Raw genomic sequence first — 115,343 nt, 5'->3', positions numbered from 1 at the left:
TCCAGCCGTTAACCGAGCCAATCAGCCCGCCAATCACCAGCACCACCGGAACAACCACCCAGACGCTGGGGAAAATAGCGATACCGAACATCGGCAGGACAATGCCCTTGGTGATTAGCCAACCCGCGATCATGCCGCACAGGCCGAGTGTGGCGCCGATAGAGAGATCGATACCGGCGGTGATAATGACAAAGGTAATGCCCAGCGCCAGGAAGGCGTTGATGGCAATGTGCTTGATCATGATCACCATGCTACCCGCAGCAAGAAAGCCCGGTACCATGGCGGCAAAGAAACCCACGATCAGAAACAGCGCGATAAAGGTGCGTAGTTTCAACAGCAGGAGTAACAGGTTCTCACGCGAACCGAATAGCGGAGACGGCCTGGCGGTGAGCGCGATGGTATCATTCGTTTTCATATTAAAACCCTTGTGCACTAGCGGAAACCAACGCCGACTCTTCGGCCTGTTCACGGGCGATATCAGCGGTTACTTTACCTACGGACATCACCAGGATGCGGTCTGACACCGCCATAATCTCTTTCAGATCCGAGGTGGAAAAGACGACCGCAATGCCTTGCTCTGAAAGTTGCACCATCATGCGAAAGACATCGGCTTTGGCGCCCACATCAATACCGCGTGTCGGTTCATCCAGTAGCAATAACTTTGGGTTAGTCAGCAGCGAGCGGCCAATCACCACTTTCTGCTGATTGCCACCGCTCAGCGCCTGGATCTCCACCTCCGGTGACGAGACTTTGATCGACAGGTTGCCGATGGTGCTCGCTACAACGGCGGTTTCATCCGCGCGCGAAATGGCCAAACCGCGCTGTAGCCGCCGCCATAAGCTGGCAATGGTCAGGTTGTTGGCGACCGAAGAGATGGGGAAAATGCCGGTACGTTTGCGATCTTCTGGGACCAGACTCATCCCCATACGAATGCGCTCGGCGGTGGAGAGGCGGGCTGGAACCGGCTTGCTGTCAAGCCACAGCTTGCCAAGATAATTGCGTTGAGTACCCAGAAGACACTCGAACAGCTCGGTGCGCCCGGCGCCCATCAACCCATAAATGCCGACAATTTCCCCGGCCCGTACCTGAAAACTCACGTCGTTCACCACGGCATTTCCGGCGGCATTGACGCAGGTGAGGTGTTCCGCTTCAAGAATAGGGGCACCAAACTGGCGGCCTGGCTGGAGAAAGCTCGATACCGGTTCACTGCCCAACATTTCCCGTACGATCCACGGCACGTCAATGTCACTGACCTGGGCCTCGGCTTGAAACTTGCCGTCGCGCAGAATGGTGATGACATCGCCAATCGCCATCAGCTCTTCCAGGCGATGAGAGATATAAATGATCGACACGCCCTGGCGGGTTAGTTCGCGGATAACGCGAAACAGAATGTCCACTTCGGTTTTGCTTAATGCCGATGTCGGTTCGTCCAGAATCAAAATATCCGCGTCTTCGGCCAACGCTTTGGCAATCTCGACCAACTGCTGTTGCCCAACCTTGAGATTGGCGACCAACTCTTTCGGTGAGATCGGCTGATCAAGTCTGGTTAATAGCTCAGCGGTACGCAGCTGCTGTGTGGTCTCATCGATGGGGCTGATACCGTGCTGAAGTTCTCGGCCAAGAAAAATATTCTCGGCTACCGAGAGGTTTTCAAACAGGTTCAACTCCTGATGAACCATACCGATCCCCAGCGCTGCCGCTTCACGAGTGTTGGCAAATTTCACGGTTTCCCCGTTTAGCTGGATCTCACCCAAGCTGGGTTGCTGCACACCGGCGAGGATCTTCATCAAGGTTGATTTGCCGGCACCGTTCTCACCGATGATGACGTTGACCTTGCCACGCCAAACGTTGTAATCAACATTGTCTAGCGCCACCGTGCCGGGGAACAGCATCGAAATACCTCGGGTACGCAAGACGATAGGATCTTGTTCCATCATGGTGCCCCCTGTTGTAAATCGAGCGCGATAGCTTCACTGATAGCGCCATTGTTGAGCGTGACAGCCATTAGGATAGTCACCGGTTTCTGACGCCAGCTTTCGTCGACGGCAGGCATTTGCTTGGCGGCTTCCCGGTTATAGGCTTTGGCAAGCTGGGCAAACTGCACCTGGTTGGTGAAGTCTTCGAACTTAAAGCCTGCGGCGTCACGAATCGCGTTGCCACGCATGACCGGGCCAACTTGCACTACTACGGGCTGGTTATTCAGCGTAAAGGTCAGGGTATGTTCCCGCGCGTTGCTGAGATCGACTTTCTCCACGTTGCTCTGGGCTTTGACAAACACACTCTCATCTTTCGTTCCGGTAGCTCGGTCACTTAAGGCACTGGCCTCAAGGGCATGATTACGTGCTTGAGTCATGACTCGATCGTTCCAGGTTTGTTGCGCTATCTGCGCGGGCGTCTGGTTAGCGAAACTGACTTTCGCGTTGGGATCTGGCGGAATTACAGGGTTGCCAGACTCATCCAGATCGACCACCCGGCAGGCAGTCAGCAACAGGGTGCTACAGCACAAGAGTCCAACACCCCATTGTTTTAACGACATAACCCCTCCGGGATCATTTGGTCAGGTTGAAGGTTTTCAGCTTCGATGCGTTGTTTTCATCGATGAGGACGCAGTCCATAAGCTGTTTTTCCTGCTCCTTCGCTTTACCGTTTTGCAAGAAATAGTCTGCCTGCACGACCGCCATCTGCGCCTGTTGCCAACCCGGTTGCAGAACGGTGGCTTTGATATTGCTTTTAGCAATGATGGAATCGCGGACATAGTCACTGCCGTCAAACCCCACTACGATAACGTTGGTTTTACCGGCGGCTTTCAGCGCGGCTTCTGCACCCAGTGCCATGGTGTCGTTGCCGGAGATGACGCCGACAATGTCAGGCTGAGTCTGCAAGATGGCCTCCATACGGTTGAAGGCTTCGGTCTGGCTCCAGTTGGCAGTTTGCTGCGCCACCATTTTCAGGTCGGGATAATCGTCCAACACATCGTGATATCCCTGGGAGCGCACGTGGGCGTTGGTATCGGACTGGCGACCCAGAAGCTCGACGTACTTCCCTTTACCATTGAGTAACTTGGCAAATTTCTCTGCACCCAACTGCGCCCCTTGATAGTTATTGGAGACGATCTGTGCCACGGCGACGCCGGTTTTATTGATTTCACGGTCGATCAGAAAAGCGGGCACGCCAGCCGCTTTGGCTTTCTCTAATGGCCCGAGAGTGGCATCGGCTCCCGCATTATCCAGGATGATGGCTTTTGCTTTGCGTGCAATAGCGGTTTCGATCAGCTGGTTTTGCTTGTTCACATCATCATCATGGGATGCCACCAGAGTGCTGTAGCCCAGCTCTTTGGCTTTTGCCGCAGCACCATCCGCTTCGGCTTTGAAGAACGGATTATCGTGTGAAGGGGTGATGATGGCGATCAGCCCTTTATCCGCGGCGTAAAGGCTGGCAGAAGAGGCTAGCAGAACGGCCAGAAGCGAGGTTTTCAGTAGGGTATATTTCATTTGTTATCTCCACATTGAATATATATTCAAGCATGATTTATTATTCAATGTGACGATATGCCCGATCCATCGGTCTGTCCATGAGGAATTCAGGGAAATGATGAAAAGGCGAAACCGATCACAAATTGTTCGAATGATCGACAAAAAGTGACTTTCCTTGTTATTCATTCAAACTTGAATAAAAATACGGGGGTCACTCAGGAGGCGCTATGTCAAAGCAGGATGAACAACGGCTGTTAGTTAAGATCGCGACGCTATATTACGTCGACGGCATGAAGCAATCCGAGATTGCCGGGCTGTTGAACCTATCGCAGTCGTTTGTCTCTCGCTCTATCACGCGCTGTCAGAAAGAAGGGGTGGTGAAGATCAGCGTTATCCAACCCGCCAATATCTTCCTGTCCCTGGAACAGGCCATCGAGAAGCAATACGGCATTCGTCAGGCGATCGTGGTAGACGTTGATGAGCCCGCTTCCGGGGCGCAAATCAAACACGCCATTGGCCGTGCCGCTGCGCACTACGTGGAAACTCGATTGCGGGTGAACGATCTGGTCGGAATATCTTCCTGGAGCAGTACCATTCGTGCGATGGTCGACGAGCTTCACCCACAAAGCATCAAGGCGCGGGGCGTGATTCAACTGTTGGGGGGGGTGGGGCCAAACGGTAACGTACAGGCGACCATTCTGACGCAAAACCTGGCCGCACAGCTAGATTGCCCAGCTTGGTTGCTCCCTTCCCAGAGTATCGAACACTCAGTGGAGGAACGTGCCAAACTGGTTGCCAGCCAAGACGTGGCCGAAGTTGTCGGCAAGTTTGCCGAAGTGGACGTGGCTATCGTGGGGATTGGCGATCTCGAACCTTCACAGTTGCTGAAAAATTCGGGTAACTACTACGGTGAAGCCATGCTGCAAACGCTGGCGGAGCGCGGGGCAGTTGGGGATATCTGCCTGCATTATTTCAACGCGCAAGGGGAACCCGTGCTGGGTAAAGAAGAAGATCCGGTGATCGGCATGGAGCTGACCCAGGTGCGGGAATGCCCGCATGTTGTTGCTTTGGCTGGTGGTGTCGATAAAAGCAACGCCATACGCGGTGCGCTGAAAGGGGGATACATTGACGTGTTAATTACCGATTATCCTACAGCGCGGCAGCTGATTTAAAACCGGGAACCATTCGGTTTTTACGTGACATTGTCACATTTTGGCGGCTCCAACCCGGGGCCGCATCAACGCTGGTTTTTACCCTGCATTGCAATCTGTCCTTTCGCCCCCATATCTTATCAAACCCGTGATTTTGAGAAGCTTTCTCATTAATTTGCTCAGGCGCTGCATTTCTTGCTGAATATCCCAGCAGATCTACGGTTTTATCGTCTGCCAGGGTTTCCCTGCTACGATGGGAAATGCTAACTTAAGTCATAGGGACGCCACTTAGCGGCAATTACCCGTGGGCGGCAAACCCTGTATTGGGTTCCGGTTTGTGGCCTTGAGGGTAGAGTTCATCCGATTCACTCGGCATTGCGGGAAAGAATGTGAAATATTTACTGATTTTTTTACTGGTTCTAGTGATTTTCGTGGCTTCAGTCACGCTGGGCGCGCATAACGACCAGGTGGTGACGTTTAACTATTTGGTTGCTCAGGGCGAATATCCGGTATCAACCCTGTTAGCCACCCTGTTTGGTGCTGGCTTTGTGCTGGGTTGGGTTATTTGTGGGTTATTTTATCTGCGCACACGTATCGCTCTTGGGCGCGCAGAGCGGAAAATCAAAAGGCTGGAACTGCAGCTCGAAGCACCTGTCGAGCCGGCGCCGTTGCCCGCAGTCAGCAAGGAATAATCTGTTATGTTAGAGCTGCTGTTTCTGTTGCTGCCTGTAGCTGCCGCGTACGGTTGGTACATGGGGCGCAGAAGTGCTCAGCAGGATAAACAACAGGAAGCCAACCGCCTGTCGCGTGAATACGTGGCTGGGGTTAACTTCCTGCTTTCCAACCAGCAGGATAAAGCGGTCGATCTGTTTCTCGACATGTTGAAAGAGGACAGTAATACCGTTGAAGCTCACCTTACGTTGGGCAATCTTTTCCGCTCTCGTGGTGAAGTCGATCGCGCCATCCGCATCCATCAGGCCTTGATGGAAAGTGCTTCTCTAACCTTCGAACAGCGTCTGTTGGCGATACAGCAACTGGGGCGTGACTATATGGCCGCCGGGTTGTATGACCGCGCCGAGGACATGTTCAGCCAGTTGATCAATGAAGAAGACTTTCGTGTTTCCGCGCTGCAGCAATTACTGGTGATCCATCAGGCCACCAGTGACTGGCAGAAAGCCATCGAAGTGGCAGAAAAGCTGGTCAAGCTGGGTAAGGAAAAGCAGCGCGTCGAGATCGCGCATTTTTATTGTGAGCTGGCCCTGCAGGCGATGGGCAGCGACGATCTGGACAAGGCGATGGGCCTGCTCAAGCGCGCGGCCTCGGCGGATAAACAGTGCGCCCGCGTGTCGATCATGGTTGGGCGTATCTTCATGGCGCAAGAGGAGTATGCCAAGGCGGTAGAAACCCTGACGCGCGTATTGGATCAAGACAAGGAGCTGGTCAGCGAAGCGTTACCGATGCTGCAGGAATGCTACCAGCACTTGCCTCAACAACAGCAAGAGTGGGCTGACTTCCTCAAACGCTGTGTGGCGGAGAATACCGGTGCCACGGCAGAATTGATGCTGGCGGAAGTGATCGAGCAGCGGGAAGGGAGCGATGTGGTGCAGGTGTACATCAATCGCCAGTTGCAGCGCCATCCGACCATGCGCGTGTTTTATCGCCTGATGGATTATCACCTGGCAGATGCAGAAGACGGGCGCGCCAAAGAAAGCCTGCTGTTGCTACGGGATATGGTGGGCGAGCAGATCCGCACCAAACCGCGTTACCGCTGCCACAAATGCGGCTTTACTGCCCATTCACTTTACTGGCATTGCCCTTCATGCCGGGCCTGGTCTTCGGTTAAACCGATACGCGGGCTGGACGGACAATAATTTCCCCTCACCCCAACCCTCTCCCACAGGGAGAGGGAGCTATTAGCCCCTGCTTTTTTGGAAGTAAGGGGGGTAATATCAGCCAACTCTAGCGATGTCCCACAGGGAGAGGGCGCTATTAGCCCCTACTTTTTGGAAGTAAGGCGTTAATCTCAGCCAACTCGACCGCCCACCTCACTATCCGGAGTTCTTGATTGGTTCGTGCCTCTTCGGAACCAAGGTGATTCACCCGGAGCTAATGAAGAATCGTTAGACTTACATCCCAACTCGGTCGGTTCCCTCTCCCTGTGGGAGAGGGTTATGGTGAGGGGCATGGCACTGAGTTAATGCTCATCGCCCACAAATTCATCTAGCCCTATTTCTTCTTGCTGCTTTTCGCGCCGCCTTTCAGCAGTTGACGCAGCTTCTTCAGCTCTTTCTGGCTAAGAGGTTGTTCAACCTCTTCTTCGGTACCCTGATTATCGATATCGTCATGATGCAGCGGAGCCGCTTTCTTGCTGGCTTTGGCCGGGACTTCGAGGCTATGTTCCAGCCGTTGGCAAACCTCTGCACTCAATGAAAGCTGGTTCTCCAAGGCAATCGCCTTGATTTGCTCTTTCAGTGCCAGAGGGATCTTGATGGTTAGTGTCGATATCTCGCTCATTTTGCTGCCTTTTACGCGGGAGGTTACCATCAAGCTAAGTCAGCCATGCAGATCTGTCTAGTGTGTAATAAAAATTTAATAATTTTGTAACATAAGTGGGCTGCACTAACGCGCTACGCTTTCCTCATTTTTCTGGCCGGGATACTATGAGCCATGACTGAACCCGATCTCAATTTACTTATCGCCCTTGATGCGCTGCTCGCTGAAGTCAGCGTGGCTGGTGCTGCGCGTCGTCTTGGTTTAAGCGCTTCGGCCATGAGCCGCACGCTCACCCGGCTACGCACCGTTACCGAAGATCCCTTGTTGGTGCGTGCCGGCCGCCACATGGTGCTGACGCCATATGCCGAGGAGCTGCGGGAACGTACGCAAAATGCCGTATTTGCGGCGCGCTCGGTGCTACGCCCATCGGCCACAGAATTGAACCTCGCCACGCTGGAACGCACCTTTAACATTCGTGCCAATGAGGGGTTTGTGGAGGCATTTGGAGCTTCACTGATTGCGGCATCCGCGAAGGCTGCGCCTTTGGTGCGCCTGCGTTTTTCGCCAAAGCCAGAGAAAACCTCAAAGCCTCTGCGTGAAGGTCTGGTCGATCTTGAGATTGGTGTTTTGGGGACCATGGGGCCGGAAATACGCCTACAGGCGCTGTTTAGGGATCGCTTCGTTGGTGTGGTAAGAGCGGGGCATCCGCTGACGCGGGAACCAGAGGTGACAGCCAGCCAGTATGCTGATTTGGGCCATATTGTCGCTTCCCGGCGGGAGCGCACCTACGGGCCGGTAGACGAAGCATTGGCTGAGTTAGGTTTGCGGCGCAACATTGCCGCCGTGGTGCCGAGTTTCCCGGCAGCCTTGGCCGTAGCTCAGGAATCCGATCTGGTGGCTTTGGTGCCTGCCTCATTCCTGATCAATCAACCTGTGGCCAATATTGAGGGGGGCGTAGGGACACTCTGGGCTTTTGAACTACCGGTTACGACCAGACTGATTACGATATCGCAGCTGTGGCACCCACGTGCCGAGGCGGATCCGGCTCATCGTTGGCTGCGGCAATTAGTACTGAATGTTTGCCGCAAGTTGGTACCAGAATAAAAACAGGTGGGTTGTGGTGTCGTAGGGGGATGGGCGCCTTATGAAGCGCCCGTTCAGATAATCTAGAGGGAGGCTCGGAGTTATTTATAGATGACTGCGTTGCCGTGCAGCATGTTGTTGCCACCGGCGGCGACAATGCGGTAGCTGCTAGCGCCTTGGGCTTCGGCTTTGGCCGCCAGCTTGGCTTCCAGGCTGCTCAGCGTGGTAACACCACCGGCAGACACTACGCCAACTTCGGTCAGGTTCTGTGCCTGTTGCTGGCTGACTGGCTCAGCGGCAACGCTGGCAAATGAGGTTAGGGCCAGAACGGTAGCTGCTGCAAAATATTTGATGCCTTTCATGAGTATCTCCAATTTTGTTTTGAGGGTGAAAGTGTTTCCGCTTTCGATGTGTTGAATGATAAAGCATTTATAAACGGATGAAATCGGATAGGCTTGAGCATGTTAATCAAATTATTTGATTAATAATTTACGCTTCTTTACCGCGTTTTACTCACCTTGGGTTAAGGGCGCAAGGTGTTATTGACAGTCGATGACCTACGCTGCGTTAACATTACGTAACGGCAACGGGTTGCGTGACTGGGATTTCCGCTGTCTGGCATGTAGAATGCGGCGGTCAGTTTTGCTGGCGGCTCACTCATCACGCCCATTTCACACAAGGTAGAAGCTATGAAGTCTGAAAATAACTCAAATAACAATGACTTAAAATCATCGCCCATCATCGTGGCATTGGATTACGCCGACCGTTCCGCCGCATTGGCCTTTGCCGACCGTATCGATCCGCGAGATTGTCGGCTAAAAGTGGGTAAAGAGATGTTCACCTTGTTCGGGCCTGAGATCGTGCGCGATCTGCATCAGCGCGGATTTGAGGTGTTCCTCGATTTGAAATTCCACGATATTCCTAACACCACGGCGCATGCCGTAGCCGCTGCGGCGGAGTTGGGCGTATGGATGGTGAACGTACATGCCAGCGGTGGTGCTCGCATGATGAACGCAGCCAAAGAGGCGCTGCTGCCTTATGGCGCGGATGCACCGCTATTGATTGCCGTCACCGTTCTCACCAGCATGGAGGCGGAAGATCTGCGCGCCATTGGTATCGAACTCAGCCCGGCAGAGCAGGCGGAAAGACTGGCTCGCCTGACGCGAGACTGTGGCCTGGACGGCGTGGTTTGTTCTGCGCAGGAAGCTTCACGTCTGAAAGTTGCCTGTGGCAACCAGTTCCAACTGGTTACCCCTGGTATTCGCCCAGAAGGCAGTGCCGCAGGCGATCAACGCCGCGTGATGACGCCGGTGCAGGCTCTGGCCGCCGGAGTTGATTATATGGTGATCGGCCGTCCGATTACGCAATCCGCCGATCCAGCGGCAGCGCTCAGTGCTATTCGAGCCTCACTGGCATAAGGAACCCAGCATGAATGATGATAACAGCCGCCTGGTGTACTCCACCGACAGCGGGCGTATCAAGCAGGAAGAAGCCAAGCCAGAGCGCGCCAAAGGCGACGGCATCGTGCGTATTCAACGTCAGACCAGCGGCAGAAAAGGCAAAGGGGTTTGCCTGATCACCGGTGTCGATCTGGATGATTCGGCACTGGATAAACTGGCCGCCGAACTGAAAAAGAAATGCGGCTGTGGTGGCTCGGTGAAGGATGGTGTGATCGAGATCCAGGGCGACAAACGCGACCTGCTTAAGCAATTGCTGGAAGCCAAGGGCATGAAGGTTAAGCTGGCAGGCGGTTGAGCAGCTAAATGAAATATGCCGCAGTGTGTCACTGCGGCTGCATTCATCGAAATGATAAGCGTAAAAATAGACCTGAAAGTTTTTTTCAATTAGACGTCAAAGCGTGAACGCTTTTGTCAGCCTATCGGCAGAGGTATCAGCAAGCCGTGGCTTATTTACTCACCTGGTGACCGATGATGCCACCAACAGCGGCACCGCCGATGGTCCCCAATGCGCTGCCGTTAGTCAGCACTGCTCCGCCTACCGCACCTGCACCGGCACCAATCGCCGTGTTACGGTCACGTTTAGACATGTTCGAACAGGCACTCAGCGACAGAGCCAGGGTAATTACCAGAGCGGCGGTGGCGAAACGTTGATTAATGATCATAATGAATTCTCCTTAGCATCGGCTATATGGAACTACTTTACTGGCATATCACAGCTTTAGTATAGGCAGTAATCAGCAAACTGGCCTGAGACTGTCTTCCAGACGACCTTGAAATAAAAAATGGCATTTATTGCACAAAACAGGGCAAATAAAAAATCAGGGCGGTTTTTTCGCCTTGTTTCAGTATAAATCTCTGACGAGGGATAAATAGGGAAATAGTCTTAATTTAGCCCGGGTCGGCAGGCGATTATTCCGAATCCGCCGCCACACATCTTGGTGTATCCAGCAGAAATCTACGTGGTCTTTAGCGATCTATCCCATACCGCCCAGTGGCATGCCTGCTGACAATAGTCGCAGACCAAGCCACAAGGACAAGATCATGCTCAACGAACTAAAACAACAGGTGCTGGAAGCCAACCTTCAACTTCCGCGCCATCATCTGGTGACCTTTACCTGGGGCAATGTCAGCGCCGTAGACCGCCAGCAGGGGCTGATGGTGATCAAACCTTCCGGCGTTGAGTATGATGCCATGACCCGTGAGGATATGGTGGTGGTGGAACTGGAGAGCGGCAAGGTGGTGGAGGGGAGTAAAAAGCCTTCTTCCGATACGGATACCCACCGGGTGCTGTACCTGAACTTTGCTGCAGCGGGTGGGATCGTTCATACCCACTCGCGCCATGCCACCATTTGGGCACAGGCCGGATTAGCCATCCCCGCGTGGGGAACGACACATGCGGACTACTTCTATGGTGATATTCCCTGTACTAGGCTAATGCGCGACGAAGAGATCAACGGCCGTTATGAGTGGGAGACCGGGCAGGTGATCGTCGAAACCTTCAAAGAGCGTGGGTTGGATGCCGCTCAGATACCGGCAGTACTGGTACATTCCCACGGTCCATTTGCCTGGGGCAAAGATGCTGACGGCGCGGTGCATAATGCCGTGGTGTTGGAAGAGTTGGCCTATATGGGGATCTTCTCGCGTCAGTTAGCACCGGGGCTGGGCAATATGCAGCAGAGCCTGTTGGACAAGCACTATCTGCGCAAGCACGGAGCACATGCCTATTATGGGCAGTAATCTCACCACGGGGCCGAAGGGCCCCGCAGCTGTTATTCGTTAACCAGATCCAACTTGATACCCTGGCGTTTAAGCAACTGCTGGTAGTCGTTGGCGATACGCGAGTCGGTGATCACCCGCCCAATCTGGCTCATGGGTTCCAATGGATTAGGTTGGATCTGGCCGAATTTTGACGAGTCGGTCAGCACTATGTTCTCTACGCCTTTGGCTAATACCGCATTGACCACGTCGGCACGCATCATATCGCGGCCGGTGAAGCCGGTCTCCGCGTGATAGCCATCCACCCCGATAAACGCCTTGCTGAAGTGCACCTGCTGGATACACATGCGGGTTAACGGGCCGACCACGGTTTCACTCTTCTTCTGGAACATGCCGCCGAGAACGATCACATCGCAGTCGGTCTCTTTCAGCAGATGGGCGATGTAATGGCTGACGGTGATCAGCGTGACGCGCTTGCGCTCGGCCAGATAGCGGGCCAGTAAGGCGTTGGCACTACCGCTCTCGATAAAGATGGTTTCGCCATCGTTGACCAGCGATGCAGCATATTGTGCCAGCTTCTGCTTAAGCGTGAAGTTGGACATCATGCGGGCATCAACGTCGTCGCTTTCCAGCGCAACGGCAGAACCGTGAACGCGTTTCAGATAGCTGCGTTTTTCTAACAGATTGAGATCCTGACGGATCGTCACCTCAGAAACGCCAGAGGCGCGCGCCAGTTCGCCAACGCTGATGCGCCTGCGGTCATTCACCAACTGCAAAATGGTTTGTTGTCTTGAATTCATAGCGGCCTGATAGGCGGCCACCAAAGGGTGACCGCAACGATTCACTGATTAAAGAGTATGTTCGGTACGCGCGATAATGTCATCCTGCGCATCTGGGGATAATGCGGTAAAGAAGGCAGAATATCCAGCTACGCGTACCACTAAATCGCGATATTGGTCAGGATGTTGCTTCGCGGCCAACAGCGTTTCCCGTGACACGATATTATACTGCACGTGCCAGCCATGGTAAGCCTCGAAGAAAGTGCGCAGCATCAGCATCAGTTTTTCGCGATCACGCGGGTTCTCCAGCGTGGACGGGTTCAGCTTCTGGTTCAGCAACACGCCACCCAGAATCGACTCGGTAGGCAGTTTGCTCAGCGAGTTGAACACTGCCGTTGGGCCTAGATGGTCGGTGCCGGAAGCCGGGCTAGCCCCTTCCGCCAATGGCGTATGCGCTTTACGGCCGTCTGGCGTAGCCATGGTGGCAGCACCAAACGGAACGTTGGCCGAAATGGAGGAGGTGCCCGCATAGTAGGTACCACCGATCGGGCCACGGCCAAAGCGGGTGTTGTGATACTGCTTCAGCTCGTCGATATAGGTCTGATAGGCACGTACCAGCAGCTGATCGACATCATCCACGTCGTTGCCGTACTTTGGCGCCGCATTGATCAAGCGTTGGCGCAGCTGTTCGCCGTCCAGGCCAGCAAAATCGTTAGCAAGAGCCTGAGCCAGCTGTTGCTGACCAATAATCCCCTGATCGAACACCAGCTTGCGTACCGCTTCCAGGCTGTTACCCAGGTTGGCGATCCCGACCTGCAGACCGGATACCCAGTCATATTTCGCACCGCCTTGTTTGACACTCTTGCCGCGCTCGATGCAATCATCCACCAGAGCCGAGCACACAATGTCGTGGGCATTTTCTTCCAGCACGGTATCGACTACACACTCAATCTCAATCGATTTGCGGGTGTAATAGCGGATCTGCGTATCCCAGGCATCCAGCACTTGGTCAAACTGGCTAAAGTTACCCTGAGACAGCCCCAGCTCCTGCGGCAGGAAAATCTTGCCGGAGGTGGCGTCGCGCCCTTGCTCCAGTGCTGCCAACATCACGCGGGCAAAGTTGATAAAGCTCATCCCGGTGCAGCGGTAGCCCCATTTGCCGCCAACGGCGGTCTCGATACAACCGATAGCGGCATAATCGTAGGCATCCTGTGGTTCGACGCCCAGCTTGATAAACTCGGGGATCACGATCTCATCGTTGTTAAACGCCGGCATGCCGAAGCCGCAGCGGATCACCTGCACGCAGGCGTCGAGGAAATCATTACTGATCCCGGCGTGATAGCGCACGCTGAGGTTAGGCTGCGTTGAACGCAGACGGCCACAGGATTCCAGAATGGTGTAAGAGAGCGGGTTGACCGCGTCACAAGGCTGGCCATTGACCAGTTTCTGGCCGCCGATGGTGACGTTCTGATACAGCGGGCTACCGGCGGAGGCTTTGGAGTGCGAGCCGGAACGGATCTTGTTCACTTCCAGCAGTTTCAACCAGCAGCTGTGCAGCATCTCGATGGCTTTTTCGCGCGGCAGGCTTTGCTCCAACTCCACGTCACGGCGATACCAAGGATACAGATATTGGTCTAGGCGGCCGAAGGATACCGAGTGGCCGTTGGATTCGATCTGCAGGAACAGCTGAATGAAGTAACACAGTTGCAGCGCCTGCCAGAAGGTCTGTGGCGGTTGATGGGCGATCAGTTCGCAGTTGGCTGCCATGGTCAATAGCTCTTCACGCCGCCAGATGCGTTGCTCTGCCTGGGCCATTTCACGGGCCAACTGGGCAAAGCGCAGGATGTGCTCGCTGAGAGCGTCCAGCGAGATGTCGATGGCCTTGAGGAACTGTTCCTTATGCAGGTCGTCCCAGTCCGTCAGGTGCAGGCGTTCACGGCGCTCAGCCACTTTCTCACGCAGGCCATCCAGACCTTTTTCCAGTAACAGCGGGAAGTTGACCGCCAGGTGCGCATCCCCAGACGTCATGTTGCCTTCCGCCTTGATGATACCGGTAGCCAGCAGGGCTTTTTGCTCATCGGTGAACATGCCGTAGCAGCGATCCTGCACGGTCTGGCCACGCCACCATGGGCACAGGGTGTGCAATACCTTTTTATCCTGTTCGCTGACGGAGAAGCCAGCGCCGGGGCGATCGGCCAACTCGTCAATTTCGCTTTCGATCCAACTGACGGTGTATTCCGGGAAGATCGGCGCGGCACGTAGCTGACTAGCCTGGTTACCGATAATCAGCTCATCATTCTTGATCCAGATGCTCCGTTTGGCCAGATGGTTGGCCAACGCCATGGCACGCCTTACCGGCAGCGGCTTATCCTGATGCTGCTGGTACGTTTCGGTATAGTGCTGTGCGCGTTCGGTACAGACCGGTGGCTTGACGATATGGATCAGCGCGTTCTTATGCGCTAGCGTGCGTTCGGTCAGGGTAGTCAGATCCAGCGTTGTCATGGTGTTATCCTCGCAAAATGGCGGTCAGACCTTTGACGCTGGCGTAATCTTCGGCATAGGCCAGCAGTTCGGGGTCGTCTAGTGGGGTACGGGAAGCGTAATAAGGCGCGCCGAGCAGATGGTATTTATTCATCCCCAGCGTGTGGTACGGTAAAAAATGGATCTCTTTGACGCCGATCTCGTCGGCGGCAAAGTCGGTAATGGCGCGGATTGAGTCGCGATCGGCGTTAAATTCGGGGATTAACGGCACTCGCACGGTGATCTGAGTGCCAGCGGTAGCTAAGCGGCGGAAGTTATCCATCACCCGTTTGGCGGAGCCTTCGGTCCATTGCTTGAAGCGAACTTGGTCGACGTGTTTCAGATCGGCCAGCATCAGGTCTAGCCAGGGCAGAGATGGCTCGATATAGGACCAAGGCGTATGCAGGCAAGATTCTACGGCGGTATGGATACCAGCCTCGCGCCCGCGTTTGAGCAGTTCAGCCGCAACCTCTGGCTGCATAAACGGCTCGCCGCCGGACAGCGTCAGGCCACCGCCGGTGCGCAGATAGTAAGGTTTATCGCGCATCACTTCGGCCATCACCGCATCAAGGTCGAGCGCCGTGCCGCAGACGCTCAGCGCGCCAGTTGGGCAACAGCCGTTTAATGCGTCATAATCGGCGGCAGTCAGTAACGAACGTTGCAGGGTTAGGGTGTTGTCATCAACGCGGGTGATAGCGTGCGGGCAACTCTCACTGCACAGGGTACAGGCCGCCAGACACAGGCGCTCATCAAACAGCAGCTCCTGCTGGCGGGAACGGCTTTCCGGGTTCTGGCACCAGCGGCAGCCAAGTGAGCAGCCCTTAAGGAACACCACGCTGCGGATGCCTGGGCCGTCATGTGTTGAGTAGCGCTGTAGATTGAAAAGCATTCGTCACCTGTGAAGTCTAAAATCTTCTTACGTAAATTAAATAGGTTTCGAATGAAAGTTGATTTGATTTTAATCAAATGATGGCGGCTTTTTTCGCTTATTATGTTCAGAGTTTGAATCTGCCCACAAAAGAATCAGGAGAAGGTTATGGAACTGTATCTCGATACCGCCGACGTCAGCGCAGTGAAACGTTTGGCGCGCGTCTTGCCGCTGCACGGCGTGACCACCAACCCCAGCATCGTTGCCAAAGAAGGAAAGCCGATCTGGGAGGTTCTGCCGGCCTTGCGTGATGCGTTAGGCGGTACCGGTAAGCTGTTTGCCCAGGTGATGGCTAACGACGCAGAACGTATGGTTGCCGAAGCCGTCCTGCTGAGTCAACGCGTGCCGGGCCTGGTAGTCAAGATCCCCACCACCGCAGAAGGGCTGGCGGCAATCAAGAAGCTGAAATCCATGTCGATCCCCACCTTGGGTACCGCCGTTTACGGCGCTGGTCAGGGGCTGCTGGCGGCGTTGGCCGGGGCAGAGTATGTGGCACCTTACGTTAACCGTCTGGACGCACAGGGTGGCGACGGCGTTGAAATGGTACACGAGTTGCAACAGCTGTTATCGCTGCATGCTCCGCACGCCAAGGTGCTGGCGGCCAGCTTTAAAACGCCACGTCAGGCGTTGGAGTGTCTGTTGGCAGGTTGCCAGTCGATCACTTTACCGGTGGATGTGGCAGAACAGTTTATTTCCACTCCTGCGGTTCAGGCGGCGGTAGAGAAGTTTGAACAGGATTGGCAGGGGGCTTTCGGCACGACGTTGATAAGCTAAAGTGCATTGAAAAGGGCGGCACCTGGCCGCCCTTGTAGGCATTCGATGAGACTGTTTCAACTGGCTCATCCCGTAGCCTGGCCGTTCAGTTAGACGCGCCCGGTTTCCTCTCGCAGTACAATAGTGCTTTCACGTACCGTAGGCGTTTTGGAACCCAACGCGCGGCGCACCACGAAGAAGGCCGAAACCAGCATCGTCACCGCAACCAGCATAAAGAAGGCGCACAACGCGGCGTTAATCTGATTGGCAAACACGATGGTCTGCATATCCGCAATGGATTTGGCCGGGGCGATAACCGTGTTCGATTCAATCCCGGCAGAGAATTTCTTCGCCTGCGCCAGGAAGCCGATGCTTGGTTTTTCATGGAAAATCTTTTGCCAGCCCGCCGTCATTGAGGTGATAAACAGCCAGATGGTCGGCAAAATGGTCACCCAGGCGTAACGCTGTTTCTTCATCTTGAACAGCACTACGGTGCCCAGGATCAGCGCCATTGAAGCCAGCATCTGGTTACCAATGCCGAACAGCGGCCACAGCGTATTGATCCCACCTAACGGATCCACGACGCCCTGATAAACAAAGAAGCCCCAACCGGCCACGGCCACGGTGGTACCGGCCAGGTTGCCGAGCCAGGAGCGGTTGTTCGCCAAGCGCGGAATGGCCACGCCAACCAGATCCTGCACCATAAAGCGACATGCGCGGGTGCCCGCATCCACCGCAGTGAGGATAAACAGGGCTTCAAACAGGATGGCAAAGTGATACCAGAAGGCCATCATCGCCCGGCTGTTAAACACCTCGCTGATGATATGAGCCATGCCAACGGCAAAGGTTGGCGCGCCACCGGCTCTGGACAGCACTGACTTCTCGCCCACATCATGGGCAATCTGCGTCAGCGTTTCCGGGGTGACCATAAAGCCCCAGCTGTTAATTGCCTGTGAAGCACTTTCCACCGTGGTGCCGATCAGCGCCGCCGGTGAGTTCATGGCAAAGTAGACGCCTGGGTCGATCACCGAAGCGCAAATCAGCGCCATGATGGCCACGAAGGACTCCATCAGCATGCCGCCGTAGCCAATAAAGCGGATATGGCTCTCACGCTCAACCAGCTTCGGCGTGGTGCCACTGGAGACCAGGGCGTGGAACCCGGAAATCGCGCCACAGGCAATGGTGATAAACAGGAACGGGAACAGTGAACCGGCAAACACCGGGCCGCTGCCATCGATAAAGCGTGACACCGCCGGCATTCTCATTTCCGGCATCGCGAACACAATGCCCACCGCCAGCCCCACGATCACACCGATTTTCAGGAAGGTAGAAAGATAGTCACGCGGAGCAAGCAACAACCACACCGGCAGCACCGATGCGACAAAACCATAAATCACCAGCACCCAGGTCAGGGTGGTGCCGTGCAGGGTAAAGAACGGCCCCCAGTATGGATGCATGGCGATGTTGCCACCGTAGATGATCGCCATCATCATCAGCACAAAGCCGATCAGCGAAACCTCGGCAATCTTGCCTGGGCGGATAAAGCGCATGTAAACGCCCATAAACAGCGCAATCGGGATGGTGGCAGCAATGGTGAACAGACCCCAAGGGCTGTCTGCCAGCGCCTTAACGACCACCAACGCCAGCGCCGAGAGGATGATGATCATTACCCCAAGTGCACCCAGCATGGTTACCACACCGGCAAAGGCACCTAACTCCTGCTTGGCCATTTCCCCCAGCGAGCGTCCGTCGCGGCGGGTGGAGATAAACAGGATCAGGAAATCTTGCACCGCCCCAGCCAACATCACCCCAACCAATATCCAGATGGTACCAGGCAGGAAGCCCATCTGCGCTGCCAGGATCGGCCCAACCAGCGGGCCAGCACCCGCAATCGCAGCAAAGTGGTGACCAAACAGCACCCATTTGTTGGTCGGTACATAGTCCAGGCCATCGTTATGGCGTTCCGCCGGCGTTAACCGACGGTCATCGAGTTCAAAGACGTTCTTGGCAATAAACCGGCTATAAAAGCGGTAGGCAATGCTGTAGCAGGCGACGGAAGCCACCACCAGCCAGACAGCGTTGACGTGTTCCCCACGGCTCAAGGCAAGCATGCCGAAAGCGAAGGCACCGACCAGCGCCACCGCGAGCCAGATTATGGCTGACTTGACGTTTTTCATGTTCCGCAACTCCTTGTTGTGCAGAGGTAGAAAGGTGATTTTTTTAGTTTGTGAGTCCGTCAAAACGTTAACGACTCATTAAACGTAGGAGGTTTGAACGCGGACGGTGGCTGGTCGGATCAGAAATGTGAACTCAGTTGGAGTTTGCTGAAAGAAGCGTGCCATACGGGGACAGAATAGGTTGTTGCAGGCATAAAAAAAGGCGATACCGAAGTATCGCCTTGATCGAACACGGATAACGTTAGGCCACCGGTCTGGCAATTACGCTGCGGGTTTCCATACGCACTTCGGCAATGTTCACCTGCAGACTATCGCTCTGGCGATAAACCACTTCGCCCTTCACCTGCACGGTGCCGGTCTCTTGGCTACACACCATCTCGTCGCGAACCGCGTGGATAAACGGGGCAGGGATAAAGGCCATCGCGCCGTTGTCCAACAGGCGTACGCGCAGGCCACCACGGGTTACGTCGATGATCTCGGCGTTGAAACGTTCATCGGTTCCGGCCTTATCCTTGAGGAAACGGGCATACAACCAGTCACCAACGTCGCGCTCTGCCATGCGGTTCAAACGGCGACGCTCGGCCAGTTGCACGGTGACGTCGTCCTGCGGTTTTTCCGCTGCCTGCTCGCTGATAATAGCTTTCAGCAGACGATGGTTGACCATATCGCCATACTTACGGATCGGAGAGGTCCAGGTGGCGTACGCTTCCAGCCCCAGACCGAAGTGCGGGCCAGGCGTGGTGCTGATCTCGGCAAAGGTCTGGAAGCGGCGGATGCGGCTGTCCAGGAACTGGGTTGGCTGCGAGTCGAGGTGACGGCGCAGTTCGCAGAATCCTTCTAGGGTCAGCAGCTTCTCGGCATCGGCTTCAACGCCGTTGGCCTGCAATACGGCGACCGCTTGCTCAACCAGGGCCGGATCAAAGCCGTTATGCACGTTATAGATGCCAAAGCCCAGACGATCGCGCAGCACCAGGGCGGCACAGACGTTGGCGGCGATCATGCACTCTTCAACAATACGGTTGGCGGTGCGGCGCTGTTCGGTCACGATGTCCAGCACTTCGCCTTTCTCGCCGAGGACAAAGCGATAGTCCGGGCGATCCTTGAATACCAGCGCATGCTGATGGCGCCAGGCGCTGCGTGCATCGCAAACCTGTTTAAGCAAGGTGATCTGCTGTGCGATGCTCTCGCTCGGTGGTTGCCAGCCTGCGACGCCATCCAGCCAGTCAGAAACCTCGTCATAAACCAGTTTGGCTTTGGACTCGATTTCGGCGGCAAAGAAATGGATATCGTTGCCCAGCGCACCGTCTGCGGCGATAGTCACGCGGCAAGCCAGCACCGAGCGGCGCTCATTCGGGCGCAGCGAGCACAGGTTGTCGGACAGATCGCGCGGCAACATCGGAATATTGAAGCCCGGCAGGTAGTTGGTGAACGCGCGCTTGCGGGCGATTTCATCCAGATTGCTGCCTTGCTCGACGTAGGCGGTAGGATCGGCAATGGCGATGGTCAACAGCAGCGAGCCGTCACCGTTGTCTTGCACGTGCAGCGCATCGTCCATATCTTCGGTGCTGGCGCTATCGATGGTGACGAAGTCCAGCGCGGTCAGGTCCTCACGGATCAGAGCGGTCTCTTGTTCGGAGATCGCGACCATGTCTGGCGCTTCTTTTTCAAGATTATGACGAGCCAGCGTGACCCACCACGGCGCGAAGTGATCTTCACCGTCGGTGATGAACTGAGTCAGATCGGCATTGAAAGTGCGATCGCCGTTCAGTGGATGACGGCGCATTTCTGCGACGGCCCAGTCACCGGCCTGGAAGTTATGGGTGACTTCACGCGCCGGACGGCATGGGATCGCGTCTTTCAGCAACGGATGATCGGGGATAATCGACAGACGATCGTCTTTTTTCTGCACCCGGCCAACAAAGCGCGACAGGAAAGGCTCAACCAGGGTTTCCGGTTCAGCGATTTCGCGCTCTTTTTCGGTATGCAGGGTGGCGACGATACGATCCCCATGCATGACTTTTTTCATGTACGGCGGCGGAATAAAGTAACTTTTCTGCCCGTCGACTTCTAAAAAGCCAAAACCTTTCTCAGTCCCTTTTACTACGCCTTCAACACGCGGGGTTTGAGAGTGAAGTTGCTGTTTAAGCTGCGCCAGCAGCGGGTTATCTTGAAACATATCGTCCAGTGAATGGGTTGTGAGTGGCAAGATTTGCGGCTGACAGTTTTACGCGAATCACTCCTTGCGGGCAAGCCAAACGTCACGCTTTTCCGACGAAGGCTCGCGATTATTAACGCAATACTGCTCCAGGGACGCGACATGCCACGTCCGTTCAAACTAAACGATACGCAACGTAGGGGCTTGAGCGCAGCGGCGGATGGCGACGGGAACCGATTTGGAGGTCGGCGTGCCGGTGCCATCACCAAAACTGGCCAGCGGCACCAGCGGGTTGGTTTCGGGATAGTAGGCTGCCAGATTACCGCGTGGGATATCGTAGCTAACCAGCTTGAAGCCGCTGACCTTTCTGGTTACGCCATCGTTCCACAAGGTTTCGATTTCCACCAATTCCCCATCCTGCAGACCAAGATCGGCTAAATCTTCGGGATGAATAAACAGCACTTCGCGCTGGCCGTAAACACCGCGATAGCGATCGTCCAGTCCATAGATGGTGGTGTTGTACTGATCGTGTGAACGCAGGGTTTGCAGCACGAACGGCGCTTTTTCTGCCCTGATTTGCGGGAACAACGTATCGGGTAGTGGAGCGGCACTGAACTCAGCTTTGCCGCTCTGAGTTGCAAAGCGCAATTCGGCAGCGGCGTTGCCCAGATAGAACCCTCCTGGTTGCTCACAACGTTGGTTAAAATCGTCAAAGCCGGGAATGGTGGCCTGGATATGCTGGCGGATCAGTGAATAATCGTCGGCCAGCTCCAGCCAGTCCAACTGTTGAGTGCCCAGCACTGCGTCGGCAATGCCGCAGACAATCGCGGTTTCAGAACGCTGGGTGTCTGCCAGCGGTTTGCCGATGCCTTCGGAGGCGTGCACCATGCTGAAGGAATCTTCCACCGTGATGTATTGCGGGCCGCTGGCCTGCATATCCAACTCGGTACGCCCCAGCGTCGGCAGGATCAGCGCATCTTTACCGGTGATCAGATGGCTGCGGTTCAGCTTGGTGCTGATATGCACCGTCAAATCACAACGGCGCAGGGCCTGGGCGGTACGCTCGGTATCCGGTGCCGCTGCTGCCAGGTTGCCCCCGAGCGCAATCAGCACCTTGACCTCACCACGCAGCATCGCTTCAATGGCTTCGACCGTATTGTGGCCGATCTCGCGGCGGGGGCTAAAGCCAAAGTGCTGCTCCAGGCTATCCAGCAGCGCCTTGGGCGCTTTCTCATCGATGCCCATGGTGCGGTTGCCTTGCACGTTGCTGTGGCCGCGTACCGGGCATAGGCCCGCGCCTGGCTTGCCCAATTGACCGAACAGCAACTGCAGGTTGGTGATCTCGCGCACCGTCGGTACTGAGTGCTTATGCTGCGTGACGCCCATCGCCCAGGTGCAGATAACACGCTCTGCGCCTTGGTAAATCGCCGCTGCATGGCGCAGTTGGGTTTCACTCAATCCGGATTGCGTGGTGATCTGTTGCCATGAGGTGGCATCCACCTGAGCCAGATAATCTTCGATACCCGCACAATGCCGATCGATAAACGGCTGATCGAACAGCCCTGGCTCATTGGCGGCTATCCGCTGGCGGTGGGTTTCCAGTAGCGCTTTCACCATACCGCGCACCGCCGCCATATCGCCACCCAGGTTGGGCTGGAAGTAGGCCGAACTGATGGGGGAGGACTTGGGCGTCAGCATCTGGAGCGGGTTTTGCGGATCGGCAAACCTTTCCAGCCCGCGCTCGCGCAGGGTATTGAAACTGACGATGCGCGCGCCGCGGCTGGCTGCGTGTTTCAGGCTGTGCAGCATGCGTGGATGGTTGGTGCCGGGGTTCTGGCCAAACACAAAAATCGCGTCGGCCTGCTCGAAGTCATCCATACGGATGGTGCCTTTGCCGACGCCGATGCTCTGCTTGAGGCCAACGCCGCTGGCTTCGTGGCACATATTGGAACAGTCCGGGAAGTTGCTGGTGCCCAGCATCCGGCCAAACAGCTGATAAAGGTAGGAGGCTTCATTGCTGGCACGGCCTGAGGTGTACAGCTCAATCTGGTTGGGATTGTCCATTGCCTGGATATGGCTGGCGATAAGTTTGAAGGCATCCGGCCAGGTGATGGGCTGATAGCGATCGGTCTTGACGTTGTAGCGCATTGGGTGCGTCAACCGGCCTTGATACTCCAGGAAGTAGTCGCTCTGCTCGCGTAGAGTGCTGACGCTGTGGGTTGCAAAGAATGCTGGTTCTACCGCATTGCGTGTCGCTTCCCAACTGACCGCCTTGGCCCCGTTCTCGCAGAAGCTGAAGGTGCTGTGGTTGTCATCGCCCCAGGCACAGCCGGGGCAGTCAAAACCGCGCGCTTTGTTAACGCGCATCAGGTTGCGCAGATTTTTCAGCGCCTGTTTGCTGTCGAACACATAGCGGGTGGTGGCTTCCAATGAGCCCCAGCCGCCCGCCGCGCCGCGATAAGGCTTGATTGACGGTTTAAATTTCATGATTTTCTTCGCAGGTGATTAATGTAGCTAAAAGGTAAATGCCTTTTTAAGCATTTTGAGTATTTATGTGGCAAGTCTAGGGGCGTGAGGGCTTGGCGTCTAATCGAATAGAGCAATGATGGGATAGACGACACTTATCGCCGCTGCCAGCAAGGCCGTAGCAAATGATATACTTCACGCAGAAATCATTTTCCGGGCCAATACATGGATATTAAGCAACTGATCTACCTGTGCAATCTTGAGCGGGAACGCCACTTCGGCCGCGCCGCAGAGGCCAGCTTTGTCAGCCAGCCGACCTTATCCATGCGGCTGAAAAACCTGGAAAAAGAGCTGGGTGTCTCGTTGATCAACCGTGGCAACAACTTTGAGGGCTTCACCGCCGAAGGTGAGCGGGTGCTGGCTTGGGCGCGGGAAATTGTTTCCGTTTATCAGGGGCTGAAGCTGGAAGTAGAGTCGCTGAAACACGGGTTGAACGGCACGTTGCGCATCGGCACCGTGCCGCAGTGCAGCATTTCGCTAGCGCAGATGTTAAAGGCGGTCAGCGAGCGTTACCCGCAGTTGGACTATCGCGTAGCGGTACTGAGCGCCGATCAACTGTTGGAAGCGCTGACTGCGCACACGGTGGATATCGGCATCGGTTTCTTTGAGCTACCCACGCTCAAGGAACTGCATTTCCAGTCTCAATCTTTGGCCGACAGCGGCATTGACCTGGTGTTTCATCCGCAGCATTTCCCCGAGCTGGTGGGGGAAAGTCCACTAACGCTGGCAACCGTGGCCGAGCTGCCATTATGTCTGGCTGAACCGACGCGTTACTTCCGTCGTTACCTGGATCAGCAGTTTCGTGATGAGGGCTTAACGTTGCATACCCGGATGGAAACCACCTCGATCTTCCAACTGCTACAGGGGATTTTTGTCGGTTTGGGATGCGGGTTATTCCCCAGCGGAAATTTGCAGATGGAAATGATGCCGCAGCTGCAACGGCGCAGCGTTGCCATTGCACCGATGTCACGTCATGCCGCCTTGGTGATCGCCGAGCCAGCAAGGGCCACGCCGCTGGCACAGCACTTTTTTGATGCGGCTCAGGCGTGGTTATTGCGCTAGCTCGACTTCTACTGCATCGCCAAGACTGTAACGCATCCGGTTTTCCCAGGCGTACAGCGCGCCGGTTAAAATTACGTCCAATGCCTGCGACCGATCCAGCCCGCTGCTTAACAGCGGCTGCACGCTTTGCGCCGTGAATTTCTCAGGTGTTCGCGCCAGTTCGGCCGTTACGCCTATCACGGCAGCGGCCACCGGATCGTTGGCCACCTCAAGCGCGTTATCAATCCCAGCCACTAATGCCAGTGCCAACTCCCGATCGGCAATGTTATGGGCTAGCGTGCCGGCACAGTAATGGCTGCCATTAATGCGTGATGTCACCAGAGCAACCAAAGCCTTCAGGCGTGCAGATAGTCCGTTAACTGGGTGATTAATACTGTTAAATACCGCATTGCGCTCATGTAGGGCAGGCGCGTCGTGAGCCAACAGCAGGTAATAAGACTCGCTGCGGGCGTCCGGGTGGCTTTGGTCCAGAATGTCGAGCTGCCGAGCCTGGGCCTGCTCGACAACGATCTCCGGCAGGCGAGCTTGCCATGACCGTTCCGTACAGGAAAATCCTGCCGGAGCGGCATCTTCGATTTGGGGAAAACCGGGTAACACCACGGCGGGTCTGCCTGCAAGTGCTGCAATACCGGCGACCACCCGTGCCTGATAGCTAACGAAACCGATGATTTGTGAAAAGGTCACAATATCTTGCGAGCTCAGGCCAACTTCGCCGAGCTGTTGTAACGCCTTGGAGCAAATCAGGGTAGGTTGGCTGGCGAGTTGACGGGCGTATTGGGTGATTTGTGCCAGGCGGACATTGCTTTCCCGCGTAGCATCTGGGCTGTCCAGAGGGGCGAGGCGAGCGGCGTAATGGCTACAAAGCGATTGTACGCCGGTGACCTGCGCCACCGTCAGGGCCGTCGACAGACGATCGTAAGGTGACAATGTCACTTCTCGCGAAGCGATAACTTGCTCGGGGAACAGCACTGAATAGCAGGCCGAAGACGCAGTAAAAACGTCAATGCGATGGCTGAGGGCGGCGTTCAATCCCTCGTCGGTAAACGTACCCAGGCCTAACAAAAAACGCTCCCGCAAGCTTGCGGCGGCAGGCTCGAGTGGCGAACTGTCGCCTGAACTACGCTGGGTTTCGTGGTACCACTGGAAAGGGGTTAGGCGATGGTCCATCGGATAAAATCCTTCTTCAATACAACAAGCCACCGCTGCGGTTGGCAACGGTGGCAGGGTAAAAAACCACGGAGCAGGCGTCAGTCATGGCTGCATAGACCATGACCATAAATAGCGAAGCCGGCGGCGAAGATGAGCATCAGTTGTGAGAGGCGTTGGTGGCGAGCATTGTTCATCAGCGCGATATCCTGTTGTTTGCATGGCTCAACGTAGCGGATATCCTCACCGATTCGTTTGGCGAGATAAAATAATGTTAAGTGCTAATTAATAACGTAAAGGAATAAAATAGTTAGCGGTCGGATCGATGAGTAGCAAGATGGCATCCCCAAGGCTCCAACTACCGCAGCATACAACATGGCTGGTAATTAAACGTTTACTGAGATGATGTAACCTTGCTCAAGATTTGCACCATGGCACGGCATAACTACGCCGTGCCATGGTTGTAATGGCGCTAGATTAGCGCCAGTTATGGGGAATTATCACGGATTTTGGCAACTAATTGCGGCACAGTAAGATATCGAGTGTTAGCGGAATTAAAACCTGCCGCCGTCACGTCGCCAGGCATCGGCAGTGAGCGCTTCGCCAAAGTGGCTGGCAATCAGCCGCTTGGTGAGGTCGTGCAGCGGTGCGGCCAGCACTTCGGCGGTGCTGCCACGCTCCACGATTTCCCCTTCATGCATCACCATCACCTGGTCGCTGATATGCTTCATCATCCCCAGATGCTGCGTCACATAAATATAGGCGATACCGTGCTTTTCCTGGAGCTCCAGCATCAGGTTGATGATCTGCGAACGCATCGACATATCCAGTGAGGCCAGCGCCTCGTCGGCAACAATCACCTTGGGTTGCAGGATCAACGCTCGTGCCAGAGCCACGCGCTGTTTCTGCCCGGAGGCGAGCATGTGCGGATAATAATAAGCATGGTCCGGCAGCATCCCCACCTGGCGCAGGGTCTGGTTGATCCGCACCTCGCGTTCTGCGGCTTCCAGATCGGTGTTCAAACGTAGCGGAGCATCAAGCAACTGACCGATGCGCTGGCGTGGATTGAGCGAAGTGCTCGGATCCTGGAAAATCATACGAATGCGCTGGCTGCGGTAGCGATAATCGCCATAGGCCAACGCATGGTCGTCGATCAGCACTTCACCCGAAGAGGGTTCCACCATGCCGGAAAGCATCTTCGCCAGAGTTGACTTACCCGAGCCGTTCTCACCGATGATCGCCAGCGTCTGGCCTTCACGCAGGGTAAAACTGACTGACTTGACCGCTTCCACATGCTGGCGGCGGAACAGCCCGGTACGATAGCGGTAGGTTTTGGTCAGGTTGCGCACTTCCAACAGCGTTTCCATGTTATTGCTCCTCCATGTTCAGCGGGAAGTGGCAGGCGAACAGGTGATTCTTCACCGGGCGCAGGCGTGGGGTTTCAATACATTGCTTTTGCGCATACGGGCAGCGTGGCCCCAGGCGGCAACCGATCGGCAGATGCTCCAATGAGGGGATCGCTCCCGGTAGCGTATTCAGGCGGCTCTTATGCGGCAGTGAACGACCAAAGTCCGGCATGGCGCGGATCAGCGCCTGGGTATAAGGATGATGAGGGGCGGCAAGCAGATCTTCACACAGTGCACTCTCCACCGTCTGGCCACAGTACAGCACGTTAACCCTGTCGGCCCATTTGCTCATCATCTGCAAATCGTGGCTGATCAGCAGGATGGTGGTGTTATTGTTTTGGTTCAGGCGCGCCAGCAGGCGGAAGATCTGCGCCTGCGTGGTGGGTTCCATGGCGTTGGTTGGCTCATCGGCAATCAACAATCTTGGCTGATTGGCCAACGCAATGGCGATCATCACTTTCTGGCATTCCCCTTCGGTGAGCTCGTAAGGGAAGCTGCCCATGATATCTAGGTGATCCTTGATACCGACGCGGTGCAACAGCTCGATCGCCCGCCGTTTGCGCCAGTTAAAGCGCTGCCACCAACGGCCCTTGTAGGTCCAGCCGGGAATGGCCTGGGCCAACTGGCGGCCAATGCTCTCGGAAGGATCAAGACAGGATTGCGGCTCCTGGAAGATCATCGAAACGTTGTGGCCCACCAGTTTGCGCCGTTCGCGCGGGCTGAGCTGCAACAGATCGATGTCGTCAAAGCGGAAGCGGTCGGCGGTAACACGCCAGTTATCTTTGGTCACGCCGCAGATGGCTTTGGCAATCAGGCTTTTTCCTGAGCCGGATTCGCCTACCAGGCCGCGCACTTCACCTTCGGTCAGCGTCATGCTGACGCGATCGACGGCCTTCACCGGCCCTTCGGCGGTCATAAATTCAATCGTCAGATTGCGGATATCGAGTAACGGCATTATTCCACTCCCGCATTGATCGCGCGGCGTATTCCGTCGCCCAACAGGTTAACCAGCAATACGCTGATCAGAATAGCCGCACCGGGCAGCATCACGGTCCAAGGTGCCACATAGACCAACTCCAACGAGTCGCCCAACATGGCTCCCCATTCCGGGGAAGGCAACTGCGCCCCCAGATCGAGGAAGCCCAACGCCGCGATGTCGAGAATGGCCATCGACAACGCGCGGGTGAATTCGGTGATCAGTACGGCGGCAATGTTCGGCACCACGGCGTACCACAGGATCTGCATCGTCGAAGCGCCATCCAGACGGGCGGCTACCACGTACTCTTTTTCCAGCTCATCGTGCACTGCGCTGTAGATGGTACGCACCATCCGTGGCAACAGTGCGAGCCAAACGGCAAGCATGGCGTGCTCCAGCTTCGGCCCGAGGAAGGCCACCACGATAATCGCCAGCAGCAGTGAAGGGATGGAGAGCAGGGTATCGAGAATATGGTTGAGCATCGCAGACAGCAGGCCACGGGTGACCCCCGCAAACACGCCCAGGATCACGCCACAGACGGCGGCGGCAATGGTCACAATCAGTGCCGAACCATAGGTGGCGGCGGCGCCGGTCAGCAAGCGACTGAGGATATCGCGGCCCAGATCGTCGGTGCCCAGGAAGAATGACACGTTACCGTAGCGTGACCAGGACGGCGGTAGCAACTGATATCCCAGGAATTGCTGATCGAGGGCATAAGGTGCCAGCAGGTTGCCGAACAGGGAGAGAAACAGCAGGCCGAGCACCCCATAAAAACCAATCATCGCCAAAGTGTCGCCGTAGAAAATCCGCCAGGTATAGAGCAGCGGACTAGGCATTTTCTTTTCGCGGTATACGTTATCGAAGGGCATACCATTCCTTATGTTTCAGCGGGTTGGTCGCCGCGCCCAGAATGTCGGCCAGCACGTTAATGGTGATCACCAGCGTGCCGATCACCATCACGCCTGCGGAAATGGCCGCGTAGTCCTGTTGGCGGATGGCGTTAATCAGCCAGCGCCCCAGCCCTGGCCAACTGAACACCACCTCGGTGATCATGGCCAGCGTGAGCATGGTAGAAAATTGCAGACCGAGCTTTGGGATGATCGGCGGTAACGCGTTGTGCAACACGTGACGGCGGATAATCGTAAAGCGTGACAGGCCACGGGTTGCGGCAGCCTTGATGTAGTTCTGGTTGAGGACATCGTCGGTGCTGATGCGCATCAAGCGGATCACCTCGGTGATGGGGGCCACCGCCAGAGCGGCAATCGGCAGCACCATATGGCGCAGTGCACTGGCAATCATCTCATTGCGATAAGGCGAGTCAGACAGCCAGGCGTCAACCAGCGCCAGACCGGTGACCTGCTTGACCTGATACAGCAGATCGAAACGGCCCGACACCGGCAGCCAGCCAAGATGCAGTGAAAAATAGAGCATCAGCAGCAGCGCCAGCCAGAACACCGGAATGGAAAAGCCCAGTAGGGCAAAGGTACTGATGGCGGTATCCTGCCATTTGCCGCGCATCACACCGGCAATAATGCCCAGTGGAATGCCGATAAACAGGGCCAGCGTGAAGGCTAAAATGCACAGTTCCATGGTGGCCGGGAACACTTCTCGCAGCTGTTCGCTGATCGCCTGGCCATTGATGCTGGAAACGCCAAAGTCCCAGTGTAGCAGGCTGGTGAAATAGAACTGGTAGGCATCCAGCAAGGCGGCACCGTTTAGCGGTGCGCGCGGGGTAAAGTAGCTCAGGCTAAAGCTGACCAGCGTCAGGAAGAATAGCGTGATCAGCAGCAACAGGATGCGGCGTAAGGTAAAGATAATCACTTTTTCGCAGCCTCCGCCGGTTCACGGTATACCCCGGCAAATGATGAGTTGCCGAACGGGCTCAACACCAGTCCTTTAATATCATAACGGTAGGCCTGCAAACGCAAAGAGGAGGCCAGCGGCAATACCGGCAACTGCTGTTCGAGGATCTTCTGTGCCTGCTGATAATGCTCGATACGCTGTGATAACTGCTGTGACAACAAGGCGTCCTGCAACTGTTCATCAAAAGCGGGATCACACCAGTGAGCATAGTTGGTTTGCGAACGGATTGCCGCACAGCTCAGCAGCGGACGGAAGAAGCTGTCCGGATCGTTACTGTCGGTTGACCAACCGGTGAGCGTCAGATCGTGATTCATTTCCATCAGCCGGGCTTCCTGGAAGCGGCCTTCTACCGGCACGATGGTGACATTAATGCCGACCTGAGCCAAATCCGCCTGTAGCAGTTCCGCCGTTTTCAACGGGCTGGGGTTATAGGATTGCGATGCGGTAGGCACCCAGAGCTTCAGATCCAATGGCCCCACACCGGCTTCACGCAGCATTTCTCGTGCCTTGGCCGGATCGTATTCGGTGACGTGGGCATCATTATCATAGGCCCAGGAGGCGCGTGGCAGGATCGAGGCGGCGGTCTCTGCCGTGCCGTAATAGATCGATTGCATCAGGCGCTGGTTATTAATGGCTAACGCAATGGCCTGGCGCACCTTCAGGTTATCCAGCGGTGGCTTGCGGGTGTTGAAGGCTAGATAGGCGATGTTCATCCCAGGGCGCAGCGTCAGGCGTAAACGCGGATCGTCGCGCAGGATCGATAGCTGGCTGGCGGCGGGGTAGGCCAACACATCGCACTCGCCGGTCAGCAATTTGGACAGGCGGCCCGTACCTCCGGCGCCCATATCGATCACCACCTGCGGCATGCGCGGTTTCCCTTTCCAGTAAACGTCATTACGTGCCAGACGAATATATTGCCCGGAACGGTATTCGTTCAACAAGAATGGGCCGGTGCCGACCGGTTCACGATCGATCATTTCCTGGGTGCCATCCAGCGTCAGGTTGTCGGCATATTCTGCCGATAGCACCGGTGCATAATGGGTCGCCAGATGCCACAGGAAGGACGCATCCGGTGCCTGCAAGCGGAACTCGACGGTGTATGGGTCCAGCTTTTTCACGCTTTGCACGGAGTCGGCAAACTGCAAACTGTCGAAGTATGGGTATTCACCGCCGTTGACATTGTGGAACGGATGCTTCTGATCAAACACCCGCTGAAAACTGAATACCACATCGTCGGCGTTCATTTTGCGCGTGGGCTGGAACCAGGCGGTGGTCTGGAAAGGCACATCCCGGCGCAGGTGGAAGCGGTAGGTGGCGCCGTTGTCCAGCACTTCCCAACTTTCCGCCAGTTCCGGGATCAGGCGGTAAGTGTAAGGGTCGACGTCCAGCAACCGATCGTAAAGCTGGGCGGCTAGGGTATCGACCGTCAGACCGCTGCTGGCCATCTGCGGATTGAAGGTGTTCAGAATGCCGCTGACGCAATAGACAAAGCCGCTCTGGCGGATGTCTGCTGGCGGTGGTGCTGCGCTGGGCACAGCCGGTGTCGCGGCCAGGGCAGACGTTGCCAGGCAGCCGAGCGACATTATCCAAAGAGGTAAACCACGCATAGACGCTTCATGGGTTATTAAGCAATAACGTTAGTGTATCGCACTCTGACCAACAGCCCAATTCCTTGAGCAAAATGGCTGAAATTTCGGCGGTTTGATTAAGCTTGCCGCTGTTTTCTGGCGTGTCGGCCTCCGCCCGAAATCCGTGCTGGTGGATAATGACCCAAGCTTAGTGTGGTAATGAGAAAAATTCTCAACAAAGTGCTTTACAGATGATACTGAGAACCATTATCATCATTTGGCAGTTCACGGAAGGCCACACCTTGTGGCCCTTTGTGGAAGGCACGACATTGCTCACATTGCTTCCAGTGTTTACTTAGCCAGCTCGGGTGCTGGCTTTTTTTTTGCCTCTATTTCAGGTGAACGGCAAAACCGGAGCGGCCAGGGGCAATGTCTTCTCGCAGCGTTAACTGTGGGATCGCATAATCGCCAAAGTTTTGCTTACGGAATGGCAAAGGCTCGGTACTGGCCAGCGTGTCCAGTCGTTCCCCCAGTGCCGCACAAAGCTCAGGAAATTTCGCCTCGTCGAAGCGATCGGTACGGTACGCCACAAACGGTGGCAGCACGTCAAAGCCGGGGTAATACAGAATGCCATGGTGAATCGGGAACAGAATATCCGCTATCGGGCCGTTGATACCGCGTGGGCTGTAATGAGACTCCCAACCGCCCGCAGTGACCAGCAGCATAGCCCGTTTCCCTGCCAGCGTACCTTCGCCATAACGATCTCCCCAATGCGTATCGGAATGCTCGCCAACGCCGTACGCGAAGCTATAGGCATACACGCGTTCTACCCAACCCTTGAGGATGGCTGGCATGGAGAACCACCACAGCGGAAACTGGAGGATCACGGTATCCGCCCAGAGTAACTTCTCCTGTTCTAGCACAATATCTGCGCTTTGCGTTCCTTGCTCCAGAGCGATCCGGGAATCCATCGCCGGATTAAACCGGGCAGCGCTATCCCGATCCGTACGGTCTTCACCATCCAAAGAAGCTTTCCATTTCATGGCGTACAGATCGGAAACCTGTACCTGATGCCCAGCGTCCTGCAGATGTTTGACCGCAAAGTTTTTTAGTGAGCCATTAAGCGATTGAGCTTCCGGGTGAGCGTAGACCAGCAGAATATTCATTATTAAGTTCCATTGCTGTAAAGAGAGCAACAGAGTAGGTTAGCGCCAGGTATAGTTAAAATTGATTTAGATGATGACAGGTATTTGCATGAGTAATTTCGGCAGACTGGATCTCAATCTATTGGTGACGTTGGATGTGTTGCTGATGGAATTGAATGTTACGCGCGCGGCGCAGCGGTTGTCGCTGTCGCAACCTTCGGTAAGTGCTCATCTGGCCAAACTGAGAGCGTTTTTCGACGATCCGCTGCTGCTACCTGGCCCAAGAGGAATGCGGCCAACGGCCAGAGCGGAGGCATTACGTGAACCTTTGCGGCAAGCGTTGGAAGTGCTCGAACACACCGTTTCACCCATCAGCCCTTTTGAGGCGGCCAGCGCGAATATCACCTGGCGCGTTGCCGCATCCGATTATGGCGAATCCACGGTGCTGTTACCCACATTGGCACGGCTTCGTCAGGCTGCCCCCAACAGCCGATTGGCGGTGTTAGAACTGGCACCGACCAGGATTGCCCGGCAGGCGGAGTTGGGGGAGATCGATCTGGCCTTTCACACTCCGGACAGTGCACCGGCGGGGATGCGTCAACGCGTGTTATTCAAGGAGAAGTATGTGTTGGTGGGCCGCTTCGGTCATCCTGCGTTGATGGCTCGCCCCACGCTGGCGCAATTTAGCCAACTGGAGCACGTAGTGGTTTCGCCAAACGGCGGGGGATTTAGCGGCATCACGGATCACACGCTGGATCAGGTTGGGCTTTCGCGCCGGGTGGTGCTTTCCGTCCCGCATTTTCTGTTTGTGAAATCGGTGATCGCCAAGACGGATCTGGTGGCGATGCTGCCCGAACGCCTGGTACGCGACAGCCCTGAAGTACAGATTGCCGAGCCACCAGTGGAGATCCCAGGCTATGAGCTGGCAATGCTATGGGATGAGCGTTCGCATCGCGATCCCGCCCATCAATGGTTACGCGAATTGATCGCCCAGTCGGTTTAACGTCCCTCAGGGTCGCTACCTTGCAGCAGCGCATGCTTTTTCAACATGCCGCGTAGCTGATGATAGGTCAGCCCCAGTAAATCGGCGGCTTTGCGCTGATTGAAACGGCCCTGTTTCAATGCCATTTCCAGCAGGGTTTTCTCTTGTTGATGCTGCCAGCTTTTAAAATCCAGCGGCAATGCAGGTAACTCACTGGTTGGCGCGGTTGCCTCATCATCAAGCGGCGCTGAACGCTTGGCAAAGGGGTTAATGATGATCTCATCCAGTTCATCCTGGCCTGAACCATGGCGGTAAACGGAGCGCTCAACCACGTTTTTCAGCTCACGCACGTTACCCGGCCAGGAGTAGCCGAGCAGCGTCGCCCGCGCATGTTCACTAAAGCCGGGGAACAACGGCAGTGACAGCTCGCGGCACATCTGAATGGCGAAATGCTCGGCCAACAGCATGATGTCTTGCTGGCGTTGGCGCAGCGGCGGCAGTTGCACCACGTCGAACGCCAGGCGGTCCAGCAGATCGGCACGGAATTTACCGGCGGCGGCCAGCGCGGGCAAATCGTCATTGGTGGCGCACACTAGCCGAACATCCACCCGCAGCGGTTGGCTGCCACCCACGCGTTCCAGATGGCCATATTCAATCACCCGCAGCAGCTTTTCTTGCACCAGCATTGGCGCGGTTGCCAACTCATCCAGAAACAGGGTGCCGCCATCGGCACGTTCAAAACGGCCAAGATGACGTTTTTGTGCGCCGGTAAACGCGCCAGCCTCATGGCCAAACAGCTCCGAGTCGAGCAAGTTTTCATTCAACGCCGCACAGTTGAGGGAGATAAACGGCCCTTGCCAACGATTGGAAAGATAGTGTAACCGGTGGGCGATCAGCTCTTTACCGGTGCCGCGTTCACCGATCACCAGCACCGGTTTGTTGAGCTTGGCCAACTGTGAAACTTGCTCCAGCACCTCGACAAAGGCGTTGGCCTCGCCCAACAGGTTCTCTAACGGTTCGCTCATGATGAAATTCGCCAATGTTTGGTGAAAACACTCACTCTACAGCAAGCGTGGCGAGAGTCAAAAACAAATAATCTTTGCATTTCAATGAAATAAAAGTTGGCACGCTTCTTGATTAACTCTTTGGGCAAGTTGTATAACTTAACTCGGCGCTTCAGACGCCTTCAGAACCAAGAGGAAGTAAATTATGGGTATCTTTTCTCGTTTTGCCGACATCGTGAACGCCAACATCAATACTCTGCTCGATAAAGCAGAAGACCCGCAAAAGCTGGTGCGTTTGATGATCCAGGAAATGGAAGACACGCTGGTTGAAGTGCGCTCCACCTCAGCGCGTGCCCTGGCGGAGAAAAAACAGCTGCTGCGCCGCATTGAGCAGGGTGAAAACCAGATCAATGACTGGCAGGACAAAGCCGAACTGGCGCTGCGTAAAGATAAAGAAGATCTGGCCCGTGCGGCGCTGATCGAAAAACAGAAAGTGGCCGACCTACTAGCTACACTGAGCCAGGAAGTGGCTACCGTAGAAGAGACGCTGGCCCGCATGAAGAGTGAAATTGGCGAGCTGGAAAACAAGCTGACCGAAACCCGCGCGCGCCAGCAGGCATTAACGCTGCGCCATCAGGCGGCTTCTTCTTCACGAGATGTACGTCGCCAGTTGGACAGCGGTAAACTGGATGAGGCGATGGCGCGTTTTGAACAGTTTGAGCGCCGTATCGACCATATGGAAGCCGAAGCGGAAAGCGTCAGCATTGGCAAAAAGAAAAGCCTGCATCAGGAGTTTGCCGAACTGCAGGCGGATGATGCCATCAGTGAGCAACTGGCGGCAATGAAAGCCAAGATGAACCGCCCGGAATAATGCTTAAGCGGCCACCCAGCGTGGCCGCCACACTACGGCCAAATAAGAAGGAATTGAGATGAGTGCTCTATTACTTGCCATCCCGTTGACAATCTTTGTGTTGTTTGTCGCACCGATTTGGCTTTGGTTGCATTACAGCAACCGGCAACAGAGCGGCGTTCAACTGAGTCATCAGGAGATGCAACGTCTGACGCAGCTGGCGGAGCAGGCCTCACGCATGCGCGATCGTATTCAGGCGTTGGAAGACATTCTTGATGCGGAACACCCGAATTGGAGGCAGTCGTAATGCGTAGAGACCAGGACAGAGGAAAGTTTGGCGATCGTCGCGATCGTTCTTACTACAACGACGACAGCGGTTCATACAAGGGCAACACGTTAGGCAGTAAAAAACTGTACCGTGTGCCTGAAGAAGGCATGCTGAAGGGCGTTTGCGCTGGCCTTGCTCACTATTTTGACGTGCCCGTGCGTTTGATCCGGGTGATTGCCGTGCTGTCGCTGTTCTTCGGGCTGTTTTTCATTACGGTGGTCGCCTATATCGCCTTGGTCTTCGTGCTTGAGGAGGCTCCAGCCAGCCGTTATCAGGATGAACATCAGGCTACACCGCGCCAGTTGCTTGATAAGCTGGAATACGAATTGAGTAGTGGGGAGCAGCAGTTGCGCAAGGTCGAACGCTACGTCACGTCTGACACCTTTGGCGTGCAGAGCCGCTTTCGCCAACTGTAACCACTCTTAACGATGCACGGGCCTGCGTACGCCGCAGGTCAGTCATTGCACCGACTTTTTCCCCAACATTTGCCAGAGGGCAGCAACCATGAGCAAAACCTATGCGATTAATGCCCCAAAAACTGCTTCACCAAAATGGGGAGTAGGTGCATTGTTGAAGACCTTGTCGAAAGTCATCATCATAGCGCTAATGAGTTATGGCCCGGCGGGGGCAACCGCGTGGTTGCTGAAAACCGTCAGCCGCAAACCGCTGCGTTACGTGTTGGCCCTGTTGCTGGAACCGCTGGTTCGCAAAGGGCTGAACAAGGCGTTCGGGCGCTATGCCAAGGAGAACAATGAAACGACTGCAAAATGAGTTAACTTCGCTGGTCAATCGCGGGATGGATCGTCATCTGCGGCTGGCAGTCACCGGCTTGAGCCGCAGTGGTAAGACGGCGTTTATCACCGGATTGGTCAATCAATTACTCCATGTTCACAGCGGCGCACGTATGCCGCTGTTTTCCCCTGTGCGGGAAGAAAGGCTGTTGGGGGTGAAACGCATTCCTCAACGCGACCTCGGTATCCAACGTTTCACCTACGATGAAGGCCTGGCGCAGCTGTATGGCAATCCGCCAAGTTGGCCAACGCCAACCCGTGGCGTCAGCGAAATCCGCCTGGCGCTGCGCTATCGCTCCAATGATTCACTACTGCGCCATTTTAAAGAAACCTCCACGCTGTATCTGGAGATCGTCGACTATCCGGGCGAATGGCTGCTGGATTTGCCGATGCTGGAACAGGACTACCTGGCCTGGTCACGTCAGATGGCTGGGTTGTTGCAGGGCGACCGCGAGCGCTGGGCCGAGCCTTGGCTGGCCTTGTGCAAAGATCTCGATCCGTTGGCCCCGGCGGATGAAAACAAGCTGGCGGCAATCGCCCAGGCTTATACCGACTACCTGCTGCGCTGTAAGGCTGAAGGGCTGCACTTTATCCAACCTGGGCGCTTTGTGCTGCCTGGCGATATGGCCGGAGCGCCTGCGCTGCAGTTCTTCCCGTGGCCGAACGTCGATGCGGCAGGGGAATCGCGCCTGGCACAGGCGGACAAACATACCAATGCGGGTATGCTGCGCGCCCGCTTTAACTATTACTGTCAGTCGATCGTCAAGGCGTTTTATAAAGAGCACTTTGTGCGTTTCGATCGCCAGATCGTGCTGGTGGATTGCCTGCAACCGCTCAACAGCGGGCCGCAGGCGTTTAATGATATGCGTTTGGCGCTGACTCAGTTGATGCAAAGTTTCCACTACGGCAAGCGTACGCTGTTCCGCCGCCTGTTTTCGCCGACCATCGACAAACTGATGTTTGCGGCCACCAAGGCGGATCATATCACCGCCGATCAGCACGCCAATCTGGTTTCGCTGTTACAGCAACTGGTGCAGGAGGCCTGGCAGAATGCCGCGTTTGAAGGCATCAGCATGGACTGCGTCGGCCTGGCTTCGGTACAGGCGACCGAAAGCGGCATTGTCGATCATCATGGGCAGCCGATCCCGGCATTGAAAGGCCACCGCCTGGACGATGGTGCACCGCTGACGGTCTTCCCCGGCGAAGTGCCTGCGCGCCTGCCTGGCCCGGCGTTCTGGCAGCAACAAGGGTTCCATTTTGACCAGTTCCGCCCACGTATGATGAGCGTTGACAGCCCGCTGCCGCATATCCGTCTGGACGCGGTGATGGAGTTTTTATTGGGAGATAAATTACGATGAGCGAGCCGTTAAAACCGCGTATCGATTTTGCCGAGCCGTTGCAGCCGCCACAGGAACCGGTGTTGCGCGCAGGCTTGGAATTTGACGAACAGCAAGCCGAGAAATTCTATCCGGCAGCGCCAGAGATGGAGCTGGAAGAGGAGGAAGGGCGCGCGGAAGGCATTGTTAACGCCGCGTTGAAACCCAAGCGCAGCTTGTGGCGTAAAATGGTTAACGCCGGGCTGATGCTGTTTGGCGTCAGCGTGGTGGCTCAAGGTGTCCAGTGGGTGCATACCTCCTGGGTGCAGCAGGATTGGATTGCGCTGGGTGGTGGGATCGCCGGTGGGTTGATCGTCTTCGCCGGTATCGGTTCGGTGGTCGGGGAATGGCGCAGGCTATACCGCCTACGCCAACGGGCAGAAGAGCGTGACGAAGCTCGGGAATTGCTGCATAGCCACGGCCTGGGGAGAGGGCGAGAGTTTTGTGAAAAGCTGGCGCGTCAGGCAGGGTTGGATCAAGGGCACCCCGCTTTGCAACGCTGGCAGGCTTCATTACATGAAACCCAGAACGACCGCGAAGTGGTTGCGCTGTATGCCAAGCTGGTGCAGCCGGTGTTAGATAATCAGGCGCGGCGCGAAATCAGCCGTTCGGCGGCAGAGTCGACGCTGATGATCGCCGTCAGCCCTTTGGCCTTGGTGGACATGGCCTTTATCGCCTGGCGCAATATCCGCCTGATTAACCGCATTGCGGCCCTGTATGGCATCGAACTGGGCTATTTCAGCCGTATTCGTCTGTTCCGTCTGGTGTTGCTGAATATCGCCTTTGCTGGTGCTTCTGAACTGGTGCGGGAAGTGGGCATGGACTGGATGTCGCAGGATATTGCGGCGCGGTTGTCTGCGCGGGCAGCGCAGGGGATTGGGGCAGGTCTGTTGACGGCGCGATTGGGCATCAAGGCGATGGAACTGTGTCGCCCGTTACCCTGGTTAGAAGGCGATAAGCCAAAACTGGGTGATTTCCGTGGTCAATTGATTAACCAACTGAAAGACACCATGAAAAAAGGTCAAAGCAAAGTCTGACTCCACCAGGCTGCGTCAATCAGACGCAGCCTGGTGGCCGCACCGTCCAAAACTCCCTTCTTTTTGTACACCTCTGCAATACCCATTAATTGTTAATGATAAGTTAATCAAGTGTTTGTTTTGCGGTCTTGGTCACGAAAAATCCCACGGACCGCGGCAAAGAAGACGGTATATTTGACTAACAATTAATCTGAATATCTGACTACGCCAGCGGGTAATCCCGCCGTATTCACTTGCTGCTTCAGCACCAAGACATCAATCCCAAGGACAGGAGGTAATGAACATGCCGCACCGTGAGCCGAATTTAGAGACCTTCCAACCCTATGCCGATGAAAGCCAAACCCTCCGTCGACATATTCATCAATACCCTGAACTGGGATTTGAGGAACGACAAACCGCCGATCTGGTGGCGGGAAAGCTTGAGGCGTGGGGGTATCAGGTGACACGTGGGCTCGGTATCACCGGCCTGGTTGGGACGCTGAAAAGAGGCAACAGCCCCCGCACGTTAGGTATTCGGGCAGATATGGATGCCTTGCCGATCCTGGAAAATACGCAACTCCCTTACAGCAGTCAGCACGAAGGCATCATGCATGCCTGTGGGCATGACGGCCACACCGCGATGTTGCTTGGTGCGGCACATTATCTGGCCGATCACGCCTGTTTCGATGGCACCTTGCATCTCATTTTTCAACCTGCAGAAGAGGGGTTGGCCGGTGCCCAGAAGATGATCGACGATGGCCTGTTTAAACGCTTCCCCTGTGACGCCGTTTTTGCCATGCACAACATGCCGGGCTTCCCGCAGGGGCAGTTTGTCTTTGGTGAGGGGGCGTTTATGGCTTCCAGTGATACGGTCACCATCACCATTCACGGCAAAGGGGGCCATGGAGCGATGCCGAAAGGCACCGTTGATGCCGTGGTCGTCGGAGCTAGCATTGTGATGGCATTGCAGACGATCGTCGCGCGTAATTTGGGAGCGCAAGAGCCGGGCGTGATCACCGTAGGTTCATTCCAGTCAGGCATGGCCAGTAATGTCATCGCCGACTCTGCGGTATTAAAACTCAGTGTACGCGCGTTGGATCCGCAAGTCAGGGAGCTGTTGGAAGAGCGCATCAAGACGTTAGTGGCGGCCCAGGCGGCCTCATATGGTGCCAGGATCGATATTGACTATGATCACACCTATCCCGTGTTGGTTAACCAACCGGAGATGACCCGTTTTGCCAAGCAGGTGGCGCAAAATTTAATGGGTGAAAGCCATCCGCAGCAGGTAATTGATATTCCAGAACCGTTGATGGGCAGCGAAGACTTTGCCTTTATGCTGAACCAGTGCCCTGGCAGTTATTTACTATTAGGTAACGGCAAGGGTGAAAACAGCTGCATGGTACATAACCCCGGCTATGATTTTAATGATGAAATTATACTCAGAGGGATCGCCTATTGGTCTGCGTTGACGCAGGAATTCCTGAAGGAATAAACCTCGGCCTTTAATAACTTGCTAATGCTACTGAATTTGTCGGGGTCGAACATGTTTGATCCTGGCATAACATCGATTATCTGGACGGACGCCGCATGTGGCGTTCCTACATAAAAGGACAGGCCATGGATAGCGTCAAGGAAAGAAAGTCCCCGGCTAGGGCCATTGTGGCTACCACGTTAGGCAATGGCTTAGAGTTTTTTGATTTGGTGCTTTACGCATTTTTTGCGACCTACATTGCAAAAGCTTATTTCCCCGCGACAGATCCTTTGGTGAGCATGACGATGACCTTCCTGATCTTTGGGATGGGTTATCTTGCCAGGCCGCTGGGGGCGCTGGTCATCGGCCATTATGCCGATAAAAAAGGGCGCAAGCCCGCCATGACGCTGACGTTCCTGCTGATGGGGCTCAGTACCCTGACGATTGGTATCACCCCGTCATATGAAAGCATCGGGACTGCGGCCCCGATCATTATTACCCTGGCCAGGCTGATGCAAGGCTTCTCCGCAGGCGGTGAGTTGGGCGCATCAACCACCCTGCTGGTGGAGTATGCTAAACCCCATAATCGCGGGTTTTACGGGGGATGGCAGGTCGCGAGCCAAGGTGCGGGCAACGTATTTGCCGCCATGACGTTGGTGATCCTGGTCAATTGTATGCCAGAGGCGAGTGTGGAAGCCTGGGGTTGGCGTATTCCGTTTCTGTTTGGCATCGTGATTGTTCCGGTGGGGCTGTATATTCGCTTTAAGCTGGAAGAAACCGCCACTCACACCTTACCAACGGCCAGCGAAAGCGTCAGCAAAATCCCCCTGCTGGAAGTGATAACTACCTACTATAAAGAAACCTTGGCGGGAATTTTGCTGACGATGGGGGGAACCATTCCGCATATGATCATCATGTTTTATATTCCCAACTACGCCATCAGCATATTAAAGCTGGATACCAGCTATAGCATGTTGATTGGTGCCGTCGCCGGTTTGATTACGTTGATTGGTGGCCCGCTGGCCGGGATGTGGTCAGATAAGGTCGGCAGAGTTCGGTTGATTGCGTGGGCGAGAATAGCGATTGTTGTACTGATTTATCCTGCCTTTTATTTACTCAGCACTCACCCCAGTGTTGAAATGCTGTTTGCAGTGATGATTGTGCTGAGCATTATCAATATTATCGGTGCTTCGCCTTCCATCACCATTTTGCCGGAAATATTCCCAAGACGGGTAAGAACCACCGGGTTATCGTTGGTGTATAGCGTTGCCGTGGGGATCTTTGGTGGTTTCTCACTATCGGCGGCTTCCTATCTAATCAAGCTAACCGGCAATACTACGGCTCCGGCGTTTTACGTGATTGCTGGCTGTGTTTTATCGCTGTTTGCCTTCCTGTACATTAAGGAAACCAGCCAGACGCCGCTCAATTAATGACCTCCTCCTGCAACCCTCTCAATGAGCGAGAGGGGTTGCTCTTTTGGGTAAGCAAGGTTACTTGGACACCCACGATCATGCGGCTGAACAGGTCTTCTATCAGGACGCTTAAAGCATCATTACCATTTATAGCCCATGTTCACGCTGTAATCAGGATCCTGATTGGTGGAGTAGGGATCGGACTGGCGCAGGCGATCGGTTTTTTTCACCGGGCCATTAAGCCTAGAATACGATTTGTCGCGTGGGCGGCTGCAGCTGGGATGGTCGCATTCAAGATTGGCACTGAAGCCGGTTTCATCTTTTGATTCTGACCAAACCATTGGTGCCTTGGCAGTTTTTTCTGCGGGCCCTGGTGTCGCCTTGGGGGCGGGGGCGTCTTTAATTCTGGGTTCCGGCGCCTTGTAGGATAGGTCTAGCGCCTGAATTGGGGCACTCAACAACAGCGTGGTGCAGCAGAATGCTGCCAGTGTATGCTTTCTAAGCATGGACAATTTCCCGTTAATAGTTACTCTGCGCAACTATAAAATAGTCAGACGAGAATTACTATCATTTGTAACCAGTGAGGTCGCTTTTTTTAGTTTGTAACCGCAGATTGACGAAAGAACATCCGCCTGTAATCGCGTGATAATCCGCTGCCAAAATAATGCTGAATGTAATAACTCTCTAGAAATAAGCTAAAATTACGCTGATGGTGTTTTTGGCTGGCGTTTAAAACCGCTAATAGCAGTGATAAACTGGAGCTCTGTCAACTTTTGCTGACAGATCGCTTCTTCCTTCCGGGGGGAGAGGTTATCATCATCACCAGACATCCCCGCACCTGCAGAGATAAGGCCAATACTGATGCGTTTGGAAGTATTTTGCGAAGACCGTCTCGGTCTCACTCGAGAATTACTCGATCTTTTGGTATCGCGCAGTATCGACCTGCGCGGCATCGAAATAGATCCTATCGGCCGTATTTACCTCAATTTTTCCCAGCTGGATTTTGATACCTTCCGCGCGCTGATGGCGGAGATCCGGCGCATCAGCGGTGTGACCGATGTGCGCACCGTTAACTTTATGCCTTCCGAACGTGAACACCGTGCGTTACGTGCGTTGCTGGAGTCGATGCCGGAACCGGTGTTTTCCATCGATATGAAAGGCAAGGTGGAGCTGACTAACCCGGCGGCCCAGACGCTGTTCAACTTCAGCGAAGACAAGATCCGCAATCAAACGGCGAGCCAGTTGATTGGCGGCTATAACTTCAGCCGCTGGCTGGAGAGTGAAGACACTAAGCCGCATTCCGAGCGGGTGGTGATCCGCAGCCAGGATTTCCTGATGGATATCACCCCGATCTATCTGGAAGATGAGCAACAACAGAATTCTCCGGTGGGCGCCGTGGTCATGCTCAAATCCACCGCTCGCATGGGCCGCCAACTGCAGAACCTGTCGGTCAATGACGATACCGAGTTTGACCATATTGTCGCCGTCAGCCCGAAGATGCGCCACGTGCTGGAGCAGGCGCGCAAGTTGGCTATGCTGGATGCCCCATTGCTGATTGTGGGCGATACTGGCACGGGGAAAGATATTTTGGCGCGGGCCTGCCACCTGCGCAGCCCACGTGGCAAACAGCCGTTCCTGGCGCTGAACTGTGCCGCCTTGCCGGACGATGTGGTGGAGAGCGAACTGTTTGGCCATGCGCCGGGCGCTTATCCGAATGCGTTGGAAGGCAAGAAGGGGTTCTTTGAGCAGGCCAACGGTGGCTCAGTGCTGCTCGATGAGATTGGCGAGATGTCGCCGCGCATGCAAACCAAACTGCTGCGTTTCCTCAACGATGGTACTTTCCGTCGAGTAGGGGAAGAGCATGAGGTGCATGTGGACGTGCGGGTGATCTGCGCCACGCAGAAAAACCTGACCGAACTGGTGCAGCGCGGTGAATTCCGTGAAGATCTCTATTACCGCTTGAACGTGCTGACCATCACCATCCCACCGCTGCGCGAACGCCCGCAGGATATCATGCCGCTCACCGAGCTGTTTGTGGCGCGTTTTGCCGATGAACAAGGGGTCGCCAGGCCGAAACTGGCCAACGATCTCAGTAGCTTCCTTTGCAAATACGGCTGGCCGGGCAACGTCCGACAGCTGAAGAACGCTATCTATCGTGCCTTGACCCAAACGGACGGCTACGAGCTGCGCCCGCAAGACATCGTTCTGCCGGATTTTGAGGTGGAGATCGCGCTAGGGGATGAAGTGATGGAAGGCTCGCTGGATGATATCAGCAAGCGTTTTGAACGCTCGGTGCTGACTCGTCTGTACCGCACTTATCCCAGCACCCGCAAACTGGCCAAGCGCTTGGGCGTCTCGCATACGGCAATTGCCAATAAGCTGCGGGAGTACGGGCTGAGCAATCGCAAGCTGACCGACGACAGCGAAGAATAACGCTACTTTATTTCAGGCATAAAAAAGCCCGGCTTAAAAACCGGGCTTTTTGGTATTTACAGGCTTATTTCAGCGCGGCAAGCGCGGCATCATAATCTGGCTCGGTGGTAATTTCGTTTACCAGCTCGCTATACAGCACGTTGTCCTGGCCATCTAGCACCACCACGGCGCGGGCGGTCAGACCGGCCAACGGGCCTTCGGCAATCTCTACACCATACGCCTGCTTGAAATCACCGCCGCGCAGGGTAGACAGAGTAACCACGTTGTTCAGGCCTTCAGCACCACAGAAGCGTGACTGGGCGAACGGCAGGTCGGAAGAGATACACAGGACCATGGTGTTATCCAGGCCACTCGCCAACTGGTTGAATTTACGCACCGATGCGGCACAGACGCCGGTATCAATGCTTGGGAAGATGTTCAGGACTTTGCGTTTACCCACGAAGCTGCTCAGGGCAACGTCTGACAGGTCTTTGGCAACCAGGGTAAAGCTTTTTGCCTGCTCGCCCTGCTGTGGCAGTTTGCCTGCTACAGTGACAGGGTTGCCTTGAAAATGTACGGTCTGAGTCATTGCTCGGTTCCTTTCAACGATGTTTATACAAAGATGTGAAGCCGATTAACACCGAGTTCACAATCTCGAAGCAGTTTAAGGCAACAATCGCACCTTGGATAGATAAAGTTTATCAACTGCAGGTATAGTGGACTGACTTTATGTGGTTTTTTCGCTCGGGAGCCGTTATGAGAAGCATGCGTTTTTACCCTGAAGCCTGGCCATTGCACACCGCCTTTGTGATCGCACGCGGTAGCCGGACCGAAGCCAAAGTCGTGGTGGTAGAGATTGAACAGCAGGGGATGTGCGGTGTCGGTGAATGCACCCCTTATCCGCGCTATGGCGAGAGCGAAACTTCAGTGATGGAGCAGCTGGCCGAAGTGTCCACGGCCATCGCACAAGGGGTAACCCGGCAGGAGTTGCAGCGCCTGATGCCCGCAGGGGCGGCTCGTAACGCGGTCGATTCGGCATTATGGGATTTGGAATGCCGCCTTGCGGGCAAAGATCTGTGGCAATTGAGCGGAGTTACCGCGCCGGAACGAGTAGTGATGGCGCAAACGCTCAGCATTGGCTCGCCGGAAGCGATGGCGTTTGCCGCTAAAGAGCTGGAACAACAGGGCGCGACGCTGCTGAAAATCAAGCTCGACGATCACCTGATCAGCGAAAGGCTGGTGGCGATCCGCACGGCGGTGCCGCAGATGACGTTGATCGTCGATGCCAATGAATCCTGGCAGGCGGAAGGTTTGGCATCGCGTTGCCAACTGCTGGCGGATTTAGGCGTGGCGATGCTGGAGCAACCCTTACCGGCCAGCGACGACAGCGCCCTGGAAAACTTCATCCATCCATTACCGATTTGCGCCGACGAGAGTTGCCATACCAGCGGCGATCTGCCTCGGTTGGTGGGGCGTTATCAGATGGTCAATATCAAGCTGGATAAAACCGGTGGGCTGACCGAAGGATTACAGCTTGCCGCACAGGCGCGCGCTCAGGGCTTCGAGATCATGCTTGGCTGTATGCTCTGCACCTCAAGAGCCATTACGGCGGCGTTGCCGTTGGTGCCTGGTGCCCGTTTTGTGGATCTCGATGGCCCAACCTGGCTGGCAAAAGACGTAGTGCCCGGTTTGGCCTTTGAGTGCGGTGCTATTGAGCTTTCACGCTAGTCAGCATAGGTCAGCAACTCGACCATGGCGGCAAGGTAGTTTTCACTAGCGGCGTCGGCTGAGATCGGCGGGAACTCGGCGGTGATGCAGGGCAACGACAAGTCTGCGCACCAACTGCCGAATGAACCCGGGGTTTCATAGCCAACGCTGGTCACCAGCGGCAGGGCAAACTTATGCGCCAGCCAAACGCCCAGCGCGGAGCTTTCCGGATCTTCTATACAGGCCAATGGCTCATGGAAGGACACCACCCAGCGTGGCTTCAGGCGATGGATCAGATGGCATAATCCCTGGGTTTCCGGTTCGGAACCAGGCCTGCCGCCGGTGGAGAGCCGCACGTCACGAGCCTCCGCCGCGCTGTTCCAACGGTAGACCGTATCGCCAGAGCGCCAGTTGGCCGACGGGAAATTACGGTTCAGATCGACGCCGTTGGCATTGGAGCGCAGCCCAAGCTGGCAACCATCCGGATTGACCGCCAGGATCACATGATGGCGCAGTTGGGCGGGGGCGATACTGCGCAATGCGCAGGATAACGTCACCACTGCGGCAGTCTCGTCCCCGTGGGTGCCTGCAATCACCAACCCGGTATCCGGGCCGCTTCTGGCCGCCGGGAAATACAGCAGTGGGGCGCCTAACATCGATTTACCGTAAGTTTCACCTGCAACTGCCAGTTGGCCACGCTCACTGCGCGGTCTGTGTTGGGTCATGGGGTTTCCCTTTAAGCCAAAGTCAGAAAGAAATGCGATGTTATTGAGTGTATTACGCTTTCGCTCATCTTTCCCAGTCTGTTAAGCGAATAAAGTGATGTCTATTGTTATACTATCGGCAAGTGCTAACGATAAAGAGGATTTAACATGCCAGTTGCCAGAATAGTCGCGCGTTACAGCGAAAATGAAAAAGATACCATCACCCTACTGTGCGGCGTGGATGCAGAAAACCAGATCCGCCAGGGTGAATGGTTTGGCGTAGTGAAAAATGACGATGGGCGTGGTGACGAGTCCAACTATCCGTTCACCTTGCACGTGGATCATCAGAAAGGGGAGTTTTTCCTCGATTATGGTTTTGACGACGCCGAATCACGCCAGTTGCAAAAAACCGATATCCATCTCAACCCGTTGGTAGAGAAAGGCTATTTCACCATCTTCGATGAAGAAGAAGGGGAAGAGTTCAGCTATAAGATCGCCAGTATTCATCTTTACGACTGATCCTGCCTAAGCAATCAGCCCGCATTGCCGATAATGGCTGCGGGCTTTTTTTTGGATCAAACATCCACTTTTTACATTCTTGTTACGCCAGGCTATAGGTGGCGGGCATCTTTGTGCTATATGATAAAAAATTCATGGGGTTAACTGGGGCATATCTAACATGACGAGAAGAAAAATTCTGGCGAGTTTTCGTTTAACGCTTTGCGCGGTCACCATCAGCGCGGGTATTAGTGGCGCTATGGCAGCTCAGGTTTCCCCAGGTACCGCTCTGGCGGAGAAACAGGAGATTGTGCGGCACATCAAAGATGAGCCGGCGTCGCTCGATCCGATTAAAGCCGTGGGCCTGCCAGAAGCGCAGGTGGCACGCGATCTGTTTGAAGGGCTGGTGAATCAGGACGCGCATGGCAAAGTGATCCCCGGTGTCGCCACCCGCTGGCAGACCTCGGATAACCAGACCTATATCTTCACGCTGCGCAAAGATGCCCGCTGGTCCAACGGTGACCCTGTCACGGCGAAAGACTTCGTTTATAGCTGGCAACGGCTGGTCGATCCGAAAAGCCTGTCGCCGTTTGCCTGGTTTGCTCAGCTAGCCGGGATCCAGAATGCCGAAGAGATTATCGCCGGTAAGCTGCCCATCGATAAGCTTGGCGTGGTGGCAGTGGATGACCATACGCTAAAAGTGCAGTTGAACAAGCCTGTGCCCTATTTTGTCAGCCTGACGGCGAACTTCAGCCTGTTCCCAGTCCCTAAAGCCGTGGTTGAGCAATACGGCAACGATTGGACCAAAGTGGGTAATCTGGTAGGTAACGGTGCATTCAAACTGCAAGAGCGAGTGGTTAACGAGAAACTGGTACTGGTGCCGAACAACCATTATTGGGATCATAAACACACGGTGTTGACCAAGGTGACCTTTGTACCGATCAACCAGGAATCTAACGCAACCAAGCGTTATCAGGCTGGTGATATCGATATTACCGAATCCTTCCCGAAAAACATGTACCAGAAGCTGTTGAAGGATATCCCAGACCAGGTTTACACGCCGGATCAACTCGGCACTTATTACTACGCGTTCAATACCCAACGTGCGCCAACTAATGACGTACGGGTGCGCAAAGCCTTGTCTTACGCTATCGATCGTAAAATCATCGCCGAAAAAGTGCTGGGCACCGGCGAGAAACCGGCCTACCACTTTACCCCTGATGTCACTGCGGGCTTTAAGCCGGAAACCAGCCTGCTGCAGCAACAGTCCCAGGAAGAGTTGAACGAGCAAGCCAAGGCGCTGATGCAGGCGGCAGGCTATGGCCCGAACCATCCCCTGAAATTGACCCTGCTGTATAACACCTCAGAGAGCCACCAAAAGATTGCCATTGCCGTGGCGTCAATGTGGAAGCAAACCTTGGGCGTTGACGTTAAATTGCAAAATCAGGAGTGGAAAACCTATATCGACAGCCGTAACACCGGCAATTTCGACGTGGTTCGCGCCTCCTGGGTGGGGGATTACAACGAGGCCTCGACCTTCCTGTCACTGCTGACCTCTTCACACAGCGGGAATATCGCCAAATTTAACAGCCCGCAATACGACCGTCTGTTGGCCGATGCCAGTCGCGAGACTAATCCAACGGCGTTAACCGCGGATTATAACAAGGCCGAGCAGATGATTGCGGTCGAGGCTCCGATCGCCCCGATCTATCAATATACCAACGGGCGTCTGATCAAGCCTTGGGTGAAAGGTTACCCAATCACTAACCCAGAAGATGTCGCCTACAGTCAGGAAATGTATATTCTGAAACATTGATGTTCAGAGTCCTGACGCCTGCCCAAGCCCTCGCCAACGCGGGGGCTTTTTACTTTAAGATCCCGTTATGGCGTTGCCACTTTGATCCCTAAGGCAATAACGCTAGACTCTGTATCAACGGCAAAATAATGAGGGTTTTGAATGGATGTCATTGAGGGGCGCGAACTGCAGGTGCCCGACGCGGTCTATGCCTATCAACTCGACGGCAAGGGTGGCACCACGCCAATTGAGAATGACGATAAGATCACCAGCGAGGAGCCGTGCTGGCTGCATCTGGACTACGCCCACCCGGCCAGCGCCGAGTGGCTTGCCAACACGCCTCTGCTGCCGGATCTGGTAAGACAAGCGCTGGCGGGGGAAAGCACCCGACCACGCGTCACCCGGTTGGGCGACGGGACGCTGATCACGCTGCGTGGCATCAATTTCAACACGGACTCGCGGCCTGACCAACTGGTGACGTTCCGCGTTTATATCAACGATAAGATGATTATCTCCACCCGCCATCGTAAGGTCTACTCGATCGATGAGGTGGTCAATGAATTGCGCAATGGCCAGGGGCCGATTAATAGCGGTAACTGGCTGGTAGAAATCGCTGATGCGCTCACCGACCACACCAGTGAATTCATCGAAGATCTGCATGACAAGATCATCGATCTGGAAGATGCACTATTAGAGCAGCAAATCCCTGAGCGTGGGCAATTGGCGCTGATCCGCAAACAGTTGATTGTGCTTCGCCGCTACATGGCGCCACAGCGCGATGTTTTCTCGCGTTTAGCAAGTGACCGCCTACCGTGGATGAATGACGATGAGCGCCGCCGCATGCAGGACATTGCCGATCGCCTGGGGCGCGGATTAGATGATCTGGATGGCAGCATCGCCCGCACGGCGATCCTGTCTGATGAGATCACTACCGTAATGGCCGATGCCATGAACCGCCGTACTTACACCATGTCGCTGATGGCGATGGTCTTCCTGCCAACCACTTTCCTGACTGGGCTGTTCGGGGTCAACCTGGGGGGGATCCCAGGCAGCGGTAGCCCGCTGGCGTTTGCCTCTTTCTGCTTTATGTTAGTGGCATTGGTCGGGGGCGTTGCCTGGTGGCTGAGGCGTAGCCGCTGGTTGTAACGACAAATAGTGGCGAAAACGCGAGTAAAGTTGAGCAGTATCAACATTTGCTTACGCGAACTGCGGCATTCTTACTCCCGCAGGTGAATGCAACGTCAAGCGATGGGCGTTGCGCTCCATAATTGTTTTATTTACTTATTTTTAGAATTATTGCATAGCACATTTAATTCAATACGATGCCGGTTTAATCACCGGCATTTTTTTATGCTTTTTTCCCTTTGGCGAATCCCAAACAACCGGCTCACTCCGTAGGGGCGCTGCATGCTGCGCCCAGTTAGCGACATGCCGTCCAAGATCGCCCAATTAACAACACGCCGCCTCGATTAGGCTAAGCCGCGCTTTCGTCCCAGAAGCTGGCCTCTATCTTGTGGCCATCCAGATCGCGGACGAAACAGCCGTAATAGGCGGCACCGTAATGTGGCCGTGACCCCGGTGCACCGTCTCCTTGTGCCCCAGCGGCGACCGCCTGCTGATAAAACTCATCAACCTGCTGCTTGCTGGTGGCGAAGAAGCCAACATGCACACCGTTTGCGGTGCCTGCGGGTTTGCCGTCTATCGGCAGTTGCAACCAAAATTCAGGATAGTCACGGCCATAGCCGATAGCGCCAGGGTGTTCCAGCACGCGTCGGCAGCCTAACGCGCCGAGAACCTGGTCGTAAAACTGCGCGGCGGCATTGAAATTGTTGGTTCCCAGCGAGACGTGGGAAAGGCAGGGGGTGATATTCATCGTTGGTCTCCTTTGACTGTATAAATAAACAGTATAAGGTAAAAACCGCACTGTCAGGCATTTTATGCGTGAATTGTGAACAGGATCTAACATTAAGCGGGGAAAAAACTTCCGCCTGCGGGCACAGGCGGAGAGAGGGACTATTTGATTTCCAGCACGTTCAGGCGTTCAAACGCGGGCGAGCCGTTGTCATCCGAGTCTTCCGGCTGCCAACCCACCGGCTGCAGCGGAATATCTTCACGGTCAAACGCCAAATCGCCACCATCGACCACTTCGCTGCCGTGGTGAATACCTTTGAAGTCAAACAGTTCGGTATCGCACAGATGCGAAGGCACCACGTTCTGCATGGCGCTGAACATGGTTTCGATGCGGCCTGGGTAGCGTTTGTCCCAATCGCGCAGCATATCGCCAATCACCTGGCGTTGCAGGTTTGGCTGTGAGCCACACAGGTTGCACGGGATAATCGGGAATTCTTTCGCTATCGAGAAACGCTCGATGTCTTTCTCGCGGCAGTAGGCCAGCGGGCGGATCACCACGTGTTTACCATCGTCACTCATCAACTTGGGTGGCATACCTTTCAGCTTGCCGCCGTAGAACATGTTGAGGAACAGCGTTTGCAGGATATCGTCACGGTGGTGGCCAAGGGCAATCTTGGTGGCACCCAGCTCGGTGGCGGTACGGTAAAGGATACCGCGGCGCAGGCGTGAACACAGCGAGCAGGTGGTTTTGCCTTCCGGGATCTTATCCTTCACGATGCTGTAGGTGTTTTCTTCAACGATCTTATATTCCACCCCCAGGCTTTCCAGATAGGCTGGCAGGATGTGCTCGGGGAAGCCGGGCTGTTTCTGATCGAGATTCACCGCGACCAGTGAGAAATTCACCGGAGCGCTTTTTTGCAGATTGCGCAGGATTTCCAGCATGGTATAGCTGTCTTTCCCGCCGGACAGGCAAACCATGATGCGATCGCCTTCCTCAATCATGTTGTAGGCGGCGATAGCTTCACCCGCGTTGCGGCGCAGGCGTTTTTGCAGTTTGTTCAGGTTGTACTGAGCTTTTTGGCTAATTGTTTGATTTTCTGACATTTAAATCGTGCTCGTTCTCATTTGGGTGCGCTACGGCGGTATGACACTTTTAGCGGGCAAGTTTAGCATTCTCTGGGAGGATTTGGTCATTATTCGTTTGAGCTGTGGTAATGTCAGGTCAAGGCTCATAGCCATTCAGGGATAGACTGTGGTTGGCATCGCAACAGATTTAAAGGATCTCCTCGCAAAGACGAGACCTGATTTTACCATTCAAAACTTACGTGACTTCACTGACTGGGCTGAACAGAGGGTATTGGCTGGTGATCCTTCTAGCAATTTGCTGATATTGGCTTCGCTAGGGCTGGACAAGGATTTAGTCAGGGAAGAGGTACAAACTTATTTTGCTGCATACCTCAAAGATATCGGTAAGCCCTATCCAGATAGCTTGGAGGCCACGGTCTACTATTTTCGACGATGCTTTAAGATTTTGGCCTGGTCTGAGGATGAAAATGTCGTTTGGGGCGCGTTAATCGACACGTTCGATCGCTGGTATGATTTTGATAGCCCAATGTTAAGTCGAATTGTTAACTATTGGAATGGAGTCCGAAGCGATTTCGTTGATTGCTTTGATGAGGAGTATGGTTATTTACATGTTATGTTCCCAAGGCACTTCGACATTCCACGTCAAAAACAGTGTGATTACATCAGGGCAACCGCAAAGCGCTTTTTCTGGCTCTTGGAGTGCGAATACACTTGCTCACTGATATTAAAAAACAGCTCGTAAGTGTTCAGGTGACCACGATCGTTTGTATGGGCGTAGCATGCAGCGCTTCTTCATGGCGAACCAGAGCAAAAAAGGGCGCGAAACCGCGCCCTCAAAAGTGTTACTCCGAAGCTGCCTTCTCCGACTTCCCAGCCAGCAGGCTTAGGAAATCATATTTCTCCTTCAGCTCTTTTTCTGCTGCTTCATACAGCGCGGCGGCAACCTCAGGCTGCTGCGTGTTGAGGCGGCGGAAACGCTGTTCCTTGTTCAATGTCGCCGTCAGCTCACTGTTCGGTGGCCGGGAGTCCAGCGCCAACGCGGCTTTGCCTTCCGCAGTACGACGTGGATCGAAGCGATACAGCGGCCAGAAGCCGGTCGCGGTTAGCTGCCGCATCTGGTCGTGGCTCAGTGCCAGATCGTAACCGTGTTCCTCACAAGGGCTGTAGGCGATGATCAGGGAAGGTCCGGGATAGGCTTCCGCTTCCTGAATCGCTTTCACCGTTTGGTTAAGCTGCGCCCCCAACGAGATCTGCGCAACATACACATGGCCGTACATCATCATGCTGACGCCAAGATCCTTACGAGCCTTGCGCTTGCCGTGTTCACCAAACTTGGTCACGGCCCCCAGTGGAGTGGCCTTGGATTGTTGCCCGCCGGTATTGGAGTAGCACTGCGTATCCAGCACCAACACGTTGACGTTTTCCGTCAGGCTCAGCACATGATCCAGACCGCCGAAGCCGATATCGTAGGCCCAGCCGTCACCGCCGATCAGCCAGATAGACTTATCTACCAGATAGTCGGCATCGGTAGCTAGCTGACGGGCGTCGTTACCTGCCACGTTAGCCAACAGGCTACGTAATTCGGCGATCTGCTGGCGGCGCGGGCCGGTGGCGATCTCGTCTGCCTGCAATGAGGCCACCAACTGGGCAGGTAATTGCGGAGCCAAGGTATCGAGCAGGCGCAATACGCGGCGGCGGTGCTGATCCACCGTCAGGCGGAAGCCCAGACCAAATTCGGCATTATCCTCAAACAGCGAGTTTGCCCAGGCTGGGCCACGGCCATCGGCGTTGGTGGTGTAAGGCGTGGTGGGCAGGTTACCGCCATAGATAGAAGAACAGCCGGTGGCGTTGGCAATCAGCAACCGGTCGCCATATAGCTGGGTCAGCAGCTTGATATACGGCGTTTCGCCACAGCCGGAACAGGCACCCGAATATTCAAACAGCGGAGAGATCAGCTGTGAGGTGCGGATATCGATGCGTTCCAACTGCGAGGCGTCGATCTCTGGCAGTTGCAGGAAGAAGTCATAATGAGCCTTTTCCTCTGCCAGATGATCGAGGCGGGATGCCATATTGATCGCCTTGATTTCCGGGTTCTGGCGATCTTTCGCCGGGCAAACCTCTACGCACAGGTTACAGCCGGTGCAATCTTCAGGGGCGACCTGCAATACGTATTTCTGGCCGCGCATATCACGGGATTTTACATCCAGCGATTGCAGCGTGGCAGGGGCGTACTCCATGGCTTCTGGTGGAACCACTTTGGCGCGAATGGCAGAATGCGGGCAGGCGGCGACGCAGTGGTTACACTGGGTACACAGGTCCGGCTGCCAGATCGGCACTTCTTCGGCGATATTGCGTTTTTCCCACTGCGTGGTGCCTACAGGCCAGGTGCCGTCCGGCGGGAATGCAGAAACCGGCAGGGTATCGCCCAGCCCCGCCAGCATCACGGCGGTAACGGTTTTGACAAAATACGGCGCGGCGTCGGAAACCACCGGTGGACGTATCGGACTGTTGCTGTCGAGTGGGCGCAGCGGGATTTCCGTCAGCTCACTCAGCGTGGCGCCCAAGGCCTGCCAGTTACGTTCGACCACCTCTTGGCCCTTGTTGCTGTAGCTGCGGGCAATCGCTCCCTGTAGCTCCTGCAACGCCACTTCACCCGGCAGGATCTTTGTCAGATGGAAGAAGGCCATCTGCATAACGGTATTGATGCGGGCACCCAAATGACATTCGCGCGCCAGCTTGGCCGCGTTGATGATGTAAAGCTTTGCCTGGCGCTGATGCAGGATCGCCTGGACCTCCTGCGGCAGGCGCGACCAGACTTCATCCGCGCTATAAGGGGTATTAAGCAGGAAAATACCGCCAGGTTTTAGCCGCTCCACCATTTGATACTTGTCGATAAACTGCCATTGGTGGCAACCGACAAAGTCGGCGCGGTCGATAAGATACGCCGAATTGATCGGCTTATCGCTAACCCGCAGGTGTGACACGGTCAGGCCGCCGGCCTTTTTCGAGTCGTAGACAAAGTAGCCTTGGGCAAACATCGGCGTGCTGTTGCCGATAATTTTGATGTTGTTCTTGGTGGCAGAAACCGAGCCATCGCTGCCCAAACCATAGAACAGCGCCTCCAGCGAGGCCCGCTGAGGGAGCGTTTCTTCGTGGAGCGGTAGTGACAGGCCGGTAATATCGTCGAAAATACCCACGGTAAAACGGGGGCGGGGCTTTTCCAGCATCAACTCGCGGAAAATGGCCAACGCGCAGTCTGGGCCAAACTCCTTGGAAGATAGCCCATAGCGCCCGCCAATCACCATCGGCATGCTGGCACGTTCACCACGGCTAAAGGCTTCTGCCAGCGCGGTCATCACATCCAGGTATAAAGGCTCGGCCAGAGCACCCGGCTCTTTGGTGCGGTCAAGTACCGCAATTTTTTGTGCGCTTTCCGGCAGTACGGCGAGCAGATGTTTGGCGGAGAAAGGACGGTAAAGCCGGACTTTAAGGACGCCCACTTTTTCACCGCGCGTCAGCAGATGGTCGATCGCTTCTTCACAGGTACCGATGGCGGACCCCATCAGGATCACCACGCGTTCGGCCTGCGGGTGGCCGTAATACTCAAACGGCTGATAGCTGCGGCCGGTGATGGCCGCAAACTTGTCCATCGCCTGCTGCACATGCTGGTAAGTATTGTCGTACCACGGATTGGTCGCTTCCCGCGATTGGAAGTAGGTATCCGGGTTGGCTGACGTGCCGCGTATGACGGGATGATCCGGTGAGAGAGCCCGGCTGCGGTGGGCGTCGATGGCGTCCTGCGGCATCATCTGCTGTAGCGTTTCGTCGCTCAGCGGGGCGATCTTGTTGATTTCGTGCGAGGTGCGGAAACCATCGAAGAAATGGATGAACGGCAGGCGACTGTTTAGCGTGGCCGTCTGGGCGATCAACGCGAAATCCTGCGCTTCTTGCACGTTGCTGGCGCACAGCATGGCGCAACCGGTCTGGCGTACGGCCATCACGTCGGAGTGATCGCCAAAGATGGATAATGCATGAGTGGCGACGGTGCGAGCGGCAACGTGCAGGACAAATGGCGTTAGCTCCCCGGCCAGCTTATACAGCGAAGGGATCATCAACAGCAATCCCTGGGACGAGGTGAAGGAGGTGGAAAGTGCGCCGGTTTGCAACGCACCGTGCACGGTAGCAATGGCTCCGCCTTCGGACTGCATTTCCACCACGTTGGGGACGTCGCCCCAAATGTTTTTCCTGCCGTCACTGGACCAGGCAGCGGTTTGTTCCGCCATGGTCGAACTCGGGGTAATTGGGTAAATGGCAATCACTTCACTGGTGCGATAAGCCACGGAAGCGACAGCGTTATTACCATCTGTAGTAATCATCTGCAGTACCTTTCTGTGCTCACAAAGCTGCAAAAGTCAGCTTCTTATAATCATCAGTAAAGTCTAACAGAGGGGGTTATTTGTGCTTTATCGCATTTGTGTGGCGCACAAAATCTGGATGTAAGGTGATATTTCGTTAAAAAATAATTACTATTTGCAGCGTAATGGTAAAGCGTTGCCGCGATGTAACGCTAATTTAATCTCCGCGTCCTACTATTGATGTGACGCGAAACAGAAAGAAGAAGTTGAAAATGACCGCATTTATCTATTTAGCTATGGCGATTATCGCCGAAGTGATTGCCACCACCTTGCTGAAAGCCTCTGAAGGGTTCACCCGCTTGTGGCCATCGGTGTTTGTCGTGTTGGGTTACGCGGTAGCATTTTGGGGGCTTTCGATGGTGGTAAAAACCATGCCGCTAGGGATTGTCTATGCCCTCTGGTCGGGATTGGGGATCGTGCTGGTGTCGATTGCCGCGGTGTTTATTTACCAGCAAAAGCTGGATTTGCCTGCGGTGGTTGGTATGGGGCTGATTATTGCCGGGGTGTTGGTGATTAATCTGCTGTCCAAGTCGGCAGGGCACTGATCGGGAGTGAAATGCTTTCAGGTCAAAAAAAAGCCAAATTAATGGCTAATCATATTTCTATTATTAAGCTAACAAGCTAGATTACTAAAGTTGTCTTTCCGGTTGCCGCTTGATGATGAGCAGGCGGCAACTTGAAGCTCAACGGGTGGACATCAAAGATAACCAAACGGGCCCATCGTTCCAGTGGCTCGGGTTATCAGCAATGGCAAAATTACACAGCATCGTTTCGGTTCAGGGGTACGAATAATGATCACAGCAAAATGGCTGCTTGCCGGCGCCATACTCTCTTTGGCTGCCTGCAGCAGCAATAACAACCAAGAACCACAGCAGATCGCCACCAGTGCCAATATTGGTGCGATACCTACCAGCGAAAGCTGTGCCAGCGTGGGCGGAGTAACCACCATTGCCCATTCGCTCAACGGCGATACGCTCAGAATGTGTCAGATGCCGAACGGCAAACAGTGCGAAGAGTCGGCGCTGGGCCGTGGAGCCTGTGCCCGGTAAGTCCATTTTATCCCGGACGTACCGTGCGACAGATTGGCAACCGTTGTTACCTTCATCACCGTGCCAGCTCCCTCTCCCTTTGGGAGAGGGTTGGGGTGAGGGGGAAAATTAATTGACCCAGTCTTTCAGGGTATACACCAGTTGGTGATTGCTGCCGCTCAGGGTCAGCTGTTGGCCGTTGAGCGAGACTTTTGCACCGTTAGCCAGCAGTGTGCCGATGGTTTGATCCCATTGGTTACGTTGCGGATCCGCGCACATCATGCGGGTCGTAGCGAGGTTTTTGACCGTCAGCACGCCGTTTTCTAACTGGCCCTGGCCGAAGAAACGGTTGCACATAGACCCGGAAATATTCATTTTCTCGCCGAATTCAATGCTCGGGCCGCTGCCTTGTTTCGCCTCAACCGCTACACCATCCACGCTTTGCAACACAAAGTTATGATGCAGCAGATCGCTTTCTACTACGGTTTGTTGTTTGGTTTGCGCGGAACCACAGCCAGCCAATAGCGCACAGGCCATTGCTAAAGGGATCAGTTTTTTCATTATTGTGAACCTGTTCAGGTTTTGTCGGAAGGATCAGGGGCGCTAAGCGCGCCCCAAAGTATTAGGCATTAAGCTGATTAGGGCAGGCTTCACCCCGCGCAAGCTGTTCAATATTTTTCAACGTGGTTTGCGAGATACTGGTCAACGCCTCTTCCGTCAGGAACGCCTGGTGGCCGGTAAACAGCACGTTATGGCAGGCGGACAGGCGGCGGAAAACGTCGTCCTGGATCACGTCGTTGGATTTGTCTTCAAAGAACAGGTCGCGTTCGTTCTCGTATACGTCCATGCCCAGCGCACCAATCTTCTGCTGTTTGAGGGCATCGATAGCGGCGGAAGAGTCGATCAAGGCACCGCGGCTGGTGTTAATCACCATCACGCCGTCCTTCATCATGGAAAACGCGTCCGCATTCAGCAGGTGATGGTTTTCCGGCGTCAACGGGCAGTGCAGGGTGATCACGTCCGCCTGGGCATACAGCGTTTTAAGATCGACATATTCGGCACCCAGTTCTAACGCCTGCGCGCTTGGGTAGGGATCGTAGGCCAAGAGCTTCATGCCAAAGCCTTTCAGAATACGCATGGTGGCTACGCCGATCTTACCGGTGCCAATCACGCCGGCGGTGCGGTTATGCATATTGAAGCCGATGAGCCCTTCCAGCGAGAAGTTGGCATCGCGGGTGCGCTGATAAGCACGATGAATGCGGCGGTTCAGGCACATCATCATGCCCACGGCGTGTTCGGCTACGGCTTCAGGTGAATAAGCCGGAACGCGGACCACCTTGATACCCAGCTCTTTCGCCGCATCCAGATCGACGTTATTGAACCCGGCGCAACGCAGGGCGAGGATCTCGACCCCAAGCGCGGCCAGCTCTTCCAGCACTTCCCGGCTACCGTCGTCATTGACGAAGATGCATACGGCCTTACAGCCGATAGCCGTTTTGGCGGTTTTCTTGCTTAGCAGAAAGTCGAAAAACTCCAGCTCATAACCAAACTGCTGATTTACCAATTCAAGATACTTACGGTCATACTGTTTGGTGCTGTAAATCGCCATTTTCATCGTGGTTTCTCCCGCGTGATTATGTGATCAAATTAACATATTTTGCCAAATACGACAATGGTTTAGCGACCTGTGGCGGCGCAGGCCTTTTAGGGTTTTATGCTGATAATCAGTGTATTAGCCATTTTCTGTATTCACTGGGTAAATATCAAAATTGCGAAACCTGCTCTATAAATGATGAGATGGGTTCACCTTCACCTGCCAGGGGATCCGTGTCATCATTGCGCCTGGCTAATCGATGTTTATCAGGAACTAAACCTGCGCTTAATGACCAAGAGATTAAAAGTATTCGTAGCGATCGTAGCGGGCATCATCCTGTTGATCATCGCGCTGTGGCAAACCCTGCCTCGTTGGTTGCCGCGTGCGATAGCACCTTGGTTACCGCAGGGTAGCCAGCTGGTTTTGCAAGGGCCCTTGCGTTGGCAGCAGGGGGCTTTGCATCTCGATGGGCTAAAATTTAGCGCCCAAGGCTGCGCCATCGCCAATGTCAGTGAACTGCAACTCGCCTACCAAATGGGAAGTTGGCATTTAAAGGGTGAACGAGCGGACGTGGATACCGCCTGCCTGTCAAAATTGCCCGCCTCCGAGGGGGACAGCACGCCATTGGCGCTAGACCGATTGCAAGCGATGCTGCCGCCGTTTGACCTGAATATCAATCTTCTCACGCTCACCCCATGGCAAGCCTACGCCGGTAAATTGCAACTGTCGTCTGCGGCCACTGGCCAACGGTTGCATTATCAAGGTAAGAACGTCACCGCCGAGGCGCAGTTGGATGAACATCAGCAACTGACGTTAAGCAAGCTTAGCATCACGCCACCCAACAGCACGGTTCCTGTTCAACTGACAGGCAAAGTCACCGTACCGCTGGATATGGACAGTTTGCCGATCCAAGGGGCGTTGCAAGGTGAGATACAAACCGCCTATCTGGAAAAACCCTTGCTGCTGGATTTGCACTGGCAACAGCAGCAGGGCGTATTGACCCTGACGGAAAAGGGCAGCGACCAACCGTTGGCGACGCTTCCTTGGGCACTAACGCCAAAACAGATCAGCATCGAAAAAGGCGAATGGCGCTGGCCTTATCTGGAGCAACCGCTCAGCGGTGGTTTGAATGTGGCGTTGCATGACTGGAGCCAGGGGTTTGACGAAACCCAAATTACCGCACGTTTGAACGTGATCACCGCCGGGCACAACGGCAAGGGCAACGCGGTGCTGACGTTGGGGCCGGGTAGCCTGAGTCTGACCAACAGCGATCTGGGATTCCAGCTTACCGGGCAGGCAAACCTGGCCAATCTCTCGCTTACGGCGTCAATCCCCGGCATTATCAGCGGCTCGATCCTCAACCCAACGCTGGTGCTACAGCCGGGATCTTTACTGCGCGCCTGGGGCCGCCCGGCACCGGACATAAAACTGGAAGAGGCTCGGCTGCCGCTGGCTGGAGTAAAAGTCACCGCTCTTGGGATCAGTGGCCGTTTGCAGGCGATTATCAGCGCCAGCGAAAGTTACTGGGGCCGTTTCAAGCTGCATCTGGACGGCCAGGCACAAGATTTCTGGCCAGACCATGGTCAGTGGCAATGGCGCTCTTGGGGTAACGGCAAGTTACCCCCGCTACAGGCCGCCTGGGATGTTGCAGGCAGTGGGCGTTGGCAGGACACCAGCATCACCCTGGATCGACTTTCCACCGGTTTTGATCGGTTGAAGTACGGCATGGTCACAGTCGCGACGCCGCGCATGACGCTCAGCCAGCCGATCCAGTGGCAGCGGGATAGCAAAGCACCGAGCCTTACCGGCGGTGTGCAACTGGTGGCTGACAAAACCAGTTTTGGTGCAGGCCGTTATTTGCCGCCTTCGGTACTGGATTTGCAGTTGCAAGGTACGGGGCCAGACAGTTTCCAATGGCAAGGCGCTTTGCAGGCCGAGCAGATTGGGCCAATCAAGTTGCGTGGCCGCTGGGATGGTGAACGCCTGCGGGGTGAAGGCTGGTGGCCAAAACAGTCGTTAACGGTATTCCAACCGCTGATTTCACCCGATCTGAACATCAAACTGCGGGCAGGCGAGTTCTATGCACAGTCGGCATTTTCTGCTGCGCGAGTACAGGGGTTTGAAGCCGGTGGCCACTGGGTGGTGCGCAATGGCGGCATGTGGCTGCAAGATGGCGAATTGAGCGGGCTGGACTTTGTCTTGCCCTATCGGTTTAAGAACCACCTGTGGCAGCTTGGGGCCAAACGGCCGATCATGCTGCGCATCAAATCCATCAAGACGCTGTTTGAGATGCAGAATATTACCGCCGATCTGCAAGGTACCTATCCCTACAGCGAAGCGTATCCGTTGACGTTGAGCAACATCGGTGTGGATATGCTGAACGGTCATATCAGCCTTTCGGCATTACGGATGCCGCAGCATGATGCGGCGGTGCTCAAACTGGAAGAAATCGACCTCAGCGCACTGTTTACCGCGCTCAAACCGAAGCAGTTCGCCATGTCTGGCCGCATCAACGGCGAGTTGCCGCTCTACCTGAACCACCCCAAATGGCTGGTGCAAAATGGCTGGATCGCCAATGCGGGGGTCATGACGCTGCGGCTGGATAAAGATATGGCCGATGCCATTGGCAGCAATAACCTGGCCACCGGTGCCGCCATCGACTGGCTACGCTACATGGAAATCAACCGCTCAAAGGCGCGGGTCGATCTCGATAACCTGGGCGAGCTGACGCTAAAGGCGCATATCGATGGCGTAAATCCGCAGAAAAATGCCAAGCGTGAGGTTATCCTTAACTATAGCCATCAGGAAAACGTGTTTCAGCTGTGGCGCAGCCTGCGCTTCGGCGACAATTTACAAGAGTGGCTGGAGCAGGCGCTCTCTAAACCCGAGGAACAACAATGAAGAACGCGACAGGGCCATTGCTGGCCGCCGTGTTGGGCGCATCCTTGCTGAGCGGTTGCGTACCGCGCATTGAGGTGGCGACGCCTAAAGATCCCATCACCATCAATATGAACGTCAAAATTGAACATGAGATCCGTATCAAAGTGGATAAGGACGTTGAGAACCTGCTGAAAGACCAAAGCGGTCTGTTCTAGGAGCCAGCATGAAAAAACGTTATCTGTGGTTGATTGCCGCCGGTTGGTTATTCAGTGGGATGGTTCAGGCGTTGACGCTGGATGAAGCCAAACAGCAGGGGCGGGTTGGTGAAACGCTCAGTGGTTATATCGCTCCGGTGAAGCAGGACGCGGAGACTCAGGCGTTGGTGAAAAAAATCAATGCCGGGCGCGCCGAGAAATATCAGCAGGTGGCCGCCAGCAATCATATCGCCATCGATGAAGTTGCGCGGATGGCCGGGCAGAAGCTGGTGACACGAGCGCCAGCAGGGGAATATGTCCGTGGCATTAACGGCCAGTGGTTGCAGAAATAAAAAAGCGCGCCCTAGGGCGCGCAACGGAATTTAAACGACTTATTGTTCTGAGGGTAAAACGGATTTTGCAGGTGTGTGACTTACCAGAGCGCAATCTCTGCGCCCTGGCATCGCTATTTAAGCGGCGATCACTTCGGCCAGTAACGCTTTGGCATCGGCCTGGGCTTTGGTCGCAACGTCTGGGCCGTAGGCAATCCCTTCGGCAAAGACGAACTCAACCTCGGTAATACCGATAAAGCCCAGGAACAGACGCAGGTAAGGTTCTACCAGGTCGGTTGGGGTGCCTTTATGGATGCCGCCACGGCTGGTCAGAATGATGGCACGTTTGTTTTTTACCAGGCCTTCCGGGCCGTTCTCGGTGTAACGGAAGGTGACGCCGGCACGGGCAATCAGGTCAAAATAATTCTTCAACTGAGTTGGGATGTTGAAGTTGTACATCGGCGCGGCGATAACGATAGTGTCGTTGGCTTGCAGCTCGGCGATCAGTTCGTCTGACAGGGCCAGTGCTTCTTTCTGGCGTGGAGTCAGCGGGGCATCTGAAGGACGCATTGCGCCAACCAGTTCGCCATCCAGCACCGGGATCGGCTGTGCAGCCAGGTCACGCACGGTGATGGTATCGTTGCTGTGAGCATTGGCCCACTGCTCAACGAAGAAATCAGCCAATTGGTTAGACTGAGAATAAGTTGCCAGGATGCTGGATTTAAGAACCAATACTTTGCTCATCGATAATTCCTTTCGTGTTGACTGTGACATCAGGGCTGGTCGCCCGTTGCATGAGGTACACTCTATTCATATTGTTCCAACAGGGATAGCGGAATATTTCGAGATCTACGTTCGATTTTATTGAACAAGAAAATCCAGGTTAAATGGATGGATTATGGGGAGAAATGCCATTGTGGTATCCTGCTGCGCTAAGTCAAAAAATCGATAAACCTAATTTAATAAACGCAGTTATTGGCACCGACACGTCAGTTATAACATCAAACCTAGTCCCTGACGTTAAGCAGTAGCTGCGAAGAAACAAGGAACACCGAACGTGAAATCTACGCTCGCGGCATTGTCATCCCAACTGGGTGACTTGATGCTCCGTGATCAGCAGCGCCTACAACGCCGGTTGCAAGGTGCGCGCAAAGTCAAAAGCCCCGAAGCTCAACAGGCGGTTGCCGCAGAAATAGCGGGTGATATCGAGCAAGCCATGCTGAAGGTGCGCTCCCGCGCGGCCTCGTGCCCGAAAATCACTTACCCTGAAAGCCTGCCGGTCAGCCAGAAGAAGCAGGACATTCTTGCCGCCATCCGCGATCATCAAGTGGTGATCGTGGCGGGTGAAACCGGCTCAGGGAAGACTACGCAGCTACCGAAAATCTGCCTGGAGTTAGGACGCGGCGTCAAAGGCCTGATTGGCCATACGCAACCGCGCCGCCTGGCTGCACGCACCGTTGCCAACCGCATTGCCGATGAGCTGGAAACCCCGCTGGGTGGCAGCGTCGGCTACAAGGTGCGCTTCAACGATCAGGTGGGTGAAAATACCCTGGTCAAACTGATGACCGACGGGATCTTGCTGGCCGAAATCCAGCAGGATCGCCTGCTGATGCAGTACGACACCCTGATCATCGATGAGGCGCACGAGCGCAGCCTGAACATCGATTTCATCCTGGGTTACCTGCGGGAGCTGTTGCCAAAACGCCCGGATCTGAAGGTGATCATCACCTCAGCCACCATCGATCCGCAGCGCTTTTCTCGCCACTTCAACAATGCGCCGATCATTGAGGTTTCTGGCCGTACCTATCCGGTCGAGGTGCGTTACCGGCCGGTGGTGGACGACGCCGACGATACTGAACGCGATCAACTTCAGGCCATCTTCGACGCGGTGGACGAACTGGGGCGTGAAGGGCCAGGCGATATCCTCATCTTTATGAGCGGTGAACGTGAAATCCGTGACACCGCCGATGCGCTGACCAAGCTCAACCTGCCGCATACCGAGGTGCTACCGCTGTATGCCCGCTTGTCCAACAGTGAACAGAATCGGGTGTTCCAGTCGCACCATGGCCGCCGCATCGTGCTGGCGACCAACGTGGCAGAAACCTCGCTGACCGTGCCGGGTATTAAATACGTTATCGACCCAGGTACGGCGCGTATCAGCCGCTACAGCTTCCGTACCAAAGTGCAGCGTTTGCCGATCGAGCCGGTGTCGCAGGCTTCTGCTAACCAGCGTAAGGGCCGCTGTGGGCGTGTGTCGGACGGTATCTGTATCCGCCTGTTCTCCGAGCAGGATTTCCTCTCGCGCCCGGCGTTTACCGATCCGGAAATTCTGCGAACCAACCTGGCCTCGGTCATATTGCAGATGACCTCGCTGGGGTTGGGCGATATTGCCGCCTTCCCGTTTGTCGAAGCGCCGGATAACCGCAATATTCAGGACGGTGTGCGCCTGCTGGAAGAGTTGGGGGCCATCAAAACCGCGGAGAACGGCCACTACCAGCTGACACCGCAAGGCCGTCAGTTGGCACAGTTGCCGATCGACCCACGTTTGGCGCGGATGGTGCTCGAAGCCCAGAAAAGTGGCAGTGTACGCGAGATGATGATCATCACCTCGGCGTTGTCGATCCAGGATCCGCGTGAGCGGCCGATGGATAAGCAACAGGCCTCCGATGAAAAACACCGCCGTTTTGCCGACAAAGACTCCGATTTTATGGCGTTCGTCAACCTGTGGGATTATCTGAAGGAACAACAGAAGGAAAACTCTTCCAGCCAGTTCCGCCGCCTGTGCCGCAACGATTTCCTAAACTATCTGCGGGTGCGTGAATGGCAGGATATCTACACCCAACTGCGCCAGGTGGTGAAAGAGTTAGGCCTGCCGGTCAACAGCGTGCCTTCGGACTACCGCAGCGTACATACCGCGCTGCTGAGCGGCCTGCTATCGCACATTGGTCAGAAGGATGCGGATAAGCAAGAATATACCGGTGCGCGCAACGCCCGTTTCTCCATCTTCCCAGGCTCCGGGCTGTTCAAGAAGCCGCCGAAATGGACGATGGTGGCAGAATTGGTGGAAACCAGCCGCCTGTGGGGCCGCATTGCCGCGCGTATCGAGCCAGAATGGATTGAGCCGATGGCTCAACACCTGGTCAAGCATCATTACAGCGAACCGCACTGGTCCAAATCCCAGGGCGCGGTGATGGCTAGCGAAAAGGTCACGCTGTTTGGGTTACCAATCGTCGCAGCTCGCCCGGTGAACTACAGCACCATCGATCCGCTGCTGTGCCGTGAACTGTTTATCCGCCATGCGCTGGTGGAAGGTGACTGGCAAACGCGGCACCCGTTCTTCGCCGCCAACCTGAAACTGCGTGCCGAAGTGGAAGAGCTGGAACACAAATCGCGCCGCCGTGACATTCTGGTGGATGACGAGACGCTGTTCAGTTTTTACGATCAACGCATTCCGAGCGATGTGGTGTCCGGGCGTCATTTTGACCAGTGGTGGAAAACCGCCGGGAAGCAGAACCCTGAGCTGCTCAACTTCGAAAAAGAGATGTTGATCAAGGACGGAGCCAACAAGGTCAGCGCGCTGGATTATCCGAACTACTGGTATCAGGGCAACCTCAAGTTGCGGCTGACCTACCAGTTTGAGCCGGGTACTGACGCCGATGGCGTTACCGTGCATATCCCGTTGCCGATCCTCAATCAGGTGGAAGAGGCCGGTTTTGAGTGGCAAATCCCCGGTATCCGCCGTGAACTGGTGATCGCGCTGATCAAATCGTTGCCTAAGCCGATGCGCCGCAATTTTGTGCCAGCACCGAACTACGCTGAAGCTTTCCTTGGCCGGGCAACGCCATTGGAAATGCCGCTGCTGGATTCGCTGGAGCGCGAGCTACGCCGCATGACAGGTGTGACGGTGTCACGTGAGGATTGGCAGTGGGATCAGGTGCCCGATCATCTGAAAATGACCTTCCGCGTGGTGGGTGAGAAACACAAAACCCTGCGCGAAGGCAAAGATCTGGCCGCGCTGAGGGTCCAGCTCAAAGACAAGGTACAAGAGACGCTGTCGGCCGTGGCTGATGATGGTCTGGAACAGAGCAATCTGCATATCTGGAGCTTTGGCAAACTGCCTGAGTTTTATGAGCAGAAGCGTGGCGGTTACTCGGTCAAGGCTTACCCGGCGCTGGTGGACGAAAAAGATAGCGTAGCCATCCGTCTGTTTGATAGCGAACAGGAGCAGCAGCAGGCCATGTGGCAAGGTACGCGCCGTTTGTTGCTGTTGAACATCCCATCGCCGATCAAATATCTGCATGAAAAATTGCCGAACAAGGCCAAGCTTGGGCTGTATTTCAACCCGTATGGCAAGGTACTGGATCTGATCGACGACTGTATCTCCTGCGGCATCGACAAGCTGATTGCCGAACACGGCGGGCCTGTGTGGGCGGAGGAAAACTTTGCCCGGCTGCAAGAGTTGGTGCGGGCGGAACTGAACGAAACCGTGGTGGGCGTGGCTAAGCAGGTGGAACAGATTTTGACGACGGTGTTCAACATTAACAAACGCCTGAAAGGGCGCGTTGATATCTCTTTGGCGTTGGCGCTGTCCGATATCAAGGCTCAGCTCAATGGCCTGGTTTACCGTGGTTTTGTCACCAATAACGGTTGGAGCCGCCTGCCGGACACCTTGCGTTATCTGCAAGCGATTGAGCGGCGCCTGGAGAAGCTGGCGATCGATCCGCACCGCGATCGCGCTCAGATGATCCGGGTGGAACAGGTTCAACAGGCTTGGCAGCAGTGGCTGAACAAGCTGCCGCCAAAACGCCAGCAGGATGAAGAGGTGAAGGCGGTACGCTGGATGATTGAGGAGCTGCGCGTCAGCCTGTTCGCTCAGCAGTTGGGTACGCCTTACCCGATTTCTGAGAAGCGTATCTTGCAGACCATCGATCAGCTTTCTGCGTAACCTTTAAGCCTTGCTGAACAGGCGAGGCTTAACAGGCTACATCCCAGCAGCGTTAACGGCAGGTGCTGGCCCATGGCGGCCAGTGCCAGGCCGCCAGCGATCAGCAGATAATAGAGTAATCCCAATACCGCTCCGGCAGCACCCAGCCGGTTGCGATAATGCTTCAGCGCCTGACTGAGAATATTGGGAATGGCCAAGCCAAAGGCCACGGTCACCGCCATGCAGGGCAGCAGGATCATCAGACTTTCCTGCCAATACCACGCACCCACTGCGGCCAATAGGGCTAACAGACTGGCCATTTGGATCTGCCGGTAAGCGCATAATCCTTTTTGCAGAAGATAGCGGTTTGCCGCTGCGCCGCACAGGCTGCCAAAGGCCAAAACAATCCCCGAATAACCAAACTGTTCACTGGTCAGCCCCAAGGTCTCAAAAATAAACGGGGCCAGGCTGAAGTAGCTGAACGCCATGATGTTAAAACTGGCAACCAGCAACGCCGAGCACCAGATTTGCCTATCGCGCAGCATCTCCTGCAAACAGGGGAGTAACGCGATACCGGCGGTTTGCTGACGGGTTTCTGGCAACGCTCGCCAGCACCAGATCAGCAACAACAGCGCCAATCCTGCTTGCGCGGAGAAAATGGCCATGCGACCGCCCCAAAACACCAACATACCGCCGCTAAACATCCCCAACACCGGGCTTATCGACAATGCCATACCAATTATCGCAAACATCTTGCCTAACGCCTGCCCCTGATAGACATCGCGCAGCATGGTCAGCGTCACCACGGAACCAACGGCGGCACCAAAGGCGATAACGGCGCGCGAGACGATGAGCAACGTGAAAGAGTTGCTCAGCAACGCCAGCAAGGCTCCTGCCGTATACAGCAGCAAACCGGCGAGCATGGCGGCTCTACGGCCATATTTGTCGCTGATCGTACCCCAAAACGCCACGCCGAAAGCGAAGGCGAAAAAATAGACCGACAGCGTGTGGCCGGCCTGCGTGGCATCGATATGGTAATCAAAGCGGATAGCGGTTAACGCCGGGCTATAGAGCGTTTCCAGGATTTGTGGTGCCATGATCATCACGATGATCAGTGGCAGAGGCAGATTTTTGACGGACATAGCATTCTCCCAAATAAGTGACAGCAGTATAGGGAGATAGTGCTTGTTCGATTACAATCATCAGGACAAAAAACAATGAAAATGGGACTGCAACATGGCGCTGATTCTGCAACATCAGGTTTTTGATCCGGATAGTTTCTCCGCGCCGGTGGTAGGGATTAGTGCCGAACTGGCGGATCATGATTCTGGCGAACATCAGCATCAACGTTCCCAGATCCTCTATGCCCCACGTGGCTGTATGACGGTGACGTTAGCCGAACGCTGGCTGATCCTGCCGCCAACGCGCATTATCTGGATACCGAGCGGCGTGAGACATCGCGTGCAACTGCGCGGGCAGGTGGCTTACCGTTCGCTCTATTTTGCGGATGCCGCGATGCTGGCAATGCCGCACAGTGCGGTGTTAGCCGCCAATCCGTTACTGGCCGCGGTGATAGAACGCATCGCACATTGGCCGTTTGACTACGCGCAGCAACATCCCCAGGCGGAAGATCTGTTGCGAGTCTTGCGCAATGAACTGAGGGTGGCGGAGCAGGAAAATACCAGCTTGATATTGCCGAGCGATCCGCGCATAGCGGCCTGGATTGATAGCTTAAACGGCGTCGATCAGCTCCCTGGGCTGGTGGTATTAGCCAAGGCGATCAATCTCCATCCTAAAACGTTAACGCGAATCTTCCAGCGGGAAACCGGGCTGAGCTATCAGCAGTGGTGCCAGCAATGGCGTTTGATGCACGCCATTGAGTTACTGGCGCAATTACCTTCCGTAAGCGCGGTTGCGCAGCGGTTGGCCTTCTCTAGCGACAGCGCATTTATCGCCTTTTTCCGCCAGTATACCGGCACCACGCCTAAGCGGTTTATGGCGGGTGGGATACGAAGTATTGAGTAATTCCTGTTGTTTTTCTTGATTGGCAATACCGTAATGGTGATTGATGTCACAATATTGTTATTTTTATAAAATTAATTAAATGCAATTAGAATCACATTTTAGATATTGACAAATTTATAATTTGAAAATGCCAATCAATTTTTTGTGAACCAGATCTTCAATTGCAATGTATTTCACATTAAAAGTGATTTCAATCACGAAATGGCATCGGATTGCGTTTCCCATTATTACTCCATAAGCTGCAAAGCAATTTCCAATCCTCTTGGAATAACGATAGGAAAAACACATGAATGGATTGATAGATTACTTCCCGGAAAATGCATTTACCGTTCACCAGCAAGATTGCGACTGGCAGCAGGCTATTGATTTATCGATGCGCTGTCTGCTGGAAAATAATATCGTTGAGCCACGTTATGTGGCGGCAATAAAGCACAGTACGCAAAATAATGGCGCCTATTATATTCTTACACCGGAAGTGGCTATGCCCCATGCACGTCCGGAAGAAGGGGCTTTGGGCACGGCATTAACCCTAACGGTATTGCCGCAGGGGGTTTATTTCAATGATGACAATCCGCAGGTGAAGGTGTTAATCGGCCTGGCGGCGAAAGATGCCGACAGCCATATCAATGCTATCCAGCTATTGAGTGAAATGTTCTGTGATGACCAGGTAATTAAACAGCTTACTCAGGCAACCAAGGTATCAGAAATAAAAGAAATCATTCTGCGCTTCTGATTTTATACACTCAAGGATCATTATAATGGCCAATAAAACAATGCGAGCCAGAGTGCAAGCTTTTGGCGGGTTCCTGACGGCTATGGTAATCCCTAATATCGGCGCATTTATTGCGTGGGGATTTATTACGGCACTGTTTATTCCCACCGGCTGGATGCCTAACGCCCACTTTGGGCAACTGGTCGGGCCGATGATCACCTATTTGCTACCGCTGATGATCGGCTCCACCGGTGGCTACCTGATCGCGGAAAAACGTGGCGCGGTGATGGGGGGGATTGGCACCATCGGCGTGATTGTGGGGGCAGATATTCCTATGTTCATCGGCGCGATGGTGATGGGGCCGCTGGGCGGGGTGATCATCAAATATATCGACACCAAGCTGGATAAGCGTATCCCCGCTGGCTTTGAGATGGTGGTCAATAACTTCTCACTGGGGATTGTCGGCATGTTCTTGTGCCTGTTTGCCTACGAGGTGATTGGCCCAGCGGTACAGCAGGCTAACCATTTGGTACGTGCTGGCATTGAATCTCTGGTGGCCACTGGATACCTGCCGCTGTTGTCGATTATCAACGAACCGGCGAAGGTGTTATTCCTGAATAACGCCATCGATCAGGGGGTGTATTACCCGCTAGGTATGCAGGATACGGCGGTGAACGGCCGCTCGGTGTTCTTTATGGTGGCCTCTAACCCTGGGCCAGGGCTTGGTATCCTGCTGGCGTTTTCGCTATTTGGCCAGGGTATGAGCAAAAAGTCGGCACCGGGCGCGATGATTATCCATTTCCTCGGGGGTATTCACGAACTCTACTTCCCGTATGTGCTGATGAAGCCGCTGATGATCATTGCCATGATTGCTGGCGGGATGGCGGGGATCTACGTGTTTGATCTGATGGGTGCTGGTTTGGTTGCCGGGCCAAGCCCGGGTTCAATCTTTGCCTATCTGGCTCTGACGCCGCGTGGTGGCTTTGCTGGTACCTTGGCAGGCGTCGCCGCCGGGACGCTGGTTTCGTTCCTGATTGCCGCACTGATCCTGAAAACCGAGAAAAAGCAGGTGACCGAAGATAGTTTTGATGACTCACAGCGGCAGGTGAAAGCCTTGAAAGCTGCGGGCAAAGGGCAAACACAACCGATCCGTCACATCGCATTTGTTTGTGATGCAGGCATGGGTTCCAGCGCGATGGGGGCAACCACCTTCCGTAAACGTTTGGAGAAAGCCGGGGTGCCGATCAGCGTGAAGCACTACGCCATTGAAAATATTCCGCCGGAAGCCGACCTGATCGTGACGCACTCTAGCCTGGAAGGGCGAGCCGAACGGGTGAGCGATAAACCCAAAGTATTGATCAGCAATTATCTCGGTGACAGCAATCTCGATCGTTTGTTGGAACAACTGGTTGCCACACACTCAGAAAAGGAAGCCGTATGAAAACCCAAGCCGCCGCTATTTATGGCCAAAACGACGTTCGCCTGCGTGAGTTTGAATTACCGCCTCTAGGTGATGATGAACTGTTGGTTAAGGTCATTTCCGACAGTGTGTGCCTGTCTACCTGGAAGGCCGCCAAATTGGGGGCTAACCACAAGCGGGTACCTGATGACGTTGCCGAACACCCTGCGATCACTGGCCATGAATGTGCCGGGATCATTGAGCAGGTGGGCAAAAACCTACAGCAACGCTACCGGGCTGGGCAACGTTTTGTGCTGCAACCGGCGATGGGATTGCCGAGTGGTTATTCGGCGGGTTATAGCTACGAGTTTTTCGGCGGCAATGCCACCTATATGATTATTCCACAGCAGGCTGTGGAGCTAGGTTGTGTATTACCGTATGAAGGCAGCTATTTTGCGGCGGCCTCTTTGGCAGAGCCGATGTGCTGCATCATAGGTGCCTACCATGCCAATTACCATACGACGCAATATGTCTATGAGCATCGCATGGGGATCAAACCCGGCGGCAACGTGGCGTTATTGGCCAGTGCCGGGCCGATGGGCATTGGTGCGATCGATTATGCCATCAACGGTAACATCCGCCCTGCGCGGGTAGTGGTCGTGGATATCGACGAGGCGCGTTTGGCGCGGGCCAGATTGCTATTGCCGGAAAGCGTAGCGCGTGAAAAAGGCGTTGAACTGGTGTATTTCAACAGCAGCAAGGTTACCGACCCGGTGGCTGCCTTACGTGACCTGACGCAGGGCCACGGCTTTGACGATGTCTTCGTTTATGCTTCGGTGGCCGATGTGCTGGTGCTGGGGGATGATCTGCTGGCTGAAGACGGTTGCCTGAATTTCTTTGCGGGCCCAACCGAAAGTGAATTCAAAGTGCCGTTTAACTTTTACAACGTGCATTATGCATCCACACATGTCGTGGGCACTTCGGGGGGCTCGACGGGAGATATGTTGGAGGCGCTGCAACTGACCGCTGAAGGCCGCATTAATCCTTCGGTGATGATCACCCATATAGGTGGGCTGGATGCCGTGCCGGAAACCATCATCAATCTACCTTCGATCCCCGGCGGGAAAAAGCTGATCTATAACTTTGCCACCATGCCGTTAACCGCAATTGCCGACTTCCCAGAACTCGGGAAAACAGACCCATTCTATGCCCGCTTGGCGAAACTGGTGGCTGAAAGCCACGGCGTTTGGAACGAACAGGCCGAGCGTTTCCTGCTGCAACATTTTGGCGTGGAAACAGGGGTATAACTGCCGATGAAATCGCTGGCTTATGACATTGTACGCACCACTCAACAGGCTGCATTGGCTGCCTGGCCGCTGCTGGGCTGTGGTGATAAAAATCAAATTGATGGGGTGGCCGTCGCGGCCATGCGTCAGCAACTGAGTGGTATGGCCATGCAGGGGCAGATTGTGATCGGTGAAGGCGAAATCGATCAGGCTCCCATGCTGTATATCGGTGAGCGGTTGGGGAGCGGGAATGGCCCGGCCGTGGACATTGCTGTCGATCCTATCGAAGGCACGCGGATGGTGGCCATGGGCCAATATAATGCGCTGGCCGTGATCGCCTTTGCCCCACACAATGCTTTGTTGCATGCCCCAGACATGTATATGCGCAAGATGGTGGTGGGGCCAGGAGCTAAAGGGGCTATCGATTTGCGGTTGCCTCTGGAGCAAAATCTGCGGCTAGTAGCGCAGGCATTGGGTAAGCCATTGCATCAACTGCGCATGATCACGCTGGATAAACCGCGCCATGAACTGATCCGCCAACAGGCGCAGGCGCTGGGGGTGAAGATTTTTGCCATTCCTGACGGTGACGTGGCCGCCAGCCTGATGACCTGCCTACCAGGTGGTGAAGCCGACATCATGTATACCTTGGGTGGCGCGCCGGAAGGGGTCATATCGGCCTGTGCGGTGCGTCTGCTGGGCGGAGATATGCAAGCCGAGCTGATCGATTTCTGCCAGGCGAAAGGCGATACGCCAGAGCACAGATTATTGGCGCAGGAACAACGGCGGCGCTGCAGCAATATGGGAATTGAGATTAACACCATTTTGCCGCTCAATGCCCTGATCGCCAGTGATGAGGTGATTTTTTCGGCAACCGGGATAACCAAAGGTGACATTATCGGCGGAATAAAACAAAAAGAGGGGTACTTGAGCACAGAAACCCTTATGATTAATGGTACCGACGGGTCGTGTAATAGAATTCATACGTTACACTTGCATTGATGGTATCGCAGGACGAATGAAAACGCTGACAGAAGATGAAATAATTGAACAACTGGACGAGCAGGAACAATTGCTCAATTGGTTACAGAAGGCAAATGAGATTTTATTTTCTGCTGTCAAAACCTATTTGCCACAGGTGTTTGTCAATAACGATCCCGACATACTCGAATATGCGGTAAAGCCATTGCTGGCAAAATCCGGCCCTTTGGACAATATGGATGTCTCCCTGCGCTTATTGTATGCATTGGGGAAAATCAAAAAAACCGTTTATGCCGATATCATCTGTCTTTCACAATTTAGCCAGCATGTGCAGGCGGAAAATAGCTCGCTGAGCTTTCATGATGAAATGACCTTTGATTTTATTGCCAACCTTAATGCCATTACGGAAAACGAACAGCTTTTCAGTGCGATAAGAAAGATGAAGTTTTCCAGCTTTGAGGTTTTTAATAACGAGCGCTACGGCAACATGATTAAAACCGGATTAACGCTGGCGGTGACTTCGCTGTTAAAGGAACTGACCAATGAAAATAGCGCTAACAGTTAATGGGCTGACGATCGATGCCTTTTTTAACGATGAGGAGGTCGAACAGGTGCACTTACCTTTACTGCGCCTGTTGGCCCAAAAGCAGCAGCAAAAGGGGGCGCGCCTGGTGGTTTTCCTGGCGGCACCTCCTGGCAGCGGTAAATCGACGCTGACGGCCTTCTGGCAGCATTTATCGTCACAGCATGATGAATTACCGGCCTTGCAAACTCTGCCGATGGACGGCTTTCACCGTCCTAACTCCTGGCTTGATGCGCAAGGGTTGCGCAGCAAGAAGGGAATGCCAGAAACCTTTGATCGTCAGCAGCTTGAGTTGGCGTTGGCTTCACTCGATCAACCACGTGTATTGTGGCCTACTTACGATCGCGTGTTGCACGATCCGGTACCCAACGCTATCGAGGTGACTGCACCGGTAACGATCGTAGAAGGTAACTGGTTGTTGCTTGATGAGCCAGGTTGGCGCGATCTGGCCCGTCACAGCGACTTAACGCTATTTATTCAGGCACCAGCACAGCAACTGCGGGCACGGCTGATCGAGCGTAAAATGCGTGGTGGTTCATCACTGGAGCAGGCCGGCACCTTTTATCAGCGAACCGATGGGCCAAACGTTGATAGGGTATTGCAGCACAGTTTGCCCGCCACCATTACCCTCCGGTGGGATAACGGTGGCCTGCGCTGTTCGGAGGAGTTACTTACTGGCGGCTAAGAGATCCAAAGCATCGCGAATGCCGGTAACTGACAGTGCGCGGTTATCGGCCCGGTAGCGGTCTTGTGCTGCGGGTGCAGAACTCTGGATAGCGATAAGTCGCCAGCCTTCGGCGGTCTTCAATATCAATGGAGAGCCGCTGTCACCGGGTAAGGTGTCGCACTGGTGTGATAACACGCCTTGTTGTGCCCAACCGGTGACTTTACAATTTTGATGGCTGTACAGATCGTCCAGATGATCCTCTGGATAACCGGCCTGGGTGACTAGGCGCTTTGCCAACTTTAAAGTTTGCGTTAACGCTTTTCCGTCACCTTGCCATAATGGCAAAGGTTTAATCGCCAGCGGTTTGTTATCTTTTAGCCTGATCAACGCAAAATCATACGCTGCCGCCGCTGGTGGCACGATCCAGCCGTCGCCATCCGCCTTCAGCTTTTTACCTAATGACTTATCGACCAGCGTTTCGATATTTTCCGTCTGGTATTGCCAGCCTTTGCTACCGGAAATAAAGCGCAGCGCCACGGCCTTATCAAGATTGCCAGGAGGGGCCAGTACGCAGTGGCCTGCGGTTAGCGCCAGATGGGGAGAGATCAGCGTAGCGGTACACAGGTTACCACTGGCGGTTTCTACCTGGCCAATAGCCTGCCACGGCCAACCGCTGGTTTCGGTGACTTTAATACGGTTATCTTTGCCAAAAAACAGACGAGTTTGATCGGCCGCAGACGCCTCGGAAGGGCTATCAGCATGCGCAGAATGGGATAAAGCCAAAGGAAATGAGCACAACAACAGTAAAACAGAGATGCGCATAGGTTTCTTGCCTGACAAATTCGGATCATCCATAGACACACTGAATGCTAACTATAGACTGATTTAGCCGCTGTGTAGATGGTCGGTGATTGATTTTCCGATAATTTCCTGAGAAAAATCGGAGATTACAGATAAAAAAAACTGGCGATGAGCCCGCAAACGATCAGGGTGCCAAGGATGATTTCGAACCGATAGCGACGCAGCATAGACAACCCCCGATGAAAAAACACCCGGCGAACCGGGTGTTGGACAACGCTTACCAGAACAGGTGAGGGGTGCCTCACGCCGGTTGACTATCAGGCTGCCGGAGTTGCTGCTTTGTTGCTGGATTTTTTGTGATGCTTTTTAGCAGCCTGTGCCTTCTGGGCCGGGGCTTTTTTACCGTTGGCATTGTGATGCTTCTTGGCTGCCTGAGCTTTTTGCTCGGTCGTTTTCTTGGCGTGATGTTTTTTCACGTGGGTGGTTTTCGCTGGTGCGGCTTGGGTAGTGGCGGCTGGTGCAGCAGCAGGAGCGGCGGCCTCAGCGGCGAAAGCGATAGATGACAAGCCCATTGCAGCGGCAACAACCAGAGCTAATACTTTTTTCATCGGTAGATCCTCAACTATCTGTTGGTTTGTAACCCCACTGCGGGGCCGATGAAACAATCTTATGCAAACAGAAGAATACTTTCCGTGAGTGATTGGTTTCGGCGTGTAACCTAATGTACAGGCCAGTTACGGAAGAAATGGGGCTGTGTGGAGGTAATAGAATTAGTAGCAGTGCGCAATGGTGTTGCTACTGGGGAACATGAGGTCAGTTTGGGTAAAGGAAATTGTTATGGTTCTGGTGCAGCCCCCTTGATAATGTTTACTACAGACCATATATCAACTTGGAGGGCTTTGCTCTCACACATTTAAAGGATAACTGTTATGGGTCTTAAACCTGGTCCGAAACCAATTGCTGATTCAACAGGGAAACCTGATCAACGTCGACGTGATAATAAAGATACTCCGGGAAATACACCGGCGTTAAAGCCTAGTAAATCCACGGGGAAAGGGAAAGGAAAATAAAAAAGGCAGAGGGTGGATAATTTATCAAGTCTAGCTTAATTGAACATAACACTTGTTCACCATACCGCCAGTTTTACACTGGCGGTACTTCCGACGCCCTTCGGGTAAAATATGTTACGGTAACAAGTGTAATTGGTTAGCAAGCCAGTGGTAAACATTTATAGCTTTAAAATCGCAAATTAGTTACAACATACATTGGTAGTCGTAAAAACCACGGCCTGCAACACCTGCGCTTTAGGATAGGGTGTGCACTATGTGACATCATTAAGCCTAGCAGGTAGAATCAGGCGGGACGCTATTACGGCAGGCGTGTTGGGGCGCAATGCCCCGGAAGATTTACAACAACGAAATCCTATCCCCTGTCGCCGGGCTAATCGTATTAGGCAACCACAATTGCCCCCAAGAGCCAGTGCAATGGCAGCCCATCACTTTCTCGGGTTTGATTTGTTTGAGAAAACGCTGTACCTGCAATAATCGCAGCGGTGAGGCATATCTCAGGTGAAAACCGCCAATCAGCGCATGGATCTTATCGATACCGGTGATCTTTTGGCAGTGCCGCACAATATTGATTATTCCCCGGTGTCCGCAGCCAGTGATGATTATCAGGCCTCGATCGGATTTATAAATCAGCACACCTTCATCGGCGATGTAATCAGGGGATTGTTGGGCGTTTTCAATAATGCCGTAGGCTTTGGGGGCAGGCACCTCGATTTCACCAGACCAGATGAATCGCTCACTGATTTGCACTGGGGTTCGGGTCAGTTCCATGGCGTGGCGCGAGTAATCCACTTCCGGCGATAAACGTTTGATTTTCTTTACGCGGCCCAGAAGATTAACGGCGGCATAGCGAACGTCTTGCACACCGGGGTGGCAAATTATTCTGCTGTTATCGGGCAAGCAGGGTACGCCACCACTGTGATCGTAATGGCCATGAGAGAGCACGGTAGCGGTCAGGTTGTCGAGGCTGATCCCCATTTGAGCAGCATTTTTTAAAAAACTGCCGTCCGGCCCGGTATCAAAAAGTACGCTGTCCGATTCATCCTGAACTAGCAGGCTCAACCCGGCTTTGGCGATTAACGCTTTATCCGCCCCGGCAGCCAGGCGATTTTCAAGTAACACATTGATGGTTAAGGTCATGTGGACTCTATTTTGCAAATCCGTACGTTAAGTTATACCAGCAACACCTTAACGTACGGAGGGGGCGGAGATTACAGGTAACGGCTTTCCAGATGCCGGCGGAAATAGCTTGGGTCTAACGTCTTACCCGTGGCGTTGGTGATCAACGTATCGGTAGGGTAACGGCTGGCGTGACGCCAGATATTTTGCTGTAACCAATGGAATAGCTCGGTTAAATTACCGGCAGCAATATCTTCGCTCAGCTTGGGCATTGCGCTACGTGCACTGTCAAACAGTTGGGCCGCATACATGGCACCCAAGGTGTAAGTTGGGAAATAACCAAAGGCACCGTCCGTCCAGTGGATGTCCTGCATGCAGCCGTTGCGATAATCGCCCACGGTATCCAGGCCAAGGTAGCTGTACATCTTCTCATTCCACAGCGCCGGAATATCTTCTACCTCGATCTCGCCCTCAATCAACGCACGCTCGATTTCATAGCGTAATATCACATGGGCAGGGTAGCTGACCTCGTCGGCATCGACGCGGATCAGGCCAGGCTTCACCCGCTGATTAAGGCGAATAAAGTTGCTCTCTTCCAGGGCCGGTTGTTCACCAAACTGATTGACGATCAGCGGCCGCAGAACTTTCAGGAAGTCACTACCGCGAGCCAGCTGCATTTCAAAGAACAGGCTTTGTGATTCGTGGATAGCCGTCGACCGAGCTTGCGCCACGGGCTGGCCTAGCCACTCACGCGGCAGGTTTTGTTCGTAACGGGCATGGCCGGTTTCATGCACGATGCCAAGCAGCGCGGTAAGGAACTCTTTCTCGTTGTAGCGTGTAGTGATACGCACATCTTCCGGCACGCCGCCGCAGAACGGATGAGCACTAACGTCAACGCGGCCGCCGTCGAAGTCAAAGCCGAGCAGCTTCATCACGCTCAGGCTCAGCTTACGCTGGGTGTCGACATCGAACGGACCTTGCGGGATCAGGCAAGGTTCTTGCTGCTGTTTGGCGACCACCTTTTGCAATAGATCGGGCAGCCAGGTTTTCAGATCGCCAAAGATACGGTCCAGATCGCTGCTGCGCATGCCAGGCTCATACAGATTGAGCAACGCATCATAACGGCTGACGCCCGCTGCCTGTGCGCGGATCTGTGCTTCTTCACGGCTCAGCTTGACCACCTGGCGTAGGTTATCGCTAAAACCTTCCCAGTCGTTGGCCGGGCGTTGTGCTCGCCAGGCATGTTCGCAGCGCGCACCGGCAAGGGATTTGGCTTCGACTAGCGCTTCTGGCACCAGCACGGCATTGTCATACTGGCGGCGCATCTCGAGCAGGTTGGCCCGGTCAAATTCATCTAGCGCTTCTTGTTGCGCGCGGTCGAGCAGTTCACCCGTTTTCGGTGCCGTCAGGATTTGATGCTTCAACACGCTCAGTTCCGCCAGAGCTTCGGAACGCGCCTTATTGCCCCCCGGCGGCATCATGGTTTGCATATCCCAGCCGCTGATGGCCGAGAGGTGGTCAAAACGCGAAAGGCGGGTGAATAGGGCGCGAAGTTGGCCGTAGGCCGTAGAGGATGATGCAGATGTCATTTGTTCAACTCCATAGTGGATCCGTTGAGCCAACGGGGCCGGATCGTTATGCTGGCTCTGTTTTGGTATCTAAAGGGGGTTTAATCGGCCAGCAGAAGCGGAAACTGGCGCCGCCTAAAGAGCTGGCCTCCACAAAGACCTGGCCTTGATAGGCAACGGCGATGGAATGCACGATCGCCAACCCAAGCCCGCAGCCGCCGGTAGCGCGATCGCGGCTGGGATCGAGGCGGACGAAGGGCTCGAATACCCGTTCGCGCTCTTCTGGCGGAATGCCAGTGCCATCGTCTTCCACCTGCAAGCATGCGGAGCCACCGTCAAACCACAGGCCGACGCGTAAATGCCGTTCGCTATAGCGCAGGCCATTGTTGACCAGGTTGTCCAACACGCGCTCCATCAGCCGCAGATCGACACCGCCAAAGTCACCGACATGCGGGATGTTCAGCTCAATGTCGCGCTCTGGGTGGATCAACTGGATATCGGCCACCTTATCCTGTAGCCAGCCGGGTAAATCGATAGGCTCAATATTCAAGGCTACCTGAGGCCGATCCAGACGCGCATAGGTCAATAGCTCGTCGATCAGGGATTCTAGCTGGCCGATATCCCGATTCAACGCCTGTTGCTCGCCGTCGGTCAGGTTATCGCTCATGGCCAATCGGTAGCGCAGGCGTACCAGCGGAGTCCTCAGCTCATGGGCAATACCGTCAATCAGCTGTTTTTTACTGACGATCAGCGTGTTGACGTTATCGGCCATCTGATTAAAGGCAACGCCAAGCCGGTAAAGGCTCGAGGTGGGTACAAAGTGTGTACGCTCATCGAGATGCCCGGCCCCCAGACGTTGGGCGGCATTTTCCAGTTTCAGCAAGTCCTGCCAATGCGGGCGCATCCAAAGGAACACCGGCAGAGCCAGCGACAAGCCGATAAAAATCAGCAGCACCAAATCCAGAATGCGCATCTGGTGCAGATAAAACAGATAAGGGATGGGGCCAACGACCAGCACGTAGTGGCTACGGGGAATGCGCTGCATAAAGGTGTAGCGATCGTCCAGCGCAATAATCTCTCCCATGTGCAGACGCTTGGTGAGATCTTCATTCAGGTTCTGCTTACCGAGCGGCTCGATATGCAGTTTGAACGACAGGTTTAAATCCAGGGTGGCGATGGTTTTGTTCCAGTCTTTTAGCGGGATCTCCCGTAGTTCGCTGCGCATCAGATACAGCGAACTCTTCATCAGGTCGTCCATCGATTGGCGCCCGGCGCGTTCGGCGGTGACCTTGTAAACCAGGCCAACCAGCATCGCCATTACCAGAAAGCAGACGAACAGCAGTAAAAAGAACTGCACGAACAGTTTTCTCATTGTTGCACCGATGCCCAGGCGTTGGGGGCAAACAGATAGCCCTTGTTGCGCACGGTCTTGATGCGAAACGGCTCCAGGGCATTGTCATACAGTTTGCGGCGCAGGCGTGAAATGGCCACATCGATGCTGCGATCCATACCGTCGTAGCTGACACCGCGCAGGTTTTGCAGCAACGCTTCACGGTCCATGATTTGCCCGGCATGGGTGGCCAACTCCCACAGCAGATCGAAATCTGAAGTGGAGAGGGTGACGATCTCTTCCCCCAGCGTCACCTGGCGGTTGACCGGATCGATGCACAACAAACCAAAATGCACGGCATTATGTTGGGTGATGTTCTGCGTTTGCTCTTCTTTTGGCTGGTTGCCACCGTGTTGGCGCAGGTGTAAACGCAGGCGAGCCAGCAGCACCGCAGGCGGTGTGGTTTTCAGGATGTAGTCATGCGCACCCATTTCCAATGACAGGATGTGATTCATATCGCTGTCCAGCGAGGTGAGCAACACGATCGGGCCGGGATAAACCGGGCGCAGATCGCGGCACAGCGTCATGCCGTCCTTGCCGGGCAGCATGATATCCAACAGCACCAGGTCTGGATGTTCCCGCTCAATACAGGCCTGTGCCGTATCGCCACGGGGTTCGATGATGACGTCGATGTCATGTTTGCCCAGATAGGCGGCAATCAGTTTGCCAACCTCAGGATCGTCTTCTACAAAAACAATTTTAGTCATAATAGGGTGGTTTTATAGGAAAAACGGCGTCCAGCATAGCGCGCTGCTCGGTGTTGCGCCATGCCGATTATTCAGCGCAGCGGTCGTCCGCCATCCACGCCGTGAGTGCGCCCGGTAACGTAGCGGCTGCCCATCAGATAATCCACCAGATTGACCACTTCGCTTTCCCCTGGGGCGATCTGCATCAGGGATTTGGTCAGTGCCTGCTGACGATAGGTTTCATCATCACCGGTGTTGAACATGATCAGCGCCGGGGCGATTGCATTCACTTTGACTTCGGGGGCCAGCTTGCGGGCAAAGGAACGGGTCATATTATCCAGCGCGGCCTTACTGGCGGCATAGGCAATATGCTTGTCGCTGCCTTTCTCCACCACATAATCCGTCAGGTGGATGATATCGGCACCGGCTTGCCCTTGGCCAAGCAGGCAGGGTTCCAGCAGTTGGTTAAGCAGGTAGGGCGTGTAAACGTGGATCTGGAGCATCGAAGCCATCACCTGTTCCGGCGGAGTATCGGCCGATTCTGCCAACCAGGCACTGGCGTTATGGATCACGGCACGCAGCTTTGGGGCGACCTGTTTCACCTGATCGGCAAAACGATAGATCCCTTCGTGGGCAGAGAAGTCGCCCTGCAGGCAGATCGCACCAAGGTCTTGGAGTTCGGCTAACGCCGGGTATTCACTGCGATAGGCAATAATGACCGAAACGCCCCGTTGTAAGAACGACTTGGCCAGAGCCAGCCCAATTCTGCGGGCACCGCCGGTGATCAACACAGGGGCCGAGTTGTGAGAGACCATCGAGTAAAGCTCCTGAGCAAACTGGCAAACATTAAGGTAATTATGCCATTATACGTCAGAAAGCGGATAACGCTTGCCATCGATGACATTTCAGCACTGGCCACCAGAAGGGTAACGAAGATGAACAACGATCATCTTGCATTCGTCGCGCGCAGTGAGAGAGTCTGTTTTGACTACACCCATTTTTTATCTGCCTCCTGCAAGAAGCAGTGGCGCTTTATCGATGCAATCTATGGCGTGATGCCCATTTTTGGCATGGTAGTGAAATCGCGCGTGGCAGACTCACGCTCACGTCAGGATCAGTTGAAAGAGTTAGCGTTACAGGTGGTTTCGACGCAGGTCAGCGATGAGGTCAATATTATTCGCCTGATCGATCTGGCCCGGCAGCAGCAGTTGGTGGTGTTTGATATTCAACTGCCGTATGCGCTGGCGGCGGAGCAGTTGGTCGCCATTGAGAAAGAGTGCGGCGAATCGGTGGTAGTGACGCAGGTGGGTGAGAGGATCACCATTAACGCCCAACCGGTGGCTGGCAATTAACCGGGTGAGGTCACCCGGTTAATTGAGTCGATCAATGCAACATAAACCATCCGGCCGGGAGGGTTGCTGCCAACAGCAGCATAACGGTGCCTTTCTCTAGTCGGTTGAGCAATTTCACCTCCTGATGTCCACTGCGGGCATACATAAACACCAGCAAGCCAGGTGCATACAGCAGCACCGACATCAACAGGTGCATCAGACCTGAAGCATAGAGTAGCCACAGCCCATACAGGCAGGCACCGCTGGCGGCGAAAATCAGCCGCTTGTCCTGCCGCTGACTGGCCACCTTGAACAGGAAGGCTCCCACCAGGAAATACGGCACCAGGATCATCTCGGAAGCGATGGTCAGCAGCGAGTTGTAGTTGCTGCCGGTCAGCCAGATAATCACCAGCGCAATTTGCACCGCACCATTGGTCAACCACAAAGAGGCGGATGGGGCGTGGTTCTGGTTTTGCTTGCGGAAAATTTTGGGGAATGCGCCGTGTTGAGCGGCCAGCAGAGGCACTTCGGCCGCCATGATGGTCCAGCTCAGGTAGGCCCCGCAAACCGAAACGATTAGGCCAGTGGCGATGATCACATCACCCCAAGGGCCGATCAGGTCAACCATCAGAACCGCCATTGACGGGTTGCGCATTTCAGCCAGCTCACTGCGTGGCACCACGCCGAGCGACAGCAGGGTGATCACCAGATACACCGCCAAAGCGGAAATCACGGCCAGCATGGTGGCGCGGCCAACGTCCTTTTTCTGCCTGGCGCGGGCGGAAACTACCACAGCACCTTCAACACCGATAAACACCCACAGGGTGATCAGCATGGTGTCTTTAACCTGCTGCCAAACTGGCGTACCAAGAGCAACGCCGTGGAAATCCAGCGTGAACGTATCCATGCGGAACGCGATAGCGGCCAGCACGGCAAACAGGCCGAGGGGCAGCAACTTAGCGAGGGTGGCCACCAGATTGATGCTGGCCGCCGTTTGCACGCCGCGCAATACCAAGGCATGGACGATCCACAGCAACAAGGATTCGGCGATCAACGCCTGCCAGGTGTTGCCATCGCCCAGGATCACCGTGCCGCTGCGGTCTGTAAACAGGCTTAGTGCAGCAAACACGATCACCAGATAAGAAACGTTGGCGATCACCGCACACAGCCAGTAACCCCACGCAGAGCAGAAGCCCACCAGTTCGCCAAAGCCTTCTTTGGCGTAGGTGAAGATGCCACCGTCTAGGTCGGGGCGCAGGCGAGTCAGTAACAGCATGGCAAACGCCAGGAACAGAATGCCGACGCCGGTGATGGCCCAACCAATCAGCAAGGCCGCCGGGCTGGCAACCTCGGCCATATTCTGCGGCAGGCTAAAGACGCCTGCGCCCAGCATTGAGCTGAGCACCAAGGCGGTTAACGCGGTAAGACCAAGTTTTCTTTCCAATGATGGATCCCGAGACAGAATAAACAACTATGCGTTCCGTGCAGGCCAGCCATAACGTCATGGCAATTACCGCAAGGGCAGGTAATGAAGCTAAAAATTGGCGCAAATTCTAAGGGGAGATGCTTGCAGATGCAATGATTGGTTATGCGCAATGGATAAAAACTTATTCAGCAGCGGCATAAAAAAAGGCTGCACGGTGGCAGCCCTTCGATCAAGGTGACAGCGGGGATTATTTGAACAGATCGGCGCTGACGGTCAGGTTGCCGCCGCTCTTGTTCTGCCACTGGCGCGTCACATGGTAGTACTTGGCGCCTTTCTCTGCGGCACGTTTCGCCACTTCGGTAGAGACGTCAGTCATGCTGTTGAAGTGGCCGGTAAAGGTCACGGAATCAAACGGCACCATCTGCGCGGCGGTGACGTTATTCACTTCCTGGATCTTGGTTCCGTTCGGCAGGGTTACAGTGTAACGCTGGCCGGTAGAGGTCTGAGTTTCGAAGAAGCGGCCAACGTCGCGGGCTGGTGAGCCGGAAGAGGCGACGCCTGGGATCTCGACCTTGGCGGCTTCTGCACCACCAGCAGCCAGCATGGCTTTACCGGCTTCAGAATCGGCAGGCACGGCATCCGGGCTCTGCACCACACGCTTCGGCGCATCGGCTTTATAGATGTAAGCGGTGATGAACTGGTTTCCGCCCTGGTTGGCATCCACCTGACGCACGATAAAGAACGAGGCAGCGCCTTTCTTCTGTGCGGCTTTGGAGATGGCGTCGTTGATGTCTGGCTGGCTGCGGTAGAAGCCGCTGACGGTGACGGTATCGTAAGGCTCAAGCAGGAAGGCTTCGTCTTTCGGCAGCTCTTTCACGCCGTTAATCACGCGGTACTTGGTCTCTTTGCTGACTTCTGGGGCATCTTTATGATAGACGTCTGCGGTGACGCGCCAGTTGCCGCCATTGTTGCTGTTGTTGATGTCCTGGATATAGAAGGCGTCGGCCCCCATTTTATCTGCACGGCGGGATACGGCATCGGCAGCTTCGTTGATGGCAATAAAACGGCCGGTAATGGTGATGCGATCAAACGGCTTGATGGCCGCTGCTTTCTCAGGAGTTAACTCTTGCGCGGCATGCACAGACAGCGCAGTAAGTGATAACAAGGCTGATGCGATGATCGTGGTCTTCAGCTTCATAAAAAATCCTTTCGCCAAGCGCAGTAACGTTTATAACGTGCTGAACAGTTTAGGTGTAATTCAGCCGCAGATTATGCCATGTAACCTTGGCAGGTGTCTCAGCATTTTATGTGATGCGATGCGACAAAGCCGAGCCACACTAGATGAGCCACATTGAGCCAACAGGTTATAAGTTTCAATAATAAAGCGTTTAATCTCATTAATGTTAATTATTCACAATTTTATAACTTTTATGCTCGCTGTCCGCGGCTGACAGGAAATGGCTTAGGGCTGGTTCTGCACAATAGTGCGTTGAAAAGGGCCTTCCGGGCAGTTTTTGCATCCAGATTTGAGATTTGTCATAGCCTTAGCTGCATTTTTATGTAAAAACTGACGGGTAAACGTAAGCAATTATGGATCATCGATCACATTTTCAGTAGGTTATAGGTGGCACCTTAATTTGCTGACAGGCAAGGCTGATAAAAAACTTGCCAGCCGGTGCTATCGCTATGGGTAACACGATAATAAACATCATCAGAACAGGTGAGAAGGGAACATTATGCGTATTGGTGTACCAAGAGAACGGTTGGCCAATGAAGCCCGAGTTGCAGCAACGCCGAAAACGGTAGAACAACTGCTGAAACTGGGCTTTACCGTCGCGATCGAAAGCGCGGCGGGAAAACTGGCAAGCTTTGAAGATGCAGCTTATCAAGCCGCAGGGGCGACAATTACCGATACAGCCGATGTGTGGCAATCGGATCTGATCCTGAAGGTTAACGCACCTCTTGAGGAAGAAATTGCGTTAATGCGTGAAGGCAGTACGTTAGTCAGCTTTATCTGGCCAGCACAAAACCCAGAATTGATGGCGAAGCTGGCGGCCCGCAACGTGACCGCTATGGCCATGGATTCCGTGCCACGTATTTCACGTGCGCAGTCCCTGGATGCACTGAGCTCAATGGCCAATATCGCCGGTTATCGCGCTATCGTTGAGGCGGCGCACGAGTTCGGGCGTTTCTTCACCGGCCAGATCACCGCCGCCGGTAAAGTTCCCCCGGCCAAAGTGATGATCATTGGTGCTGGGGTTGCTGGCTTGGCCGCTATCGGTGCGGCTGGTAGTTTGGGAGCGATCGTTCGCGCCTTTGACACCCGCCCGGAAGTGAAAGAGCAAGTGCAGAGTATGGGCGCAGAATTCCTCGAGCTGGACTTTGAGGAAGAAGCAGGCAGCGGCGATGGCTATGCCAAAGTGATGTCTGAAGCCTTTATCAAAGCGGAAATGGCGCTGTTTGCCGCTCAGGCAGAGGAAGTAGACATTATCGTGACCACGGCGCTGATCCCTGGCCGCCCGGCACCAAAGCTTATTACCAAAGAGATGGTGGCTTCCATGAAGCCGGGCAGCGTGATTGTCGATCTGGCCGCGCAAACCGGTGGCAACTGTGAGCTGACCGTGGCCGATAAGGTGACCGTTACCGAGAACGGCGTGAAGATTATCGGTTACACCGATCTGCCAAGCCGCTTGCCGACGCAGTCCTCACAGCTATACGGCACCAACCTGGTGAACCTGCTGAAGCTGTTGTCGAAAGAGAAAAACGGCGAAATCAATATCGATTTCGAAGACACCGTGATCCGCGGCGTGACCGTAGTTCGCGATGGCGAAGTTACCTGGCCAGCACCGCCGATCCAGGTCTCCGCCCAGCCGAAGCAGGCTGCCGCCGCGCCAATCGAGAAAGTTGAAAAGAAACCAACTTCACCAATGGTGAAATACGGCCTGATCGCACTGGCGATCATCCTGTTTGGCTGGTTTGCCAATTCGGCACCGAAAGAGTTCCTGTCTCACTTTACCGTGTTTGCGCTGGCCTGCGTGGTGGGTTACTACGTGGTCTGGAACGTCAGCCATGCATTGCATACCCCGTTGATGTCGGTCACTAACGCGATCTCAGGGATTATCGTGGTCGGTGCGTTGTTGCAGATTGGTCATGGCGGCTGGGTGAGTTTCCTCTCCTTTGTCGCGGTACTGATCGCCAGCATCAACATTTTTGGTGGATTCACCGTCACTCAGCGCATGCTGAAGATGTTCCGCAAAAACTAAGGGGTAGCAAAAATGTCTGGTGGATTAGTTACAGCTGCATACATTGTTGCCGCTATTCTGTTTATTTTCAGCCTGGCCGGTCTTTCGCGCCATGAAACGTCCAAGCAGGGCAACCTGTTCGGCGTGGCTGGGATGGCGATCGCGCTGATCGCCACCATCCTCGGGCCGGATTCCGGTAACGTGGGCTGGATCATTATCGCGATGATCATCGGTGGTTCCATCGGCGTGTATCTGGCCAAGAAGGTCGAAATGACCGAAATGCCAGAGCTGGTGGCGGTGCTGCACAGCTTCGTGGGTCTGGCGGCGGTGCTGGTCGGCTTCAACAGCTACCTGGATCACGGCACTGTCGCCATGGAGCCGGTGATGGAAAATATCCATCTTACCGAAGTGTTCCTCGGCATCTTCATCGGTGCGGTGACCTTTACCGGTTCTATCGTTGCCTTTGGCAAACTGCGCGGCATTATCTCTTCCAAGCCGCTGATGTTGCCTAACCGTCACAAGCTGAACCTGGCTGCCCTGGTAGTTTCCTTCCTGCTGATGGTGCTGTTCGTGCGTACCAACAGCGTTGGTTGGGAAGTGTTCGCACTGTTGATCATGACCGTGATTGCTCTTGGCTTCGGCTGGCATCTGGTTGCGTCAATCGGTGGGGCAGACATGCCGGTGGTGGTGTCGATGCTGAACTCCTACTCCGGTTGGGCAGCAGCGGCGGCAGGCTTTATGCTGAGCAACGATCTGCTGATCGTGACCGGTGCATTGGTCGGTTCTTCCGGTGCGATCCTGTCGTACATCATGTGTAAAGCGATGAACCGTTCGTTTATCAGCGTGATTGCCGGTGGTTTTGGTACCGATGGTTCCTCAACCGGCGACGCAGAAGAAATGGGCGAATACCGCGAAACTACGGCGGAAGAAGTGGCCGAACAGCTGCGTAACTCCACCTCGGTGATCATCACCCCAGGCTACGGCATGGCGGTGGCGCAGGCGCAGTATCCGGTTGCGGAAATCACCGAGAAGCTGCGTGCGCGCGGCATCAAGGTGCGCTTTGGTATTCACCCGGTGGCGGGGCGTTTACCGGGCCACATGAACGTGCTGCTGGCGGAAGCCCGTGTGCCGTACGATGTGGTGCTGGAAATGGACGAGATCAACGATGACTTCCCGGACACTGATACCGTCCTGGTCATTGGTGCCAACGACACGGTGAACCCGGCGGCGTTGGAAGATCCGCGCAGCCCAATCGCTGGTATGCCAGTGCTGGAAGTGTGGAAAGCGCAAAACGTTATCGCGTTCAAACGCTCGATGAATACCGGCTATGCCGGTGTGCAGAACCCGCTGTTCTTTAAAGAGAACACCCAGATGCTGTTTGGCGATGCCAAGGCCAGCGTGGAAGCGATCCTGCGCGCGCTGTAATATCACTGTAGGAAAAACACAATGCCAGCCATTTCTCAGTGGCTGGCATTTTTTTATCGAACTGACCCCTCACCCTAACCCTCTCCCACAGGGAGAGGGGACCGATCGAGTTGGGCTGAAAGTGTAGTAACCCACTTTGAATGAGGACCGATCGAGTGTGTTTGAAATTGTAGTAACTCACTTTGAATGAGGACCGTTCGAGAGTGTTTGAAATTGTAGTAACCCACTTTGAATGAGGAGCGATCGAGTTTGCTGAGATGACCTCTTTACTTCCAAAAGCCCAGGGGCTAACAGCTCCCTCTCCCTGTGGGAGAGGGTTGGGGTGAGGGGATGCTATTGCCCGTAATAGGCGTTCTTGCCATGCTTGCGCAGGTAATGCTTATCCAACAGCACCTGCTGCATGTTGCCAATTCCGGGCGTCAACTGCCGCGAAAAAATCCCCATATAAGCAATTTCTTCCAGTACGACCGCGTTGTGCACTGCGTCATGCGCATCCTTACCCCAAGCAAACGGCCCATGGGCATTGACCAGCACCGCCGGAATGGCGCTTGGGCTGATGCCGCGCTGGCGGAAGGTTTCAATAATCACCTTGCCGGTATCCAGTTCATAATCGTGCTCGATTTCATCTGCGGTCATCAACCGGGTGCAAGGGATCGCGCCGTAGAAATAGTCGGCATGAGTGGTGCCCCAGGCAGGGATATCCAACCCGGCCTGTGCCCAGATAGTGGCATGGCGTGAATGGGTATGCACGATGCCGCCGATGTCGGCAAATTCGCGGTACAGCGCCAGATGGGTAGCGGTATCCGAAGAAGGCTTCTTGTTACCCTCAACTCGTTGGCCATCGGCCAGATTGACTACCACCATATCCTCCACCTGCATATGCGCATATTCCACGCCGGAAGGCTTGATCACCACCAATCCGCGTTCACGGTCAACGGCACTGACGTTGCCCCAGGTAAAGGTCACCAGCTTGTGGCGCGGGAGGTCGAGGTTGGCCTCCAAAACCTGCTGTTTGAGCTGTGGCAGAGTTAGCATGTCATTCCTCCTTGCTGCATTTGTTGTTCAATCCAACGGCGGGCTTGCACGATCTCGGCAACCGGTTCGTCGGCCTTTTCGGTCCACATCTCTATCAGAAATGCACCGCGATAGTTGAGCTGTTTCAGCGTGCGGAACAGGGCGACAAAATCCACACAGCCTTCACCGAATGGCACATCGCGGAACTGACCCGGTGAAGTCTCAGTGACCGGGAAGGTATCTTTGAGATGAATGGCAGCGATGCGGTCAATGCCGAGCTGCAATTCTTGCGCGACGTCGTTACCCCAGGCACTAAGGTTGCCAACGTCTGGATATACCGTGAACCAAGGGGAAGCCAGTAGGGAGTCCCAGCTTTTCCACTTGCTGATGGAACTCATGAATTCGGTATCCATAATTTCGACCGCCAGCATCACCTGTGCGGCAGCGGCACGCTCCACCGCCCATTGCATACCCTCGGTAAAGTGGGCGAGAGTCCCTTCATCCTGCTGTTCGTAATACACGTCATAACCCGCCAACTGAATGGTGCGAATGCCAACGTCTTTGGCCAGCTTGATCGCCTGTTCCATGATGAGATAGGCCTGTTGCCGCGTGGCCTCGTCATGGCTGCCGAACGGGAAACGGCGATGGCCGGAAAGGCATATCGAGGGAATGCTGATGCCGGTTTCCAACATGGCGCTGACCAGCGAAAGACGCTGCTCTTTGCTCCAGCTCAGACGTGCCAGCCGCTCATCACTTTCATCGACCGACATCTCGACAAAATCAAAGCCGCAGGCTTTGGCCAATGCCAGCCGCTCTGGCCAGCTCAGGTGTTTCGGCAGCGCTTTTTCGTAAATTCCCAACGGATGCTGGCGCATATCAAGATCTCCAAATGTCATCAATGGCGGTATGAAACTGACGTGCGGCCACCACCGGATCGGCAGCCTCGGCCAGCGCACGCCCGGCAATAAACGCCGTCACGGCGATGTCTTTAAACAGCGGCAAATCGGCCGGGACGATCCCGCCGGTAACCGAAAGCTCAATCCCCAGATTGGACAGCGCCTTCATGGTGTCCAGATCCTGTTGACCCCAGGTTTGCCCGCTGGCCTGAGCATCGCGGCCACGGTGGTAAATCGCCTGTTTGATACCCAGATCGCGCCAGGCTCTGGCATCTTCCAGCGTCCAGCGGCCAAACAGTTCGATCTGGATTTCACCCCGGTAGCGCTCGGCCACCTCCAGCGCGCTAGCCATGGTGGCTAGGGGGGCTGCGCATATCACAGTCATCCAGTTGGCCCCCTGCGAAAAAGCCTGTTCGGCCAGGGTCGCTCCGGCATCGGCCACCTTCAGATCGGCGACCAGCGTATGCTGCGGGCAACGTTCACGCAGGGCGCTCACTGCCAGGATCCCGGCGCTGATGCATAAAATGGTGCCCGCCTCGATGATGTCGACGTACGGATGCAGACGGTCGACCGTTTGCAGAGCGGCATCCAGCCGGGTGTGATCGAGCGCCAGTTGCAGGCGCGGTTTGATGGTCATAAAGCCTCCTTAAAGTCGCCGTGTTGCAGCGTTTGTAGCGTGGCAACTAGCGCCTGATAACGTTGGTATTTGCGGTGGTAAACATCCTGAGCGGCGGGATCTGGCAGAACGGTTTCGATGCGTGGAGCCAATGCCCGCTGCGCGGCGGCAAAGCCGCTGAAAGCACCGGTGCCCACCATGGCGGCCATCGCCGCGCCCAGACAGCCGGTTTCTTCCACCTGCGGCAGCTCGACCGGTAAGCCGCTGACGTCGGCAAACATTTGCATCCAGGGTGCCGATTTAGCAGGCCCCCCGGTGACGCGCAGTGCCTTGGTCTTAGGGAAACGTTGCCGCATACGGTTCAGGTGGGTCATATGGCAGAACACCACGCCCTCGAAAATCGCCTGTACCAGATGTTCGCGTTGATGGAAGGCCTGGATGCCGTAGAAGCTGGCACTCAATCCCAGCCCGGCGTTGGAACCATAAAGGAAGGGGGCAAACAGCAACTGGCTGCCAGCCTTGGGCAGGTCTGCCACCCAGCGGTTGAGCTGCGCGTAGTCGTGCAGGTCCCATTGCTGGCAAAACCACTCCAGATTGGCAGCGGAGGTAGGGCTGGCTTCGTGGACGATGTATTTGCCTTGCTCAGCGTGGCGGCCATAAACGAACGGATAGCCGGAGTCGGAAGCGATCGTTGCGGTTATCCCGCTGGTGACCGACCAGGTGCCCATTACCGCGTTGAGCCGGGTTTCATCCTGCAACCCGGCACAAAGTGCGGTGGATACCACGTCAAACAAACCGCCCGCCACCGGGGTGCCGACTTGCAAGCCGGTCAACGCCGCGGCTTCAGCACTAACGCGCCCGGCGATCTCGGCAGAACCGACAATCGGCGGTAGGGCTGGCACGATCTCGTCGATGCCAAGCAACTGTGCCAGCGCCGGGTCATAACAGCCGCGCTCCATCTGATACAGGTTGGATTCGGAGATATTGGTTTCTTCACAGGCCAATTCGCCCGTCAGGCAGTAGCGCAGGTAGTCATGAGCCATCAGCACGCTGCCGATCTGGGCGTAGCGCTCGGGTTGATACTGCTTGATCCAGCGCAGCAGCGAAACCGGATGGCCGGTCCATAACGTCTGGCGAGTTTGCTCGTACAGCGCTTGCGGCATGCCCGCTTGTTGCCAGGCCATCACCTGAGCCAGTGCCCGTTGATCGGAAGATAGAATGGCGTTACCCAGCGGTTTTCCCTGTTTATCCAACAGGAACACGCCTTTGCCCTGGGCCGAAATCCCCAGCCCCTGAACGGCTGCCGCGGAGATCCCGTTATGTTCCAACACCTCGCGGATCACGCTGGCGGCGGTTTGCCATAGCGCGGGCATATCCCGTTCCGCCCAGCCAGGCTGTGGGGCGACGATCGCCAAATTACGGCGAGCAATGCCCAGTTCTTTACCTTCGGCGTCATACAATCCGGCCTTGATAAAGGTGCCGCCGCAATCGAGCCCGAGCCAGTATTTCATTGCTCGCTCCCGGCGACCTGGTCGCATTTGTTGGGTAACATCAGCGCCAGCATTGCGGCGATCGCCAGTGAGGCTGCCAGGCTATAAACGCCAACGTCCTTGTTGAACAGAGTAATCAGCACGCCGACCATATAGGGGCCGCAGAAACCGCCGAGGTTGCCCAAGGCATTGATCACACCCCGTGCGCCACCGGCCACTTCGGCGTTGAATAATTTGGGGGGAATAGTCCAGAACACGCCTGCGGCCGCCTGAATAAACACGCCGCAGCCGACTAACGCGGCATAAGACCACCAGATGTGATCTTTCAGCAGTACGGAAAGCGCCATGCAAATCGCAAAGCAGGCCAGCGGCAGGGCAACGAACACTTTGCGTTTACCGGTGCGATCGGACAAGGTGGAAACGATCAGCATGCCGAAAATGGCGCCAATGTAGGGCAGCACGGCAAGCCAGCCCACTTGTTCCATATTGCCGTTGGTCAGGCCCTTCAGAATGGTGGGCAGCCACAGGGTGTAGCCGTAGATCCCGGTTTGATAGAAGAAGTTAACCAGGATCAGTTGCCACATGATACGGTCACCCAGTACGCGCCGCAGCGAAGCATTGCGCACCGTTTTGCCTTTGATCAGCAACTGTTCGTCATGCAGGGTTTTGATCAGGTAGTCTTTTTCAGCTTGCGAGATCCACTTGGCTTCCTGCGGGCGGTTGCTGATGGTGAAACACCACAACGCCATCACCACCAGTGACAGGCCACCTTCCACCAGGAACAGCATGCGCCAGTCCCAGGCGGTGATGATCCAGCCGGAGAGCGGGGCGGTGAGGATACCGGCGATCGGCACGAACATGATCACGATGGCATTGGCGCGGCCACGTTCCTTGTCCGGGAACCAGTTGCTGATCATGGTCAGCACTACCGGCAGCATACCGCCTTCTGAAACACCCAGGGCAAAGCGCAGGAACAGCAGTTGGTATTGATTGGTCACCAAACCGGTCAGCACCGAGATCACCGCCCAGGCCAGCAGCGACCAGCCAATAAACTTTTTGCCGTTACCGTTAACCGCCAGCTTGCCGCCGGGCACTTGCAGAAACAGATAACCGATGAAGAAGATGCCGCCTGCCAAGCCGGCCATGGAGGCGGTGATCCCTAATTCGGCGTCCATGCCGCCAGGCATGGCGAAGGCGATATTAACGCGGTCCATATAAGAAATAATGCAGGTGATCAGAATAGGCGGCACAATTCTCAGCCAGCGTAATTTGGGTATGGCCTGACTTTGGCTAACAGCAACAGAAGCAGTATTCATGTTATTGATACCTTCGCATATGTAGGGGGCTCGGAATAAATCCGTATTATTGTTTACCGTTTTATGGGTATTATGTGATGTTCTATCTTATTGGTGTCGTAATTAGGCCACTGCTTAACGCCAAGGCGTTGATACCATCCTTGATAATAGCGATCCGTTGTTCGACACTCTCTTGTGCCGAGGTGGACAGTAATTTGATACCTGCATAGTTTAATTCTGCCAGCGGAGCCTGATTAAATAATTGCCGAGCACTGTCCAGCGTCATTAATGATTCATGGCAAACATAATGGCTCCCATCGAATGGGGCAAAGGGCGCATGCGTATCCTCCCATTCGCCATAAGCACCGTGGCTGGCGGTGCCGGAGAACATCAGGGCGCTCAATAACCCTGCCTGTTGACACTGTTTCACCTGTTGTAAAGGCAGGAGGTCATTATGCCCCTCAATAGCAGAGCGGCCCCAGTTGATGGCCAGGGTTAGCGTATCGCCAAAGTGGCGGTTAATCGCCTGCGCCGCGATGATCTCATCTTCCAGCGTCAGGAAACCCTTGCGTGGCTTGGGCCCGGTCAGTGCATCGCAGTGCTCAATCACCAAATCGCATTCCCAGTGCCAACCGGCAATGTCTTCCAATGAGGCAATGAAGGCCTGCCGCGCCGCGGCACTGTCTTTTTCCAGCAGGTTGGGGGCCGATTGAAGCTCCAGGGCTACCACCTGTTGGCGACCGGCGCGATCGTTGGTGCGCTTAACTTTGTCATGTATTGAACGGATATAATCCACCGCTGCCTGGCGCTCCTCCTCATTACGGGCGGCGAGACCAAAATCCCGCCCGCTGCCGCGTCGTTGCATGGTCCCCATTACCGCGGTAAGCACCAGTTGCCAGTGGCTGGGGATCTGCTTAAGCAAGAAATCGTCACCATAAGGATGCAGTTCGTCCAGGCAAGGCTGCTCCAGCCCACGGATCAGCGGCAGTTCAGCCAGCCGATCCCAGAATTGAACTTCCTTCTCACGTTCGAGCTGATGAAATGAAGGGGCGCAAGGATAAGCACCAATAATAAAGCCCGGCGTTGTGTTTTCCATATTTTTCACCTGATATTATCGCAATCAATGAAACGGCTAAATTCACGTTATGAGACAGTCTTTAATTCATCGTACTGGAAAGTAATGTTATCGGTATTTTTACTACCACCTTTCTGATGTCGCAGGACGTTTGATTAATGCAGGCAGGGCGATGGACATCCTGCGGATAAAATACCGCAAAATTACCGGGCTGCATGGTTAACCAGGATTCGTCTTCTACGTCCTGATAGAAAATAATGTCACGCTGCGCTAATAATTCCTGATGAATAAGGTTGTTTCCTCTGTCCGCCGCAACGCCTATTAATTCAGTGCCGCTTACCAGGAACTGCACGTCAATATTTTTACGGTGTACTTCAGGGCGCAACTCATCTTTATGTTGCGTGTGAAGATCCAGCACCTGCACTACATAACCGGTTTGCGGATCCTCATAACGCCCGGCAGACAGAATGGTAAAGTCGGTGTTCTGCAAATAGGCCACGGCTTTGGCAATCGCCGGGGGATAGTGTTCTGCTGCCGTATGAGCAATATGGCCGAAGATCATAAACAGCTCCTTAAAGTGCCTGAATGCGGGCCCAGACGCGATCGTCTACCGGGATGCCATCGCGTTGATTTTCGGCGCGGACGTGCGGGAAGCGGTGGCCAGGCAAGCGAATGGCGACTTCTGGGTTATCACGCTCGGCGCTGGTAACGTAATCCATTATGCGTTGCAGCTTTTCATCACGGGTTTTGCCGTCGATCAGGCGGTCGATCTCAATGGCGATAAACACCTGCGAAATGCCGTATTCATCACGGTTATCTTCGGTAACTTCTGCGACTGATGAACCGCCAGAGAGCAGGGTAGCGATCATATCCAGCACTATCGACAGCGCAGACCCCTTCCAATAGCCCATTGGCAAGATACGCCGATTTTCCTCAATGGTGGCCGGATCGCGCGTCAGGTTGCCGTCGTTATCGAATCCGCCGTCTACCGCCAGTTTTTTGCCCGCCAGGCGATTCATTTCCAGCGCGCCGTAGGAGAACATCGACATCGACATATCTACCATGGTGATCGGGTTACTTGGCACGGCAACGATCAGCGGGTTAGTGCCGATACGGCACTCTTTAGCCCCCCAAGGCGGCATGACGGCGATCGAGTTGGTCCAGCAAATGCCGATATAGCCTTTTTCTGCCGCTTGCCAGCCGTAACCTCCGCCACGCATCCAGTGGTTGGCATTACGCAACGCCACCAGGCCAATTCCGTGTTGATCCGCCAATAGCATGGCACGATCCATCATCTTACGGGCGGTCAGGTTGCCAATGCCCTGATGGGCATCCCACTGTTCGATGGCGCCTAACGACAGTAGCTTGCTCGGTTCGGCGTCAGGCACGATATCACCTGCGTCCAACTGCTGAATGAAACGTGGGAAGCGGTTGACCCCGTGGGAATAGACGCCGCTTTCGGTGGTATCGGCAAACAGAGTGGCACACTCATCTGCCGTGGTTTCCGCCACTCCCCGTGCCAGCAACACGCGTTTGAATTGCTGCTTTAATTCGGTATAGCTCACTCTCATATTGCTTCCCCTTTATGGTGAACTGAGTGTTTTATGGTCTTTTAATTTCAATATGCGAAATTGCATTTCAAATAAATGCTATACCCCTGTCGGGATGAAGTCAAAGCCAGAGTGAAGTAAATTTTTATTGAAAAACAGTCAGTTAAATTAACCTGGCGATTATGTGATCGGCAACACAGTTTGAGGGTGATGACGTGCTACAGACGTGACAAAGCAGGGAGAGGCGAACTCCCCCTGCGTGATGACCAGCCCATGATTACCCGTGGGTATTCAGGACAATGCGGTACAGCGATGTGGTGGCGGTAATGTAGAGCTCATTGCCTTCCGGCCCACCGAAGGTACAGTTGGAAACGCACTCCGGCACCGGGATTTTGCCAATTTGTTCCCCTTGAGGATTAAAGATAATCACGCCGTCGGCACAGCTGCAAAACAGATTACCGGCGGTATCCAGGCAGAAGCCGTCCGGGATCCCCGGTGCGACCTGCGCAAAATGCCTGCCAGCCTTCAACTCCCGTCCTTCCACCTGATACACCCGCAGTTCGCGACGTCCAAGAGTAGGGAAGTCAATAATCGACATATCCGCCACGTACAGCAGGCTTTCATCCGGAGAGAAGGCCAGGCCGTTGGGCCGCTGCAGATCGCTGGCGGCAATGTTCAGCGAGCCATCACGGGGATCGAAGCAATACAGATAGCAGCCGATCACCTGGCTTTCGGACTTGTAGCCCTCTTCATCGCCGATGATGCCGTACGGCGGATCGGTAAACCATAATGTGCCGTCGGAGCGCACCACGATGTCGTTTGGTGAGTTGAAGCGCTTACCATCCACCCGGTCGACCAGCAGTTGGACACTGCCGTCGTGCTCGGTGCGGCTGATACCCCGTCGCCCATGTTCACAGCTGATGACTCGCCCCTCGGCATCACGGGCGTTACCGTTGGCATAGTTGGATGCCGCTCGCCATACGCTGAGCTCGCCATTACGGGCCCAGCGGAACATGCGGTTGCCTTTTACATCGCTGAATATCACAGCATCCTGCTGTGGGAGCCATACCGGGCCTTCGGCCCAAACGGCGGGGGAGCACAAACGTTCCAGTCGTTGTTCGATCATCTCAGCCTCCTGATTACTTCACGCCCCAAATCGTTTTGTAATGGCCCTGATAGTCATTTTGCGGGTCATACATGTTATTTGGGCCACCGTCATTGGCGACGTTCTCGCGGGTGACCAGATGGGCCGGGGTCACGTAACCGGAAGGTGCCTGCTTGGAGAAAGCACGGTTAAATTCATCCAGCAACTGCCAGCCGTGCAGCTTCAGCGGCTCGGGCACGGTGGCCGACTGGCTGTCACCGGAACGAATGCGTTGATAGGCAGAAATAGAGCCGTCACCGGCCGAGATATTAAACGGCGCATTGCTGCCGCCTTTACCGGCAGTTTTCAGCGCCGGAGCCATAAAATCGAAATACAGATCGTTGATCGCCAACGCGTACTGGAACTTGTCACCGTATTTCTGCAACAGGCTGAAGGTCATGGCTGGCATGCGGCTGGCGGTGTCTGCCAGCGGGGTGTCGATAAACTCCACCAGCTTACAGCCGCTGCATTTGGCCACTTCTTCTTTCATCACGTTGGCCTTGTCCAGAGCGATTTGGTACAGCGAATCGGTAAAGATCAGCACGCTGGCCTGCCCACCGGATTTCACGACCGCGTACTGTGCGGCGATGCGTGCTACCTCATTGGAATCGGAAGTGACGTTATAAAACACATCGTATTTGGCGATGGGGCCGGGCTCCGGCACTGCGTGCCAGGCCGTCAGAACGATCCCCTGAGCCACCGCCTTTTTCAGCGGGATTTTAGCCACGTTGGGGTTCCAGCCGCCGATCACGATCCCGTCCGGCTTTTGGGCAATGGCCTGATTCAGCGACGACAGTTGGTCTTTCACCGAACCACCGCCGTCCAGCGTTTCCAACTGCCAGCCCGCCACCTTGGCTGCTTCGCTCAGCCCTTGTTGCACTCCTTGCACGCCGCCGTTTTTCATGTCAGAGGCAATAAAGATGATTTTCTTGTTCGCCTGCAACTGCGGCCCGCTGGTAGGGCCATCCCATTGGGTACTGCTGGCCGTGGCTTTGGCTACCGCCGCCGTGGCCTGATCGAGATAGGCATCTGCCCAGGCCGGTGAGGTGGCCAACAGCAGAGTGGTGATCCCGGGCAAAATCCAACAATGTTTCATGGCTGTGCTCCTGATTAAGGATTGATCGCTTTTTGGTTGTTGTTGTCGGCAGATGCCGCCTGACTGCGTTGTACTGCTTTCTGATTGAGTAACCGACGGCGTTGGGCATAGCCCGCCAGAGTGATGGACAGCAGCAGCGTCGCGCCGTTGAATAACGGTTCGACCCAGAACTCTCCACCAAACTGTTGGATCCCCGCGATGCCGATCGCCAGAATGGCAATACCGACCACGGTGCCCCAGACGTTCACACGCCCTGGGCGAATGGTGGTGCTGCCGAGAAATGCGCCCACCAGGGCGGGTAACAGGTAATCCATCCCGACGCTGGCCTGGCCTACGCCCTGTTCGGCAGCGATCAGCACGCCGCTAAAACCGGTGAGCACGCTCGAGGCGATAAAGGCGCCAATGGTGAAGCGATTGACCGAAATACCGTTGAGCCGCGCCGCAGCCGGATTGCCGCCTACCGCATACATGCACCGGCCCAGCGGGGTATGTTCGGTGATCAGCCACAGGATGACGGCGACGATCAGCACGTAGAAGGCCACAATCGGGATCCCGGCGATTTCGGTGTGATGCAGGGCGATAAAGGCGTCGGGCAGGTCGCCGACAATCTGCCGCCCGCCGGAGTGCCATAGCGCCAGCGCATACAGCACGGTGCCTGAACCCAGGGTGGCCACGAAGCTGTCGATATCCGCCAACGCTACCAGGATGCCGTTAAGCAGGCCATAAAGCGCGGAAATGACCAGCACGGTCAACACCGCCATCTGCCAGGAGAAGCCATATTCCACCTGTAAGGTGATCGCCAGGATGTGCCACAGCACGATACCGAAACCGACGTTCAGGTCGATCTTGCCGACGATCATCGGAATGGTGGCCGCCAGCGCTAGCAGGGCGATCTTGGCCTTGCTGGAGAGGATCGCCTGTACCGTCAGCATCGAGGCGAACGACGGCGTGGTAAGCGAGAAGACGATCACTAACGCAATACACAGCAGCAGCAGGCCATAACGGGTAATGATTTGCATCAGCCATGGGCCAACGCCGTCCTGTCCCAGGCTGACGCGCTGTTCCAGCGCCGTTGATTTGACGGACGTTTTATTCGACATGGTATTCCTCCACAACGGCTTCCCCGGCGCTTGCAGAGGCCAGCTCCAATAAATTGGCGAACGAGACTTGTTGGTTCTTCAATTCGCCCACCACTTTCCCCCGGTTAAACACCAGGGCGCGGTTACAGATATGCGCGATCTCTTCAAAATCGTTGGAGATCACCAATACCGCCACGCCGGCTGCCAGGGATTTATTTAGCAGATGATAGATTTCGGCGCGGGCGCCCACGTCAACCCCGGCAGTAGGGTCTTCCAGGATCAGCAACGGTGCCGCAAGATGCATCCAGCGGGCCATCACCACTTTTTGCTGATTGCCGCCGGACAGGGCGCTGATATCGATATTGACGTCTTTGGGCCGCACGTCGAACAGCTGCACCTTCCACCAACTGGCACCGATTTCGGCTCGGCGGCTATAGCGCGAGAACAGCTTATGGCCGCTGGCGCAGGGGTTGATAAACAGGTTTTCCCGTACGCTCATCGACATCACCAGGCTTTCGCCGGTGCGATCGCCAGCGACAAGCGACACTCCACAGGCCATAGCCTGCTGCGGCGTGGTGGCTGAGTAAGGTTTATCGCGAAACTGGATTTCTCCGCTGTCCCGTTGGCGCAGGCCAAACAGCAGGCGGCCAATCTCCTCCTGGCCAGCGCCGCGAAGCCCGGCAAGAGCGAGCATTTCACCCGGCTGCAATTCAAAGCTGACCGGGCCGATATCCCCGACGGTGATGTTATGCAGTTGCAATACCGGCGGCTGGTGCTGCGGCAGCGGTTCACGCTGATCTTCCGCCATCGCTTCACCCACGATCATCTGCACCAGATCGCGCAGGGAATAATCGGCGGTATTGCCCCCGGCAACGTAGCGCCCGTCACGCATCACGCAAACCCGATCGGCAATTTCAATCACTTCATCCAGGCGATGGGTGACGTAAATCATGCCGACCTTTTTGGCACGCAGCCGGTTGATCACCGCAAACAGGTGGCGTACATCGTTGGCGGGTAGGGAAGCGGTAGGTTCATCCAGCACCAGCAGTTCGGCATTCACCGCCACCGCCCTGGCAATGGCCAGCAATGACTTTTCCGTGCGGGAAAGCTCAAATACACGTGCGTCTGGGTCCAGGGCAATCCCCACATCCTGCAAGGCTTCCAGCGCACGGCGGCGAATGGCTCGCCAGTCGATCAGCCCGAAACGGCGGGGAAACCCCATCACCAGCGCCATGTTCTCCGCTACCGTCATCCATTCAATCAGGCCCAGATCCTGATGGATAAAAGCAATCGGCTGGCGGCTATCACTTTTAATCGCCGCCGCCGAGGCAATGCTGTTACCTTGAAAGTGGATATCGCCGCCATCGCGGGGATACACTCCAGCCAGGACTTTGATCAACGTGGATTTACCCGCGCCGTTTTCCCCTAGCAGTGCCAGCACTTCTCCGGGCATCACCTGCAGGCTGACGTCGTTAACCGCGATGTTGCCGCCAAAACGCTTGACGATATGGCTGAGCGTAAGAATGGGTTGATCCGCATTGCCTTGAGTCATGTGATGCGCCCCTGTGTCGGTTCGCGCCATCAGCGCGATGCCAATAAATGAAGTCCTGCTGTTTTAATCAACCTTAAATTTCAATATGCGAAATCAGATTTCAAAAATGATATGCCTAACGTCGAGCTAAAGCAAAGCCGGGACGGTTTTAATTCTCCTTAATAAACAATGGATTATTTTTAATTTTGTCAATTTGTGACGCACAACTCACTTATAAGGTTGCCGGAATTTTGCGGGTTTTAACCTCACTACTGAAAATGATACGGCGTTCCAACTTCACCTGATGCGGCCCTTGGAGTAACATTCTCCCCCTGTAGGTCCGCTTCTTACGCCGTGGCAACGGCTGGCGGCTCAACAATGGAGAGACTTCGCTATGAGCCTGAAAGCTGTTGACGAAAAAGATGACAAAAAAGACAAACCCCTGGGCAGCCAAAGCCTGTTTCGTGGTTTGCAGCTGATTGAAATACTGAGTAATTTCCCTAATGGTTGCCCGCTGGCGCACCTGTCCGAGCTGGCCGAGATGAACAAAAGCACCGTGCACCGCCTGTTACAAGGGCTGCATACCAGTGGTTATGTCACGCAGGCGCCTTCCCCAGGCAGTTACCGCCTGACCACCAAATTTATTTCTATTGGTCAAAAGGCGCTTTCCTCATTGAACATCATCCACGTGGCTGCGCCGCATTTGGAGCAGTTGAACCTGGAAGTGGGGGAAACGGTCAACTTCTCCAGCCGGGAAGACGATCATGTGATCCTGATCTACAAGTTGGAACCGACCACCGGCATGATGCGTACCCGTGCCTATATCGGCCAGCATATGCCGCTGTACTGTTCGGCGATGGGTAAAATTTTTATGGCCTATGGCAAGAGCGACTATCCGGATCACTACTGGCAAACTCACCAGCAGGAGATCCAGGTACTGACGCGTAATACCATTACCGAATTGCCGAAGATGTATGAGGAGTTGGCGGATATCCGCAAGCAGGGCGTGGCGATGGATCGCGAAGAAAACGAGCTGGGCGTGTCCTGTATTGCTGCCCCGGTGTTCGATATTCAGCAACGGGTGCCTTATTCCGTTTCGGTTTCGCTGCCTACGGCCAAGCTGCAACAGGTTGGCGTAGAGTCGTTGATGAAACCGCTGCTGGAGACCACGCGGCGCATCTCTCAGGAATTGGGGTTTGTGACGCAGGAGTGATTTTGCTAAACAAGGCAGATCCCTGACGGAATTTGTGCTTAATTTAACAAGATTTGCGCAACATTTGTGCAATCTAACACATCAGATCACAAAAAAGGGACACAATGAGTTATCTTATGTCCCGATTTCATCCCTTTAACGGATCCTAGACCCATATGATTATCAAACCTAAGGTTCGCGGCTTTATCTGCACCACCACTCATCCGGTCGGTTGTGAAGCCAATGTTCGTCGTCAGATTGCCTACACCAAGGCACAGGGCAAGATTGCCAATGGCCCTAAACGTGTGCTGGTGATCGGTGCATCTACCGGTTATGGTCTGGCTTCCCGTATTGCCACCGCTTTTGGCAGCGACGCCGCCACCATTGGCGTCTTCTTCGAGAAAGCGGGCAGCGAAAGCAAAACCGCCACCGCTGGCTGGTACAACTCGGCCGCTTTCGATAAAGCCGCTAAAGAAGCTGGCCTGTACGCGAAAAGCGTTAATGGCGATGCCTTCTCCAACGAATGCCGTGCCAAGGTGATTGAGCTGATCAAAGCTGACCTGGGCCAAATTGATTTGGTGGTTTACTCACTGGCTTCGCCGGTGCGTAAAATGCCAGATACCGGCGAAGTAGTGCGTTCCGCACTGAAGCCAATCGGTGAGGTTTATACCACCACCGCTATCGACACCAACAAAGACCAAATCATCACCGCTACGGTTGAACCGGCGAGCGAAGAAGAGATCCAGAACACCATCACCGTGATGGGCGGTCAGGATTGGGAACTGTGGATGTCGGCGTTGGAAGAAGCGGGCGTGCTGGCCGAAGGTGCCAAGTCCGTTGCTTACTCGTATATCGGTACCGACCTGACCTGGCCAATCTACTGGCATGGTACGCTGGGCCGCGCCAAAGAAGATTTGGATCGCGCAGCTACCGCTATCCGTGGCGATCTGGCTGCCAAGGGCGGCACTGCTCACGTTGCCGTGCTGAAGTCCGTGGTCACCCAGGCTTCTTCGGCCATTCCGGTAATGCCGCTGTATATCTCCATGGCCTTCAAGATCATGAAAGAGAAGGGCATTCACGAAGGCTGCATGGAACAGGTTTCCCGTTTGATGCACACCCGTCTGTACGGCGAAGAGATGCCGCTGGACGATCATGCCCGTATCCGTATGGATGACTGGGAACTGCGTGATGATGTGCAGCAGGCCTGCCGCGATCTGTGGCCGTCAATCACTTCGGAAAACCTGAGTGAACTGACCGACTACACCGGCTATAAGCAGGAGTTCCTGCGCCTGTTCGGCTTTGGTCTGGAAGAAGTGGATTATGACGCAGACGTTAATCCTGACGTGCGTTTCGATGTGGTAGAGCTTTAATTTCCTACCCCAGAATGTCAAACAGGGCCCAATTGGGCCCTGTTTGTTTTATAACGCACCGAAATCAATCCTCATCGTCGTGCTCGTCGTCTTCATCCATCACGATCGGGCAGTCGAAGTCATCCGGCTTGAGCACCAGCAGGTCACATTTCAGATGGTCGATCACCTGTTCCGCGGTATTGCCGATAAACGCGGCAGAAATACCGGTGCGGCCCAAGCTACCTAACACCACCACACCCGCTTGCAAATGCTCGGCCAAATCCGGGATCACTTCCTCCGGCAGGCCTTTCTCCACGTGGGTGAACTCTTCGTTGATGTGGAATTTTTGCCTTAACGCCTTCATGGCGATCAGGTGCTGCCCGCGGATTGCATCGTTATAGATGCTGGGGTCAAAATCGGGGAGTTCGATGGCGATATTGATCGGGGTAACCGGGTAGGCACCCACCAGGTGCACTTCGGTTTGATCGACGTTTTGCGCCAGTTCTAGCGTTTCTTGCACCAGCCGGATATTGAGTGGGTCATGATAAGGCTCTTCGCTGGAGAGGTTGACCGCCACCAGCGCTTTACCCCCTTCAGGCCAGGGTTGGTCTTTCACCATCCACACTGGGCAAGGGCATTTGCGCAGCAGATGCCAGTCTGTAGGGGTGAAAATCACTGATTCCAGCCTGTCGTGTTGATGGGCCATTTTCAACAGCAAATCGTGCTTGCCGCTCAGCACTTCCTGAATGATCGCCTCATAGGGACGATTGTGCCACACCACTTTGATTTCAATGGGGACACCGTCTTCAAGATAGAAGCGGCATTGCTCTTTAATCCACGCCGCCCGTTGGCTAATCACCCCTTGCCGCATCGCCGTTCTTTCGTCAGGGGAAAGCAGGGTGGTCATTTCGTAAGAGAAATCATAGATAGGAAGGAAGGCCTTAATCCGCCCGCCGTTCCGCTTGATCAGGTAAACTGCCCGGCGCAGCGCCGGTTGATCGTCCTGATTGGGGTCAATAGCCACCAGTAGATTCTGATACTTCGCCATAGGGCCTCCTTACAGCTGTAGATCAACAGTCTGTTCACATACAGAGTAACCCAACATTGAAAAACAGAACAGCGGCAGAGGGGGGCTGGGCCAACAATTTCAGCGAATTATTGGCCCAGTAGGGGATCAGGCGCTTACGGAGACGTTGATGCGTGCGGCACCCGCCAGTTGTGACAGGGCGTCTGCGTTTTCGATGGTGATGTATTTGCCTTTCACGCTGAGGATTTCGCTTTTCTGGAAACGCCCCAACAGGCGGCTGATGGTTTCCACCGTCAGGCCCAGATAGTTGCCGATATCGCCACGGGTCATGGTCAAACGGAACTCACGCGGTGAGAAGCCACGTTCGGCAAAGCGGTGCGACAGGTTATAGACGAAAGCGGCCAGGCGCTCTTCGGCGTTCTTCTTTGACAGCAGTAGGATCATATCCTGGTCGCCTTTGATCTCACCGCTCATCAAACGCATGATTTGCTGGCGCAGATTAGGCATTTTGCCCGAGAGATCGTCCAGCGTTTCAAACGGGATTTCACAGACCATGGAGGTTTCCAGCGCCTGAGCGAAGCTTGGGTGCTTCAGGCCACCGATGGCGTCAAAGCCCACCAGATCGCCCGCCAGGTGGAAGCCGGTAATTTGTTCGTCACCCTGTTCGGTGATGGTGTAGCTTTTGATGGTCCCGGAGCGGATGGCGTACAGTGATTTCAGTTCGTCACCGGCTTTAAACAGCGTTTGGCCTTTCTGGATCGGCTTTTTCCTCTCGATGATGTTGTCGAGTTGGTCCAGCTCATGCGTATTCAGCGTAAAAGGAATACACAATTGGCTGATGCTACAGTCTTGGCAATGGATCGCACAACCACCAGACTGGATACGACGAATCACGCGTTTTTCCGGGATCATAGATTAAGCTCACGCAATAATTGATATGAGTCAATTTTAACATCTTTTGCGGCAGGTGATAAGTACAGCAAGAACAACAATGGCGACATTTTGTGTGATTTTTAAACAGGTCTATTGCTCATCATTCCGTAGCATACTGATGTTTAGTGATTTATTGACTTCGGAAAAGGCTGGCTGATATTGACTAAAACCATATGAAAAACGAATAAATCTCGCATTATCATCGGCTTTTTGCGATTAGTCTTATCGATTGTAGGGATATAGATGGGCAGATAGCTTTCATCCGTGATGGTAACGTAGGATAATGAATAAATATTTCTACACAAATCTGTGCGGTGAATGAGCCCGCCAGTGATGACGGTACTGTGCAGGAGCGAACGGGCGCAGCATGCTGCGCCCAGCTTTAAAATCAGGCGCTATTTTTAGCCAAAGCATCATTAGCCGGAACATAGCGCGGGACGTTGTTATGTCCTGGCTGGTCGACTTTGACGATCAGCGTCAACACCGCTGCCACCAGATACAAACCGGTATACACCCACACTACGCCTTCGATATCAAAGAAGGGCAGCACTATAGAAGCGATGGCCGGGGCCGCGAAGTTGCTCAGGCCAGCGGAAAGGTTATAGATCGATATAGCTGCACCTTTGTGGTTGGGTTCCAGTACCGGGAACACTGCTGTCATAGGGACGAAGGCCGCAACGGTGATCCCAAGCATCACTGCGGGCACCAGCGCGATCCAGAAGTTATGGCCAAAATGCACCGGCAGGTAGTAAAACGCCAGGCTGGAGATGGCGCAACCGATGCAGCCAAACCAGCGCACCTGGCGCAGCCAACCGATTTTCTCCCCCAGAATGCCCCACATAATGTTGGTGAAGATGGTGACAAAGAAGAACACCGCCCAAATTTGCAGCCACTCGGACATGCTAAAGCCCAGCCGGCCTACGTACAGCATCGGCATAATCACCGCAAAGCCAAACAACGACAGCGTGTTGATGATGCGGATCAGGCAGGAGAGGAAGATATTGCGGTTGGTGAACAGGATAGTCACCGCGCGGGAAAGCTCTTTGAGTTTCTCCTGCGGTGAAAGGTCGGCCTTGGGGCTGGCTTCACCCACGTTGCGCAGCAGGAACATCGCCATCAAGCCACCGGCAGCCACCCAGACAATGGCAAACCACAGAGTGCCGGTTTCGCCCATCAACGGAATGGTAAAGCTGGGCAGATAGCTGCCGACACAGCCGATGCCGATCGAGTACATCGCCCAGAACCAGCCCATCGCGGAAGAGAGCTGCTGTTTAGGGACGTTCTGCACCACCAACATCACAAACGAATAGATAAACAGCGGATAGGCCAGGCCACGAATGCCGTAAAACAGCAACATCAGCGGGTAGTTACGCATCCCCAGTCCCAGCAGCATAAACAGCACGTGCATCACCAGCCACAGGATAAAGCCGATGCGCATGGCTTTTTGTGGCGTGATGATTTCGGCCACCACGCCGGAGCTCCAGGCCGCCAGCGCCGCTGCCAGACCATACACGGTAAACACCAGCGCCGATTGTGCCGGTGTGAACCCCATATCGGTGATGTGTTTAGACAGAAAGGCCATCTCAAAGCCGTCGCCGCTCATGAAAATGGCAATGGCGATGTAGCCCCAGAACAGGTTCATCGGTAGGCCGAACCAGTGTTTATGTGTTTGTGGCATAACAAACTCCAGGATAGGTGTAAGGGTACAGTCTTATTATTTTTTACCGCGCCGGGATCATGCCCGGCGCAGGGCCAATTGTTGTTGGTAGAGCTGACGATAGGTGGCCAGACGTTCCGCGAGCAGAGGTTGGCGTTCGCCGTCCGGCAGGAAGCGCCGATCGATGGCGGGTTTGTGGCAAACCTGCTCCACCGTTCCACCTGCTGCCAGCCATCCCAACCGCGCCGCGCCCAAAGCGCCACCGGCTTCACCGCCAAGATGGGTGACCACCGGCAGATCGAGCACGTCGGCCATCAGTTGCGCCCAATGTTCGCTGCGAGCGCCACCGCCAATCAGTGAACATTGTTCCAGCCGGGTTCCGGCTTGCGAAAGAACGTCCAGGCCGTCCGCCATACCGAATGCCACGCCTTCCAGCACCGCATAGCCCATTGATGCACGCTGATGGCTGTGTGTCAGACCGTGGAACGCGCCGGTCGCCAGCGGATCGTTGTGCGGCGTCCGTTCACCGGACAGGTAGGGCAAAAATACCGGGGCCAGGCGCTGTTCCGCCAGGTTCATCTGGGCAATTTCGGCCAACAGCGTGGGTTCATTGCTGCCCACCAGTTGGCAGAACCAGCGCAGGGCACTGGCGGCAGTAAGCATCACGCTCATCTGATGCCAGCGCTCAGGCAAGGCATGGCAAAACGCATGGACGGCGGATTGTGGATTGGGGCGGAAGCGATCGTTCACGGCGAACAGCACGCCGGAGGTCCCCAGCGAGATAAACGCATCGCCTGGATTAACCGCGCCAATGCCCACCGCGCTGGCTGCGTTATCTCCACCGCCACCGGCAATGATAATATTGTCAGCAAGGCCCCAGGAGCGGGCAATATCGCCTTTCAACTGGCCGGAGACTTCGCTGCCTTCTACCAGACGCGGCATCTGATCGCGGTTGAGGCCACAGGCAGCGAGCAAGGAGTCTGACCAGTCCCGCTTGCCCACGTCGAGCCACAGCGTGCCGGCCGCGTCCGACATATCCGAAACCTTGTCGCCACTCATCATCCAGCGCAGAAAATCCTTGGGTAGCAGCACGGTGGATATTTGCGAGAAGATTTCTGGTTCATGCCTGGCAACCCACAACAGTTTGGGCGCGGTGAATCCCGGCATCGCCAGGTTACCGGCAATGTCATGCAACTCCGGTGCGTTCTGCGTCAACTGCTTGCATTGTTCGGCGCTGCGAGTGTCATTCCATAAAATCGCCGGGCGCAAAACCTGATTATCACGGTTGAGCAGCACCGCTCCGTGCATCTGACCGGAAAGCCCCAGCGAGCGGATCTGCGGCCACTGTTGCGGAATTTTGGCGCGCAAACGGCTCACTACCGCCTGCGTTGCTCGCCACCAATCGGCCGGGTCCTGCTCTGCCCAGTGAGGATGCGGACGCTGTACTTCCAGCGGCTCACCGGCGCTGGCGATCAGGGTGCCGTTGTCATCAATCACCACGGCTTTGATTTCTGAGGTGCCTAAATCGAGTCCTAGATACATGGTTCGCTCCCTTTATTGCGCCAGCCAGTGATTAACCCGATCGATGGATTGGCGCAGCAGTTGGCTAAAGGCACCGCTGTGAGCCAAGGTGCTGAACAATTTCTCATCTGAGGCAAATACCGCCACCGGATCGGCCGCTGCGAACATCTGATGGACTGCGGCGGCGTCCAGAATACCGTCCTGATATTCATAAGGCAGTTGGCCTTGGTGCCAGCGCTGCATAAAGACAAAGAACAGGGCAGGCAGCATGGCTGTGGCTTTCGGTTCCTGGCCGCGCTGATAACACTCTTGCAGCGTTGGGGTAATGAAACCGGGGATTTTGGAAAAACCGTCGGCGGCGACGCGCTGGTTGGTATCGCGAATATAGGGGTTGCTAAAGCGTTCCAGAACCACGTCACGGTAGGCGGCCAAGTCGAGCGGGCTCGGCGTCAGGGAAGGGATCACGTCCTGGGTTACATAATCATAAGCCAACTGGTGGATGGCTGGGGTGCCGGTGCTTTCATGAATAAAGCTTTGGCCAATCAGCGTACCGGCCCAGGCAATGCAGCTATGGCTGGCGTTGAGGATGCGGATCTTGGCTTCTTCATAGGGCAGCACGGATTCAACCATTTCGACGCCGACGTTCTCCAACGCTGGCCGCCCGTTGATGAAATCATCTTCGATCACCCATTGGATAAAGGCTTCCCCCATTACTGGCGCACGGTCCTGAAAGCCAGTGGCTTCGGCAACGCGCTCGGCAACTTCCGGCGCTGGCCGCGGTGTGATGCGGTCAACCATGGTGTTGGGGCAGCGGGTGTGGCTATCGATCCAGGCGATCAGCTCTGGTTCTTTACGCAGTTGCAGGAACTGCATCAGGCCGTGACGGAAGCGTTCACCGTTATGGCGCAGGTTATCGCAGTTCAATAACGTGACAGGGTCACCATTAAGCTGTTTTCTGCGTGCCAGCAGTTGTGCCATGGTGCCGTAAATGGTGCGGCAGGCACCCAGCAGATCGGCCTGAATATCGGCGTTAGCATGATCCAGGTTGAACTGGTTATCCAGATAATAGCCACCTTCGGTGACGGTGAAGGAAATGACGCGGGTTTCTGGTTTGGCCCCTTGCGCTGTCAAAGCGGCCAGTTCGTTATCCCAGGGAATGACCTTGCTGATGGAGGTAATGGTTTCGTACTGGCGAACGCCCTGTGGGGTGACGGTTTCCAGCACGTATTGGCCTTGTTGCTCAGCCAGCGTATCCAGTAACGGCGTGGCGTCATCGCGAATGTTGGCAAGCGCAATCGACCAGCGGCTATCGCCCGCTGCAATCAGGCGATGTAGATACCAGGCCTGATGAGCACGATGGAAAGATCCGGCACCAATATGCAGCCAAATGGCCTGGGAAGAGTTCACTGGTTTGCTCATAACGTTCTCCACTAAAGGTTATTTTAGGGCATTAGCCCTTTTGTTGGGCATTTGCTCCATTGATGGCGATAGATTAAATAAACTTTTGCCCTTTAAATGGGCTTTAGCTCACAAATGTGTAAATCGGCCTCTGCGGGCAGGTGGAATGCCGGTAAAATGGCGCCATCAGGGGAAGCAGGTGAAACAACATGGTCAAACACGATAAGAAGCTGGATCAGGCGGCACGTGCCGCCTGGATGTATTACGTGGCCGGACAGACTCAGAATGAAATTGCTGAAGCGTTGGGCGTATCGCGCCAGGTTGCACAGCGGTTGGTGGCATTGGCGATCGACAGCGGTCTGATCAGCGTCAATATTTCCCACCCGGTTGGGCGCTGTATGGAATTATCGGCCCGCCTTAGCGATCGCTATGGCTTAACGCTGTGTCAGGTGGTGCCAAGTCAGGGAATGGAGAGTGCAGGCATCAACCGCGCGGTGGCGGTAGCAGGGGCTGAAGTGATGGCACAATTTTTGCGCAGTGAACAGCCACTGAACATTGGGGTGGGTTCAGGCCGCAGCCTGAAGGCGGCGATCGATGAGCTGCCGGAATTGGAGCGGCCGCAGCATAGCTGCGTCTCGCTGATCGGGGCGATCGCGGCTGATGGCTCCTGTACCCGTTATGACGTACCGCTGTGGATGGCAGAGAAAACCCAGGGCCGCTACTTTATCCTGCCCGCACCGCTGTTTGCCGATAGCGAACAGGATCGCGCCCTGTGGTGCAACCACCGCATTTACCGCACAGTGAACGACAAGGCCAGCCAGGCCGATGTGACCTTTATTGGCATTGGCACTATCGAATACCACTGCCCACTGCACAAGGATGGATTTATCACCGCAGAAGATGTCGATCGTCTTTGCGAATCTAACGCGGTGGCAGAAATGCTGGGCCATTTTATCGATCCGCAGGGCCAGCGGGTGGCCAGCGAACTCGATCGGCGGCTAACCAGCGTTAATCTGCACCAACGGCCGGAAAAACCGGTGATTGCTCTGGCAGGTGGTGCGGAAAAACATCAGGCCATTCGTGCGGCCTTACTAGGCCGCTGGATCAACGGCCTGGTGACGGATGAGGAAAGCGCGTTGGCGCTGCTGGCCGATTAAATCAGATCCTGGGGCAGGAAACCTTCATGTTTCAGCAGCCATTGTTTGCGCTGGACCCCTCCGGCGTAACCGGTCAGCGCTCCCTGAGAGCCGATCACTCGGTGGCAGGGCACTACGATACTGATTGGGTTAGTGCCGTTAGCCATGCCAACTGCGCGTGATGCGGTTGGCCTGCCAATGCGCTTGGCCAATTCCCCGTAGGTGATGATCTCCCCACAGGGAATTTGCCGGAGTTGCTGCCAAACGGTGCGTTGGAACTCGGTGCCCGCAGTCATCACCGGCACAGTGTCGATGACTGCCAACTCGCCAGCAAAATAGCGCTGCATCACTTCCGTCAGGCCGCCGGGGTTGGCTTGCTCCTGTATCACGAAGGGAGAGGCTCGATAATGGCTGTTGAGCAGCTTCATCAGGCGTGCCTCGTGATCGGTCCAGTCCAGCGCGCGCATCCGTCCTTGCTCATCGCCGATCAACACCAGTTCACCGACCGGCGTCGGCATACGATCAATAAAAAAGGTCAGCATGTTGTTCACTCCTTGCGTTTGATAGGGCGATTATTACATGAAAGAGCCGGATGTGATGGCGGATTTCGGACATGCTGATGGGGCGGGGGCTATAGGGAAAAACAGGGTACACCCAAGTAGGTATACCCCGAGAGGTGAAACGCCAAAATGTTAGTAAAAACACAAAGTCATTTTCGATGACTAATTGTATGACATAATTCCGTCGATTAGGATTAATTGTAAATTAACGTAATTCGTTGTAGAGAAGGGTCATTAAACACTGATTCACGAATGGGTTTTCCCATTAATTCCGAACCCATATTATCCAATGGCATTTGGATAAATTCATTGGTGTTGAAGGCGGTTTCACGATAGCAACTGGATATGTATTGACCATCATTGCGCGAAATCTCGCAGGTTGGGGCGCTGATTTTGCCGGAAAACTGGATGCTCCCTGAGATGGCGTTGTGGCTAACCTCTTGTTTTGAATGAGCTGAAAGGGGTAATGCTGCCAGCATGGCCAAAGCCGTAATAATAGATTTCATAAGCTATTCCTATTAGCATAAAGTAAAACCATCCATTAACAAAAAAGTCGATTATTGTCTAAAAAACAAACTTCCATTGTCTGGTGATTTAATTTCCAACGTGACTATAATGTATTGAGTAAATAATAATAACAGCAATCGTTCGTTAATTGAATTTAATAGTAGGGATGGTCAGGCAGTAAAACCATGATTTAGATCATAGTGGGGGGAATTCAGGTGGCGATGTGAGGATTATTACTTTTGATGCTGCTTATAATAACAGGTGTGACTTTAAATAGCGATATTAATGTTAAGGCCGCATATTCATCGTTATTCTGCGGCCCTTAATCTAACGCTTTGGAGTTACAGCATCCCTGCGCTGCCACAGATACGGATCTTTTCTGCTACCACTTCTTTCATCGCCAATTTACCCGGAACGATGTATTTGCGCGGATCGTTGGCTTCGGGATGTTGCGAAAAATAGCTCTTCACCGCATCGGCAAACGCGATTTTGAGTTCGGTTGCCACGTTGACCTTACACACCCCCAGCGAGATGGCTCGCTTGACCATCGCTTCCGGGATACCGGAGGCACCGTGCAGCACCAACGGGATCTCCAACTGTTCGCGGATCAGCGCCAGACGGTCAAAATCCAGCTTGGGCTCCCCGTGGTACAGCCCATGAGCCGAACCGATGGCGACGGCTAGGGAGTCGATGCCGGTAGCCGCGACAAACTCGCGGGCGGCTTTTGGGTCGGTATAAAAACCGTCTGCGGCATCGACAATCAGATCGTCTTCCTGGCCACCCAGGCGGCCCAGCTCCGCTTCTACGCTAGCCCCATAGCGATGGCATAACGCGACGGCCTGCGCAACCAGCGCGATGTTCTGCTCAAAAGGCAGGTGCGAGCCATCGATCATCACCGAGCGGATCCCGGCTCTGACCTTGGTGGCGATATCTTCGAGTTCTTCGTGATGGTCTAGATGCAACGCCAGCGGCAGGTCATGGCGCTGGGCTGCCGAGCGGCAAATTCCCACCAGATAGTCGGTACCCGCATAGCTAAAGGTGCCCGGGGTCCCGGCCATGATCACCGGGGATTGCAGTTCAGCGGCGGTTTCTGCCACTACCTGCACCGTTTCAAGATTGTGTACGTTGAACGCTGGCACGGCATAGCCCAGCCTTTGTGCTTTCAACAGCATTTCACGGTTGGATATCAGGTACATAACGGCTCCTCACAGCTCGGTAGCAGAGTAGGGATAAATGGTCACGCCTTTTACCACGCGGTTGACTTCCCCGGTTGGGCAAGGGTTATCCGGCGTCAGACCGCGCGCCAGCGAGGTTTCAAACGCCAGCATTTGGGCGAAGAGGAGGTAAGGGAACAACAGCCAGATATCGTCGTCGGCATGATGCAAATCGGACTGGCCCGTTTTCTCCGTTGGCGAGTTACCCAGGCCAACCATTTGCTTGGCCAAACCGTCACGCTGGAGTTCGTCCCACAGATCCTGCTCATAACGCTCGGTATAGCGGTTGCTGGAGAGCATCAGCAGTACCAACGTCTGTGGATCGACCATAAATTTAGGGCCGTGACGCAGGCCTAGCGGCGAGTCATAACGGGTGACGATCTGCCCGGCGGTCAGTTCCAACATTTTCAGCGAGGCTTCCTCCGCCAGGCCGGTGAAACAGCTACTGCCGAGCACGATGTAACGGCTAAAGCCGCTGCTGGCCAGGGTTTTTACTTGGGATTGCAGCGTTTCACGCAGTTCTCTACAGCGCTCGATCATCTGCGCCAGCGGTTGCTGGGCGGCGTTCAGGGAATAAGGGCCTAACAGCAGCGCGGTGCTCAGCATCATGCAGCTGAAGCTGGAGGTCATGGCAAAGCTCTGGTCATTTGAACCCTGTGGCATCACCAGGGCACAGACGTTTTTACGGCCGTGGGCATAGTTAGCCAACTGGCTATCTGGGTTGCACACCAGCATCAGGTGATAGCATTGGGGGAGCAGTTGATCTGCCAGCGCTACCGAGGCGACGCTTTCCGGACTGTTGCCGGAACGGGCGAAAGAGACCAGCAGCGTCGGGCGTGATGGGTCGAGAAACTGCTGCGGATTGGCGACGATATCGGTGGTGCCATAGGCCGCAACATCCCGGCCGGTTTTTTCTCTCAGCCATGGGGCCAAGGCCCGGCCGGCAAAGGCTGAACTGCCAGCACCGCACAGCACAATCTGCAGGCGCGGGTTTTGCAGCAGAGGCGTCAGGAAAGCGGAGCATTGCTCCTGTTGGGCGACCAACTGCTGGTGCAAGGCCGCCCAAAGGTCCGGTTGCTGCCAAATCTCACGGGCGGTATGCAGCGCATGATGTTGCTCCAGCCAGTCCGCATCGTAAGAAAAATAACCTGTCATGATGGTAACTCCTTAAAAAATAAAACGGTTGATACCTAATAAATACCTGTGGATGCGGATGGTCCGGTGCTGTAATTGCCCCTCACCCTAACCCTCTCCCACAGGGAGAGGGGATCGAACCGTGCCACCGGCCAACTCCTACGTTCGCCACAAACCAGTTCCTGTACCTGATA

At 54.9% G+C, this 115,343-nt stretch carries 106 protein-coding genes (1 of these 106 cut by a window edge); 43 read left to right on the top strand and 63 right to left on the bottom strand.

Going from position 1 to position 115,343, the window contains the following annotated elements; all coding sequences use genetic code 11:
• The 4 genes in view from AC6HVW_RS13670 to AC6HVW_RS13655 are tightly spaced (at most 13 nt apart) and all read right to left on the bottom strand, a layout consistent with a single transcriptional unit that may run on beyond the window.
• Nucleotides 1-415, bottom strand: partial view of an ABC transporter permease gene (locus AC6HVW_RS13670; protein WP_071683417.1) — the beginning only. It extends 686 nt beyond the left edge of the window; 415 of the gene's 1,101 nt are visible here — the first part of the coding sequence; the start codon lies at nt 413-415; the stop codon falls past the left edge of the window.
• Between the two features lies 1 nt (nt 416).
• On the bottom strand, nt 417-1,934 hold the full coding sequence (locus AC6HVW_RS13665) for a sugar ABC transporter ATP-binding protein (protein ID WP_175415659.1): 1,518 nt from the start codon (nt 1,932-1,934) through the stop codon (nt 417-419).
• Nucleotides 1,934-2,536 carry a DUF2291 family protein gene (locus AC6HVW_RS13660; RefSeq protein ID WP_071683418.1) on the bottom strand — a complete coding sequence of 201 codons (603 nt, stop codon included), beginning with the start codon at nt 2,534-2,536 and terminating at the stop codon, nt 1,934-1,936. The genes AC6HVW_RS13665 and AC6HVW_RS13660 overlap by 1 nt, the downstream gene beginning before the upstream one ends.
• A gap of 13 nt (nt 2,537-2,549) precedes the next feature.
• Nucleotides 2,550-3,491: a D-ribose ABC transporter substrate-binding protein gene (locus AC6HVW_RS13655; protein WP_071683419.1), complete on the bottom strand. Its 942-nt coding sequence runs from the start codon at nt 3,489-3,491 to the stop codon at nt 2,550-2,552.
• Between the two features lie 209 nt (nt 3,492-3,700).
• Between AC6HVW_RS13655 and AC6HVW_RS13650 the strand changes: the two genes are divergently transcribed.
• From AC6HVW_RS13650 to lapB, 3 genes are all read left to right on the top strand, one after another.
• Nucleotides 3,701-4,645: a sugar-binding transcriptional regulator gene (locus AC6HVW_RS13650; protein WP_071683420.1), complete on the top strand. Its 945-nt coding sequence runs from the start codon at nt 3,701-3,703 to the stop codon at nt 4,643-4,645.
• A gap of 368 nt (nt 4,646-5,013) precedes the next feature.
• Nucleotides 5,014-5,316, top strand: coding sequence for a LapA family protein (locus AC6HVW_RS13645; RefSeq protein WP_071683421.1), 303 nt, complete (start codon nt 5,014-5,016; stop codon nt 5,314-5,316).
• Nucleotides 5,317-5,322: 6 nt separating this feature from the next.
• A complete protein-coding gene (gene lapB / locus AC6HVW_RS13640; protein ID WP_071683422.1) occupies nt 5,323-6,495 on the top strand; it encodes a lipopolysaccharide assembly protein LapB in 1,173 nt (390 codons plus the stop codon).
• Nucleotides 6,496-6,850: 355 nt separating this feature from the next.
• Here lapB and AC6HVW_RS13635 read toward each other — a convergent pair whose 3' ends face one another.
• On the bottom strand, nt 6,851-7,138 hold the full coding sequence (locus AC6HVW_RS13635; RefSeq protein ID WP_071683423.1) for an Arc family DNA-binding protein: 288 nt from the start codon (nt 7,136-7,138) through the stop codon (nt 6,851-6,853).
• A 153-nt stretch (nt 7,139-7,291) separates the two neighbouring features.
• Between AC6HVW_RS13635 and AC6HVW_RS13630 the strand changes: the two genes are divergently transcribed.
• On the top strand, nt 7,292-8,221 hold the full coding sequence (locus AC6HVW_RS13630; RefSeq protein ID WP_071683424.1) for a LysR family transcriptional regulator: 930 nt from the start codon (nt 7,292-7,294) through the stop codon (nt 8,219-8,221).
• Nucleotides 8,222-8,301: 80 nt separating this feature from the next.
• Here AC6HVW_RS13630 and bhsA read toward each other — a convergent pair whose 3' ends face one another.
• Nucleotides 8,302-8,562 (bottom strand): multiple stress resistance protein BhsA, encoded by a 261-nt coding sequence (gene bhsA, locus AC6HVW_RS13625; protein WP_071683425.1) that lies wholly within the window; start codon nt 8,560-8,562, stop codon nt 8,302-8,304.
• 327 nt (nt 8,563-8,889) lie between these two features.
• On the opposite strand from bhsA, the gene pyrF reads away from it, so the two are divergent.
• Together pyrF and yciH are read left to right on the top strand one after the other, a co-directional pair.
• Nucleotides 8,890-9,618 carry an orotidine-5'-phosphate decarboxylase gene (pyrF, locus tag AC6HVW_RS13620; RefSeq protein ID WP_071683426.1) on the top strand — a complete coding sequence of 243 codons (729 nt, stop codon included), beginning with the start codon at nt 8,890-8,892 and terminating at the stop codon, nt 9,616-9,618.
• Nucleotides 9,619-9,628: 10 nt separating this feature from the next.
• The gene (gene yciH, locus AC6HVW_RS13615; protein WP_071683427.1) at nt 9,629-9,955 is read left to right on the top strand and encodes a stress response translation initiation inhibitor YciH; all 327 of its coding nucleotides are present in this window, start codon (nt 9,629-9,631) and stop codon (nt 9,953-9,955) included.
• Between the two features lie 151 nt (nt 9,956-10,106).
• On the opposite strand, the gene osmB is transcribed toward yciH, so the two are convergent.
• Nucleotides 10,107-10,325: an osmotically-inducible lipoprotein OsmB gene (gene osmB, locus AC6HVW_RS13610; protein WP_071683428.1), complete on the bottom strand. Its 219-nt coding sequence runs from the start codon at nt 10,323-10,325 to the stop codon at nt 10,107-10,109.
• Nucleotides 10,326-10,701: 376 nt separating this feature from the next.
• Here osmB and araD (AC6HVW_RS13605) point away from each other — a divergent pair, with 376 nt between their 5' ends.
• Nucleotides 10,702-11,397 carry an L-ribulose-5-phosphate 4-epimerase gene (gene araD, locus AC6HVW_RS13605; protein WP_059200935.1) on the top strand — a complete coding sequence of 232 codons (696 nt, stop codon included), beginning with the start codon at nt 10,702-10,704 and terminating at the stop codon, nt 11,395-11,397.
• A 32-nt stretch (nt 11,398-11,429) separates the two neighbouring features.
• Here the strand turns inward: araD (AC6HVW_RS13605) and AC6HVW_RS13600 are convergent, their stop codons facing one another.
• Genes AC6HVW_RS13600 through AC6HVW_RS13590 form a run of 3 tightly spaced genes read right to left on the bottom strand, consistent with a single transcriptional unit; the run spans nt 11,430 to nt 15,564 of the window.
• Nucleotides 11,430-12,176, bottom strand: a complete 747-nt coding sequence (locus AC6HVW_RS13600; RefSeq protein ID WP_037376111.1) for a DeoR/GlpR family DNA-binding transcription regulator — start codon at nt 12,174-12,176, stop codon at nt 11,430-11,432.
• 48 nt (nt 12,177-12,224) lie between these two features.
• Nucleotides 12,225-14,657 (bottom strand): formate C-acetyltransferase/glycerol dehydratase family glycyl radical enzyme, encoded by a 2,433-nt coding sequence (locus AC6HVW_RS13595; RefSeq protein WP_071683429.1) that lies wholly within the window; start codon nt 14,655-14,657, stop codon nt 12,225-12,227.
• 4 nt (nt 14,658-14,661) lie between these two features.
• Nucleotides 14,662-15,564 (bottom strand): glycyl-radical enzyme activating protein, encoded by a 903-nt coding sequence (locus AC6HVW_RS13590; RefSeq protein ID WP_179251653.1) that lies wholly within the window; start codon nt 15,562-15,564, stop codon nt 14,662-14,664.
• A 147-nt stretch (nt 15,565-15,711) separates the two neighbouring features.
• On the opposite strand from AC6HVW_RS13590, the gene fsa reads away from it, so the two are divergent.
• Nucleotides 15,712-16,377, top strand: a complete 666-nt coding sequence (fsa, locus tag AC6HVW_RS13585; protein ID WP_021806558.1) for a fructose-6-phosphate aldolase — start codon at nt 15,712-15,714, stop codon at nt 16,375-16,377.
• An 89-nt stretch (nt 16,378-16,466) separates the two neighbouring features.
• Here the strand turns inward: fsa and AC6HVW_RS13580 are convergent, their stop codons facing one another.
• The 3 genes from AC6HVW_RS13580 to AC6HVW_RS13570 all read right to left on the bottom strand — a co-directional run bounded on the left by AC6HVW_RS13580 (nt 16,467) and on the right by AC6HVW_RS13570 (nt 23,175).
• Nucleotides 16,467-18,533: a carbon starvation CstA family protein gene (locus tag AC6HVW_RS13580; protein WP_071683430.1), complete on the bottom strand. Its 2,067-nt coding sequence runs from the start codon at nt 18,531-18,533 to the stop codon at nt 16,467-16,469.
• Between the two features lie 241 nt (nt 18,534-18,774).
• Complete coding sequence (locus tag AC6HVW_RS13575) at nt 18,775-20,709, bottom strand: exoribonuclease II (protein WP_071683698.1); 1,935 nt, start codon at nt 20,707-20,709, stop codon at nt 18,775-18,777.
• A 159-nt stretch (nt 20,710-20,868) separates the two neighbouring features.
• Nucleotides 20,869-23,175 (bottom strand): FdhF/YdeP family oxidoreductase, encoded by a 2,307-nt coding sequence (locus AC6HVW_RS13570; RefSeq protein WP_186486429.1) that lies wholly within the window; start codon nt 23,173-23,175, stop codon nt 20,869-20,871.
• A 204-nt stretch (nt 23,176-23,379) separates the two neighbouring features.
• On the opposite strand from AC6HVW_RS13570, the gene AC6HVW_RS13565 reads away from it, so the two are divergent.
• Complete coding sequence (locus AC6HVW_RS13565) at nt 23,380-24,276, top strand: LysR family transcriptional regulator (RefSeq protein ID WP_021182075.1); 897 nt, start codon at nt 23,380-23,382, stop codon at nt 24,274-24,276.
• Here AC6HVW_RS13565 and AC6HVW_RS13560 read toward each other — a convergent pair.
• The 7 genes from AC6HVW_RS13560 to AC6HVW_RS13530 all read right to left on the bottom strand — a co-directional run bounded on the left by AC6HVW_RS13560 (nt 24,265) and on the right by AC6HVW_RS13530 (nt 32,401).
• Nucleotides 24,265-25,443 carry a CMD domain-containing protein gene (locus AC6HVW_RS13560; RefSeq protein WP_071683432.1) on the bottom strand — a complete coding sequence of 393 codons (1,179 nt, stop codon included), beginning with the start codon at nt 25,441-25,443 and terminating at the stop codon, nt 24,265-24,267. The genes AC6HVW_RS13565 and AC6HVW_RS13560 overlap by 12 nt on opposite strands.
• A gap of 533 nt (nt 25,444-25,976) precedes the next feature.
• On the bottom strand, nt 25,977-26,789 hold the full coding sequence (gene sapF, locus AC6HVW_RS13555) for a putrescine export ABC transporter ATP-binding protein SapF (protein WP_021182072.1): 813 nt from the start codon (nt 26,787-26,789) through the stop codon (nt 25,977-25,979).
• A 1-nt stretch (nt 26,790) separates the two neighbouring features.
• Entirely contained in the window at nt 26,791-27,783 is a 993-nt protein-coding gene (gene sapD / locus AC6HVW_RS13550) for a putrescine export ABC transporter ATP-binding protein SapD (RefSeq protein ID WP_021182071.1), read from the bottom strand.
• A complete protein-coding gene (gene sapC / locus AC6HVW_RS13545) occupies nt 27,783-28,673 on the bottom strand; it encodes a putrescine export ABC transporter permease SapC (protein WP_071683433.1) in 891 nt (296 codons plus the stop codon). Before sapC ends, sapD begins: the two co-directional genes overlap by 1 nt.
• On the bottom strand, nt 28,660-29,625 hold the full coding sequence (gene sapB / locus AC6HVW_RS13540) for a putrescine export ABC transporter permease SapB (RefSeq protein WP_071683434.1): 966 nt from the start codon (nt 29,623-29,625) through the stop codon (nt 28,660-28,662). Before sapB ends, sapC begins: the two co-directional genes overlap by 14 nt.
• Entirely contained in the window at nt 29,622-31,274 is a 1,653-nt protein-coding gene (sapA, locus tag AC6HVW_RS13535) for an ABC transporter substrate-binding protein SapA (protein WP_059200929.1), read from the bottom strand. Before sapA ends, sapB begins: the two co-directional genes overlap by 4 nt.
• 350 nt (nt 31,275-31,624) lie before the next feature.
• Entirely contained in the window at nt 31,625-32,401 is a 777-nt protein-coding gene (locus AC6HVW_RS13530; protein WP_071683435.1) for an NAD(P)H-dependent oxidoreductase, read from the bottom strand.
• A gap of 88 nt (nt 32,402-32,489) precedes the next feature.
• Between AC6HVW_RS13530 and AC6HVW_RS13525 the strand changes: the two genes are divergently transcribed.
• On the top strand, nt 32,490-33,383 hold the full coding sequence (locus tag AC6HVW_RS13525; protein ID WP_179247536.1) for a LysR family transcriptional regulator: 894 nt from the start codon (nt 32,490-32,492) through the stop codon (nt 33,381-33,383).
• Here AC6HVW_RS13525 and pspF read toward each other — a convergent pair.
• Nucleotides 33,380-34,387 carry a phage shock protein operon transcriptional activator gene (pspF, locus tag AC6HVW_RS13520; RefSeq protein WP_071683437.1) on the bottom strand — a complete coding sequence of 336 codons (1,008 nt, stop codon included), beginning with the start codon at nt 34,385-34,387 and terminating at the stop codon, nt 33,380-33,382. The two genes, AC6HVW_RS13525 and pspF, sit on opposite strands and share 4 nt — an antisense overlap.
• Nucleotides 34,388-34,571: 184 nt before the next feature.
• Between pspF and pspA the strand changes: the two genes are divergently transcribed.
• The 8 genes from pspA to AC6HVW_RS13480 all read left to right on the top strand — a co-directional run bounded on the left by pspA (nt 34,572) and on the right by AC6HVW_RS13480 (nt 41,628).
• On the top strand, nt 34,572-35,237 hold the full coding sequence (gene pspA / locus AC6HVW_RS13515) for a phage shock protein PspA (RefSeq protein ID WP_021182065.1): 666 nt from the start codon (nt 34,572-34,574) through the stop codon (nt 35,235-35,237).
• A gap of 58 nt (nt 35,238-35,295) precedes the next feature.
• Entirely contained in the window at nt 35,296-35,523 is a 228-nt protein-coding gene (pspB, locus tag AC6HVW_RS13510) for an envelope stress response membrane protein PspB (protein ID WP_021182064.1), read from the top strand.
• On the top strand, nt 35,523-35,960 hold the full coding sequence (pspC, locus tag AC6HVW_RS13505) for an envelope stress response membrane protein PspC (protein WP_021182063.1): 438 nt from the start codon (nt 35,523-35,525) through the stop codon (nt 35,958-35,960). Before pspB ends, pspC begins: the two co-directional genes overlap by 1 nt.
• Nucleotides 35,961-36,048: 88 nt before the next feature.
• Nucleotides 36,049-36,315, top strand: a complete 267-nt coding sequence (gene pspD / locus AC6HVW_RS13500; RefSeq protein WP_021182062.1) for a phage shock protein PspD — start codon at nt 36,049-36,051, stop codon at nt 36,313-36,315.
• Entirely contained in the window at nt 36,296-37,693 is a 1,398-nt protein-coding gene (locus AC6HVW_RS13495; protein WP_071683438.1) for a YcjX family GTP-binding protein, read from the top strand. Before pspD ends, AC6HVW_RS13495 begins: the two co-directional genes overlap by 20 nt.
• A complete protein-coding gene (locus AC6HVW_RS13490; RefSeq protein ID WP_021806544.1) occupies nt 37,690-38,748 on the top strand; it encodes a YcjF family protein in 1,059 nt (352 codons plus the stop codon). The genes AC6HVW_RS13495 and AC6HVW_RS13490 overlap by 4 nt, the downstream gene beginning before the upstream one ends.
• Nucleotides 38,749-39,025: 277 nt before the next feature.
• The gene (locus tag AC6HVW_RS13485) at nt 39,026-40,219 is read left to right on the top strand and encodes a M20 aminoacylase family protein (RefSeq protein WP_037375980.1); all 1,194 of its coding nucleotides are present in this window, start codon (nt 39,026-39,028) and stop codon (nt 40,217-40,219) included.
• 125 nt (nt 40,220-40,344) lie between these two features.
• On the top strand, nt 40,345-41,628 hold the full coding sequence (locus AC6HVW_RS13480; protein WP_037375979.1) for an MFS transporter: 1,284 nt from the start codon (nt 40,345-40,347) through the stop codon (nt 41,626-41,628).
• 122 nt (nt 41,629-41,750) lie between these two features.
• Here the strand turns inward: AC6HVW_RS13480 and AC6HVW_RS13475 are convergent, their stop codons facing one another.
• Nucleotides 41,751-42,116 (bottom strand): hypothetical protein, encoded by a 366-nt coding sequence (locus tag AC6HVW_RS13475; protein ID WP_071683440.1) that lies wholly within the window; start codon nt 42,114-42,116, stop codon nt 41,751-41,753.
• A gap of 195 nt (nt 42,117-42,311) precedes the next feature.
• Entirely contained in the window at nt 42,312-42,440 is a 129-nt protein-coding gene (locus tag AC6HVW_RS13470; RefSeq protein ID WP_256221186.1) for a hypothetical protein, read from the bottom strand.
• Between the two features lie 31 nt (nt 42,441-42,471).
• On the opposite strand from AC6HVW_RS13470, the gene tyrR reads away from it, so the two are divergent.
• Nucleotides 42,472-44,043, top strand: coding sequence for a transcriptional regulator TyrR (gene tyrR, locus AC6HVW_RS13465; RefSeq protein WP_039996264.1), 1,572 nt, complete (start codon nt 42,472-42,474; stop codon nt 44,041-44,043).
• 64 nt (nt 44,044-44,107) lie between these two features.
• Here tyrR and tpx read toward each other — a convergent pair whose 3' ends face one another.
• Nucleotides 44,108-44,611 (bottom strand): thiol peroxidase, encoded by a 504-nt coding sequence (gene tpx / locus AC6HVW_RS13460; protein WP_021806539.1) that lies wholly within the window; start codon nt 44,609-44,611, stop codon nt 44,108-44,110.
• 167 nt (nt 44,612-44,778) lie between these two features.
• On the opposite strand from tpx, the gene ycjG reads away from it, so the two are divergent.
• Complete coding sequence (gene ycjG / locus AC6HVW_RS13455) at nt 44,779-45,750, top strand: L-Ala-D/L-Glu epimerase (RefSeq protein ID WP_059200922.1); 972 nt, start codon at nt 44,779-44,781, stop codon at nt 45,748-45,750.
• Here the strand turns inward: ycjG and mpaA are convergent.
• Nucleotides 45,747-46,454, bottom strand: coding sequence for a murein tripeptide amidase MpaA (mpaA, locus tag AC6HVW_RS13450; protein WP_059200921.1), 708 nt, complete (start codon nt 46,452-46,454; stop codon nt 45,747-45,749). The genes ycjG and mpaA overlap by 4 nt on opposite strands.
• A 147-nt stretch (nt 46,455-46,601) precedes the next feature.
• On the opposite strand from mpaA, the gene AC6HVW_RS13445 reads away from it, so the two are divergent.
• The 3 genes from AC6HVW_RS13445 (at nt 46,602) to zntB (ending at nt 49,872) form a co-directional block, all read left to right on the top strand.
• Entirely contained in the window at nt 46,602-46,952 is a 351-nt protein-coding gene (locus AC6HVW_RS13445; protein ID WP_021182239.1) for a hypothetical protein, read from the top strand.
• A 160-nt stretch (nt 46,953-47,112) separates the two neighbouring features.
• Entirely contained in the window at nt 47,113-48,747 is a 1,635-nt protein-coding gene (locus tag AC6HVW_RS13440) for a peptide ABC transporter substrate-binding protein (protein WP_071683441.1), read from the top strand.
• 141 nt (nt 48,748-48,888) lie between these two features.
• Nucleotides 48,889-49,872, top strand: a complete 984-nt coding sequence (zntB, locus tag AC6HVW_RS13435) for a zinc transporter ZntB (RefSeq protein ID WP_071683442.1) — start codon at nt 48,889-48,891, stop codon at nt 49,870-49,872.
• 328 nt (nt 49,873-50,200) lie between these two features.
• On the opposite strand, the gene AC6HVW_RS13430 is transcribed toward zntB, so the two are convergent.
• Both AC6HVW_RS13430 and ttcA read right to left on the bottom strand, forming a co-directional pair.
• Nucleotides 50,201-50,599, bottom strand: coding sequence for a VOC family protein (locus tag AC6HVW_RS13430; RefSeq protein ID WP_071683443.1), 399 nt, complete (start codon nt 50,597-50,599; stop codon nt 50,201-50,203).
• Between the two features lie 140 nt (nt 50,600-50,739).
• A complete protein-coding gene (ttcA, locus tag AC6HVW_RS13425) occupies nt 50,740-51,681 on the bottom strand; it encodes a tRNA 2-thiocytidine(32) synthetase TtcA (RefSeq protein ID WP_186486426.1) in 942 nt (313 codons plus the stop codon).
• Between the two features lie 148 nt (nt 51,682-51,829).
• On the opposite strand from ttcA, the gene AC6HVW_RS13420 reads away from it, so the two are divergent.
• Nucleotides 51,830-52,405 carry a hypothetical protein gene (locus AC6HVW_RS13420; RefSeq protein WP_186486424.1) on the top strand — a complete coding sequence of 192 codons (576 nt, stop codon included), beginning with the start codon at nt 51,830-51,832 and terminating at the stop codon, nt 52,403-52,405.
• Between the two features lie 100 nt (nt 52,406-52,505).
• On the opposite strand, the gene nifJ is transcribed toward AC6HVW_RS13420, so the two are convergent.
• A complete protein-coding gene (gene nifJ, locus AC6HVW_RS13415) occupies nt 52,506-56,039 on the bottom strand; it encodes a pyruvate:ferredoxin (flavodoxin) oxidoreductase (RefSeq protein ID WP_186486423.1) in 3,534 nt (1,177 codons plus the stop codon).
• Between the two features lie 251 nt (nt 56,040-56,290).
• On the opposite strand from nifJ, the gene AC6HVW_RS13410 reads away from it, so the two are divergent.
• Nucleotides 56,291-56,623 (top strand): SMR family transporter, encoded by a 333-nt coding sequence (locus AC6HVW_RS13410; RefSeq protein ID WP_059200914.1) that lies wholly within the window; start codon nt 56,291-56,293, stop codon nt 56,621-56,623.
• 246 nt (nt 56,624-56,869) lie between these two features.
• Entirely contained in the window at nt 56,870-57,127 is a 258-nt protein-coding gene (locus AC6HVW_RS13405) for a putative hemolysin (RefSeq protein ID WP_074029170.1), read from the top strand.
• Nucleotides 57,128-57,235: 108 nt separating this feature from the next.
• Here the strand turns inward: AC6HVW_RS13405 and hslJ are convergent, their stop codons facing one another.
• Nucleotides 57,236-57,667, bottom strand: a complete 432-nt coding sequence (hslJ, locus tag AC6HVW_RS13400; protein ID WP_071683446.1) for a heat shock protein HslJ — start codon at nt 57,665-57,667, stop codon at nt 57,236-57,238.
• Between the two features lie 61 nt (nt 57,668-57,728).
• The gene (locus tag AC6HVW_RS13395) at nt 57,729-58,721 is read right to left on the bottom strand and encodes a 2-hydroxyacid dehydrogenase (RefSeq protein WP_024486550.1); all 993 of its coding nucleotides are present in this window, start codon (nt 58,719-58,721) and stop codon (nt 57,729-57,731) included.
• A gap of 267 nt (nt 58,722-58,988) precedes the next feature.
• On the opposite strand from AC6HVW_RS13395, the gene AC6HVW_RS13390 reads away from it, so the two are divergent.
• From AC6HVW_RS13390 to AC6HVW_RS13380, 3 genes are read left to right on the top strand one after another with little or no spacing between them, the layout of a single operon-like run.
• Nucleotides 58,989-61,601: a YdbH family protein gene (locus AC6HVW_RS13390; RefSeq protein WP_071683447.1), complete on the top strand. Its 2,613-nt coding sequence runs from the start codon at nt 58,989-58,991 to the stop codon at nt 61,599-61,601.
• Nucleotides 61,598-61,795, top strand: coding sequence for a YnbE family lipoprotein (locus AC6HVW_RS13385; protein ID WP_021177849.1), 198 nt, complete (start codon nt 61,598-61,600; stop codon nt 61,793-61,795). The genes AC6HVW_RS13390 and AC6HVW_RS13385 overlap by 4 nt, the downstream gene beginning before the upstream one ends.
• A gap of 8 nt (nt 61,796-61,803) precedes the next feature.
• Nucleotides 61,804-62,127: a YdbL family probable chaperone protein gene (locus AC6HVW_RS13380; protein ID WP_071683448.1), complete on the top strand. Its 324-nt coding sequence runs from the start codon at nt 61,804-61,806 to the stop codon at nt 62,125-62,127.
• Between the two features lie 117 nt (nt 62,128-62,244).
• Here the strand turns inward: AC6HVW_RS13380 and azoR are convergent, their stop codons facing one another.
• Nucleotides 62,245-62,850, bottom strand: coding sequence for an FMN-dependent NADH-azoreductase (azoR, locus tag AC6HVW_RS13375; RefSeq protein WP_021177851.1), 606 nt, complete (start codon nt 62,848-62,850; stop codon nt 62,245-62,247).
• A gap of 313 nt (nt 62,851-63,163) precedes the next feature.
• Here azoR and hrpA point away from each other — a divergent pair, with 313 nt between their 5' ends.
• Complete coding sequence (gene hrpA / locus AC6HVW_RS13370) at nt 63,164-67,051, top strand: ATP-dependent RNA helicase HrpA (RefSeq protein ID WP_071683449.1); 3,888 nt, start codon at nt 63,164-63,166, stop codon at nt 67,049-67,051.
• Here hrpA and AC6HVW_RS13365 read toward each other — a convergent pair.
• Nucleotides 67,036-68,172, bottom strand: coding sequence for an MFS transporter (locus AC6HVW_RS13365; protein ID WP_071683450.1), 1,137 nt, complete (start codon nt 68,170-68,172; stop codon nt 67,036-67,038). The genes hrpA and AC6HVW_RS13365 overlap by 16 nt on opposite strands.
• A 94-nt stretch (nt 68,173-68,266) precedes the next feature.
• Between AC6HVW_RS13365 and AC6HVW_RS13360 the strand changes: the two genes are divergently transcribed.
• From AC6HVW_RS13360 to AC6HVW_RS13330, 7 genes are all read left to right on the top strand, one after another.
• Complete coding sequence (locus AC6HVW_RS13360; protein WP_071683451.1) at nt 68,267-69,055, top strand: AraC family transcriptional regulator; 789 nt, start codon at nt 68,267-68,269, stop codon at nt 69,053-69,055.
• A 286-nt stretch (nt 69,056-69,341) separates the two neighbouring features.
• Nucleotides 69,342-69,788 carry a PTS sugar transporter subunit IIA gene (locus AC6HVW_RS13355; protein ID WP_071683452.1) on the top strand — a complete coding sequence of 149 codons (447 nt, stop codon included), beginning with the start codon at nt 69,342-69,344 and terminating at the stop codon, nt 69,786-69,788.
• A 25-nt stretch (nt 69,789-69,813) separates the two neighbouring features.
• On the top strand, nt 69,814-71,208 hold the full coding sequence (locus tag AC6HVW_RS13350; protein WP_024486535.1) for a PTS mannitol transporter subunit IIBC: 1,395 nt from the start codon (nt 69,814-69,816) through the stop codon (nt 71,206-71,208).
• A complete protein-coding gene (locus AC6HVW_RS13345; RefSeq protein ID WP_071683453.1) occupies nt 71,205-72,473 on the top strand; it encodes a zinc-binding dehydrogenase in 1,269 nt (422 codons plus the stop codon). The genes AC6HVW_RS13350 and AC6HVW_RS13345 overlap by 4 nt, the downstream gene beginning before the upstream one ends.
• 6 nt (nt 72,474-72,479) lie before the next feature.
• Nucleotides 72,480-73,451 (top strand): class II fructose-bisphosphatase, encoded by a 972-nt coding sequence (glpX, locus tag AC6HVW_RS13340; protein ID WP_497569483.1) that lies wholly within the window; start codon nt 72,480-72,482, stop codon nt 73,449-73,451.
• A 16-nt stretch (nt 73,452-73,467) separates the two neighbouring features.
• Nucleotides 73,468-73,995 carry an MltR family transcriptional regulator gene (locus tag AC6HVW_RS13335; RefSeq protein ID WP_071683455.1) on the top strand — a complete coding sequence of 176 codons (528 nt, stop codon included), beginning with the start codon at nt 73,468-73,470 and terminating at the stop codon, nt 73,993-73,995.
• Complete coding sequence (locus tag AC6HVW_RS13330) at nt 73,973-74,698, top strand: nucleoside/nucleotide kinase family protein (RefSeq protein WP_071683456.1); 726 nt, start codon at nt 73,973-73,975, stop codon at nt 74,696-74,698. Before AC6HVW_RS13335 ends, AC6HVW_RS13330 begins: the two co-directional genes overlap by 23 nt.
• On the opposite strand, the gene AC6HVW_RS13325 is transcribed toward AC6HVW_RS13330, so the two are convergent.
• The 8 genes from AC6HVW_RS13325 to folM form a co-directional block, all read right to left on the bottom strand.
• Nucleotides 74,681-75,502, bottom strand: a complete 822-nt coding sequence (locus AC6HVW_RS13325) for a trypsin-like serine peptidase (protein ID WP_071683457.1) — start codon at nt 75,500-75,502, stop codon at nt 74,681-74,683. The two genes, AC6HVW_RS13330 and AC6HVW_RS13325, sit on opposite strands and share 18 nt — an antisense overlap.
• Nucleotides 75,503-75,627: 125 nt before the next feature.
• Nucleotides 75,628-75,708 carry a small membrane protein YdgU gene (gene ydgU, locus AC6HVW_RS13320; protein WP_455567118.1) on the bottom strand — a complete coding sequence of 27 codons (81 nt, stop codon included), beginning with the start codon at nt 75,706-75,708 and terminating at the stop codon, nt 75,628-75,630.
• Between the two features lie 90 nt (nt 75,709-75,798).
• Entirely contained in the window at nt 75,799-76,089 is a 291-nt protein-coding gene (gene asr, locus AC6HVW_RS13315) for an acid resistance repetitive basic protein Asr (RefSeq protein ID WP_021806510.1), read from the bottom strand.
• Between the two features lie 798 nt (nt 76,090-76,887).
• Complete coding sequence (locus tag AC6HVW_RS13310) at nt 76,888-77,688, bottom strand: MBL fold metallo-hydrolase (protein ID WP_071683458.1); 801 nt, start codon at nt 77,686-77,688, stop codon at nt 76,888-76,890.
• Nucleotides 77,689-77,759: 71 nt separating this feature from the next.
• The gene (locus AC6HVW_RS13305) at nt 77,760-79,256 is read right to left on the bottom strand and encodes a carboxypeptidase M32 (protein ID WP_071683459.1); all 1,497 of its coding nucleotides are present in this window, start codon (nt 79,254-79,256) and stop codon (nt 77,760-77,762) included.
• 46 nt (nt 79,257-79,302) lie between these two features.
• Entirely contained in the window at nt 79,303-80,607 is a 1,305-nt protein-coding gene (rstB, locus tag AC6HVW_RS13300; RefSeq protein ID WP_071683460.1) for a two-component system sensor histidine kinase RstB, read from the bottom strand.
• A complete protein-coding gene (gene rstA / locus AC6HVW_RS13295; RefSeq protein ID WP_186486419.1) occupies nt 80,604-81,332 on the bottom strand; it encodes a two-component system response regulator RstA in 729 nt (242 codons plus the stop codon). The genes rstB and rstA overlap by 4 nt, the downstream gene beginning before the upstream one ends.
• Before the next feature lie 71 nt (nt 81,333-81,403).
• Complete coding sequence (gene folM / locus AC6HVW_RS13290) at nt 81,404-82,126, bottom strand: dihydromonapterin reductase (RefSeq protein WP_186486418.1); 723 nt, start codon at nt 82,124-82,126, stop codon at nt 81,404-81,406.
• A 120-nt stretch (nt 82,127-82,246) separates the two neighbouring features.
• Here folM and AC6HVW_RS13285 point away from each other — a divergent pair, with 120 nt between their 5' ends.
• On the top strand, nt 82,247-82,663 hold the full coding sequence (locus AC6HVW_RS13285; protein ID WP_166735042.1) for a hypothetical protein: 417 nt from the start codon (nt 82,247-82,249) through the stop codon (nt 82,661-82,663).
• Nucleotides 82,664-82,694: 31 nt separating this feature from the next.
• Here the strand turns inward: AC6HVW_RS13285 and AC6HVW_RS13280 are convergent, their stop codons facing one another.
• The gene (locus AC6HVW_RS13280; protein WP_497569482.1) at nt 82,695-84,086 is read right to left on the bottom strand and encodes an amino acid permease; all 1,392 of its coding nucleotides are present in this window, start codon (nt 84,084-84,086) and stop codon (nt 82,695-82,697) included.
• A 229-nt stretch (nt 84,087-84,315) separates the two neighbouring features.
• Complete coding sequence (gene ydgH, locus AC6HVW_RS13275) at nt 84,316-85,266, bottom strand: DUF1471 family protein YdgH (protein ID WP_021177865.1); 951 nt, start codon at nt 85,264-85,266, stop codon at nt 84,316-84,318.
• 538 nt (nt 85,267-85,804) lie between these two features.
• On the opposite strand from ydgH, the gene pntA reads away from it, so the two are divergent.
• Both pntA and pntB read left to right on the top strand, forming a co-directional pair.
• Nucleotides 85,805-87,331, top strand: a complete 1,527-nt coding sequence (gene pntA / locus AC6HVW_RS13270) for a Re/Si-specific NAD(P)(+) transhydrogenase subunit alpha (protein WP_186486417.1) — start codon at nt 85,805-85,807, stop codon at nt 87,329-87,331.
• A 12-nt stretch (nt 87,332-87,343) separates the two neighbouring features.
• A complete protein-coding gene (gene pntB, locus AC6HVW_RS13265; protein WP_021177867.1) occupies nt 87,344-88,735 on the top strand; it encodes a Re/Si-specific NAD(P)(+) transhydrogenase subunit beta in 1,392 nt (463 codons plus the stop codon).
• A 333-nt stretch (nt 88,736-89,068) separates the two neighbouring features.
• On the opposite strand, the gene araD (AC6HVW_RS13260) is transcribed toward pntB, so the two are convergent.
• From araD (AC6HVW_RS13260) to AC6HVW_RS13205, 12 genes are all read right to left on the bottom strand, one after another.
• Complete coding sequence (gene araD, locus AC6HVW_RS13260; protein WP_021806497.1) at nt 89,069-89,770, bottom strand: L-ribulose-5-phosphate 4-epimerase; 702 nt, start codon at nt 89,768-89,770, stop codon at nt 89,069-89,071.
• Nucleotides 89,764-90,624: an L-ribulose-5-phosphate 3-epimerase gene (locus tag AC6HVW_RS13255; RefSeq protein WP_497569481.1), complete on the bottom strand. Its 861-nt coding sequence runs from the start codon at nt 90,622-90,624 to the stop codon at nt 89,764-89,766. The genes araD (AC6HVW_RS13260) and AC6HVW_RS13255 overlap by 7 nt, the downstream gene beginning before the upstream one ends.
• 1 nt (nt 90,625) lies before the next feature.
• The gene (gene ulaD / locus AC6HVW_RS13250) at nt 90,626-91,282 is read right to left on the bottom strand and encodes a 3-keto-L-gulonate-6-phosphate decarboxylase UlaD (protein WP_186486415.1); all 657 of its coding nucleotides are present in this window, start codon (nt 91,280-91,282) and stop codon (nt 90,626-90,628) included.
• Complete coding sequence (locus tag AC6HVW_RS13245) at nt 91,279-92,772, bottom strand: FGGY-family carbohydrate kinase (protein ID WP_497569480.1); 1,494 nt, start codon at nt 92,770-92,772, stop codon at nt 91,279-91,281. Before AC6HVW_RS13245 ends, ulaD begins: the two co-directional genes overlap by 4 nt.
• Nucleotides 92,769-94,067 (bottom strand): MFS transporter, encoded by a 1,299-nt coding sequence (locus AC6HVW_RS13240; protein ID WP_179245840.1) that lies wholly within the window; start codon nt 94,065-94,067, stop codon nt 92,769-92,771. Before AC6HVW_RS13240 ends, AC6HVW_RS13245 begins: the two co-directional genes overlap by 4 nt.
• 82 nt (nt 94,068-94,149) lie before the next feature.
• Nucleotides 94,150-95,142 (bottom strand): DUF4862 family protein, encoded by a 993-nt coding sequence (locus tag AC6HVW_RS13235; RefSeq protein ID WP_071683468.1) that lies wholly within the window; start codon nt 95,140-95,142, stop codon nt 94,150-94,152.
• Between the two features lie 61 nt (nt 95,143-95,203).
• Nucleotides 95,204-95,683: a NanQ anomerase/TabA/YiaL family protein gene (locus tag AC6HVW_RS13230; RefSeq protein ID WP_071683469.1), complete on the bottom strand. Its 480-nt coding sequence runs from the start codon at nt 95,681-95,683 to the stop codon at nt 95,204-95,206.
• A gap of 10 nt (nt 95,684-95,693) precedes the next feature.
• Nucleotides 95,694-96,692: a 3-dehydro-L-gulonate 2-dehydrogenase gene (gene yiaK / locus AC6HVW_RS13225; protein ID WP_368436248.1), complete on the bottom strand. Its 999-nt coding sequence runs from the start codon at nt 96,690-96,692 to the stop codon at nt 95,694-95,696.
• Between the two features lie 256 nt (nt 96,693-96,948).
• Complete coding sequence (locus tag AC6HVW_RS13220) at nt 96,949-97,797, bottom strand: SMP-30/gluconolactonase/LRE family protein (RefSeq protein ID WP_186486414.1); 849 nt, start codon at nt 97,795-97,797, stop codon at nt 96,949-96,951.
• A 13-nt stretch (nt 97,798-97,810) separates the two neighbouring features.
• Nucleotides 97,811-98,911 (bottom strand): ABC transporter substrate-binding protein, encoded by a 1,101-nt coding sequence (locus tag AC6HVW_RS13215; protein ID WP_186486413.1) that lies wholly within the window; start codon nt 98,909-98,911, stop codon nt 97,811-97,813.
• Nucleotides 98,912-98,925: 14 nt separating this feature from the next.
• Nucleotides 98,926-100,011 (bottom strand): ABC transporter permease, encoded by a 1,086-nt coding sequence (locus AC6HVW_RS13210; RefSeq protein ID WP_059200894.1) that lies wholly within the window; start codon nt 100,009-100,011, stop codon nt 98,926-98,928.
• Complete coding sequence (locus AC6HVW_RS13205; protein WP_037375957.1) at nt 100,001-101,542, bottom strand: sugar ABC transporter ATP-binding protein; 1,542 nt, start codon at nt 101,540-101,542, stop codon at nt 100,001-100,003. The genes AC6HVW_RS13210 and AC6HVW_RS13205 overlap by 11 nt, the downstream gene beginning before the upstream one ends.
• A gap of 373 nt (nt 101,543-101,915) precedes the next feature.
• Between AC6HVW_RS13205 and AC6HVW_RS13200 the strand changes: the two genes are divergently transcribed.
• A complete protein-coding gene (locus AC6HVW_RS13200) occupies nt 101,916-102,734 on the top strand; it encodes an IclR family transcriptional regulator (protein ID WP_021806485.1) in 819 nt (272 codons plus the stop codon).
• Nucleotides 102,735-102,889: 155 nt separating this feature from the next.
• Nucleotides 102,890-104,083, top strand: coding sequence for an enoyl-ACP reductase FabV (gene fabV, locus AC6HVW_RS13195; protein ID WP_021177880.1), 1,194 nt, complete (start codon nt 102,890-102,892; stop codon nt 104,081-104,083).
• A 64-nt stretch (nt 104,084-104,147) separates the two neighbouring features.
• Here fabV and uspE read toward each other — a convergent pair whose 3' ends face one another.
• The 5 genes from uspE to dalD form a co-directional block, all read right to left on the bottom strand.
• Entirely contained in the window at nt 104,148-105,110 is a 963-nt protein-coding gene (gene uspE, locus AC6HVW_RS13190) for a universal stress protein UspE (RefSeq protein ID WP_021806484.1), read from the bottom strand.
• A 126-nt stretch (nt 105,111-105,236) separates the two neighbouring features.
• Entirely contained in the window at nt 105,237-106,001 is a 765-nt protein-coding gene (fnr, locus tag AC6HVW_RS13185; protein WP_021177882.1) for a fumarate/nitrate reduction transcriptional regulator Fnr, read from the bottom strand.
• A gap of 409 nt (nt 106,002-106,410) precedes the next feature.
• Nucleotides 106,411-107,700 (bottom strand): MFS transporter, encoded by a 1,290-nt coding sequence (locus AC6HVW_RS13180; protein WP_218833189.1) that lies wholly within the window; start codon nt 107,698-107,700, stop codon nt 106,411-106,413.
• Nucleotides 107,701-107,757: 57 nt separating this feature from the next.
• Entirely contained in the window at nt 107,758-109,221 is a 1,464-nt protein-coding gene (gene xylB, locus AC6HVW_RS13175; protein ID WP_497569479.1) for a xylulokinase, read from the bottom strand.
• A 12-nt stretch (nt 109,222-109,233) separates the two neighbouring features.
• Entirely contained in the window at nt 109,234-110,619 is a 1,386-nt protein-coding gene (dalD, locus tag AC6HVW_RS13170; protein ID WP_497569478.1) for a D-arabinitol 4-dehydrogenase, read from the bottom strand.
• A gap of 188 nt (nt 110,620-110,807) precedes the next feature.
• Here dalD and AC6HVW_RS13165 point away from each other — a divergent pair, with 188 nt between their 5' ends.
• Nucleotides 110,808-111,755: a sugar-binding transcriptional regulator gene (locus AC6HVW_RS13165; protein ID WP_497569477.1), complete on the top strand. Its 948-nt coding sequence runs from the start codon at nt 110,808-110,810 to the stop codon at nt 111,753-111,755.
• On the opposite strand, the gene ogt is transcribed toward AC6HVW_RS13165, so the two are convergent.
• From ogt to AC6HVW_RS13145, 4 genes are all read right to left on the bottom strand, one after another.
• On the bottom strand, nt 111,752-112,276 hold the full coding sequence (gene ogt, locus AC6HVW_RS13160; protein ID WP_021806480.1) for a methylated-DNA--[protein]-cysteine S-methyltransferase: 525 nt from the start codon (nt 112,274-112,276) through the stop codon (nt 111,752-111,754). The genes AC6HVW_RS13165 and ogt overlap by 4 nt on opposite strands.
• A 212-nt stretch (nt 112,277-112,488) precedes the next feature.
• The gene (locus tag AC6HVW_RS13155; RefSeq protein WP_059200888.1) at nt 112,489-112,800 is read right to left on the bottom strand and encodes a hypothetical protein; all 312 of its coding nucleotides are present in this window, start codon (nt 112,798-112,800) and stop codon (nt 112,489-112,491) included.
• 342 nt (nt 112,801-113,142) lie between these two features.
• Nucleotides 113,143-113,997 carry a tagatose bisphosphate family class II aldolase gene (locus tag AC6HVW_RS13150; RefSeq protein WP_021177889.1) on the bottom strand — a complete coding sequence of 285 codons (855 nt, stop codon included), beginning with the start codon at nt 113,995-113,997 and terminating at the stop codon, nt 113,143-113,145.
• A 9-nt stretch (nt 113,998-114,006) separates the two neighbouring features.
• A complete protein-coding gene (locus tag AC6HVW_RS13145; RefSeq protein ID WP_186486410.1) occupies nt 114,007-115,170 on the bottom strand; it encodes an SIS domain-containing protein in 1,164 nt (387 codons plus the stop codon).
• Nucleotides 115,171-115,343 lie beyond the last annotated feature (173 nt).

The organism is Serratia sp. NCCP-200, assembly GCF_059697885.1.
Note: the sequence above shows the minus strand (reverse complement) of the source record. Positions and strands in the feature narration are given on the sequence as shown.

Bases quoted from the DNA above. Each gene is read 5' to 3' on its own strand.
- AC6HVW_RS13665 (WP_175415659.1), bottom strand. From the start codon at position 1,934: ATGGAACAAGATCCTATCGTCTTGCGTACCCGAGGTATTTCGATGCTG.
- AC6HVW_RS13660 (WP_071683418.1), bottom strand. From the start codon at position 2,536: ATGTCGTTAAAACAATGGGGTGTTGGACTCTTGTGCTGTAGCACCCTG.
- AC6HVW_RS13655 (WP_071683419.1), bottom strand. From the start codon at position 3,491: ATGAAATATACCCTACTGAAAACCTCGCTTCTGGCCGTTCTGCTAGCC.
- AC6HVW_RS13650 (WP_071683420.1), top strand. From the start codon at position 3,701: ATGTCAAAGCAGGATGAACAACGGCTGTTAGTTAAGATCGCGACGCTA.
- lapB (WP_071683422.1), top strand. From the start codon at position 5,323: ATGTTAGAGCTGCTGTTTCTGTTGCTGCCTGTAGCTGCCGCGTACGGT.
- AC6HVW_RS13635 (WP_071683423.1), bottom strand. From the start codon at position 7,138: ATGAGCGAGATATCGACACTAACCATCAAGATCCCTCTGGCACTGAAA.
- AC6HVW_RS13630 (WP_071683424.1), top strand. From the start codon at position 7,292: ATGACTGAACCCGATCTCAATTTACTTATCGCCCTTGATGCGCTGCTC.
- bhsA (WP_071683425.1), bottom strand. From the start codon at position 8,562: ATGAAAGGCATCAAATATTTTGCAGCAGCTACCGTTCTGGCCCTAACC.
- pyrF (WP_071683426.1), top strand. From the start codon at position 8,890: ATGAAGTCTGAAAATAACTCAAATAACAATGACTTAAAATCATCGCCC.
- yciH (WP_071683427.1), top strand. From the start codon at position 9,629: ATGAATGATGATAACAGCCGCCTGGTGTACTCCACCGACAGCGGGCGT.
- araD (WP_059200935.1), top strand. From the start codon at position 10,702: ATGCTCAACGAACTAAAACAACAGGTGCTGGAAGCCAACCTTCAACTT.
- AC6HVW_RS13600 (WP_037376111.1), bottom strand. From the start codon at position 12,176: ATGAATTCAAGACAACAAACCATTTTGCAGTTGGTGAATGACCGCAGG.
- AC6HVW_RS13595 (WP_071683429.1), bottom strand. From the start codon at position 14,657: ATGACAACGCTGGATCTGACTACCCTGACCGAACGCACGCTAGCGCAT.
- AC6HVW_RS13590 (WP_179251653.1), bottom strand. From the start codon at position 15,564: ATGCTTTTCAATCTACAGCGCTACTCAACACATGACGGCCCAGGCATC.
- fsa (WP_021806558.1), top strand. From the start codon at position 15,712: ATGGAACTGTATCTCGATACCGCCGACGTCAGCGCAGTGAAACGTTTG.
- AC6HVW_RS13580 (WP_071683430.1), bottom strand. From the start codon at position 18,533: ATGAAAAACGTCAAGTCAGCCATAATCTGGCTCGCGGTGGCGCTGGTC.
- AC6HVW_RS13575 (WP_071683698.1), bottom strand. From the start codon at position 20,709: ATGTTTCAAGATAACCCGCTGCTGGCGCAGCTTAAACAGCAACTTCAC.
- AC6HVW_RS13570 (WP_186486429.1), bottom strand. From the start codon at position 23,175: ATGAAATTTAAACCGTCAATCAAGCCTTATCGCGGCGCGGCGGGCGGC.
- AC6HVW_RS13565 (WP_021182075.1), top strand. From the start codon at position 23,380: ATGGATATTAAGCAACTGATCTACCTGTGCAATCTTGAGCGGGAACGC.
- AC6HVW_RS13560 (WP_071683432.1), bottom strand. From the start codon at position 25,443: ATGGACCATCGCCTAACCCCTTTCCAGTGGTACCACGAAACCCAGCGT.
- sapF (WP_021182072.1), bottom strand. From the start codon at position 26,789: ATGGAAACGCTGTTGGAAGTGCGCAACCTGACCAAAACCTACCGCTAT.
- sapD (WP_021182071.1), bottom strand. From the start codon at position 27,783: ATGCCGTTACTCGATATCCGCAATCTGACGATTGAATTTATGACCGCC.
- sapC (WP_071683433.1), bottom strand. From the start codon at position 28,673: ATGCCCTTCGATAACGTATACCGCGAAAAGAAAATGCCTAGTCCGCTG.
- sapA (WP_059200929.1), bottom strand. From the start codon at position 31,274: ATGCGTGGTTTACCTCTTTGGATAATGTCGCTCGGCTGCCTGGCAACG.
- AC6HVW_RS13530 (WP_071683435.1), bottom strand. From the start codon at position 32,401: ATGAATATTCTGCTGGTCTACGCTCACCCGGAAGCTCAATCGCTTAAT.
- AC6HVW_RS13525 (WP_179247536.1), top strand. From the start codon at position 32,490: ATGAGTAATTTCGGCAGACTGGATCTCAATCTATTGGTGACGTTGGAT.
- pspF (WP_071683437.1), bottom strand. From the start codon at position 34,387: ATGAGCGAACCGTTAGAGAACCTGTTGGGCGAGGCCAACGCCTTTGTC.
- pspA (WP_021182065.1), top strand. From the start codon at position 34,572: ATGGGTATCTTTTCTCGTTTTGCCGACATCGTGAACGCCAACATCAAT.
- pspB (WP_021182064.1), top strand. From the start codon at position 35,296: ATGAGTGCTCTATTACTTGCCATCCCGTTGACAATCTTTGTGTTGTTT.
- pspC (WP_021182063.1), top strand. From the start codon at position 35,523: ATGCGTAGAGACCAGGACAGAGGAAAGTTTGGCGATCGTCGCGATCGT.
- pspD (WP_021182062.1), top strand. From the start codon at position 36,049: ATGAGCAAAACCTATGCGATTAATGCCCCAAAAACTGCTTCACCAAAA.
- AC6HVW_RS13495 (WP_071683438.1), top strand. From the start codon at position 36,296: ATGAAACGACTGCAAAATGAGTTAACTTCGCTGGTCAATCGCGGGATG.
- AC6HVW_RS13490 (WP_021806544.1), top strand. From the start codon at position 37,690: ATGAGCGAGCCGTTAAAACCGCGTATCGATTTTGCCGAGCCGTTGCAG.
- AC6HVW_RS13485 (WP_037375980.1), top strand. From the start codon at position 39,026: ATGAACATGCCGCACCGTGAGCCGAATTTAGAGACCTTCCAACCCTAT.
- AC6HVW_RS13480 (WP_037375979.1), top strand. From the start codon at position 40,345: ATGGATAGCGTCAAGGAAAGAAAGTCCCCGGCTAGGGCCATTGTGGCT.
- AC6HVW_RS13475 (WP_071683440.1), bottom strand. From the start codon at position 42,116: ATGCTTAGAAAGCATACACTGGCAGCATTCTGCTGCACCACGCTGTTG.
- AC6HVW_RS13470 (WP_256221186.1), bottom strand. From the start codon at position 42,440: ATGTCTGGTGATGATGATAACCTCTCCCCCCGGAAGGAAGAAGCGATC.
- tyrR (WP_039996264.1), top strand. From the start codon at position 42,472: ATGCGTTTGGAAGTATTTTGCGAAGACCGTCTCGGTCTCACTCGAGAA.
- tpx (WP_021806539.1), bottom strand. From the start codon at position 44,611: ATGACTCAGACCGTACATTTTCAAGGCAACCCTGTCACTGTAGCAGGC.
- ycjG (WP_059200922.1), top strand. From the start codon at position 44,779: ATGAGAAGCATGCGTTTTTACCCTGAAGCCTGGCCATTGCACACCGCC.
- mpaA (WP_059200921.1), bottom strand. From the start codon at position 46,454: ATGACCCAACACAGACCGCGCAGTGAGCGTGGCCAACTGGCAGTTGCA.
- AC6HVW_RS13445 (WP_021182239.1), top strand. From the start codon at position 46,602: ATGCCAGTTGCCAGAATAGTCGCGCGTTACAGCGAAAATGAAAAAGAT.
- AC6HVW_RS13440 (WP_071683441.1), top strand. From the start codon at position 47,113: ATGACGAGAAGAAAAATTCTGGCGAGTTTTCGTTTAACGCTTTGCGCG.
- zntB (WP_071683442.1), top strand. From the start codon at position 48,889: ATGGATGTCATTGAGGGGCGCGAACTGCAGGTGCCCGACGCGGTCTAT.
- AC6HVW_RS13430 (WP_071683443.1), bottom strand. From the start codon at position 50,599: ATGAATATCACCCCCTGCCTTTCCCACGTCTCGCTGGGAACCAACAAT.
- ttcA (WP_186486426.1), bottom strand. From the start codon at position 51,681: ATGTCAGAAAATCAAACAATTAGCCAAAAAGCTCAGTACAACCTGAAC.
- nifJ (WP_186486423.1), bottom strand. From the start codon at position 56,039: ATGATTACTACAGATGGTAATAACGCTGTCGCTTCCGTGGCTTATCGC.
- AC6HVW_RS13410 (WP_059200914.1), top strand. From the start codon at position 56,291: ATGACCGCATTTATCTATTTAGCTATGGCGATTATCGCCGAAGTGATT.
- AC6HVW_RS13405 (WP_074029170.1), top strand. From the start codon at position 56,870: ATGATCACAGCAAAATGGCTGCTTGCCGGCGCCATACTCTCTTTGGCT.
- hslJ (WP_071683446.1), bottom strand. From the start codon at position 57,667: ATGAAAAAACTGATCCCTTTAGCAATGGCCTGTGCGCTATTGGCTGGC.
- AC6HVW_RS13395 (WP_024486550.1), bottom strand. From the start codon at position 58,721: ATGAAAATGGCGATTTACAGCACCAAACAGTATGACCGTAAGTATCTT.
- AC6HVW_RS13390 (WP_071683447.1), top strand. From the start codon at position 58,989: ATGACCAAGAGATTAAAAGTATTCGTAGCGATCGTAGCGGGCATCATC.
- AC6HVW_RS13385 (WP_021177849.1), top strand. From the start codon at position 61,598: ATGAAGAACGCGACAGGGCCATTGCTGGCCGCCGTGTTGGGCGCATCC.
- AC6HVW_RS13380 (WP_071683448.1), top strand. From the start codon at position 61,804: ATGAAAAAACGTTATCTGTGGTTGATTGCCGCCGGTTGGTTATTCAGT.
- azoR (WP_021177851.1), bottom strand. From the start codon at position 62,850: ATGAGCAAAGTATTGGTTCTTAAATCCAGCATCCTGGCAACTTATTCT.
- AC6HVW_RS13365 (WP_071683450.1), bottom strand. From the start codon at position 68,172: ATGTCCGTCAAAAATCTGCCTCTGCCACTGATCATCGTGATGATCATG.
- AC6HVW_RS13360 (WP_071683451.1), top strand. From the start codon at position 68,267: ATGGCGCTGATTCTGCAACATCAGGTTTTTGATCCGGATAGTTTCTCC.
- AC6HVW_RS13355 (WP_071683452.1), top strand. From the start codon at position 69,342: ATGAATGGATTGATAGATTACTTCCCGGAAAATGCATTTACCGTTCAC.
- AC6HVW_RS13350 (WP_024486535.1), top strand. From the start codon at position 69,814: ATGGCCAATAAAACAATGCGAGCCAGAGTGCAAGCTTTTGGCGGGTTC.
- AC6HVW_RS13345 (WP_071683453.1), top strand. From the start codon at position 71,205: ATGAAAACCCAAGCCGCCGCTATTTATGGCCAAAACGACGTTCGCCTG.
- glpX (WP_497569483.1), top strand. From the start codon at position 72,480: ATGAAATCGCTGGCTTATGACATTGTACGCACCACTCAACAGGCTGCA.
- AC6HVW_RS13335 (WP_071683455.1), top strand. From the start codon at position 73,468: ATGAAAACGCTGACAGAAGATGAAATAATTGAACAACTGGACGAGCAG.
- AC6HVW_RS13330 (WP_071683456.1), top strand. From the start codon at position 73,973: ATGAAAATAGCGCTAACAGTTAATGGGCTGACGATCGATGCCTTTTTT.
- AC6HVW_RS13325 (WP_071683457.1), bottom strand. From the start codon at position 75,502: ATGCGCATCTCTGTTTTACTGTTGTTGTGCTCATTTCCTTTGGCTTTA.
- ydgU (WP_455567118.1), bottom strand. From the start codon at position 75,708: ATGCTGCGTCGCTATCGGTTCGAAATCATCCTTGGCACCCTGATCGTT.
- asr (WP_021806510.1), bottom strand. From the start codon at position 76,089: ATGAAAAAAGTATTAGCTCTGGTTGTTGCCGCTGCAATGGGCTTGTCA.
- AC6HVW_RS13310 (WP_071683458.1), bottom strand. From the start codon at position 77,688: ATGACCTTAACCATCAATGTGTTACTTGAAAATCGCCTGGCTGCCGGG.
- AC6HVW_RS13305 (WP_071683459.1), bottom strand. From the start codon at position 79,256: ATGACATCTGCATCATCCTCTACGGCCTACGGCCAACTTCGCGCCCTA.
- rstB (WP_071683460.1), bottom strand. From the start codon at position 80,607: ATGAGAAAACTGTTCGTGCAGTTCTTTTTACTGCTGTTCGTCTGCTTT.
- rstA (WP_186486419.1), bottom strand. From the start codon at position 81,332: ATGACTAAAATTGTTTTTGTAGAAGACGATCCTGAGGTTGGCAAACTG.
- folM (WP_186486418.1), bottom strand. From the start codon at position 82,126: ATGGTCTCTCACAACTCGGCCCCTGTGTTGATCACCGGCGGTGCCCGC.
- AC6HVW_RS13285 (WP_166735042.1), top strand. From the start codon at position 82,247: ATGAACAACGATCATCTTGCATTCGTCGCGCGCAGTGAGAGAGTCTGT.
- ydgH (WP_021177865.1), bottom strand. From the start codon at position 85,266: ATGAAGCTGAAGACCACGATCATCGCATCAGCCTTGTTATCACTTACT.
- pntA (WP_186486417.1), top strand. From the start codon at position 85,805: ATGCGTATTGGTGTACCAAGAGAACGGTTGGCCAATGAAGCCCGAGTT.
- pntB (WP_021177867.1), top strand. From the start codon at position 87,344: ATGTCTGGTGGATTAGTTACAGCTGCATACATTGTTGCCGCTATTCTG.
- araD (WP_021806497.1), bottom strand. From the start codon at position 89,770: ATGCTAACTCTGCCACAGCTCAAACAGCAGGTTTTGGAGGCCAACCTC.
- AC6HVW_RS13255 (WP_497569481.1), bottom strand. From the start codon at position 90,624: ATGCGCCAGCATCCGTTGGGAATTTACGAAAAAGCGCTGCCGAAACAC.
- ulaD (WP_186486415.1), bottom strand. From the start codon at position 91,282: ATGACCATCAAACCGCGCCTGCAACTGGCGCTCGATCACACCCGGCTG.
- AC6HVW_RS13245 (WP_497569480.1), bottom strand. From the start codon at position 92,772: ATGAAATACTGGCTCGGGCTCGATTGCGGCGGCACCTTTATCAAGGCC.
- AC6HVW_RS13240 (WP_179245840.1), bottom strand. From the start codon at position 94,067: ATGAATACTGCTTCTGTTGCTGTTAGCCAAAGTCAGGCCATACCCAAA.
- AC6HVW_RS13235 (WP_071683468.1), bottom strand. From the start codon at position 95,142: ATGGAAAACACAACGCCGGGCTTTATTATTGGTGCTTATCCTTGCGCC.
- AC6HVW_RS13230 (WP_071683469.1), bottom strand. From the start codon at position 95,683: ATGATCTTCGGCCATATTGCTCATACGGCAGCAGAACACTATCCCCCG.
- yiaK (WP_368436248.1), bottom strand. From the start codon at position 96,692: ATGAGAGTGAGCTATACCGAATTAAAGCAGCAATTCAAACGCGTGTTG.
- AC6HVW_RS13220 (WP_186486414.1), bottom strand. From the start codon at position 97,797: ATGATCGAACAACGACTGGAACGTTTGTGCTCCCCCGCCGTTTGGGCC.
- AC6HVW_RS13215 (WP_186486413.1), bottom strand. From the start codon at position 98,911: ATGAAACATTGTTGGATTTTGCCCGGGATCACCACTCTGCTGTTGGCC.
- AC6HVW_RS13210 (WP_059200894.1), bottom strand. From the start codon at position 100,011: ATGTCGAATAAAACGTCCGTCAAATCAACGGCGCTGGAACAGCGCGTC.
- AC6HVW_RS13205 (WP_037375957.1), bottom strand. From the start codon at position 101,542: ATGACTCAAGGCAATGCGGATCAACCCATTCTTACGCTCAGCCATATC.
- AC6HVW_RS13200 (WP_021806485.1), top strand. From the start codon at position 101,916: ATGAGCCTGAAAGCTGTTGACGAAAAAGATGACAAAAAAGACAAACCC.
- fabV (WP_021177880.1), top strand. From the start codon at position 102,890: ATGATTATCAAACCTAAGGTTCGCGGCTTTATCTGCACCACCACTCAT.
- uspE (WP_021806484.1), bottom strand. From the start codon at position 105,110: ATGGCGAAGTATCAGAATCTACTGGTGGCTATTGACCCCAATCAGGAC.
- fnr (WP_021177882.1), bottom strand. From the start codon at position 106,001: ATGATCCCGGAAAAACGCGTGATTCGTCGTATCCAGTCTGGTGGTTGT.
- AC6HVW_RS13180 (WP_218833189.1), bottom strand. From the start codon at position 107,700: ATGCCACAAACACATAAACACTGGTTCGGCCTACCGATGAACCTGTTC.
- xylB (WP_497569479.1), bottom strand. From the start codon at position 109,221: ATGTATCTAGGACTCGATTTAGGCACCTCAGAAATCAAAGCCGTGGTG.
- dalD (WP_497569478.1), bottom strand. From the start codon at position 110,619: ATGAGCAAACCAGTGAACTCTTCCCAGGCCATTTGGCTGCATATTGGT.
- AC6HVW_RS13165 (WP_497569477.1), top strand. From the start codon at position 110,808: ATGGTCAAACACGATAAGAAGCTGGATCAGGCGGCACGTGCCGCCTGG.
- ogt (WP_021806480.1), bottom strand. From the start codon at position 112,276: ATGCTGACCTTTTTTATTGATCGTATGCCGACGCCGGTCGGTGAACTG.
- AC6HVW_RS13155 (WP_059200888.1), bottom strand. From the start codon at position 112,800: ATGAAATCTATTATTACGGCTTTGGCCATGCTGGCAGCATTACCCCTT.
- AC6HVW_RS13150 (WP_021177889.1), bottom strand. From the start codon at position 113,997: ATGTACCTGATATCCAACCGTGAAATGCTGTTGAAAGCACAAAGGCTG.
- AC6HVW_RS13145 (WP_186486410.1), bottom strand. From the start codon at position 115,170: ATGACAGGTTATTTTTCTTACGATGCGGACTGGCTGGAGCAACATCAT.